Below are 115343 nucleotides of genomic sequence, written 5' to 3'. Positions count from 1 at the left end.
AACTCGCCATCGCGCGACCGCGCGTTGTTGTCTCGGTAATGCAGGATGCAGCCGTTGCGGCCGGCACCGACGATGCTGCAATACGCAGGCACCGCATCGCTGGCGCGGAACACGCGTTCCAGCTCGGCCTGCAGCTCGTACTCGTGGATGCCGGCCCTGGCGGCCTTCATCGCCGCCAGATGCGCACGCACGCTGATCTGTGCGGCGTGGTGCATCAGTGCCACTTCGGCGCCGGATTTGAACAGGCGCTGCTCGTGCAGCAGGTGGCCCAGCTCCAGGAACTCATGTGGCGGCTGCGCACCGTGGCGTACCTGCGAACGCACGCGGTTGACCCAGCCGATCAGCTTCAGATCGAAGTCGGCGTCGCGGCCGAAGTGGTAGTAGACGCGCGAGCGCCCTTCCAACAGGCCCGGCAGGATGTCGTCCAGATCATCGATCGGGTAGGCATCGTCCATGCCGTACTGCGCTACCGCGCCTTCCTGGCCGGCGCGGCTGCCGTCCCATGCCTCGCGCTCGGCATCGCGCTCGCGGCAGAACAGGATGGCCTCACCGTGGCGGCGGCCCGGAATCAGCACCAGCACCGCTTCCGGTTCCGGGAAGCCGGTCAGGTACTGGAAATCCGAATCCTGGCGGAACGGATAATGGGTATCGAGGCTGCGCACCTTCTCGGCTGCGGCCGGCAGTACCAGGATCGCATCCTCGCCAGCCATGTCCATCAGCTGGCGGCGGCGACGCTTGTATTCGCCGGCCGCGATGCCGGTGCGCTGCTTGATATCCATCAGTTCAGGCGCTGCCGATGGCGCGCGGCCAGCACCACGTCGCCGTGCAGCAGCAGCACCGCCACGCGGATGAATTCCTCGATCTCCGACAGGGCTTCGTCGTCGTCATCGCCGCCGGCCTCGAAATCCTCACTGGACGCACGCGCCAGGCTGGCCATGTCGGTCAGCGCTTCCTCGCCCTCTTCGGACAGGGCCGGGCGGCGGCCGCCGCTGCCCAGGCCGAAGCCGCCCAGGAACGAGCGGGTCCAGCTGAACATGGCATCGGCCTGCGCGGACACGTCGTCGCTGTCGGCGAGCAGCAGTTCGAAGGCGAAGTCGCGGTCTTCCAGCTGCTTGATGGTGGCCTGCAGCAGCTGCCCCAGCACGCTGTCGGCAGCCACCGGTGGCAGGGTGTCATCGGCCAGCACGCGCGCCGGCCAATCGTTGCCGGGGGCGCCGCCGGCGGCCAGCCAGCCGCACAGCGCTCCGTGCAGCTCGGCAGCGGTAGCGCCCAGGCCCAGCGCCTGGCTGGCGCGGGTAACGTCGTCGACGGAGGGAAGTTCGGTCATCGTGCGGCTCGTTCGGAATAAGGAAACCCGGGGTGCGCACGCGCGCGCCCGTGAGACCCCGTAGTGTAGCAACCCTGCGGCATCCTCTCGTGGCCGTCCGGCCTTGCTGCGACAGCGCTTGACCGCCCTCACCCGGCTTGCCTATCGTGCCCGCATGGAACCCGCCGATCCCCTTGCCCAGCTGCAGGACTTTGCCGCCCGCGTGGACGCGTTGCTTGAACGTAACCAGCGCCTGGCCGAGGAGAACCGCAGCCTGCGCCACCAGCAGGAACAGCTGGTGGCCGAGCGCTCGACGCTGCTGGCCAAGAACGAACAGGCGCGCTCGCGGGTGGAAGCGATGATCAGCCGGCTCAAATCCCTGGAGCAGCACACATGAGCGCCGAACCGGTCAGTGTCCGCATCCTCGATCGTGAATACACCGTAGGCGTCGGCGGCGACGAACGCGACAGCCTGATGGCTGCTGCGCGCCTGCTCGATGCGCGCATGCGCGAGATCCGCGGCAGCAACCGCATGGCCGCCGTCGACCGCGTCGCCGTGCTGGCCGCGCTGAACCTGGCCCACGAACTGCAGCTGCTGCGCGACGAGAACGCCCGCCAGGCCGTGGCGCTGCAGCAGACGCTGGCCGACCTGAACCGGCGCCTGGACCGCGCGATCGACGGCACCCCATAGAAAAAGGGGACGAAGGGAATTAAGGCGCATTCGCCCCTTCCGTGCTGGAAACGCCTTAATTCCCTCCGTCCCCTTTTTGCTTGTCTGAATTGGCACGGACTGTTGCCGACGAACGGCCTATCCAGATCCTGCGTGCTGGCTATAATGGCCACGCGTTCTCTGCGGTACTCGACGGCATGTGCAAACATTCGCCTTGTCCCTTAAGAACGACACCGGGAGCGCGACAGCGCCGGGAGTGCAGGTCCGCCTTGTAGCGGGAAGCCCGATGGTTCTCCAGCGTTCCCACTTGAGCCCCCGGGTTCAAGGTCGTTTCGCATGCATCGACATTGCGGAGAATGCAATATTCCAGCAAGGGCGGCGTCTTCGGGGGTCGCCCTTGTTCTTTCCGGCACAATGACGGCTGATCCTTGCCGCTCGCTGCCATGACCGACCCGCGCCAGGCCCTGCGCCACGACCTGCGGCAACGCCGCCGTGAACTTAACGCTGGTGAGCGCATCGCCGCCGCCGAATCGCTTGCCGATGCCCTGCTCGCCCTGCCGTTCGCCCCGCGCGAAGGCGCCGTGGCCGGCTACTGGGCGCTGGATGGCGAAATCGCCCTGCACCGCTGGCAGCTGCAGCTGCCCGAAGGACTCACCTACTGCCTGCCGGTGCTGGCCGGCGACGTGCTGCGCTTCGCACCATGGCGGCCCGGGCAGCCGCTGACCAGCAACCGCTATGGCATCCCCGAGCCGGACGTGGCCGTGGAAGACACCCTGGAACCGGAACGGATGGCGCTGGTCGTGACCCCATTGGTGGGTTTCGACGCACAGTGCCGCCGGCTGGGCATGGGGGGCGGCTGGTATGATCGCAGCTTCGCCTTCCGCCACGACCGGCCGGCGCCGCCCTGGCTGGTCGGTGCTGCGTTCGCGGTACAGCAGGTCGAGTCCTTGCCGGTGGCGTCGTGGGACGTGCCGGTGGATGCGATCTGCACCGAAGACGGCACCCTGTTCCCCTCCGCTGCCCCCGTGAACGCATGACCGCCCGCAAGCGCTACTGGCTGATGAAGTCCGAACCGGACGCCTTCTCCATCGATGACCTGGCAAAGGTCAAGGTCGAACCCTGGAACGGGGTGCGCAACTACCAGGCGCGCAATTTCATGCGCGATGGCATGCAGGTGGGCGACGGCATCCTGTTCTACCACTCCAACACCAAGGTGCCCGGCATCGTCGGCCTGGCCACCGTCGCCAGCCCAGCCTACCCGGACGACACCCAGTTCGACCCGAAATCCGACTACCACGACCCCAAGAGCACGCGCGAAAACCCGCGCTGGATGCTGGTGGACGTGGCCTTCGACCGCAAGCTCAAGCAGGTGATCGCGCTGGACGAGATCAAGCTGCACGCTGACGAGCTCGGCGAGGGCTTCCCGCTGGTTGCCAAGGGCAATCGCCTGTCGGTGTTCCCGGTGACCGCCGCGCAGTGGAAGCTGCTGCTGTCGCTGGAAAAGAAATCCTGATTCCCCGCCTGAGAGTTCTTCCCATGTCCGAAGCCAAGCGCCTGGCCGCCGAGAAAGCCATCGAGTACGTCGAAGACGGCATGATCGTCGGTGTCGGCACCGGTTCCACCGTGGCCTATTTCATCGATGCCCTGGCCCGCATCCAGCACCGCATCAAGGGAGCCGTGTCCAGCTCCGAGCAGAGCACCGCACGCCTGAAGCAGCACGGCATCCAGGTGATCGAGCTGAACCACAGTGGCAACCTGTCGCTGTACGTCGATGGCGCCGACGAGTGCGACCCGAACAAGTGCCTGATCAAGGGCGGCGGCGCCGCACTGACCCGCGAGAAGATCATTGCCGAGGCCAGCGAGCGCTTCATCTGCATCGTCGACCCGAGCAAGCAGGTGCCGGTGCTGGGCAAGTTCCCGCTGCCGGTGGAAGTGATCCCGATGGCGCGCAGCCTGGTCGCCCGCCAGATCCGCGACATGACCGGCGGCCAGCCGACCTGGCGCGAGGGCGTGGTCACCGACAACGGCAACCAGATCCTGGACATCCACAACCTGCAGATCACCGATCCGGAAAAGCTGGAGCGCGAGCTCAACCAGTTGCCGGGCGTGGTCTGCGTCGGCCTGTTCGCGCGCCGTCGCGCCGATGTGGTGATCGTCGGTGGCGAGCCGCCGGTCGTGCTCTGACCCTTCCCAAGGATCCTGACAATGTCGCTGTTGCGTTCGCTGCTGATGCTTCCGCTGCTGGCCCTGGCCGGCTGCGCCACCGACGCGGCCCGCCATTGGGTCGAGCTGGACGGCGCCCGCTACCAGGTCGAGCTGGCCACCAACGATGAAACCCGCGCGCGCGGGCTGATGTTCCGCGACCAGATGGCGGCCGACCACGGCATGCTGTTCATCCACGACCGCGAGGAAATGCAGGCGTACTGGATGAAGAACACCAAGATCGCGCTGGACATCCTTTACTTCGACAGCCAGCGCAAGCTGGTCAGCCAGCAGCGCGACGTACCGCCGTGCTCGGCCGGCGACATGTGCCCGCCCTATCCCAGCGGCGGCCCGGCGCGTTATGTGCTGGAACTCAACGCCGGCCAGGCCGAGAAGCTGCAGCTCAAGGACGGCACGGAGCTGAAACTCGGTCCGGGCATCGAAAAATAACGGTAGTGCCGGCCGCTGGCCGGCAATCCAACCCGACCGGGGTCAGATCCCTTTCGCAAGCGAAAGGGATCTGACCCCTGAATTTTTCACGCGACACCGCTTGAAACCGCCTGCGAATGACGCCAGTCTGTGGCCATGCAGGACCGGATCACACTCCCCGACTGGGATGCCTTGGCCGACCTCGAAGACGAGGCGCTGCCACTGTTGCCGACCGCGCTGCTGATCGCGCGCGATGAATACCCCGATCTGCAGCCGTCCACCTACGACGCGCTGATCCAGAGCCATGTCGAGCACCTCCGCTCGGAAGTGGAGAGCATCGACAACAGCCCGCTGAAGATGGCGGCGATCAACCGCCACCTGTTCGACGAGCTGGGCTACAGCGGCGACCACGACGAGTACTACGACCCGCGCAACAGCTACCTCAACCAGGTATTCGAGCGCCGCCTGGGCAACCCGATCTCGCTGGCGCTGGTGCAGATGGAAGTCGCGCGCCGGCTGGGTATTCCGCTCGATGGCGTGTCCTTCCCCGGCCACTTCCTGGTGCGCCTGCCGGTGGACGACGGCGTGCTGGTGATGGACCCGTTCAACGGCGGCCGGCCGCTGGACGTGGACGAACTGCGCGAGCGGGCCAAGTCACACCTGGGCGGGCAGATGCCCGACGACCAGGTGCTGGCGCAGATCCTCGACCCGGCGCCCGCGCGCGCGATCCTGATGCGCATGCTGCGCAACCTGCACGGCGTGTATGCCGAAGCCGGCGAGTGGGACCGCGCCGCGCGCAGTGCCGACCGCCTGCTGAAGCTGGCCCCGGAGCAGGACGATGCGCTGCGCGACCGCGGCCTGGCCTACCTGCAGCTGGAGTACCTGGCCGGTGCCCGCCACGATCTGGGCCAGTACCTGAAGCGCAACCCGGAAGCCAGCGACGCGCAGTGGCTGCGCGAGAAGCTGATCGACCTCGGCGGGCCTATGCCGCGGCTGCATTGAGGGAGGCGGTGTGCGGACCGACAGTCCACACCTACCCTCATCAATCGACCTCGACCATCTCGAAATCAGCCTTGGTCACCCCGCAATCCGGGCAGGTCCAGGTCTCGGGAATGTCCTCCCAGCGCGTCCCTGGCATGATGCCTTCCTCCGGCAAGCCTTCTGCTTCGCTGTACAGGAAGCCGCAGACCACGCACATCCAGGTGCGCAAGGTGGTGGGGGTGGCATCGCTCATCGGATAATCAGGACTGGATTCACGGGCCGCCATTGTCCCATCGCGGTCCACTCACCGGTAGCCATCGATGACTTCTGCTTCCCCGGCGCCCCGCGGCGTCTACCTGATCACCCCGGACGAGCCCGATACCACACGCCTGCTGGCCCGTACCGCGCCGCTGCTGGCCGCGGGCGCCACCTGGCTGCAGTACCGCAACAAGACCGCAAGCGACGCGCTGCGGCGGGAGCAGGCCACCGCGCTGCAGGCACTGTGCGCAGACCACGGCGTACCGCTGATCGTCAACGACGACCCGGCGCTGGCCAAGGCCGTGGGCGCGGCGGGCGTGCACCTGGGCGGCACCGACGGCGACATCCCCAGCGCGCGCGCCCTGCTCGGCCCCGAGGCCATCATCGGCGCCTCCTGCTATGACCAGCTGGCCAATGCCGAGAGGGCCGTGGCCGCCGGCGCCAGCTACGTGGCCTTCGGCGCGTTCTTCCCGACCACCACCAAGATCACCACCAGCCGCGCCCATACCGACCTGCTGCGGCAAAGCGCCGCACTGGGCGTGCCGCGGGTGGCGATCGGTGGCCTGACGCCGGACAATGTCGGTCCCATCATCGACGCCGGCGCCGATCTGGTCGCCGTGGTCAGCAGCGTGTTCGCCGCCGAAGACCCGGTCGCGACCCAGCGCGCCTACCTCGCCCAGTTCGCGTAATGCCCAGGAAAGCCCCATGAACCACGACCAGTCCCACGCCCTGTTCTCCCGCGCCCAGCAGCTGTTGCCGGGCGGCGTCAATTCGCCGGTGCGCGCGTTCAAGTCGGTCGGCGGCGAGCCGTTCTTCGTTGAACGCGCCGACGGTGCCTACCTGTACGACGTCGATGGCAACCGCTACATCGACTACGTCGGCTCCTGGGGCCCGATGATCGTCGGCCACAACCATCCGGCGGTACGCCAGGCGGTGAAGAAGGCGATCGACAACGGCCTGTCGTTCGGCGCGCCATGCGCGGCCGAAGTCACCATGGCCGAGACCATCACCCGCCTGGTGCCGTCGTGCGAGATGGTGCGCATGGTCAACTCCGGCACCGAGGCCACCCTGTCGGCGATCCGGCTGGCGCGTGGCGCCACCGGCCGCAACCGCATCGTCAAGTTCGAAGGCTGCTACCACGGCCACGGCGACTCGTTCCTGGTCAAGGCCGGCAGCGGCATGTTGACCCTGGGCGTGCCGACCTCGCCGGGCGTCCCGGCCGGGCTGAGCGAACTGACCCTGACCCTGCCCTACAACGACTTCGAAGCGGCCACTGCGCTGTTCGAGCAGCAGGGCGATGACATCGCCGGCCTGATCATCGAACCGGTGGTCGGCAACGCCAACTGCATCCCGCCGCGAGAGGGCTACCTGCAGCACCTGCGCGAACTGTGCACGAAACACGGCGCGCTGCTGATCTTCGACGAAGTGATGACCGGCTTCCGCGTTGCCCTCGGCGGTGCGCAGGCGCACTACGGCATCACCCCGGACCTGACCACCTTCGGCAAGATCATCGGCGGCGGCATGCCGGTGGGCGCCTACGGCGGGCGCCGCGAGCTGATGCAGCAGATCGCCCCGGCCGGCCCGATCTACCAGGCCGGCACGCTGAGCGGCAACCCGGTGGCGATGGCCGCTGGCCTGGCGATGCTGGAGCTGATCCAGCAGCCGGGCTTCCACGCCGACCTGGCCGAGCGCACCGCACGCCTGTGCGCCGGCCTGGAAGCGGCTGCCGCCGAAGCCGGCGTGGCGGTGACCACCACCCGCGTGGGTGCGATGTTCGGGCTGTTCTTCACCAGTGAGAAGGTGGAGACCTATGCGCAGGCCACCGCCTGTGACATCCCAGCGTTCAACCGCTTCTTCCACGCGATGCTGGAGCAGGGCGTGTTCCTGGCGCCGTCGGCGTACGAGGCCGGTTTCCTGTCCAGCGCGCACGACGATGCCGTGATCGAGGCCACCCTCGCCGCTGCACGCGTGGCATTCAAGGCCGCCAAGGGCTGAGACACCCTCTGGTAGGTGCCAACCTTGGTTGGCACAAAAAGGGGACGGAGGGGATTAAGTCGTTTATGCACAAACGACTCAATCCCCTCCGTCCCCTTTTTTCAACCGAAGACGAACTTGCCCTTCATCATCGCGAAGTGGCCGGGGAACGAGCAGAAGAAAGTGTAGTCGCCGCCCTTCTGCAGGCCCTGGGTGGAAAAGCGCACGCGCGTGGTCTCGCCACCACCAATTACTTTGGTGTGCGCCAGCACGCGCTTGTCAGCCTTCGGCAGGTAGCTGTCGGCCAGGGTCATGCGCATGCCTGCCAGTGCCACCGGCTGGTAATCGGCAGTGCGGGTCAGCACCCAGTTATGGCCCATCGCGGTAGTGGCCAGCTTGCCGGTGTGGCGCAGGGTCAGGTCCACGGCAGTGCAGTCGGCGGCAAGCTTGATCTCGCGAGTGCTGAAGCTCATCTGGTCGGTGCTGTCGATGCTCACTGCACACACCCGCGCCATCGCCGACGGCGCCAGCATCAGCGCGCCCAGTCCCACTGCCACCCACCAAGCCTTCATCGTTGCCTCTCCTGCGGATTCAAGCGCCATTCTAGGCAGGCCCCTGCGGCCGCGTCTGCGACCGTCTGTCGCATGCCCACTCCAGGGTTTCCCGCGCACTCACTGCAATGGCATGCTCGACCGATGCGGATCGACCTGTTGCTGCTGGATGTGGACGGCGTGCTGGTGCAGTACCAGCGCGCGCAGCGCGTGCTGCACCTGGCGCAGGTACTGGATGTTACCCCTGCCGCAGTGCAGGCGGCGCTGTTCGACAGCGGACTGGAAGCGGCGCATGACAACGGCACGCTGCAGGGTCCGGCCTATCTGGCGCGGCTGGGGGAGTGCCTGGGCAGGACCGTCGATGTACCCAGCTGGATCGCCGCACGCCAGGCGGCCAGCCATCCGCAGCACGCGGTGCTGCAGCGGCTGCAGGTCCTGCAGCTGCCACTGGCGGTACTGACCAACAATGGCGCGCTGATGGTGCAGGCGCTGCCCATCCTGCTGCCGGAACTGTTCCCTGCGCTGCAGGGACGCGTGTTCTGCAGCGCCGATTTCGGCCTGCGCAAACCCGCACCGGAGGTCTTCCTGCGCACGCTTGAGGCCCTCGGCGTGGCGCCTTCGCGCACGCTGTTCGTCGATGACCTGTTCGCCAATGTGCGCGGCGCACGCGCCGCCGGCCTGCACGCGGAAACCGTGCGCGATGGCCGAGGGCTGGGCAAGGTGTTGAAGCGTTACGCGGTGGGCTGATCGGGGTCAGAGCCCTCTCCGCAGGAGAGGGATCCGACCCCAGCGCCGGGGCGTCAGCGCGCGGCGATGAACGCAGCAATCGCTGCGCGCAGGCGCTTGAGGCCTTCGGCCACTTCTTCGTCGGTGATGTTCAGCGACGGCACGAAGCGCAACACGTCCGGGCCGGCCTGCAGGGTCAGCAGGCCGTGCTCGGCGGCATGGTCGAGGATCGCCCCGGCCTGGCCGGCAAAGTCCTTGCCCAGCACCGCACCCAGCATCAGGCCGCGGCCACGCACCTCGCTGAACACACCGAACTCGTCGTTGATGCGGGCAAAGCCATCGCGCAGCGCCTTCGACTGGCGGCTGACATTGGCGGCGATCTCCGCCGAGGCCAGCTTGCGCAGTGCCACGCTGGCCACCGCAGCGGCCAGCGGGTTGCCGCCGAAGGTGGTGCCGTGCGCGCCGAACTGCATGGTCTCGGCCACCTTCGGACCGGCCAGCATCGCGCCGATCGGGAAGCCGCCACCGAGTGCCTTGGCCAGGGTGACCATGTCCGGCACCACATCATCCTGCCAGTGCGCGAACAGCGTGCCGGTACGGCCCATGCCGGCCTGGATCTCGTCCAGCACCAGCAGTGCGTTGTGCTGGTCGCACAGTTCACGCACGCGCTTGAGGAAACCGGACTTGGCCGGCATCACGCCGCCCTCGCCCTGGATCGGCTCCAGCATCACCGCCGCCACGTCGCCGGCGGCCATCGCGGTTTCCAGCTGCACCTCATCGTTGAAATCGATGTAGCGGAAGCCGCCAGGCAGCGGCTCGTAGCCTTCCTGGTACTTCGGCTGGGCGGTAGCGGTCACCGCGCCCATCGTGCGGCCGTGGAAGCTGCCACGGAAAGTGATGATCACCCGCTTGTCGGCGGGACGGCCCTGGCTGGAGGCCCACTTGCGGACCATCTTGATCGCCACTTCGTTGGCTTCGGCGCCGGAGTTGCACAGGAACACGCGCTCGGCAAAGCGGCTGGCCTTCACCAGTTCCTCGGCCAGGTGCAGCGGCGGCGCGCTGTAGAACACGTTGCTGGTGTGCCAGAGCTTGCCGGCCTGCTCGACCAGCGCGGCCACCAGGTCCGGATCGTTGTGGCCCAGGCCGCACACGGCGATGCCGGCGGCCAGGTCGATGAACTCACGCCCCTGGCTGTCCCACACGCGGGCGCCCTGCCCTCGCTCCAACACCACCTGGCGGGGCTTGTAGACCGGCAGGTAGTAGTGCGAAAGGGAGATCAGCGGATCGGTCGCGGCAGTCATGGCAGTCGGCAGGGTTCAGGAATGCCCATTCTCGCGCCGGAACCCCTGCGGCACAATGCGCCCATGCGACCGTTTTCCGCCCCCCAGCTCAACCCCGCCACCGAGACCGGCTGGCGCCGTCGGTGGTTCGACATCATCTACCGCCATGACTCGCGGCCCTCGCGCAACTTCGACCTGATCCTGGTGGTGGCGATCGTCGCCAGCATCCTGGTGGTGATGATCGACAGCGTGCAGCACCTGCATGCCGAGTGGTCCACCGGCCTGTACATCCTGGAATGGGGCTTCACCATCATCTTCACCGCCGAGTACCTGCTGCGGCTGGCGGTGGTCAAGCGACCGCTGCGCTACGCGGTGAGCATCTGGGGCATCATCGACCTGCTGTCGATCCTGCCCGCCTACCTGTCGATGTTCATCCCCGGCGCGCAGAGCCTGCTGGTGGTGCGTGCGCTGCGCATCCTGCGCGTGTTCCGCATCCTCAAGCTGACCCGCTACATCGAGGAAAGCGGCGTCCTGATGACGTCGCTGTGGCGCAGCCGGCGCAAGGTGCTGGTGTTCCTGTTCACGGTGATCACCATCACCATCATCGCCGGGGCGCTGATGTACGTGATCGAGGGCCCCGAACACGGCTTCACCAATATCCCGGCCAGCATGTACTGGGCGGTGGTGACCATGGCCACGGTCGGCTTCGGCGACATCGTGCCGCAGACCGTGCTTGGCCGCTTCGTCACCTCGGTGCTGATCCTGATCGGCTACAGCATCATCGCCGTGCCGACCGGCATCTACACCGCCGAACTGGCCAGCACCATGCGCGAAGCCGAACTGGCCGCGCGCCGCGATGCCCGCGGCTGCCCGCATTGCGGGCTGGAGGGGCATGAACCCGATGCGCGGCACTGCCGCAAGTGTGGTGGCCAGCTGCCGGATGCGTTCAGCCATTGAGGCACATGCCGGCCAACGCCCGGCACTACCGGACCAACAGGGTGCGCGCCGGGCATGGCCCGGCGCTACCGTGGGCAGATCCACGCCCTGCGTGGATCGCCCTCAACGCATCCGGTTGCTGGTGGTCACCAGGTCGTTGTAGGCATCCAGAATCGTCGACTGTGCGCCTTCAGGGTCGGTGGTGAGCCAGCTGCCCGACGCCTTGCGCTCGGCGGCCAGCGCATCGGCGGTGATCGGCTTGCCCTGTTCCAGGCGCTCGACTCCGCGCCCGGCGGTACGCACCAGCTTGTCGGCCGAGCGCTGCACATGGCCCCACATCGGGTCGTCCTTGCCGACACCACCGTTCTGGATTTCCGTCACCAGCGCCTGATAGTCGGCCAGCTGGCCGCGCAACACCGCAACGTCCGGTGCCTCGCCCTGGAACGCCATTGCCAGCTGCTTGCCATCGCCGACAAGGCGCAGATGGTAGTACGCCAGCGAGCGGCCTTCGCTTTCCTCGATCTGCTTCAGCTGGGCGGCGCGGCGATCGTTCTCGTTCTTTTCCAGCGCCGCATCCATCGCCTCGCTGGCCTTGAAGAAATCAGCATAGGCCTGCATCAGCGGGGCATGCTGGCTGCGCATCCCTTCACCACCATCGCGACGATAGTCCTCGCGGGTGAAATAGCCATCGGCGCGCTCGATCAGGGTGTTCAGCGCCAGGAACGCCTGCTGGTACTGCCGCGCGGCCGCATCCAGCGACGTCGCCGGGACCTTTGCCAGCGCCTCGCTCAACGGCTGGCCGCAGTACTCGACCCGGTGCGACAACACCTTGCCAGGTGAGCGCGGCTGCGCTTCCTTGCCAGTTGGACCGGCTTCGGGATCCTTCATCCAACCGGTGTAGGTCTGGAAACCCTCGTGGATGGGCTGTTCGACGCCGTTGTAGCACTCGATATAGGCGTTCACCCTTTCCAACCCGGGATCGGCGACAGCCAGCCCGGCCGGGTTGTTGCAGCCGGCCAGCGCGCAGAGCAGGAGAACAGGAATCAGGCGTGTGGATGCATTCAAATCAGTTCCTTGCACAAGTGAAAACTGCAGGCATCGTCATGCATGGCGCGAGCGCGCGCTCCAGCACCTCGGCAAGGTGCTGGCATTCGGGGCTGCAGGGCGTGTCATGCCGCAATCAACCTGCTCAATCGCGACAAAAATGAAGCGTTGAGCTTCCCGCTTACTGGCGGTTGCTCTGGAAAACCAGCGAGTTGTATTCCTGCATCAGCTTGCTGGCCGAGCCGCGTGGCGCCATCGAGGGCGAATCCAGCATGCGCCGTTCGAAATCGCTGTAGGGCGTCTTGCTGCTGACCCGCTGCAGCCGCTCCTTGCCTTCCCGACGGAAGTTCTCGGCTTCGCGCTCGAAGCTGTTCCAGTCCAGCTTGCCCGGCTCCTGATCGGCCACCTTGGCATGCGCCTCGTCGGAAATACGGTTGAAGGCGTCGAGTCGTTCACGGGCTTGGGCCGGATCAAAGTCGTCCTCGCTCATCAGCTCCACGATCGCTTTGGCTTCCAGCATCATCGCCAGACGGTAGTACTCGCGCGTTCGCCCCTCGGCCTGTTCCAATACCTTGAGCTGCTCGCGCTGGGCAGCGTCATTCTGGCGCTCCAGCTCGGCGTTGAACGTTTCGCTGGCAGCCACGAAGTCCTTGAATGCGGCCATCAAGGGCGCGTGCAGTTGCTTGCCCCTGGCAAACTGGTCGTCTTCGTAGTCCTGGCGATCGTAGTAGTCGTGCGCCTCCTTGCTGATCGGCACCAGCGCCTTCAGCGCCTGCTGATAATGGCTGGCAGCAGCATCGAGTTCGGCCAGCGCCGGCTTGGCAGCCATCGCCTCGGTCACCGGGCCATCGCACTGCTTCATGTCGTAATCGCTGATCTCGAACGGGCCGTACACCTGTGTCTCGCGCCCGGTCGGGCCGGCCTCGACGTCCTTGATCCAGCGCGTATAGGACTGGAGGCTGTCGTGCGTCTTCGAATCAAGCGCGTTGAAGCAGCCGATGTAGGCGTTGAGCTTCGCAGTCAACTGCTGCTGTGCGTCGGACGGCACCGTGTTGGCCTCCGGCTTGCCCGAGGCGCCGGCGTCGCCAGCGGTTGCAGGAGCCTTGCCACCGCAGGCGGCCAGGACAAGCGACAGCGAAGCGGCCAGCGCCGCGACGGAAAGCGTACGTGACATGTGTTCACATCCCTGTTGAAAACGGTTACAGCCCTGTATTCTAGCGCAGCAGGCCGAGGGCCGCAGCCCTCGGCCCTTGCGCAACGTAGCACTCAGTCCAGGAACAGATCCGGCAACAACGACCGCGACGGGTCCACGGCATAGCCGGACAGATCGCTGACGCCGGCCTGTGCCAGCACTTCATCGTCGATCAGGAACTGGCCGTGGAAGCCTGCCGCTTCACGCACCAGCACCGCATGCGCGGCGTCGGCCATGATCTGCGGCGTACGGCAGCCCGCTGCATCCACGCCCGGAATCATGTTGATTGCATCGGTGGCGATCACCGTGCGCGGCCATAGCGCGTTCACCGCCACCCCCTGCGGGCCGAATTCCGCGGCCAGGCCGAGCGTGACGAAGCTCATGCCCATCTTCGCCAGCGTGTAGCCGGTATGCGCGCCCCACCACTTTGGTTCCAGGCTCGGCGGCGGCGCCAGGGTCAGGATGTGCGGGTTCGGCGCCTGCAGCAGGTACGGCAGGCAGGCCTGCGCACACAGGAAGCTGCCACGCGAATTGACCTGCTGCATCAGGTCGAAGCGTTTCATCGGCGTATCCAGCGTGCCACGCAGCCAGATCGCGCTGGCGTTGTTGATCAGGATGTCGATGCCCCCAAAGGTGTCGACCGTGGCCGCAACCGCGGCGTGCACCTGCTCTTCCTCGCGGATATCGCACTTCAGCGCCAGCCCCTGGCCACCGGCGGCGGTAACGGCCTCGGCCGCGCTGTGGATGGTACCTGGCAGCTTCGGGTTCGGCACCGCCGACTTGGCCGCAATGGCCACGTTCGCCCCGTCACGCGCAGCGCGCAGTGCGATGGCCAGGCCGATGCCACGCGAGGCACCCGTGATGAAAAGCGTTTTGCCCTGCAGACTGCCCACGTTCCACACTCCAGCGTATGCAATGAGCCGCCAGTATGCCGCGCCGACGCGGAGTTCACCCGGCCTTGACGATACTCGGGCCTCCAGTCAACGCACGAGGTCCACGCCATGCGCCGTTCCCGCCTGTTGCTGCCTGCCCTGGGGCTTGCCCTGCTGACTGCCTGCCAAGGCCGTTCGCCGGAACCCGGCAAGGAGCCGCCTGCCGGTGACACGCCCAGCGCAGAGAAGGCCGCCGCCGACGGCAAGCTGCGCTGGAGCGAGGCAGTGGTGTGGGATGGCGACCTCAACGCCTGCCGCCAGGGCGGGAATGCAGCCACGCGTGAGTGCCTGCGCGATGCGATGCGCGCTGGTGGCGCAAGCGCCGATGCCATTGCTGCGGCCGAACAGTTGTCCACCGGCGGCGAGCTGGCCTACGTGACGGCCTGGCACGAGAACGAAGGCCTGGGCATTGCCACGGTCGAGTATCCGTTCCGCGCCAACACCAACGAGGGCACCCGCCTGGTCGACGCCACCGGCAAGCGCATCGATGTGGATGCCGTGCAGCTGGACGACACCCTGCGTGCCGCCCCCGCCGTGCAGGCCCTGCTGAAGGACCACCCGCAGGCCACGCCGTTCGCCCCGGCGCAGTCGGCCGGGGCCACGCCGCTGGAGAACGGCGGCATCCGCCTGCTGTACCGCACGCCGCTGCGTGACTGCCACGCCTGCCCGGATGTAGGCCAGCTGCAGATCGCCTACGACTTCGACGCCAAGCGCAACTTCATCGGCCAGCAGGTAGTGCCGGCAACGCCGTAAGGTCGCCGGCACTACATCAAGGCCGTCAGCGGGCGCATCCACGCATCGCGTGGATCTACCGGTACGCCTGCGCCTGCTTCCTCAGCAGATGCGGCACGATCAGCTGATGCACCGGCGCAACCGGCAGCATGTATACGCGCCCGAACGCGTTGTGCGTATGCACCACGGTCGCCGCTTCCAGCACGTCGCCCTGCCACTGCAGGGCCAGCTGCACACGCAGGTGGCGGTCGTCGTCTTCCAGCACGATGGCATCGTCACTGAGCGACTGCAGGGTGAAGATGCCCAGTCGCTGCCCGGGTTGAGGATCCGCAACATCCTGCACCGCGCGCAACGAGCCCAGGTGCTTCATGCCGAGCAGGCGCATGCCGCGATTGCGCAGCGCCATCAGCCCATCGAACCAGCCGGGAATGGTCGCGGCCATATCGCGATAAGCCTGCAAGGCCGAGCGCTCATCACGATGGGTTGTTGCCTGGCAGGCGTGCACGAAGTCGGCACCGGCCAGCTGTGGGCGCAGGACGCTGCCCGCACTCGGTGGGCCGGTCACTACCTGCAGTGGACTCACGGCTTGGGCCCCTGCCCCTCGTTGTCTTCCCAATGCAGGATGCGACGGGTAACGAAGCGGTAGACCGGCTTGCCCGTGGCGAACCACAGTTCGCGCACCCACGAGGTGCGCTTGAGCACGCGCTTTTCCACTGGGGTGAGCGACTCACGGCAGTACATGCGCTTGTGCTTGAGCAGGTGGCGCAGGTCCTCGCGGGCCAGCAGGCGCATCCAGCGCGAGCGCGGGTTGCCGATCACTGCCAGCTGGAAGTCGATCAATGCCGGGCGGCCGTCTTCGGTCACCAGCCAGTTGGCTTCCTTGGCCAGGTCGTTGTGGGCCACGCCGCGCCGATGCAGCTGCTGCAGCAGCCGACGCGCGGCGCGGAACCAGGCCAGGTCGCCACGCGGTGGGCGCTGGTACATGGCGTCGCCGGCCATGAAACTGCGGTCGAGATGATGCCCATTCCACGCCAGCAGCTGCGGCACGTCGGCCATGCCATGGATATGGCGCAGCGCGCGCGCTTCGCGGCGGGCCAGCCACCAGGCCGGCAGGCGCAACCACAGCGGCGTGGCGCCCAGGTCACGGCGTACGAAGGGGCCGGCAGGCCCTTCCACACGGAGGATGCGACCGAAGCTGTCGGCCTTCAAAGCATGTGGTGGCGTGTCTGGCGTATGCGGCATGGGCCCATTCTAGGCGATGGCGCCGGTTGCAAACGGTCACCAAGCGGCTGGGAACCAGTCACCTTCACGCCCCTATAATCGGGCAATGGACTCTTCATGGATCGACGCCACGCTTGCGTGGATTGCCGCTCACCCCGTGCTGGCGGGTGCCGTTATCTTCCTCATCGCCTTCTGCGATGCGGTGATCATTCTCGGCGCCATCGTGCCGGCGCTGCCGCTGCTGTTTGCGGTGGGCGTGTTCATCGGCCTGGGCCAGATCTCCGGACCTTACGCGGTGGCGGCGGCCGCACTGGGCGCATTCGCCGGCGATGGCATCAGTTACTGGATCGGGCGCCGCTGGGGCGACCGCCTGCGTGGCGTGTGGCCGTTCAGCCGTTACCCGCAGCTGCTCGACCGCGGCGAAAACCTGTTCCGCCGCAACGCGTTCAAGAGCATTCTGGTGGCACGCTACGTCGGCGCGATCCGGCCGTTCGTGCCGGCCATCGCGGGCATGATGAAGATGCCAGCCAGCCGCTATGTACAGGCCAGTGGTATCGCCAGCATTTCATGGGCGGTGCTGTTCCTGGCCCCCGGCTGGATTCTTGGCGAGGCCTATGACGCGGTGGCCGCAGTAGCCGGTCGGCTGGTGGTGGTGGTCGGCCTGCTGGCGGTGATCCTTGGCCTGGTCTGGGCCCTCGTGCTGTACGGCTACCGCTGGTCGGCCGCGCGCATGGACAACTGGCTGGCACGCCTGCTCGACTGGTCCAACCGCCATCCGACGCTGGGCCGCTACACCGTCGGCGTGCTGGATCCGAAGCGGCGCGAGTCGGTGCCGCTGGCGATGCTGGCGCTGATGCTGCTGGTGCTGGGCTGGGGCTGGTTCGCGCTGCTGACCGTGGTGGTCGCGCATGGCGAGCCACTGGCGATCGACCTGCTGGTACACCAGGCAATGCTGGCCCTGCGCAACCCGCTGGCCGATTACCCGATGGCCGCGCTGGCGTCGCTGGGCGCCTGGCAGGTGCTGCTGCCGGCCACTGCGGCGGCGATGGGCTACCTGGTCTGGCGCCGGCGCTGGATGGCGGCCGCGCACTGGCTGGCCGCGCTGGCCTTCGGCCTGGCGCTGACCATGCTGCTCGGCGCTACCGTCGATGTTGTGCGCCCGGTCGACGCCAGCAGCGGCTTCGGCTTCCCGTCGGTGTCGGTGACGATGGCCACCATCACCTTCGGCTTCTTCGCGGTGCTGATCGCCCGCGAGATGCCCGGCCGTACCCGCGTCTGGCCGTACCTGGTGTCGGGCATCGTGGTCAGCCTGATCGGTTTCTCGCGCCTGTACCTGGGCGCGCATTGGCTGAGCGATGTGATCGGCGGCATGCTGTTCGGCACCTTCTGGCTGCTGGTGCTGGGCATCGCCTACCGCCGCCGCTTCAACCGCTCGTTCTGGGTGAAGCCGGTGGCATGGCTGTTCTACGGCGTCTTCGCCGTCGCCGCGATGTGGTACGCACCGCGCAACATCCCGGTGAAGCTGGAACGCTTCGAGCCGACCTTGCCGGCCCCGCAGGCAATGGACACGCAGGCCTGGTGGCAGCACGACTGGGCGACACTGCCGGCGCGCCGCAACGAGTTCGATGACGACCAGCGCTGGCCGCTGGACGTACAGGTGGCCGGTCCGCTGGCACCGCTGCAGGCGCAACTGGAAGCGCGCGGCTGGAAGCGGCAGGAGCAGGCTGGCTGGCAGCAGGCGCTGCTGATGCTGGACAAGAACACCGGCGCCGATGAACTGCCGGTGCTGCCGGCGACGCTGGAAACCCGCGTGGAAGCGCTGTTGATGGTACGCCCGGGTACACACCGTGATGAGCGCTACGTACTGCGCCTGTGGCCGGCCCCAGCGCAGTTGCAGCCGGGCAACACGCCGCTGTGGCTGGGCAGTGCACAGACCCTGCGCTACGAACGCCATTTCGAGTGGATCGGCATGTGGCACCCGCTGCGTGGCGTCGACCCGGCATTGAATGCCGTAAAGGACGCCGTGCAGGACCTGCCGCAGCGCGAGGACGTGCACAGCGAAACCGGGTTGCCGGTGCTGCGGTTGAAGACCACCACGCCCTGACCAGTACCGGTCGCGATCACCCAGTGTAGAGCCGAGCCCATGCTCGGCTGCTCTTCGCGGGATCCATCAAGCCGAGCATGGGCTCGGCTCTACAGCAGATCCACGCCCTACATGGATGGCTTCTACGGCATCCAGCCCAGCAGCTGCTGCAATCGCTGGTGCGGATCGTCCATCTGCAGCAGCTGAAGGCGCTGCTGCTCGCTCAGCGGCAGCAGCTCGGCCAGCCGCCAGCCGACCCAGCTGGCCTGGTCCAGCAGCGCCGGATTGGCCGGCGCATAGGCCTCGCCGGCCTGCTCGATGATGTGCCCCAGCACCGTGGCCAGCAGTGCATGCTGCGGCCGCAGTTCGTCATCGGGGTCTTCCTCGCACCAGCGCACGTCAGCCACCACCAGGCCGTTGTCGCGCACGCGGGTGCGCTCGACATGGAAGCGACGGGTACCGCGCAGGCGCAGCTGCAGCACGCCGTCGGCGCCGACATCGAAGTCTTCGATGCGTACCTGCACGCCAAAGGCGGCCGGTGTCGCCGGTGCGCCGACCTCCTCGCCCTCGAGGATCAGGCAGACGCCAAATCCCTCACCACTGCGGCCGCTGTCGCGGACCAGGTCCAGATAGCGCCGCTCGAACACGCGCAGGCCTACCGCTGCACCCGGTACCAGCGCGGTGTGCAGCGGGAACAGCGGCAGCGAGCCGTCGCCGCTCATCGGGCCTGCAGCGCGGCGAGGAAGCGGCGCGGGGCACCGTCGAAGCCACCGTTGGACATGAATACCACGTGGTCGCCGCTGCGCGCGCTGGCCTGCAGCTGCGCCAGCAATGCGTCGGTATCGGGCACCGCGTGGGCTTCGCCACGCACCGCGGCGATCACCGCCGCAGCATCCCAGGCCAGTTCCGGGCGATGCAGGAATACCACTTCATCGGCCAGCGCCAGCGAGGGAGCCAGCGCCTGCGCATGTGCGCCCAGCCGCATCGAGTTGCTGCGCGGCTCCATCGCGACCACGATGCGCGCGTCACCCACCTTGGAACGCAGGCCCTCCAGCGTGGTGGCGATCGCAGTCGGATGGTGGGCGAAATCGTCGTAGACGGTGATGCCGTCATGGCTGCCGATCACTTCCATGCGGCGCTTGACGCTGCGGAAGCGTGCCAGCGCCGGAATAACCTGGGCAGGTGCCACGCCCACTGCATGCGCGGCGGCCAGCGCGGCCAATCCATTGAGCACGTTGTGGCGGCCCAGCAGCGACCACTGCACATCACCCAGCGCCTGCCCACGATGGTGCACGCGGAAGGCGCTGCCATCAGCGGCCAGCAGCTCGGCATGCCATTCCAGCGACGGATCGAATCCGAAGCGCTCGACCGGGGTCCAGCAGCCCATCGCCAGCACTTCGGCAAGGTACTGATCCTCGCCGTTGACGATCAGACGCCCACGTGCGGGTACGGTACGCACCAGATGGTGGAACTGGCGCTGGATCGCGGCCACGTCCGGGAAGATGTCGGCGTGGTCGTACTCAAGGTTGTTGAGGATGGCCACCAGCGGCCGGTAGTGCACGAACTTGCTGCGCTTGTCGAAGAAGGCCGTGTCGTACTCATCGGCTTCGACCACGAACTCGCGCCCCTGGCCCAGGCGGGCGGAGACACCGAAATCCTCGGCGACACCGCCGATCAGGAAGCCCGGCGAGCGCCCTGCACTTTCCAGCAGCCAGGTGAGGATGGTGGTGGTGGTGGTCTTGCCGTGGGTACCGGCCACGGCCAGCGTGTCGCGGCCCGGCAGCACCTGCTCGGACAGCCACTGCGCGCCGGAGATATAGCGCTGGCCGGCATCGAGCACGGCTTCCACGGCGGCATTGCCGCGCGACAGCGCGTTGCCGATCACCACCTCGTCGGTACCGGCCGGCACGCTGTCGGCACGGTAGCCCTGGTCCAGTGTGATGCCCAGCTGTTCGAGCTGGGTCGACATCGGCGGGTAGATGGCCTGGTCGCTGCCGCTGACGGAATGCCCAAGTTCCCGCGCCAGGGCGGCCACGCCGCCCATGAAGGTGCCGGCAATTGCAAGGATATGTACGCTGCTCATGACCGAGGATTGTGACCGATGACGGCTGTATAGGGCCAATGTCCGCTATCGGGTAAGACAACCCCTACACGGGATGTGAGAAAACTCCAATCAGCTGTCAGGGAATTCCCGATAGCGATGTTCTGTGAACCCGGACACAATTCGAACTGCCAGCCGCAGTACCCGAACCGGTCCTACTCCCCAAGAGGCCATCCCCAAGGGAGCTCATGCTGCGGGGCCCTGAGCAAGCCCTTCGCTGGCGCCTATCAAACGACACAGGCCTGATCCTTGCGGACCAGGCCTGTGTTTTTTGCGCCTGAAGGACCGGACGCATGCCGGCCCCGCCGGATCAGGCCTTGATCGCTGCCAGGATGCGGGCTTCGATCTCGTCCAGCTCACCGACGCCATCGACGCGGGCCAGGGTGCCACGGCCGGCGTAGAAATCGACCACCGGGGCGGTCTGGTCGTTGTAGACCTGCAGGCGCTGGCGCACCGCTTCCGGGTTGTCATCGGCGCGGCCCTGCTCCTTGGCGCGGCCGGCGATGCGGTCCACCAACAGCTCGGTGGGCACATCCAGCTGCACCACCGCGTCCAGCGGCTGGCCGATCTTGGCCAGCAGGCCATCCATCGCATTGGCCTGGGCCACATTGCGCGGGTAGCCATCGAGGATGAAGCCCTTGGCGACATCAGCCTGGGTCAGGCGCGACTCCAGCATGCCCAGCAGGATGTCGTCCGACACCAGGTTGCCGGCATCCATCACCGTCTTGGCCTGCTTGCCCAGCTCCGTGCCGGCGGCGATTTCCGCGCGCAGCATGTCACCGGTCGAAATGTGGGCGATCCCCAGCTTTTCCTTCAGGCGCGTCGCCTGTGTCCCCTTGCCCGAACCGGGCGGTCCCAACAGAACCAATCGCATTGACCTGACTCCAACGTGTTGAAAACAAAGAAGGTTCGCGTCCCGGACGGTCCGGTATCGCTGCACCGCAATAGCGCCACTTTACCGCATCCGGGTAATGTCCCTGCAATGTCCCCTCCCCCGAGCAGGTAGAAGCATGCGCAACGGTACTCTCCTTTATGCCCAGTCCGGCGGTGTCACCGCCGTCATCAATGCCACGGCGGCAGCGGTGATCGAGCAGGCCCGGGCCAAGGGCATCAAGGTCCTGGCGGCCCGCAACGGCATCCTCGGCGCGCTGCGCGAGGAGCTGATCGACACCAGCAGGGAGAGTGCCGCCGCGATCCGCGCCCTCGCCCATACCCCGGGCGGCGCCTTCGGATCGTGCCGGGTCAAGCTGAAATCGCTGGATGCCGACCGCGCCCGCTATGACCGCCTGCTGGAGGTGCTGCAGGCCCACGACGTGCGCTGGTTCCTCTACAACGGCGGCAACGACTCGGCCGACACCGCACTGAAGGTCTCGCAGCTGGCCAAGGCCTCCGGCTACGACCTGACCTGTATCGGCGTGCCCAAGACCATCGACAACGACCTTGCCGTTACCGATACCTGCCCCGGCTTCGGGTCAGCGGCCAAGTACACCGCGGTCTCGGTGCGCGAAGCAGCACTGGACGTGGCGGCGATGGCCGAAACGTCCACCCGTGTCTTCATCTACGAAGCGATGGGCCGCCACGCCGGCTGGCTGGCCGCCGCCGCCGGCCTGGCCGGCAACGGTGATGACGAAGCGCCGCACATCATCCTGCTGCCCGAGCGCGCCTACGACGAGGCCACGTTCCTGGCCAAGGTGAAAGCCGTGGTCGAGCGCGTCGGCTACTGCGTGGTGGTGGCGTCGGAAGGCATTGCAACCGCCGATGGCCGCTTCGTTGCCGATGCAGGCGGTGGCAAGGACTCGTTCGGTCATTCGCAGCTCGGCGGCGTGGCGGCGCACCTGGCCGGCCGGGTCAAGGATCAGCTGGGCCTGAAGGTGCACTGGGCACTGCCCGATTACCTGCAGCGCTCGGCCCGCCACCTGGCCAGCAGGACCGACTGGGAGCAGGCGCAGGCGGTGGGCAAGGCCGCGGTGCAGCTGGCACTGAAGGGCCAGAATGGCGTGATGCCGGTGATCGTGCGCAGCAGCGATGCGCCCTATCGCTGGAAGATCGAAGCGGCGCCGCTGTCGAAGATCGCCAACCACGAGAAGAAGATGCCGGCTGGTTTCATCCGCCGCGATGGCTTCGGCATCACGGCCAGGGCGCGCGCCTACCTGTCACCATTGATCAAGGGCGAAGCACCGCTTCCCTATGGCACCGATGGCCTGCCGAAGTACGTCACCCTGAAGAACGTAGCGGTGAAGCAGAAACTGCCGGCCTTCGAAGGCTGACCTGAAAAAGGGGACGGAGGGGATTAAGTCGCATACGCCCTTCTGTCATCTCCAACAGCATCAGCAGTGGGTCGGATACGACTTAATCCCCTCCGTCCCCTTTTCATGGAGATCATCATGGCACTGCGTGTTGTCCGACTCGGTACGCCGCGCCAACCCGGCGAGGGACTGCGCATCGGCACGGTGCGGCGGCCGCCGCGCGGCGTGCCGCGCAGCGAGTTCGCCCGACAGGACTGGTACGACGTCTGGTTTCCTACGCTGTCACCCAGCGCGGAGCTGGTGAAGCGGGCACATGAGGCAACGACGGCGGCCGATTGGACCGCCTTCTTCCGCCATTACAAGGCCGAGATGAAGGCGCCCGATGCCGCCCACGCGCTGGACCTTCTGGCCGCGATGTCGCAACACAGCGACATCAGCGTGGGCTGCTACTGCGAGGATGAAGCGCACTGCCACCGCAGGGCATTGCGCGAGCTGCTGGTGGCGCGCGGGGCAATGCTGGCGGATTGATCAGCCGGATGTCGGCCGTGGATGACGGCACGGGTGCACCACCCACGCGACTTCAATTGCAGGCCTTGCCTTCCATCTGCAGCTGCGCGGCGAACATCGTCACCTGCGGAATCTGGCCGGCGGCGGCCTGCTTCTTCGCCTCTTCCAGATAAATGCGCGATTGGCCCTGCCCGTCCAGCTCGACCTTGTGGCTCGACGGCAGGCGCCACACCCGGACCACCGCCTGCTGCGCCGGGCACGCGGCATTGGGCACGCGGATCACATCATTGAGCTTCCAGCCCTTGTCGGCACTCGGCTGCGCCTTGGTGTAATCGACGAAGCGCGCGCGTGGCTGGCATTGCTCGCTGGTCCGGACGGCGGAGAAGCGATATGGCGCGGCGGCATCACCGGTGAACGCACCTTCCAGCCGCGCGCAGGCCTCGGGGATCTGCCGCAGCGTATGCACCGCGCCCACCGCCTGCGGCGCACCGACCGCACGCTGCAGTTCCGGCGTTTCCGCAGTGAAGGCCGGTGCGGCCGGGACCAGGGCGGCAAGCATCAACAGGGACAGGCGCATGGGGAATCTCCTACGGGGCTGTGCGCAGGCTTGCAGAGGCTGCCTTAACGGGGTGCAAAGGCCGTTGGCTCGCGAATCATGCCCAGGGCCCGACGGCATGCGCCGCGGCTCCCAGGAGCCGGTCGAGCATGGCTCGACTCTACAAGTGGCGGCACGCATACTGCGGGCACCAGGGAATGCTGAACACCGCCATACGTCGGACGACCGCCAAGGTCGGTACGGGTTGGTTCCAGGCTGCAGCCCGTCGTCCCCCTCGTGGTGCCGTTCATCGCCACTGGATGCCTACATCCATTCTGCGGAGGGGTCTAATGCTGGAACGTCACGGGCTGTCACTGGCGCTGGGCTGCGCCATTCTCGCGATCCTGTTCGGAATCGTCTCGGCGCGCTGGATCCTGCGCCAACCCACCGGCAATGCGCGCATGATCGCGATCGCCACCGCGATCCAGGAAGGTGCGCGTGCCTATCTCAACCGCCAGTACCTGACCATCGGCATCGCCGGCGTGGTGCTGTTCGTGCTGGTCGGCATCTTCCTCAGCTGGTACACCGCGATTGGTTTTGCAGTCGGCGCGGTGCTGTCCGGCGCCGCCGGCTACATCGGCATGAACGTGTCGGTACGCGCCAACGTGCGTACCGCAGAGGCGGCGCGCAACGGCGTCAGCGCGGCGATGGACGTCGCCTTCCGCGGCGGCGCGATCACCGGCATGCTGGTGGTCGGGCTGGGCCTGCTGGGCGTGGCCGGCTACTACGCACTGCTGTTGCAGATGGGCCTGCCGATGGAACAGGCGCTGCACGCGCTGGTCGGCCTGGCCTTCGGCTCCTCGCTGATCTCGATCTTCGCGCGCCTGGGCGGCGGCATCTTCACCAAGGGCGCCGACGTGGGTGCCGACCTGGTCGGCAAGGTCGAAGCCGGCATTCCCGAGGACGATCCGCGCAACCCGGCGGTGATCGCCGACAACGTCGGTGACAACGTCGGCGACTGCGCCGGCATGGCGGCCGACCTGTTCGAGACCTACGCGGTGACCGTGATCGCCACCATGCTGCTGGGCAGCCTGATGCTGGCCGAAGCCGGTGCCAATGCCGTGCTGTATCCGCTGGTACTGGGCGGCGTGTCGATCATCGCGTCGATCATCGGCGCGCTGTTCGTCAAGGTGAAGCCCGGCGGCTCGATCATGGGCGCGCTGTACAAGGGCGTGATCGTTTCCGGCGTGCTGGCCGCCATCGCCTTCTACCCGATCACCACCGGACTGATGTCCGACAACGTGCATGGACCGATGGCGCTGTATGGCTGCGCGCTGATCGGCCTGGTCCTGACCGGCCTGATCGTGTGGATCACCGAGTACTACACCGGCACCCAGTACAAGCCGGTGCAGCACGTGGCGCAGGCCTCGACCACCGGCCACGGCACCAACATCATCGCCGGACTCGGCATCTCGATGAAATCCACCGCGCTGCCGGTGGTGGCGGTGTGTGCGGCGATCTGGGGTGCGTTCGCACTGGGCGGCCTGTACGGCATCGCCATTGCCGCCACCGCGATGCTGTCGATGGCAGGGATGATCGTCGCCCTCGATGCCTACGGTCCGATCACCGACAACGCCGGTGGCATCGCCGAAATGGCCGAGCTGCCTTCGGAGATCCGCGATATCACCGACCCGCTGGATGCGGTGGGCAACACCACCAAGGCCGTGACCAAGGGCTACGCGATCGGCTCGGCGGCGCTGGCGGCACTGGTGCTGTTCGCCGACTACACCCACAACCTGCAGGCAGCCAATCCCGGCCAGGAGTTCCGCTTCGATCTCAGCGACCACACGGTGATCATCGGCCTGTTGATCGGCGGCCTGATTCCCTACCTGTTCGGTGCGATGGCGATGGAAGCGGTCGGCCGCGCGGCGGGCGCAGTGGTGGAAGAAGTGCGCCGCCAGTTCCGCGAGATTCCCGGCATCATGCAGGGCACCGGCAAGCCGCAGTACGACAAGGCGGTGGACATGCTGACCCGCTCGGCGATCCGCGAAATGATCGTACCCTCGCTGTTGCCGGTCGCCGTGCCGGTGGTGGTCGGCCTGCTGCTGGGGCCGCGCGCACTGGGCGGCCTGCTGATCGGCACGATCGTCACCGGCCTGTTCGTGGCCATCTCGATGACCACCGGCGGCGGCGCCTGGGACAACGCCAAGAAATACATCGAGGATGGCCACTTCGGTGGCAAGGGCAGCGAAGCGCACAAGGCTGCGGTGACCGGCGATACCGTCGGTGACCCGTACAAGGACACCGCCGGCCCGGCAATCAATCCGCTGATCAAGATCATCAACATCGTGGCGCTGCTGCTGGTGCCGCTGCTGTAGATCCACGCGACGCGTGGATGGCAGGCTCGACGGGGTCAGAACCCTTTCCTGCGGAAAGGGATCCGACCCCGATGGCGGTCACCGCCCGCGCAGGAAGAACCACACGGGCACCATCACGTTCACCGGGTCGCCGGCCACCTCGGGCGGCGGCGGGCCGCGCGAGGATCGTTGGCGTCGTCCACTTCCACGGCCGGATGGGGCTCCGGTCGCGGTGCCGGCCGGCTGAGCACGTAACCGGCGCTGGCGGCAAAGAACAGGCCCACGCCGAGCAACAGGCGCCACGACGGATGCGCGCCCCAGCAGAACAGGGCAAAGCCCGCCGCCATGCCTGCGCTGGCAAACGCCTTGCCCTTGCCCGACACGGCACCCTGCTCGCGCCACAGCCGCAGCGACGGGCCGTAGCGTGGATGCGCCAGCAGGCGCTGCTCGAACTTCGACGAGCTGCGCGCGAAGCAGCCCACCGCGAGGATCAGGAAGATGGTGGTCGGCATGACTGGCAGCAATGCGCCGATCACCCCGAGGCCGACCATCAGCCAGCCCAGCGCGAACCAGAGCCAGCGCATCAGCGCTGCACCTGCGGGCGCGCGCCGCGCATCAGGCGAATTCCACTTCGACGTGGCGGTACACGCTGCGGAACGCAGCGTCGGCTGCATCGATCACCTGCTGGTCCTGCTCGGCACTCAGCGGCACCGCGTCCAGCACAGCGGTGAACTCGCGCCAGTGGCGCGCTGTGCCATCGGGATGGGCGGCCAGGTGGCGGGCGCCGAAATCACGGTGCAGGCCGAGCCTGGCCGCCATCTTGTACAGAAGGGTGCCACCGAGATTGGAGCCTTCGGCCACGTACAGCCAACCCAACGCAGTCGGCAGCGCGAGGTCCGAGGGCAGCGCGTCGATGTCCGCGCCAGGCAGGGCCTGCTCCAGGTCCTGCAGGTCGCGTGCGACCTGTGTCAGGCGCCGGCGCTCTCCAAGATCGGGCAGCAATGCGCCCAGGGCAGGGTTGGCATACAGCGCATCGATGCTGCGGTGGAAGCGATACTGCACGCGCAGGAAACGGGCGAAGTTGCTGCGGTCGGCGAAGATGTCACCGGCCATGATGCGCTTGTCCAGCGCACCGTGGCTGTCGCGGGTGGCGGCCTTGAGCCGCAGGCTGCGGCTGTTTTCGGGAGCGATGTGTGCGTTCATGGGGGAATGCCAGGGGGGTCGTCCTGCTGTAGACGTCCGCCGCGGGGGTTTCCCCAAGCCCATGTGTGCCGATAATGGGGCCATCCCCTTCTTCCACCCGGAACCGATGATGATCACCACCGAACCGCGCATGACCAACCTGTTCCTGCAGCTGGGCCTGGACGCCAGCGCCGAAGGCATCGCCCGCTTCATCCGCGAGCACCAGCTGGCCACCGACGTCGAAGTCGTCGAGGCGCCCTACTGGAACGATGCCCAGCGCCAGTTCCTGGCCGAGTCGCTGCAGGCCGATGCGGCATGGACGACCGTGGTGGACGAGTTGAACGAGTCGCTGCACGAAGATGCGGTGAAGGCCGCGACCGGGCTGTAAGCGGGTTACGCACGCTCGCTGGGGTCGGATCCCTTTCCGCTGGAAAGGGATCCGACCCCACCGCTCATCCGCGACCGATCAGTACTTCCAGGTCAACGCCAACCGCGCGGTGCGGCCCGGTGCCGGCATCACGCCCAGGGCCAGCGGGTCCAGGTAGTAACGGTCGGTCAGGTTGTCGACGCCGGCTTCCACCGACAGCTGGTCGTTGAAGCTCCAGCTGGCGAACAGGTCGACCAAGGTGTTCGGCCGGTACAGCTGCTGGATCGCCGACAGGCCCACGTTCCAGTCCTTGTCCAACTTGCTGATCGGGCCAGCGTTGTGGACCATGCGGGCGCCGAAGGTCAGGCGCTCGTCGAACAGGCGCGAGCCCAGGATCAGGTTGACTGTGTAGCGCGGCGGGTTCTGGGTGTTGGTGTACGAGCCCTCGAAGCCACCGTCCACGCAGTTGGGTGTATTGGCCAGCTCGTCGTTCCTGCGCTGCGCACCATAGGCACGACGCTCGGCGGCGATGTCCGGCGCGCAGGTCTTGGCCTTGACATAGTAATGCGCGGACAGGTCGGCGAAGACCTTGCCGCTGTCATAGCTGGACTGGAATTCCATGCCTGAGACCTTGAACTGATCGACGTTGCGGATCAGGCCGGCCGAAAGCGTGCGGTAGTCACGGGTGATCAGGTCGTCGATGCGGGTATCGAAGTACGCCAGCTTCAGCGCCAGGCGGTCGCCAGCGGTAAACAGGTCGTAGCGGAGGGAGCTGGCACCGATTTCCCAGCTGCGCGCGCGCTCCGGCTTCAGCTCACCGACCGGCTTGGCAGCGGTGAACAGGCCCAGCGTGGTCTCGAACAGGCTCGGCAGCTTGGTGCCTTCGGCGTACTTCACGTAGACCAGGGTGTCTTCGCTGAAACGGTAGGCCACGCTGGCGGTAGGCGAGAACGCGGTGTCGCGACGGCGGATCGGCTGCGACCAGCTCCAGCTGACCGGCACTTCCAGATCCTGCGGCTTGCCGGCGTCGTAGAAGTTCCAGCCGGCGATGTCGCCCACCGTACCCTTCTTGTACGGCGAGGCCAGCAGCGAGGCCTGGGTGAAGTTGCCGTTGGCATCCGGATACCAGTTCAGCAACGCGATGCGCTTGGCGCGCCACGAGGGCAGTGCCGGGTTGCCGTTGAGCAGCTCGGTGTAGCGGTACTGGCCCTGCACCTCGTAGGCATCGGGCGTGGCCAGCCGGTTGCGGTCGTGCACGTCCACCCGGTTCCAGCGGCCACCGGCCAGCAGCTCCCAGTGTTCGTCGGGCTGCCACTTCAGCGCGGCCACGGCGCTGTATTCCTTGCGCTCGGCATTACGCAGGAAGCGGTTGTTGACCAGGTCATCGTGCATGATCGGGCCCGAGCTGCCCGGGGTGATGTCTTCGTCGCTGTAGGACAGGCCGTAGTCGAGCGTGAACGCACCGGCGCGGGTGTCGAACCTGGAGGTATTGCTGGCATCCAGGCCGAAGCGCTTCTGCCGCAACGGATTGCGGTAGGCATCCTTGTAGCCGGGATCGCCACTGAAACTGGGCGCGTCGTACCACTCGGTGCGGCGATCGAAGTACCACGGGGTGATGCCGGTCAGGCTGTTGTACATCACGCTGTCGGTGTCGGTGTACGCTGCATTGACGCGCAGGTCGATCAGCTCGCTGTCCGGATCGAAGCGATAGCGCAGGGTGTAGCTGTCCATGTCGACGTGGCCCGGGTCCCACTGCGGGATGCGGTCACGGTCGACGCGGATGATCTGCGAGGCCATGATCTCGCCGGCCGTGCCTTCATAGCGGCGGTAGCCGGCTTCCAGGCTCTGCGTGTCATCGATGCGCCAGGTGCCCTTGAGCAGCGCCGACTTCGAACGCGAGGAGGTATTGAACACTTCGGTACGCGGCGGATTCAGCGGCGCCAGCGTACGACGGGTCTGCGGGAAATCATCGTAGCCGTGCTTGCCGGAGAAGTAGTTGCCGTTGTCCCGGTACGCGTAGGCCGCAACCAGGTCGAAGCGGTCCCAGTGACCGGCACCGGCCACGTTGAAGAACTGGCTGCCGGTAGCGCTGCGATCGCTGCGCGGCGCCGCACTGTATGACGGCAGGTTGTTGGCACTGCCATTGGCCAGGCCACCGCGCACGCGCACGCCGAAGTCGCGGCCCTCGCGCAGCACGTCACCGATCTTCAACGTCTCCATCTCGACCACGCCGCCGATGCCACCGGACGCGTTGGCCTGCAGGCTCGGGCCCTTGGTGATGGTCAGGCTGGAGATCAGGTCGGGGTCGAGGTAGGTGCGCTGTGACTGGCCCGCATAGCCGCGGTAGGTGTCCATGCTGGACTGGCCACCGTCGATGATCACCGGTACGCGGCCCTGGCCCTGGATGCCACGGATGTTGACGTCGAAGCCGTTGCCCACGCGCGGATCACCGGCGGTGACACCGGCCACCCCCTTGACGATGTCACCGTTGGAGGTGCCGCGGAAACGCTCCAGATGCGTGCGGTCGAGCGTGGTGGTCGAACCCACGCTGCGATAGCTGTCGAGCAGGCGCGCTTCATCGTTGTTCGCACCGCTGTCGACGCGGTCGCCGGCCACACTCAGCGTGTCGGTGACGATCACACCGCTGTCGGCCGGCACCGGCGTTGCTGCCCCCAGAGTGGCCGCATCGGCGCTGACCCGGCGCACCGCCACGCCACTGCCCTGCAGCAGGCGCTGCAACGCCTGGTCGGCCGACAGGCTGCCGCTGACCGCGTGGGAGGTTACGCCGTGTGCCAGCGATGCGGGGTACACCACCTGCACGCCGGATTGGCGCATGTAGCTGCGCAGGGCCTCATCCAGCGGTTGTGCAGGAATATCAAAGCGCAGTACGGCCGCGTGCTCGCTGCGGGCGCTCTGCGCCAGTGCGGGTGGCGTCGTACTGACCAGCCCGGCGGCAAGCAACGCAATGCACAGACGGGACGGGCGCAGTACGCGGCCCGAGCGGTGGGAGTCGAACATGGAAGAACCTGTCAGGTAATCGGTGCCGCGAACGCGGCGTCATCCGCAACACGGGCGGACACGGCGACGTACGTGGCGACGGCGGGTACGTTCGCCGGGTAAGACGGCTGGGCGCGCGACAACCCCAAGAGCGATTTGCGGTCACGGGGGATGCCGACGTGGCGCGGGTGGGTGCCGACCGTTGGTCGGCCGGTGGTAGCGGTGGGTGCCGGCCGATGGTCGGCACAGAGACGCTCATCCACGCGTGGCGTGGATCTACTGCACGATGGCGACGCCGAATGGAAGACGAGTAACCTGAAGACCTGCCGTTACCGCCAGCGCGTCCAGCGCCTGTTCCGGGCGGTCGATGCGCAACGCAGCACTCACTGCAGGCAGACGTGACAGATCGCCGCGCACGAAGGTCGGCCCCGCGCGATAGCGCCCCGCCCACTGCAACGCATCGGCAACGGGGACCTGCTCCAGCAGCAGCTCGCCCTGGCGCCAGGCGCCGACGCTGTCGGCGGTCACGTCAGCCCGTCGCATGACCCCGCCACGTTCAGTGTAGACGGCACGCTGCCCCTGCTGCAGGTAGGTCCAGCCACCGTCGGCCGGGCTGGCCACGCGCACCCTGCCCTGCCCAACCTGGGTTTCCACCCCCTCGTCTCCACGCGCCACGGTGAACGCGGTCGAGATGTCCTCGACCAGGCCATTGCCGGCGCGCACGCTGAAACGCCGCTGTGCATCCGGGCTGACCTCGAACCAGGCGCGCCCGCGCAGCAGCTCGACCTCGCGGGCGTTCGCATCGAAGCGCACGGCAATCGCACTGTCCACATCCAGCACCGCCCGACTGCCATCGGGGAGCCGCACGTGCTGCACCTGATGCGTGCTGCGATGATCGGACTGCAGGCGCAGCCACGCCTCCGGCCATGCCACCAGCATCGCCAGCATTGCCGCCACAGCCATGGCCCAGCGCAGTCGATGCGGCCCACGCCATCGGCTGGCCCCGGCGGCCTGTGGGCGCGGCCCGACACTGCGCCACAACGCGCGCTCGTGTTCGAAGGCCCTGCGGTGCCCCGGCTGTTGCAGCCAGTGCTCGAACGCCTGCATGCGTGCATCGCTGATGTCACCCGAGGCCAGCCACGCGATCCAGTCCCGGGCCTGTTCGGCCAGGTTATCGTCATTGGCGGCGGGCAGCATGTTCGGCGGGCGCATCGGCTGGCGGACAGGCGCATTCAAGCGCGGGGGAACTGGACCGCATCCACGGTCAATGATCAAGACGTCTGTGCGCGCGCCAACCCCAAGCCGGCGTGATCATCGGCCACTCCGCGCCCAGGCCAGGCGCTGCAGCGCGGAGCGCACATGATTCTCGACGGTGGTCACCGACACCCCCAAGCGGCGTGCGATCTCGGCCTGGGTGAGGCCCTGCAGGCGGTTGAGCCGGAAGATGGTGCGGGTCGGCTCCGGCAGGTGACCCGCCGCATCGAGCACCCGCTGCAGCTCATCCTGTGCCATGGCCTGCTCCTCGGTGGAGATCACCTCGTCGGCCCCCCACAGGTAGTGGTCGGCCAGCAGCCGGTTGCGGCGGCTCGATTCGCGGCCGTGGTCAGTGGCAAGGTTGGCGGCCAGCCGATACAGATAGGCCCGCGGATTGTCGATCGCCTGGCTGTCATCGATCCCTCGCGCCTTGAACCAGACCGCCTGGATCACGTCCTCGGCGCCGTTGTCGCCCCCGAGGATGCGCTGCACCCGGCGCAGCAGCGCGGGCCGCTCGCGGATCAGCAGCTCAGTGAGGGAGGCAGCATTGGAGGGCATGCGCGGAGCCGGGACGACAGACGGGAGGCACCGCGCATGCTACTCCGGCAATGCGAATAAGTCACATTCTTGTCTATGCCGGGACTACAGGCAATCAACCAGTGCGTCGTAGGTATTGGCTTTCGTGCCGGGCAGCGGCGCGTGCAACGCATCGAACCCGTCCCCCGTTTCCCACACCTGCAACAGGGTTTCCAGGCGTGTTCCTGTTGCCAGCGGCAGCACGCAGGCATAGCGTCCGCGGTTGACCGTGATCAGGCCGCTGGGCTTTACCCTGGTGTTGCTACCAGCGAAGGTCCATACACACTGGACAACCACCCCCGTGGCCTGTTCCACGGAACAGCGCAGGCGCATGGCCCACAGATTGATGTACTCGCCCTCGCAGAAGGTATCGCCACATACCTCATCGAAGCCACGCACCAGTTGCCGCTCGGCAGCAAGGAAACGCTCGTGGCCGCCCCCCGGGCCGGCGTAATCCCGCGCATCGACGAACGCAGGCGCAGCCTGCGCGACACCGGCGCACGGCAGGCTGACAGACAGCACGCCACACAACAGCCAGCATCTACGGAAGCTCCCCATCAGCCCACCCTCCCCTGCGTGCGCAGGCATTCAGGCAACCCATCGAAGATGCCGTGGTCAAGCCCAGGCAAAGGCGCGGTCAGGCCGCCCGGCGCTTCCAGGGAGGCGTAGAACGCGTCGACGGGCACCCCGGGCTGCATTTCGACCGGACAGACCCAGCTCCCGTTGTCGATCCGCACGTGTCCCGTGTCGGGCTCAACCTCCAGCTCGCTGGCGGCCACCACCCAGACACAGCGCTGCACGGTGCCGCGGTGGGCGAGCACGGCGCAGCGGAACTCCATCACCCGGTAGTTGCTGTAATCACCTTCACACAAGGTGTCGGCACACCATGCGGCGAATTCGCCGGCGACCGCGTCCTCCAGCGCAAAGGCACGGTACCATCCGGCCTCGTCGGAGGGATAGTCAATCAGGTTGACATGCAACCCGCGCGCGAGCGCGGGCAGCGGCGCCAGCAGCAGCAAGGCACAACAGCCCAAGCGGTTCCAGTTCATGGCAAGTCTCCTTGGCAAGGACGTCCAGCCTGCCGCGGGGACCGGGTCGAACCCATCGGGAAACCCCGCCCCACCCGCTCCGCCAGGGGCGGGCGCGCAGGTCGGCCCAGCCCTACCCTGCACAGCGCCCGGCAAAGGCATAAAATGGTGAGCTATCCGTCTATATCCCCACCTGGAGCACACCATGGGCCTGGAACTCGTCTCGCCCGGCAAGAACCCGCCGGAAGAAATCAACGTCATCATCGAGATCCCGAAGGACTCGGAGCCGGTGAAGTACGAAGTGGACAAGGAAACCGGCGCGATCTTCGTCGACCGCATCCTGTCCACCCCGATGCGCTATCCGTGCAACTACGGCTACGTGCCGAGCACCCTGTGTGGCGACGGCGATCCGGCCGACGTGCTGGTGGTGCTGCCGCTGCCGCTGGTGCCGGGCTCGGTCGTGCGCTGCCGTCCGGTCGGTGTGCTGAAGATGAGCGATGAGGCAGGCAGCGACGAGAAGATCCTCGCCGTGCCGGTCTCGAAGATCTTCAGCGGCTACGCCCACGTCGAAGACATCGCCCAGGTCTCGAGCCACTGGCTGGAGCGCATTGGCCACTTCTTCGAGCATTACAAGGATCTGGAGAAGGGCAAGTGGGTCAAGCTGGACGGTTGGGGTGGCGCCGCTGAGGCCAAGCAGATCCTGATCGAGGCGCACCAGCGCCATCTCGACAGCAAGGCCTGAGCCTGAACCGCATCGCTCCGGCGATACCCTGCCGGAGCGATGCGGGTCACGTTTCATGACGACGGCACATCACTCTTGCTGCCGTATTAGGTAAATTGCGTCACTTCACACGTCATCGACATCCATCGTCGAGACAGCCAGGGGAACGTGTCGTGCGTATTCTGCTTGTTGGGGATGCAGCCAGCCTGCCGGCTGAGCTGACCGAATTCATTGCCGATCTTGGGGAAGACTGGCAGCCGCTGACCGCCGCCGATGGCCAGACCGCGATGACCGCGGTGGCCACGCAGGGCGTGGACGCGGTGATCGTCTGCCCGCAGTTGCCCGATCTCAATGCCACCACGCTGCTGGGCCAGATCCGGACACTGCGCCCGGAAACCATCCGCATCGCGCTGGTCGATGCGCACCATGGCAACCGCCCGCCGCCGGCGCGCCTGATCGGTGTCGCCCACCGCTTCCTGCCGCTGCCGCTGGCGCCGGAAGTGCTGCTGGAGGCATTGACCAGCCTGGAAGAACTGCGCGAAGTGCTGGACAGCCCGCGCCTGCGCGATGCCATCGGCCGTATCGAGAAACTGCCATCGCCACCGCATCTGTACCTGAGCCTGACCCAGGCCCTGGAACATGACGACGATACCGACAGTGCCGATGTGGCCAAGCTGGTCGCCGCCGATCCGGCCATCGCGGCCAAGGTGCTGCAACTGTCGAACTCGGCTTTCTTCAGCCAGGGCCGCACCATTGCCGACCTGCGCACCGCGGTCACCCGGCTGGGCCTGGCCACGCTGCGTGACCTGGTGCTGGCCAGCGAAGTGTTCTCCGCGCCGACGCTGTCGGCTGCCGAGCGCAACTCACTGCAGCAGCGCGCCCTGCTCGCCTCCCGGCTGGCCGCACGCCTGCTGCCCGAGTCCAGCGCCGAACTGGGGGCGACCGCCGCACTGCTGGCCGACATCGGCCTGCTGCTGCCCGGCGTGCGCAACGAGCGCAGCGAGCCCGCGCTGGCCGGCGACACCCGCCCAGGCCATGCCGAGGCCGGCGCCTACCTGCTGGGCCTGTGGGGCCTGCCGATGCCGATCATCGAAGCGGTGGCCTTCCACCTGCAGCCGCAGCGCGCCAACACCCGCAGCTTCTGGGTGACCGGCGCGGTGCACGTAGCCCTGGCGCTGGTCAATGGCGATCCGGTGGACGAGGACTACCTGCAGCGTGCAGGCGTGCTGAACAAACTGCCGCAATGGCGCGAGCACGCCAATGCACTGATGGGGCTGACACCCACTGACGCCTGAGCGGCACGCGGGCGCCTGCCTCCGCCTCGCATGAGGGCGCGTCCAACGGACGCGCCCTTTTTCCTGTCTCAGCGCTGCGGACAGGCGTCCAGCACGCACAGACGCCATTGGCGCTCGCACAGGGCCGGGGCGTTGCCCTTGGCCAGGCACTCCAGCCGGAATTGCTCGCAGTACACACCGCCGCCGCAGACGATGATGTTCTGTGCGGACAGCGAGCCCACCAGCGTTGCATAGATCAGGACTGCGGCCGATACCTGGCGGAAAAGCGTGCGCTTCATATCCATCTCCCAGTGTCCGGTATTGGACGCGCCTACTGTGCTGAATGTGACAAGAGCAGACAGTGACTGCACTCACCTTCTCGACATGATCAGAATTTCCTTACAGAAATGAAAAGGGCGGACCTTGCGGTCCGCCCTCCTCGTTCTGCTATCGCACTTCGATGGATCAGAAGCGCTGGGTGTACTTCATGTACAGGAAGCGACCCACGTCGAAGCCGCCGTAGTAGGCGAAGCTCGAGTTCGGCTGGGTGAACATGATCGGACCCTTATGGTCGAACACGTTGTTGGCGCCCAGCGCGATGGTGGCATCCCACGGTGCCTTCCAGCTGACCTGCAGGTCGTGGAAGGTGTTGGAGCCGGTCTTGCGCAGCGGCGACTTCTCACCGTTCTGGTAGCGGTCGGCGTCGTCGCACGGACGGTTGGCCACGCAGGCTTCGTTCATGCCCGAGTAGTAACGCGCGGTGTACGCCACGCCGAAGTCACCCTTCGACCAGGTCAGGCCCAGGTTCGAACGCACGCGGAACAGGCCCGGCTCACCCACACGGCCGATGGTGATGTTGTCACCGTCAGCGTTCTGGCCCTGCTCGTCGTACTTGGCCAGGTAGCTCGTCTGCCAGTCGATCGCGAACTGGCCGATGGCCAGCTCCGGCAGGCGGTACTTGATGCCCAGGTCGTAGCCCTGGGTTTCCATCTGGCCGAGGTTGGCCAGGCCGTAGGTCATGCCGTTGATGTGGCCATCGCCTGCACGGGTGTGTGCGGCGCAACGCGAAGCATCGCCCAACACGTAGCAGTCACGCAGGATGCGGTCGACGCTGTCAGCGATGATCATGTCGCTGATTTCGTACTTGTACCAGTCCAGCGAGATGTCCAGGCCCTGCACCCAGCGCGGGCTCCAGACCAGGCCGATGGTGGTGCTCTTGGAGGTTTCCGGGGTCAGGTTCGGGTTGGCACCCGAGATGAACTGGTCCGGCGTCGCACACGGGGTCGAGGTGCACGGAATCAGGCCCTGGCCCAGCTGGGTGTAACCGACCGGGACGCCCGCCGCCGAGCAGGCCGCGTTGCCGTTGACCGAACCCGGCGCGGTGATGCCGCACGGATCGGTGTACGACTCGAAGCTGCTGCTCAGGCCACCGTACAGGTTGTCGATCGTCGGAGCACGGAAGCCCTCAGCCCAGGTACCGCGAACCAGCAGCTCGTCCAGCGGACGCCAGGTGAAGCCGAACTTGGAATTCAGGGTGTCGCCGAAGTTGCTGTAATCCGAGTAACGGGTCGCAGCATTCAGGGTCAGTTCCTTGGCAAACGGCATGTCCGCCAGGACCGGCACGTTCAGTTCCAGGTAGACCTCGTCCAGCGAGTACTCACCCTGGGTGGTCTGCGCACCCAGGCCGGTGGACTGGCCCGACTGTGCGAAGGCGTCCGGCGAGAAGCGGCCTTCTTCCTTGCGGTGCTCGACGCCCACGGCGAAGCCCAGGTCACCGGCCGGCAGGGTCACGATCGAACCCGACAGGTTGGCGGTGAAGCTGGTGGTCTTGGTCAGACCGGTATCGGTGAAGTACGGGAACAGGAAGTCCTGGGTGGCCTGGTCGGCCAGCGAACCGGCACCGGCAACGCCGAACGGCAGCAGCGGGTTCCACGGACGGCAGCCGCTGGTGGCGAGCGGATCGGACATGCTGGTGCCGCAGCGGGCGACGCCATCAGCACCGATGAACGAAGCGCCCAGCGCCTGTTCCGATGCGATCAGGCTCATGTCGCCGTGACCACGCTTGGTGGTTTCGTTGCGGTTCCACAGCGCGCCGACGTCCCAGTCGAAGGTCTTGCCGGCGAAGTCGAAGAAGCCGCTGATGCTCGGGGCGAAGCGCAGGGTCTTGACCTGGCTTTCGGTGGTGCGCGGCACTTCCCACAGACGGCGTCGGAAGGTCAGGTCTTCACCGGTCGGGTTGAACGCGCTGTCGGCCGACAGCGGGGTGCCGAAGGACGCCGACTGGTACGGATAGCCCGCGATCTGCTGGGTGGTGTTGCGCTCGTTGTAGAGCACGTCAGCGTTGAACGAGATCGCGTCGGTGAAGTCGTAGTTGCCGTTGACGTACAGCGACTTACGCTCGATACCGGTCTGCACCATCATCTGCTCGTTGGCATTGACGGCGTCAGCAGAGGTTTCCAGACGGTAGTCGGCGCGGTTGGCCGGGTTGCCGCCGTCACGCAGGGTGTACCAGCGCTGGTCGCTCGGGCCGACATAGCCCGGCTCGCCCTGCTTCAAGTTCGGGGTGACGCACGGGTCGCAGAAGCCACCCTTCTGGTTGATCGGGCTGGCGCCCGAACGCGGGTAGTTCGGGCCGGCGTTGCCGTCACGGCTGAACCAACGATCCTTCGCCCACACCGGATCCTGCTTGGAATACTCGGCGGACATGGTGACACCGCCGCGCTCGCCCATGCTGCCGAGGGTGAAAGAATAGGTTTCGGTGTCGCCGTCGCCCTTGCCGTACTGACCGACATAGACGCTGGCTTCAGCGCCGTCGAAGCGCTTGCGGGTGATCACGTTGACCACGGCCGCGATGGCGTCCGAACCGTAGATGGCCGAGGCGCCATCCTTCAGGATCTCAATGCGCTCGATGGCCGCCATCGGGATCTGGCTCAGATCCTGGTAACCGGCGGTGGTTGCGCCCAGGCGCTTGCCGTTCATCAGCACCAGGGTGCGCTGGGCGCCCAGGTTGCGGATGTCGACGTAGTAGCCGCCCACGTTCTCGCCCGAAGCCAGCGACTCCGAACGCGAAATGGCCGGGGAACCGGCCGAGGTCAGGTTCTGCAGGACGTCAGCAACCGAGGTGTAGCCCTGCTTTTCCAGGTTCTCACGGCTGAGGGTGACGATCGGCTGCTGGGTTTCAACGGCAGCGCCGCGGATGCGCGAGCCGGTGACCGAAATGCGGTCCAGGTCGGTGGTGCCCTTTGCTTCCTGCGCCGAAGCAAAGGCCGGCGCCAGCGCCAGCGCAATGCCGGCCGGCAGCAAGCCGAACCGCACTGCGGGATTACGAACGTTCATCTATCTCTCCAAGGTACGTGTTAGCAGCGTGTTAAAACACCCCAGCACGTTACGATTGCGTTGCAGCGCTGTATTTGCGCGAACCAACCGGAGACTTTGCGGATTGTGGCGGGAGCAAGCCGCCGTTCTCCCTGAAGCGCGATGCGGACTGGCCGTAGCGGGCGCGGAACGCACGCGCGAAGCTGCAGCAGTTGTCGAAACCGCTGGCGGCAGCGACCTCGCCCACCATCATGTCGGTGTCGCGCAGCAGATCAGCGGCGCGTTCGAGGCGCAGTCGTGCCGAAAGCGACTGCGGGCTTTCCTCGTACAGGCTCTGGAAGGTCTTGGACAGGTACCAGCTGGAGAAGTTGGTCAGCTCGGCCAGTTCGCCGATTCGCACCACCCGGTGGCTGTTGCCTTCCAGATAGAGGCGCGCGCGCTGCATGCGGCCGAACACCTGGCGCTTGCGGCTGCGCGAGCGGCCCGGGCAGCGCTGCACGTTGTCGGCCAGGCCGCGCTGCAGGCCCGCGAGGTGCAGCAGCAGCGGGCGCAGGGCCTGTGCCGGCTGGCCGCTGGCCAGCGCGTCGCGCCACAGGCGCAGCGCCACGCGCGCATCAGTGCGGTTCATCCGGCCACGACCTGCATACAGGCCGCAGTCGGCCATCTCGGTCAGCACGCGAAGCGCTTCGATGTTCAGGTTCAGGCCAACGCACAACCCGTTGCGACCGGCCTGCACCAGCGGCCGCGATTCCTTCTCGAACGCGATCCACTCGCCCTGGCGCAGGCGGAAGCGCCCTTCCTTGGCCTCGACCCACGAGCTGCCACGCACCTGCATCCAGACAGTGAAGCTGGAGCCGGCGGTCTGCAGGCTGCCCAGCCGGGCCACGCCCAGGCAGGTCGGTGCGACGTCGTCGAGCGACCGGTCCAGGGAAACAGTTTGGCCGCGATCGGCCAGCGAGAGTTGACGCATGGGGGCACCACGGATTTGCCTAGTACAGGACTCCGTTTTGCCAAATCAGGCGGCACTGCGTCAGGAAGGTCCGACGAGATCGCCACGAATTCGCGACGAGATCCCGACGAAGAAATTACGAAGGCCCATTTCCCTTGAACAACAACAACTTGGAGAATGCGGGGAACAGTGCAGGCGGGCGTTCGGGCAACCGCATCACGCCGATGTCAGCGCCATCGCTGACCGCCATCGCCACGAACAGGTCCTTTCCGTCGGCGCTGGCACTGAGCCCGTTGCCGGCGCTGAGCCGTTCTGCGTCCAGGCAACGTTCCGGCTCCTCGCGGCCGGGCTGGATGCGCACGAAGGTGGTGCCACACGTGGTCGAGGTACCGAGGTAGCCGATGCCGCTGTTGCCGGTCACGGTCCAGGCCCGGTATCGCCAGCGGCTGGGCCGGTCATCGCTGATCTGCTGCACGCTGGCCGGGGACAACGCGGCATCCGCCGACCACAGGCCACCGGCGGCCAAGCGGGTGAACAACACGCGGCCACTGCTCCGGTCAAAGCGCGCCTGCGACACCCCATCGATGCTGGCCAATCGGCGCCAGGGCTGGACGCTGCGATCGAACAGGCTCAACCGCGTGCGCTGGTCGGCATCGCGCTCGACCACAAACAGCTGCTGCGGCGAGGCGCCATACAGTGCCTGCAACGGCTGTTCGGCAGGAACCGGCAAGGGTTGCAGGCGTTCATCGCGTGGCGCGATTTCATAGAGCACCGTGCGCCCATGCGCATCGCGGCCAACCACGAGCAACTGCCGGCTGTCGGCCGACCAGTCAGGCGCCTGCCGCGCTTCCGGCCGCAGCCCTTCGATGGGACGCAGCGAATCCGGTCGCTGCATGTCCGCCCACCACAGGGCGAAGCTGCCGGAACGATCGGAGGTGAAGACCAGCTGGCGGCCATCAGGCGCTGCCATCGGCTGCCCATCGCGGCCACTGGAGGCGAACAGTCGCTCGGGCGTGCCGCTGCCCTGCATCGGCACCTTGAACACGCCGAACTGCGCGCGCCGGTGGACGAACGCCAGCATGCCACCGCGTCGCGACACCGCTGGCCACTGCGCATCATCCAGGCCGGCATCGCGCAACGTGTGCCGCTCGACGTCCAGGTAATAGAGCCGCGCCTCGCTGTCGACGCGGCGACCGAAGACGATGGTGCGGCCATCGTCCAGCCAGGCCCAGCCGCGCAGCTCTGCCGCTTCGTTGGTCAACTGCTCGGGCGTACCGCCTGCGGCTGGCACCCGCCACAGATCACCCAGCTGCGGGTTGCGCACGAACACCAGCCATTGCCCATCAGGCGAATAACGCGGTGCGTAGTCGAAGTCATCCTGGTCGACGCTGTAGGCCAGCGCGCGCCACTGGCCACTGGCCAGGTCCAGCACGCGGATGCCACGGTGCGCGTAGCGACCGACCATGCTGCCGAACACCAGGCCACGCCCATCTGGCGTCCAGTCGAAACTGAGCAGCTCCGTGCCATCGCAGCGTGTGGCCTGGCGCAGTGCGCCACCGGTGGCGCTGGCGATCAGTACCTGGCAGCCGCCGTCGGCGGAGAACCGCGCGAAGGCGATTTCGCGACCATCCGGCGACCAGTTCGGGAAGCGATCGACGGCACCGGCCGGTGGCGCCAGCAACTGGCGCGCCGGTGCGTTGCCGGAGGTCTGCAGCTTGATCGCGCCACCGCCGTTGCCATCCTCGTTGGCGCCCTCATAGGCCACCAGCGAACCGTCCGGTGACAGCGTGGGATAGGTTTCGAAGCCGCTGGTTGCGGTGATCAACCGATACGGTCGCTGCGGGCTGCCGATCACCCGCGTACCGTTCTCCACGGCAGCCTCCACCGGCGAGCTGCCGGCCGGTGCACGACGCAGCAGCAGCGTGGTCAACACCAGCAGCGTGGCCAGCATCAACACGCCCAGCACCAGCAGCACGCGCCGACGGATATGGCGCCAGCGGCGGCGCGCTGCCTGTTGATGCGCAGGCAACGCAGCAGTGGTCACCGGCTGCGCGGCCATGCCTTCGTCGTCGGGGACGCCTGCGGCCACGGGCTCGGCATCGTCCAGCACCTGCACCGGGACCAGAAGCCGATAGCCTGTCTTGGCGATGGTTTCGATGTAGGCCTGGCCGTTGTCGTCGTCGTTGCTGAACGCCTTGCGCAGCTGGGTGACGGCCTGGGTCAGCACATCGTTGGTCGGCAGCGTGTCCGGCCATACCTCGGCGAACAACTCGTCGCGGGTGACAACGCGACCCGGCTGCCGCAGCAGCACGCGCAGCACGCCCAGCGCCTTCGGCGTCAGCCGGCGCGGGCGACGCGCGCCGACGACCTCGACTTCGCGCGAGGACAGAGTGACGGTGCACTCTCCTATCCGGATCCGATCGGATACCGGGAACTGGATTTCGCTGCTGTTCATTTTCTGCTACACAGTAGAGACAGGTCCCGGGCAGTGTTTGCCTTCGATACCGCCCCGTCCTGGGAACAGCGAAAAGCCAGACTCCGCACAAAGCATCGGCGCATACCGCAAAAACAATCGAGCGCGCGAATACTAGCCTATGCAAGTTACCTCGCCTATCGCGTGGTCGACATCAGGCTCTCTCTCGCCGACGAATTCACATAATTTGCGACATCATTCGCGCCCTTTCGGGCGCGAAATTTTTATCTGGCGTTCATTTTCACATGCGCCGCAACATGGTCAATCCGACCAGCCGCGAAACCACCAAAGCCACGTACATCACGCCGGAAAACTGCTCCAGCATGACCAGTGCGCGTGCCTGTGGATGCAACGGCACGACGTCACTCAAGCCGACGCCAGACAGCAAGCTGAAGCTGAGATAAAGCAGCTCCATCCAACTGCGCTGCGAGCCTCCGCCGGTGCCCTGGAAGCTGCCCGGGTACCACTGCTGGCATACCGCGAATGCGAACGCAAATGCCCATGCAAGCAAGGTGAATGTCGCGCCTGCGGCGAACAGTTCGTCGCGGGTGACCTTGTGGTCCTGGAGCATGTAGGCAATCAGGGCGCCGGCCGTATAGAAGTACAGCAGGCTCTCCAGCAACTGTGCGGTGGTCAGCAGTGCGCTGCGGTCGAGCAATGCGCCAGCCAGCGAGAACACCACCGACGGGATGGCCAGCAGCAGTGCCAGCCAGGTGCCCAGTGGGCTGCGCTGGACCACCCACAGCGCCAGGCCCAGTACCGCCATGCCGAACATGCCCAGCGCCGCGCGGCCGGCAGCGGTGTCATCCAGCGCGGGGTACAGCAGCACCGCGATCAACTGGGCACCCAGCAGCCAGGCCGAAGGATGACGGCGGGCAATGGCCAGCCAACGGGTGGTCATGGCAACGGGCATGGTGTCCTTCCCCCAGGGTGATGCGCGGAGCATAGCGGGGAGCGGCGTGATGAGCGGTGGTGCCGGCCGCTGGCCAGCACTCCTCCCGGCCCCTGCACAACCGGCCGCCGGCCAGCGGCCGGCACCCGGCTGCTCGTCATCCCTGGTGGTAGACCTCTGCGCCAGCCGCGCGGAACTCCTCCGACTTCTCCTTCATGCCGGCTTCGGCGTAGTCACGCACATCCTGGGTGATCTTCATCGAACAGAAGTGCGGGCCGCACATCGAGCAGAAGTGGGCCAGCTTGTGCGCATCTTTCGGCAGCGTCTCGTCATGGAACTCCTTGGCCTTCTCCGGATCCAGGCCAAGGTGGAACTGGTCTTCCCAGCGGAACTCGAAGCGCGCCTTGCTCAATGCGTTGTCGCGAACCTGCGCCCCCGGATGGCCCTTGGCCAGGTCGGCTGCATGCGCGGCAATGCGATAGGCCATGATGCCGTCGCGCACGTCCTGGCGATTGGGCAGGCCGAGATGCTCCTTCGGCGTCACGTAACAGAGCATGGCCGTGCCGAACCATCCGATCATCGCCGCGCCGATCGCGCTGGTGATGTGGTCGTAGCCCGGTGCGATATCGGTGGTCAACGGCCCCAGCGTATAGAACGGCGCCTCGCCGCACTCACGCAGTTGCTTGTCCATGTTCTCCTTGATCAGCTGCATCGGCACGTGGCCGGGGCCCTCGATCATGGTCTGCACATCATGCTTCCAGGCAGTCTTCGTCAGCTCACCCAGCGTTTCCAGCTCACCGAACTGCGCGGCGTCGTTGGCATCGGCGATGCAGCCCGGGCGCAGGCCGTCACCCAGCGAGAAGGTCACGTCGTAGGCCTTCATGATTTCGCAGATCTCTTCGAAATGCGTGTAGAGGAAATTCTCCTTGTGATGCGCCAGGCACCACTTGGCCATGATCGAGCCCCCGCGGCTGACGATGCCGGTCACCCGCTTGGCGGTGAGCGGCACGTAGCGCAGCAGTACGCCGGCGTGGATGGTGAAGTAGTCCACGCCCTGCTCGGCCTGCTCGATCAGCGTGTCGCGGAAGATCTCCCAGGTCAGTGCTTCGGCGCGGCCATCGACCTTCTCCAGCGCCTGGTAGATCGGCACCGTACCGATCGCCACCGGCGAGTTGCGGATGATCCACTCGCGGGTTTCATGGATGTGCTTGCCGGTGGACAGGTCCATCACGGTGTCACCGCCCCAGCGGATCGCCCACACCAGTTTCTCTACCTCCTCGGCGATTCCCGAGGAAACGGCGCTGTTGCCGATGTTGGCATTGATCTTGGTCAGGAAGTTGCGGCCGATGATCATCGGCTCGCTTTCCGGATGGTTGATGTTGTTGGGCAGCACGGCGCGGCCGCGCGCGATTTCATCCCGCACGAACTCCGGAGTGATGATCTTCTGGATCGAGGCGCCGAACGCCTCGCCCGGGTGCTGCTGCAGCAGGCCCGCATCGCGGATCGTCTCCAGCCGCTGGTTCTCGCGGATGGCAACGAATTCCATTTCCGGCGTGATGATGCCGCGCCGCGCATAGTGCATCTGGGTGACGTTCGCGCCTGCCCGTGCACGGCGCGGCAGGCTGCGGGCGGGGAAGCGCACGGCAGCGAGCTTCGGGTCGTGCTCGCGATCACGCCCGAACGACGAACTCAGGCCTTCGAGCTGCTCGGTATCGCCACGTTCCTCCACCCAGCCGCGACGCAGTGCCGGCAGCCCGGCGGACAGATCGATACGCGCGTCCGGATCGGTGTAGGGGCCGGACGTGTCGTAGACCGTGACCGGTGCATTCTCTTCGCCGCCGAACAGCGTCGGGGTGCGGGTCAACGCGATCTCCCGCATCGGCACCTGCAGATCCGGGCGCGAACCGGGCACGTGGATCTTGCGCGAGCCGGGAATGGGCCGGGTCACGGATTCGGAGAGTTGCTGGGCCTGTTGCTGCAGGGCGGAGAGCTGTGCGTTCATCGGGCATCGTCCAGGAAGGTCAGGGACGAAGCGGCGGCGCACGGCACCCGCGCACGGACGGTCCTTGGGCGGAGTCCGGGCACGGCTGCATTGCAAAGCTTCCCTACGCCGGTATGAGCCGGATCAGGTTCCAAGGGACTGTCTCAACCGTGGCCACGTGGCCTCGGTACCCCCGCTTCTTGGCGTGCATTAGAGCATAGACCGCCCGCTTCCGGATCTGACCCCAATCGCTATTCGTTAACAGAACCATGACGTCGCGTTCAGTAACGTGCACGTCCGTCGCGCTCCCGCGACCGATGCTTCCTTCGCCGCCGACGCGGCCCCTGCCCGGTTCGCGCCGCATGCCGCCGGCCCTTCGCTGCAAGCTCTGCTCGCTCCCCTCAATCCCTTGATCGGAGAAGCTCCTTCATGGTGTTTCGTGTTTCCATCGCACTGGTTCTGATGCTGGTGCTGCTTGCCGGTATTGCACCCGGCCCCTTCAATACCGTGGTGCAGAGCATCCTCGGCGAACTCATCCGCGGTATCGGCTGGCTGTACCTGCTGGTGGTGTTCCTGGCCCTGGTGTTCCTGATGTACCTGGCCTTCGGTCGCTTCGGCAACCTGCGCATCGGCGGCGAAGACGCCGAGCCGGAGTTCTCGCGGGCCAGCTGGATGTCGATGCTGTTCGCCGCCGGCATGGGCATCGGCCTGGTTTTCTGGGGCGCTGCCGAGCCCATTTCGCACTTCAGCAAGCCGCCGGAAGGGCTTGCTCCGCAGAGCCTGGATGCGGCACGCGCCTCGATGCGCTATGCATTCTTCCACTGGGGCCTGCACCCGTGGGCCATCTACGCGCTGATCGGGCTGGCAATGGCCTGGTTCCAGTTCAACCGCAACGGCCGTGGCCTGGTCAGCGACATGCTGCAGCCGATCATCGGCCGCCATCATCGCGGCTGGATCGGTCGGGTGGTCAACATCGCTGCAGTGGTCGCCACCGCGATCGGTGTCGCGACGACGCTGGGCTTCGGCACCATCCAGATCGCCGCCGGCATCGAGCGCGTGTTCGGCGTGCAGGCTACCGTCCCAGTGCAGATGACCATCATTGCCGTCGCCTTCGTGCTGTATATGGCGTCCACCGCCAGTGGCGTGGAGCGGGGTGTGAAGTGGCTGTCCAATTTCAACCTGGCGTTGGCTGCCCTGCTGGCAGCCATTCTGCTCGTGCTGGGGCCGACCGGCTTCATCTTCGATACGTTCACCACCACGCTGGGCTCCTACCTCAACCAGCTGGTGACAATGAGCCTGCGCATGTCACCGTTCTCCGGCAGCACCTGGGTGGCGGACTGGACAATCTTCTACTGGGCCTGGTGGATCTCGTGGGCACCGTTCGTGGGCTCATTCATCGCACGCATCTCGCGCGGCCGCAGCGTGCGCGAGTTCGTGATCGGCGTAGTGCTCGCGCCGACGCTGCTGGGCTTCTTCTGGTTCGCGGTGTTCGGCGGCACCGCGCTGTGGGCGCAGATCTTCGGCCATGCCGACCTGGTGCAGGCGCTGGGCAATGGCTACGAGACGGTGCTGTTCACGCTGTTCGACAGCATGCCGCTGCCGTTGCTGCTGTCGTGCATCGCACTGGTACTGCTGATGATCTTCTTCGTAACTTCGGCCGACTCGGCGGTACTGGTTCTGGCCAGCATGTCCACTGACGAAGCAGGCGATCCTCCGTTGAAGCGCAAGCTGGCCTGGGGCATCGCGGTGGCGTTGATCGCAGCGGCGTTGCTGCTGGCCGGTGGCCTGGATGCACTGCAGGGCATGATCACGATTGCGGCGTTGCCATTCGCGCTGCTGATGGTGCTGGTGATGGTGTCGCTGTACCGCGTGCTCGACCAGGAGTACACGCGTGAGCGACGGCAGGCGCAGCGCCAGCGGCACATGATCGATGCGTGGATCGCACGCGAGATGGCGGCGCAGGAAGAGACGCAGGCCGAGGCCGCACGCGCGCACGATCAGGATTGAGGGTGTTTTGCAGCCTGCGGCTGCACCGCTTTTTCAAGCAAGTGCAAGTGCAAGTGCAGAAGCCAAGGCGGCTCTGGGCTTCTGCTTGCTTGGCGGGGAGGGGGCAGATGGCGGGACACGCCGCAAGTACGTCCCTGTAGGCTCGGCCACGGCATCCATGCCGTGGACGGTCCCGCCATCTGCCCCCTCCCCGCCTCCGACGATCTCCCAGTGACGGCAGTAGATCCACGCCATGCGTGGATCAGGTGTATCGGAAAACAAGAAGGGGTCGGATCCGTTTTCCTTCGGAAAACGGATCCGACCCCAACCCACAGCGCGCGGCTGTTGCTGTTGCCTTTGCTCTTGATCTTCTTCCTTCTCTTCCGTGGCTGACGCGCACGGAAATTTTCGGGGGGCGTGCGGGTGGGAGTGGCGGGGGTATCCGCGCCATGGATGGCGCGGCTAAGCCTACAAGGACGTATTTACGGCGTCCCCCGACACTCCCACCCGCACGCCCCAGCGCATCAACCTGCTCCAGCGCTCAGCCGCGAGGGGGCTCAGCCCGGTGGCCGGGAAACCTCAGTACCCCGCCGCCTGCCCGTCCTTGCGGCTCTCCGAAGCCCCGTAGTACACCCCGGTCTCGGGATCGCGCATGATCGCCTGGTACCCGCCGTACGGGCCGTCGGCGAACACGATGCGATGCCCCTTGCGCATCAGCGCGCGCACGGTCTCGTACGGGAAGCCGGTTTCCAGATTCACTTCGCCACCGTCGGTCATCGCCGTGGCCTGGCCGGTCGGCTCGGTGGAACCCTCATGCTGGATGCGCGGTGCGTCACCGGCTTCCTGCAGGTTCATGCCGAAGTCCACCAGGTTCATCACGATCTGCGCATGGCCCTGCGGTTGCATCGCGCCGCCCATCACGCCGAAGCTGGCATACGGCTTGCCCCCCTTGGTGATGAACGCCGGAATGATCGTCTGGAAGGGGCGCTTGCCCGGTGCGTATCCGTTGGGATGGTTCTTCTGCAGCACGAACATCTCGCCGCGGTCCTGCAGGATGAAGCCCAACCCCGGCGGCGCCATGCCGCTGCCCATGCCGCGGTAATTGGACTGGATCAACGAGACCATCATGCCGTCGGCGTCGGCCACCGTCATGTAGATCGTGTCGCCTTCCTCCAGCTGCTTCGGTGTGCCCGGCTGCACTTCCTTCAAGGCCTTGTCCATCGAGATCAGCGCGCGGCGCTGCGCGGCGTACTCCTTGGAGATCAGCTTCTGCACCGGCGCCGGCTGGAATGCCATGTCGGCGTAGAAGCGCGCACGGTCGGCGAAGGCCAGCTTCTTCGCCTCAACGAACAGGTGCACATGCTCGGGTGAGCCGAACGGGATCTTCGAGAAATCGTAGCCTTCCAGCACGTTGAGGATCTGAAGCGCAGCGATGCCCTGGCTGTTGGGTGGCAGCTCCCAGACATCGTAGCCACGGTAGTTGCTGCTGACCGGCTCGACCCATTCACCGTGGTGGTCGGCCATGTCCTGGTAGCTCAGGTAGCCACCGTTGGCCTTGAAGTAGTCACCGATGGTGCGCGCGATCTCGCCTTTGTAGAAGGCGTCGCGCCCGCCGTCGGCGATCTTCTGCAGGGTGCTGGCCAGGTTCGGGTTCTTCCACATCTCGCCCTTGCGCGGGGCGTGGCCGTTGATCGTGAACTGCTCCTTGAAGCCCGGGTACTGCGACAGCTTGGGCACCGAACGGTCCCAGTAGTAGGCGATCACCTCGGCCACCGGGTGGCCCTCGCGGGCGTAGCGGATGGCCGGCGCCAGGTTATCGGCCATCGGCTTGCGACCGAAACGGTCGTGCAGGGCGAACCAGCCGTCGACCGCACCGGGCACCGACACCGGCAACGGGCCGGTGGCCGGGATGTCCTTCAGGCCACGACGCTGGAACTCGGCCAGGGTGAGCGACTTCGGCGAGCGGCCCGAGCCGTTGTAGCCGTAGAGCTTCTGCGTCTTTGGGTCCCAGACGATGGCGAACAGGTCGCCACCGATGCCGTTGCCGGTCGGCTCCATCAAGCCGAGCGCGGCATTGGCCGCGATCGCCGCGTCGACCGCCGAGCCACCGCCCTTCATCACGTCCAGCGCGATCTGGGTGGCCAGCGGCTGCGAGGTAGCCGCCATCGCATGCGGGGCGATCACCTCCGAACGGTTGGCGAAGGTGTGGCCGGTGATGCGGTCGGCGGCGATGGACAGTGCAGGCACGGCAGCCAGCACGGCGGCGGCGAGCAGGGAGCGGGCAAGGCGTCGGGACACGGTCGGGTTCCGGTGGAAGGTGGTTCCGCGATCTTCGCCGCTGCGGCCTTCATGCGGTATCGGGCAGAGGTCATGGGCGATGGCCTTTCGGTGGGTGCCGACCAAGGTCCGCCCCAGCATGGCGAACAGCGACCCGGAATCCGCGCAAAAAGCGTGTTGAAAGGAGTGAATTCGGGTTCACTGAAACACTTTCAGTGGCAACCATCCTTGCGGCGCAAGCGATTTCGCTGGACTCACTGGAAACCGATAAAAAAACTGTCGTGAGGGTTGACACCGCCAAAACGCCTGTGTTTCTCTCGATCGCATGTTGCATCACAACACGCCACCGCGAACCCACATCGAAGCCGCCGCCATCGGCGCCGCCTCGCTGCGTTCGATTCTTGTGCTCGTACTTATTACCCAACCCACAGGTGCGGGACGAGCCAGCGTGTAAGCAACAGACACACCGGAACTCTTCAAAAACCCGCACCCGCCCCGGTGCGGGTTTTTTCATTTCAGAACCTGGTTTCAGACGCAACCACCATGACCAACGCTCATCGCACAACCCGGACCTGCAGCACCACGCCTCGTGGTGGCTGTGCCTGTGCGATGCGCGGCGCCCCCTCCACCGCTTTCCCCTGACCGGCCGGCACGTCACCTCGACGACCGGCCGTTCTTTTTTCTTCCCACCGCAAGGAACCTCCCCCATGAGCACCAACGACCTGCCCCAGACCAAGATCGCCGTCATCGGCTACGGCAGCCAGGGCCGCGCCCACGCACTGAACCTGCGCGAATCCGGCTTCGACGTGGTGGTAGGCCTGCGTCCGGGCGGTCCGACCGAAGCCAAGGCCCAGACCGATGGATTCACCGTGGTCGCGCCCGCCGATGCGGTGAAGGACGCCGATCTGGTCGCCGTGCTGACCCCCGACATGGTGCAGAAGAAGCTCTACAACGATGTGCTGGCGCCGAACATGAAGCAGGGGGCGTGCCTGCTGTTCGCCCACGGACTGAACGTGCACTACGGCATGATCGAGCCGCGCGCCGATCTGGACGTGGTGCTGGTCGCGCCGAAGGGCCCGGGTGCGCTGGTGCGCCGTGAGTACGAGATCGGCCGTGGCGTGCCGTGCATCTGGGCGGTCTACCAGGACGTCAGCGGCAAGGCCGCGCAGCATGCCCAGGCCTATGCGGCCGGCCTCGGCGGTGCCCGCGCCAACCTGATCCAGACGACCTTCAAGGAAGAGACCGAGACCGATCTGTTCGGCGAGCAGGCGGTGCTGTGTGGTGGTGCGTCGGCGCTGGTGCAGGCCGGTTTCGAGACCCTGGTGGAAGCCGGCTACCAGCCGGAGATCGCCTACTACGAAGTACTGCACGAGCTGAAGCTGATCGTCGACCTGTTCTACGAAGGCGGCATCTCGCGCATGCTGGAATTCATCTCCGAGACCGCGCAGTACGGCGACTACGTCAGCGGCCCGCGCGTGATCGACGCCGGCACCAAGGCACGCATGAAGGAAGTACTGAAGGACATCCAGGACGGCACCTTCACCAAGAACTGGGTGGCCGAGTACGAAGCGGGCCTGCCGAACTACAACAGGTTCAAGCAGGCCGACCTGGAGCACCCGATCGAAAAGGTGGGCAAGGAACTGCGCGCCAAGATGGTCTGGTTGCAAGGACAGGCCGCGTAACCGCGCGGCCCTCCCCCACCCGCTTTGCAAGGTTCCCCCATGAACTCTTCCACACACCGCAGCGCGCCGCCCAACGGCGCGCGCTGGCTGACCCAGGCGCTGGAGGCCGAAGGCGTCCGCACGCTGTTCGGCTATCCCGGTGGCACCATCATGCCGTTCTACGACGCGCTGGTGGACTCGTCGCTGAAGCACATCCTGGTGCGCCACGAGCAGGGTGCCGCCCTGGCCGCCAATGGTTTCGCCCGCGCCAGCAACCAGGTGGGCGTCTGCGTGGCCACCTCCGGGCCGGGCGCGTCGAACCTGGTCACCGGCATCGCCGATGCGATGCTGGACTCGGTACCGATGGTCTGCATCACCGGCCAGGTCGGCACGCCGCTGCTGGGCACCGACGCCTTCCAGGAACTGGATGTGTTCGGCCTGACGATGCCGATCGTCAAGCACAGCTGGCTGGTGCGCAGCGTCGATGACCTGCCGCGCGTGGTGGCCGATGCGTTCCGGATCGCCCGCGAAGGTCGCCCCGGCCCGGTGCTGATCGACCTGCCCAAGGACGTGCAGCTGGCCGACGCCAGCCATCTGCCGGCCCATGCGCCCAGCAGCGTCGAACCACCGCCGGCGCCGGCCGAGGCCGCCATTGCCGAAGCCATTGCCGCGCTGGCCGCGGCCGAGAAGCCGGTGGTCTACGCCGGCGGTGGCATCGCGCTGGGTGATGCGGTGCAGGACCTGCGCGATTTCGTCGAGGCCAGTGCCATCCCCACCGTGATGACGCTGCGCGGCCTGGGCGCACTGCCGGCCAGCCATCCGCAGTCGCTGGGCATGCTGGGCATGCACGGGACCCGCGCGGCCAACATGGCGGTGCAGGAAAGCGACCTGCTGCTGGTGCTGGGCGCACGCTTCGACGACCGTGCCACCGGCAAGCTGGCCGAGTTCGCACCGTTCGCCCGCGTCGTTCACATCGATGCGGACGCATATGAGATCTCCAAGCTGCGCAGCGCCGATGTCGCCGTGCCCGGCAACGTCGGCCATGCCATCCGCGCCCTGCGTGCGGCCTTCCCCTCCCCCAAGGCCCACCAGGACGCATGGCGCAAGCGCTGTGCACAGCATCGCGATCGTTTCGCAGCGCGCTACGACGCACCGGGCCAGCACATCTACGCCCCGGCGCTGCTGAAGCGCCTGAGCGAGCTGGCCCCGGCCGATGCGGTGATCGCCTGCGACGTTGGCCAGCACCAGATGTGGGTGGCGCAGCACTGCCGCTTCAACCACCCGCGCAACCACCTGACCAGTGGCGCGCTGGGGACCATGGGCTTCGGCCTGCCGGCCGCGATGGGTGCGCAGTTCGCCTGCCCCGATCGCACCGTGGTGCTGGTGTCCGGCGACGGCAGCTTCATGATGAACGTGCAGGAGCTGGCGACCATCGCGCGTTGCCGCCTGCCGGTGAAGATCGTGCTGCTGGACAACAGTTCGCTGGGCATGGTGCGGCAATGGCAGGAGCTGTTCTTCGCCGAGCGCTACAGCGAGATCGACCTGTCCGACAACCCGGACTTCGTGGCGCTGGCGCAGGTGTTCGGCATTTCCGCCACCCGCATCGACGCGCGGGATGACGTCGAGGGTGGCCTGGCCGCGCTGCTGGCCGAACCCGGCCCGGCACTGCTGCACGTGGCCATCGATGCACGCGCCAACGTATGGCCGCTGGTGCCACCGAACACCGCCAACAGCACGATGCTGGAAAGCAACCCCGCCCATGCCCGCCAGGAGATCCCCAATGCACTACCGGCTTGACCTGGTGCTGCACCCGGCCGAAGGCGCGCTGTTGCGCGTGATCGGCATGGCCGAGCGCCGTGGCTTCGCGCCGCGTGCGATCAGCGGTGCGCCGGTGGCCGCCGACGATGGCCGCTGGCACCTGCAACTGGTGGTGGATGGCCAGCGCCCGGCGGAAACGCTGTGCCGGCAGATCGAGAAGATCTACGACTGCGTGTCCGTGCAGGTCACCGCCGTGGAAGGAGCATCCGTATGAACACCCGTACCGTAGTGACCACGGTGCCGGTACGGAGGCGTCTTCTTCGCCGCCCGTGCCCGCATGCGGCGGTCGCCTGCACCCCGCTGGTGGCCCATGCCGGCCGCTGATGCCAGCCAGGAAAGCGATGTCGGCGACGTAAGCGTCGCCGACGTACTGGCGGCGCAGGCCCGGCTGCGCCGCTTCCTGCCGCCTACCCCGCTGCACCATGCCGAGCGCTTCGGCACCTGGCTGAAGCTGGAGAACCTGCAGCGCACCGGGTCCTACAAAGTGCGCGGCGCGTTGAACGCGCTGCTGGCCGGCCGCGAGCGCGGCGATACCCGGCCGGTGATCTGCGCCTCGGCCGGCAACCATGCCCAGGGCGTGGCGTGGGCGGCCTACCGCCTGGACGTTCCGGCCATCACCGTGATGCCACATGGCGCGCCGGCCACCAAGATCGCCGGCGTCGCTCACTGGGGCGCCACCGTGCGCCAGCATGGCACCAGCTATGACGAGGCCTACGCCTTCGCGGTTGAACTGGCACAACGCCACGGCTACCGCTTCCTTTCCGCGTTCGACGACGCCGATGTGATTGCCGGCCAGGGTACGGTCGGCATCGAGCTGGCCGCGCACGCACCGGACGTGGTGATCGTGCCGATCGGCGGCGGTGGCCTGGCCTCCGGCGTTGCACTGGCGCTGAAATCACAGGGCGTGCGCGTGATCGGTGCCCAGGTGGAAGGCGTTGACTCAATGGCGCGCGCCATCCGCGGCGACGTACGCGAGATCGCCCCCGTCGCCTCGCTGGCCGACGGCGTGCGGGTGAAGATCCCTGGATTCCTGACCCGACGCCTGTGCACCTCGCTGCTGGACGACGTAGTGATCGTGCGCGAAGCCGAACTGCGTGAAACCCTGGTCCGGCTGGCACTGGAAGAACACATCATCGCCGAGGGCGCCGGTGCGCTGGCGCTGGCAGCAGGCCGCCGTGTCGCTGGCCGCCGCAAGTGCGCGGTGGTGTCCGGCGGGAATATCGATGCGGGTGTCCTGGCCGGCCTGCTCACCGACATCCGGCCCCGCCCGCCGCGCAAACCACGGCGACGGCGTAGTGAAACCCCGCGCTCGCCCGGCAAGGCCAGCGCCCTCGCGTCCCCCACCTCTTCCCCTTCCCCCCTGCAAGCCGCCGCACCCGCTGTCGAGGAGATTTCCCTGTGACCACCATCGAACGAATTACCACCCCGCGCATCCGCATCTTCGACACCACCCTGCGTGACGGCGAGCAGTCCCCCGGCTGCAGCATGAGCCCGCCGCAGAAGCTGGTGATGGCGCGTGCGCTGGACGAACTGGGCGTGGACATCATCGAGACCGGCTTCCCGGCCAGCTCGCAGTCCGACCGCGAGGCGATGGCGCTGATCGGCCGCGAACTGCGCCGCCCGAGCCTGAGCCTGGCTGTGCTGTCGCGCTGCCTGCAGGCCGACATCGAGACCTCGGCACGTGCCCTGGAGGCCGCAGCCAACCCGCGCCTGCACGTGTTCCTGTCCACCAGCCCGCTGCACCGCGAGCACAAGCTGCGGATGACCCGCGAGCAGGTACTGGAATCGGTACGCAAGCACGTCTCGCTGGCTCGCTCCTACATCGACGATGTCGAGTTCTCGGCCGAGGATGCCACCCGTACCGAGCTGGACTACCTGATCGAAGTCTCGCGCGTGGCCATTGCCGCCGGCGCCACCACCATCAACCTGCCCGACACCGTCGGCTTCACCACGCCGGAAGAGATCCGCGCGATGTTCCAGCAGGTCATCGCCGGCGTCGCCGACGTGCCGAATGCCGCCAATGTGATCTTCAGCGCGCACTGCCACAACGACCTGGGCCTGGCGGTGGCCAACTCGCTGGCCGCCATCGAAGGCGGTGCACGCCAGGTCGAGTGCACCGTCAACGGCATCGGCGAGCGCGCCGGCAACTGTTCGCTGGAAGAGATCGCGATGGTGCTGAAGGTGCGCCAGGCCTTCTACGAACAGGACAGTTCGATCAACACCCCGCGCATCGTCGGCACCTCGCAGCTGCTGCAGCGCCTGGTCGGCATGCCGGTACAGCGCAACAAGGCCATCGTCGGTGCCAATGCCTTCGCCCACGAATCGGGCATCCACCAGCACGGCATGCTGCGCCATCGCGGCACCTACGAAATCATGCGCCCGGAAGACGTGGGCTGGGAAGATTCGCAGATGGTGCTGGGTCGCCACAGTGGCCGCGCCGCCGTCGAAGCACGCCTGCGTGCACTGGGCTTCTGGCTGGACGAAGACGAACTGAAGCTGGTGTTCGAGCAGTTCAAGGGCCTGTGCGAACAGCAGCGCGTGGTCACCGATGCCGACCTGCAAACCTTGATGCAGGGCGGCTCCAACGCGCAGGGCTATCGCCTGGCGTCGATGACCATCAGCGACGTCGGCAGCCGCGCCAATGCACTGGTCGAACTGTCCGACCCGGACGGCAACCGCGTGGCCGAGACCGCGCAGGGCGACGGCCCGGTCGATGCGCTGTTCGGCGCGCTGTCGGCTGCCACCGGCGTGCAGCTGATGCTGGACAGCTACCAGGTGCACAGCGTCGGCATCGGCGCCGATGCGCGCGGTGAAGCCAATCTGAGCGTGCGCCACGACGGCGTGGAGTACGACGGCACCGGCACCAGCAAGGACATCATCGAAGCCTCCGCGCTGGCCTGGCTGGATGTGGCCAACCGCCTGCTGCGCCAGCGCCAGGCCACCGCCCACAGCAGCACCGACGTTCCCACCCCTGCCACCGCCTGAGGAACCCGAGATGAGCGCCTTCGACACTCCTAGCGCAGCCGCTGGTCAGCAGTGGAACGCCCAGGACTATGCGATCGATGCCGGCTTCGTACCGTTGCTCGGTGGCGCGGTCGCGCGCCTGCTCGATCCGCGCGCCGGTGAGCGCATCCTCGACCTGGGCTGTGGCGATGGCGTGCTCAGCACCGAGCTGGCCCTGAGCGGCGCGTGCATCCACGGCGTGGACGCGTCGCCGGAACTGGTGATCGCCGCCCGTGCACGTGGCGTCGACGCGCAGGTGATGGACGGCCACGCGCTGTCGTTCGACAGCGAGTTCGATGCGGTCTTCAGCAATGCCGCATTGCATTGGATGGGCAACCCGGACCGCGTGCTGGAAGGCGTACGTCGCGCGCTGCGCCCCGGTGGCCGCTTCGTCGCCGAGTTCGGCGGCCATGGCAACGTGGCCACGATCGTCGCGGCGGTACAGGCCGCACGCGTGGCCCACGGCCATGGCGCCAGCACCTTCCAGTGGTACTTCCCGACCGCCGATGCCTATGCCGACCGCCTGCGCCAGCATGGCTTCCAGGTGCAACTGATCGAATGCACGCCGCGCCCGACCCCGCTGCCGACCGGCGTGGCCGGCTGGCTGCGGGTATTCGCCGCGCCACTGCTGGATGACCTGCCCGCCGAGGCCCGCGCCACCGTGCGCGAGGCGGCTACTAGCCTGCTTGCCGAGTTGCCTCGTGACGCATTCGGCCAGCCGCTGGCCGACTACGTGCGGCTGCGGGTCCTCGCCCGCCGTCGCTGACTTGACCCTTTCATATTCATTCCTGATGTTCGCAACTTCGTACTTCTGCCAGGCATACGCATGACTTCCGCACCCCGCACCCTGTACGACAAACTGTGGGACGCCCACGTGGTGGTTCCCGAATCCGACAGCGCACCCGCCGTGCTGTACATCGACCTGCACCTGATCCATGAGGTCACCTCGCCGCAGGCGTTCACTGAACTGCGCGAGCGCGGCCTGTCGCCGCGCCGGCCGGACCGCACCAAGGCGACGATGGACCATTCCACGCCGACCCTGCCGGCTGCGGCGGACGGCACGTTGCCCTACGCCAGCGCCGCTTCCGAGGCACAGGTCGCCACCCTGGCGCGAAACTGCGCCGAGCACGGCATCGAACTGTTCGACATGGCCTCGGACAACCGCGGCATCGTCCATGTCATTGCACCGGAACAGGGCTTCACCCAGCCGGGCATGACCATCGTCTGCGGTGACAGCCACACCTCCACCCACGGTGCATTCGGCTCGCTGGCCTTCGGCATCGGCACCAGCGAGGTCGGCCACGTGCTGGCCACGCAGTGCCTGCTGCAGCGCAAGGCCAAGACCTTCGCGATCACCGTTGACGGTGCGCTGGCACCCGGCGTCGGCGCCAAGGATGTGGTCCTGCACATCATCGGCGTGATCGGCGTCAACGGCGGCACCGGCCACGTGATCGAGTTCCGTGGCAGCACCATCGAAGCGATGGACATGGAACAGCGCATGACCCTGTGCAACATGTCGATCGAGGCCGGTGCACGCGCCGGCATGGTCGCGCCCGACCAGGTCACCTTCGACTTCGTCGCCGCTACGCCGCGAGGCCCCAAGGGCGCCGACTTCGACGCTGCCGTGGCGCGCTGGCAACAGCTGCGCAGCGATGACGGCGCGCGCTTCGACAGCGAAGTGCACATCGACGCCGCCGACATCCGCCCGACCCTGACCTGGGGTACGCATCCGGGTACCGCGATCGCCGTGGATGCGCCGATTCCCGCCGCCAACGATGCCGCCGCACAGAAGGGCCTGGACTACATGCACTTCCAGGCCGGCAAGGCGCTGGCGGGCACACCGGTGGACGTAGTGTTCGTTGGTTCGTGCACCAACGGCCGCCTGAGCGACATGCGCGAAGTCGCACAGGTGCTGCGCGGCCGTCGTGTTGCCGAGCGCGTACGCATGCTGGTGGTACCGGGCTCGGAGATCGTCAAGCGCGAGGCCGAGGCCGAGGGCATCCATGAGATCGTGCGCGCGGCCGGTGCCGAATGGCGCGAGCCGGGCTGCTCGATGTGCATCGCGATGAACGGCGATCTGGTCGCCCCCGGCCAGCTGGCCGTGAGTACCAGCAACCGCAATTTTGAAGGCCGGCAGGGGCCCGGTTCGCGCACGCTGCTGGCCTCGCCGATGAGCGCGGCGTGGGCCGCGGTGAACGGGCACGTTGCCGACACCCGCGAACTGTTCGCACAGGAGGTGGCGTGATGGCCGGTTTCCGTACCCTGACCTCGGCCAGCGTGGTGCTGCGCCAGACCAACATCGACACCGACCAGATCATCCCGGCGCGGTTCCTGTCCACCACCGAGCGTGCCGGGCTGGGTCGCAACGCGTTCAACGACTGGCGCTGGCAAGCTGATGGTTCGCCGGTGGCCGACTTCGCCTTCAACCAGCCGCACAACGCCGGCCGCAGCATCCTGCTGGCGGGCCGCAACTTCGGCTGCGGCTCGTCGCGCGAACACGCGCCATGGGCGCTGACCGACCTGGGCCTGCGTGCCATCGTCAGCAGCGAGATCGCTGATATCTTCCGCGGCAACGCGCTGAAGAACGGCCTGCTGCCGATCGTGCTGGACGAGGCCGACGTACAGGCGCTGATGCAGCGCCCGGACGATGCGCTGACCATCGACGTGGCTGCGCGCGAACTGCGCACCCCCGATGGCCAGGTCTATTCCTTCCCGCTGGATGGCTTCTCGCAGACCTGCCTGCTGGAAGGCGTCGACCAGTTGGGGTATCTGTTGGGCCGTGTCCCTGAAATCGAACGTTACGAGAGTGAGCATGCACGCTGAAATTGTTGTCCTGCCCGGTGATGGCATCGGCCCGGAAGTGTCCGCCGCGGCAGTTGCCGTCCTGAAGGCGGTCGCCGGACGCTTCAACCACACCTTCACCTTCAGCGAGCACGACATCGGTGGCATCGCCATCGACCGCCACGGTGAACCGCTACCGGCGTCGACGCTGGCCGCCTGCCAGGCCGCCAATGCGGTGCTGCTGGGCGCGGTCGGCGGCCCGAAGTGGTCCGACCCGAACGCCAAGGTGCGCCCGGAACAGGGCCTGCTGGCGATCCGCAAGGCGCTGGGCCTGTATGCCAACCTGCGCCCGGTGCGTACCCACGAGGCCGCGCTGCACGCCTCGCCGATCAAGGCCGAGCTGCTGCAGGGCGTGGACTTCGTGGTGGTGCGCGAACTGACCGGCGGCATCTACTTCGGCGACAAGACCCGCGATGCCGACAGTGCCAGCGACCTGTGCCGCTACACCGTGGCCGAGATCGAGCGCGTGCTGCGCAGCGCCTTCCGCCTGGCCCAGCAGCGTCGCGGCAAGGTCACCTCGGTGGACAAGGCCAATGTACTGGAAACCTCGCGCCTGTGGCGCGACGTGGCCGCACGCATCGGCCGCGAAGAATTCCCGGACGTGGCGCTGGAGCACCAGCTGGTCGATTCGATGGCCATGCACCTGCTGGCCAAGCCACGCGAGTACGACGTGATCGTCACCGAGAACATGTTCGGCGACATCCTCACCGATGAGGCCTCGATGCTGGCCGGTTCGCTGGGCCTGCTGCCGTCGGCCTCGCTGGGCGAGCCCGGTGCGGTGGGCATTTACGAGCCCATCCACGGTTCGGCCCCGGACATCGCCGGCAAGGGCATCGCCAATCCGTACGCGACAATCTTCAGCGCCGCGATGCTGCTGCGCCATTCGCTGGGGCTGGAAGCCGAAGCGGCCGCGGTGGAAGACGCCGTGCATGCGGTGCTGGATGATGGGGTGTTCACTGCCGACCTGGCCGCCAAGGGCCAGGCCGTCAGCACCGCCGCGGCAACCGACGCGGTGCTGGCGAAGCTGGGCTGATCCATCGGGCAACACCTGTAGAGTCGAGCATGGCACGGCTCTACAGGGGGCCCGTGGCCACTGCCCGACTCCGTGCCAACCAAGGTTGGCACCTACCACAGCGGTAGATCCACGCCATGCGTGGATGATTCGGTTCCCGCGCAGTAGGGCCACGCCATGCATGGCTTTGCTTACTTGGTGGTGTACCCACCATTGACCAGAATCGTCTGCCCGGTCATCCACCAGCCATCGGTCACCAGGAAGCGGATCCACGGCACGATGTCGGCGATGTCGGTCAGCCCGGTGCGGGTGAACGCCGATAGCGCCGCCGCGGTCTTGTGGTAGGCCTGCGCATCGGCGCTCTCGGCCGGATAGAAGAACGGCGTGTCCATCGGACCGGGACCGATCGCGGTCACCGAAATGCCGCGCTCGCCGAACTCCTTCGACGCCGCGCGGGTGAAGTGCTCGACCGGCGCCTTGGTGCCGGCGTAGCTGGAATAGAACGGCGTGTAGGCACCCAGCAGCGAGGTGACCAGGGTGCAGATGCGGCCACCGTCATTGACGTGGCGGCCTGCTTCCTTGAGGAAGAAGAACGCCGCCTTGGCGTTGACCGCGCTCATCTCGTCGTACTCCGCTTCGCTGATGTCCAGCAGCGGCTTCTTGAGTACCTTTCCCACCGTATTGATGGCGATGTCAGGACGGCCGACTGCGGCCACGGCATCGACGAACAAGCGCTCCATCGCTGCCGCCGACGTCAGGTCGCCCTGCAGGGCAACCGCCTTGCTGCCGGCGGCCTGCACCGCGGCTACAGTCGCTTCTGCATCGGCCTGGGTAGCGGCACTGTTGTAGTGGATGACGATGGCTTTGGCGCCCTGTGCGGCGAAGTCGCGGGCGATCAGGCCGCCCAGGTTCTTGGCGCCACCGGCGATCAGCACGGTCTTGCCCTTGAGGGAATGCTCGGTCATGGCTTCGGTCTCGGGAGGGGGCTGCCCGGGGTGGCAACCCTGCCCTGACGACGATATCGTGCAGAAAAAGCGGATAAAGCCCGCCACATTGACTTAACTTTCCAGAGTCAGCGAACAATGGACCGGATCGATCGCTTCCGCATCTTCACCCGGGTCGTGGAGTGCGCGAGCTTCACCCGCGCCGCCGACCAGCTCGGCCTGCCCCGCTCCACTGTCTCGGCAGCCATTGCGGAGCTGGAGCAGCGGCTCGGCACCCGCCTGCTGCAGCGCTCGACCCGGCGGGTGTCCACCACCCACGACGGCGACGTGCTCCATGCCCGCTGCCTGCGCCTGATCGCCGAGGTCGAGGACGCCGAATCGCTGTTCCTCCAGGTCGACGCCCAGCCGTCGGGGCTGCTGAAGATCGACGTACCCAGCCGCATCGGCCGCCGCATCATCGCACCGGCGCTGCCCGACTTCTTCGCCCGCTACCCGCAGGTGGAAGTGGACCTGGGCATGAGCGACCGCGCGGTGAACCTGATCGAGGACGGTTGCGATGCAGTGTTGCGGGTCGGCCAGCTGGGCGACTCCAGCCTGGTGGCGCGCACGCTGGGCCAACTGGACTTTGCCAACGTTGCGGCGCCGGCTTACCTGCGCGAACACGGCGTGCCGCAGCATCCTGCCGACCTGCCGCAGCATCGCGCGGTGAACTACGCGTCGCCGACCACGGCACGGGTGGAACCTTGGGAGTGGCAGGACGGCGGCCAACTGCGCACGCTGCCGATGCCTGGCTGGGTGCGTGTGAACAGCGCCGAGGCATCGATTGCGTGCTGTGTGGCGGGGTTGGGTCTTTTGCAGATTCCGCGCTACGACGTACAGGCCGAGCTGCAATCCGGCGCGCTGGTGGAAGTGATGCCACAGCACGTCGCACAGCCATTGCCGGTCACCCTGCTGCAGCCGCATCGGCAGCACCGTGCGCTGCGCGTGCAGGTGTTCATCGAATGGCTGCTGCCGGTGCTGCGGAGCGGCCTGCAGCTGCAGTAGATCCACGCCATGGGTGAATGCATGCATCCGTGCCAACCAAGGTTGGCACCTACCAGGGCAAAGACCAACCGGCGTGGGTGGGGTCAGAGCCCTTTCCCGGAGGAGAAGGGATCCGACCCCGGTCGGCATCACGCCCCGGATTCATCGGGCTTCACCCGGAACCAGGCCGCGTACAACGCCGGCAGGAACACCAGGGTCAGCACCGTACCGACGATCAGGCCGCCCATGATCGAGATCGCCATCGAGCCGTAGAACGCGCTGCGCGACAGCGGAATCATCGCCAGCACGGCTGCCAGTGCGGTCAGCACGATCGGGCGGAAACGGCGCACCGTGGCATCGATGATCGAATGCCAGCGGTCATGCCCGGCATCGATGTCCTGCTGGATCTGGTCGATCAGGATCACCGAGTTGCGCATGATCATGCCGGCCAGTGCGATCGTGCCCAGCAGCGCGACGAAGCCGAACGGCGCGCGGAACAGCAGCAGGAACAGCGTCGCGCCGATGATGCCCAGCGGCGCGGTCACCAGCACCATCGCTGCACGCGAGAAGCTGCGCAGCTGCAGCATCAGCAGCGTGGCCACCACCACCAGGAACAGCGGCATGCCGGCCTTGATCGAGTTCTGGCCACGCGCCGAATCCTCCACGGTACCGCCGGTTTCCAGCAGGTAACCACTGGGCAGCTCGGCACGGATGCCGTCCAGTGTGGGCAGGATCTGATGCACCACGTCCAGCGCCTGCATGCCATCACTGATGTCGGCGCGCACGGTCACCGTCGGCAACCGGTTGCGGTGCCAGATGATGCCGTCCTCGAAGCCGTACTCCATCGTCGCCACCTGCGACAGCGTGATGCTGCCACCGTTGGCGGTGGGCATCGACAGGCTGGACAGCAGCTCCAGTTGATTGCGCTCATCGGCCGGCCCGCGCAGCAGCATCTCGATCTGGCGATTGCCCTCGCGATACACGCTTACCGATTGCCCGGCCAACGAACTGGACAGGAACTGGCTGACCTGGGCGCTGCTCACGCCCAGCGCGCGGGCGCGCTCCTGGTCGACCACCAGGCGCACCACCTTGCTCGGCTCGCTCCAGTCCAGGTTGACGTTCATCACGTGCGGGTTCTCCCGCACCTTGGCCTCGACCTGGCGCGCGATCGCCTGCACCTTCTCGATGTGCTCGCCGGAGATGCGCATCTGCACCGGATAGCCGACCGGCGGGCCGTTCTCCAGGCGGGTCACGCGCATCTGCACGTCCGGGAACTTCGGGATCACCTCGTGCAGCAGCCAGTCGCGGGTGCTTTCGCGTGAAGTGATGTCCTTGGCCAGCACCACGAACTGGGCGAAGTTGGTCGCCGGCAGCTGCTGGTCCAGCGGCAGGTAGAAGCGCGGCGAACCGGTGCCCACATAGGACACGTAGTTGGCAATGCCCTCGCGGCTGGACAGCAGCTTCTCAAGCTTCTCGGCCTGGGCCTGGGTCGAGCGCAGCGAGGCGCCCTCGGCCAGCTCGATGTCCACCATCAGTTCCGGCCGGGTCGAGTCCGGGAAGAACTGCTGCGGCACGAAGCGGAACATCATCAGCGAGAACACGAACAGGCCGATGGTCGCCGCGATCACCCACCAGCGATGCCGCAGGCAGGTATCGAGGAAGCGACGGAAACTACGATAGAACGGGCGCTGGTACGGATCGTGGTCGTGCCCGTGCTGCGGCGGCGCGATCAGATTGGCCAGCGCCGGATAGCGGTCGGCCCACTGCTGGCGCTTGGCGTGCCAGCGCGCTGACAGGCTGCCCGGCTTCGGCGGCTGCGGATTGAACAGGTCCGGCAGCATCTTGTCGCCCAGGTAAGGGATGAACAGCACCGCTGCGATCCACGACACCACCAGCGCGATGGTCACCACCTGGAACAGCGAGCGGGTGTATTCACCGGTACTCGATGCCGCAGTGGCAATGGGCAGGAAGCCGGCCGCGGTGATCAGGGTGCCGGTCAGCATCGGGAACGCGGTCGACTCCCAGGCGAAACTGGCGGCGCGCAGGCGGTCGTAGCCCTGCTCCATCTTGGTGGCCATCATCTCCACCGCGATGATCGCATCGTCCACCAGCAGTCCCAGCGCCAGCACCAATGCACCCAGCGAGATCTTGTGCAGGCCGATGTCGAAGTAGTGCATGACAAAGAAGGTCATCGCCAGCACCAGCGGGATGGTCACGCCCACCACCAGGCCGGTGCGCAGGCCCAGCGAGAAGAAGCTGACCAGCAGCACGATCACCACCGCCTCGGTCAGCACCTGCACGAACTCGCCGACCGACTCTTCCACCGATTGCGGCTGGTCGGACACCTTGCGCAGCTGCATGCCGGCCGGCAGGGTCTTCTGCAGGCGTTCGAACTCGGCATCGAGGTTGGCGCCGAGCTTGAGGATGTCACCGCCATCCTTCATCGCCACCGCCAGGCCGATCGCCTCTTCGCCCATGAAGCGCATCTTCGGCGACGCCGGATCGGCGAAGCCACGCTTGACCTCGGCGATGTCGCCCAGGTGCACGGTGCGGTCGCCGGCGCGGATCGGGAACTGGCGGATCGCTTCGATGTCGTTGAACTGGCCGGTCACCCGCAGCTGCACGCGATCGGTGGCGGTCTCGAAGAAGCTGGTGCCGGTCACTGCGTTCTGGTCGGCCAGCGCCTGCTGCACCTGCTGCATCGAGACGCCCAGCGTGGCCAGCCGGGTGTTGGACAGTTCGATCCACACCTTCTCGTCCTGCAGGCCGACCAGGTCGATCTTGCCGACGTCGGGCACCCGCTGCAGTTCCAGCTGGATGCGGTCGGCGTAGTCGCGCATCACCGCGTAGTCGAAGCCCTTGCCGGTCAACGCATAGATGTTGCCGTAGGTGTCGCCGAACTCATCGTTGAAGAAAGGACCGACGATCTCGCGCGGCAGCGTCGGGCGGATGTCGCCCACGCGCTTGCGCACCTGGTACCACAGGTCCGGGATCTGCCTGGAACGCAGGCTGTCGCGCGCCATGAAGATGATCTGCGATTCGCCCGGGCGCGAGTACGAGCGGATGAACTCGTACTCGCCGGTATTCATCAGCGCCTTCTCAAGCGGCTCGGTCACCTGCCGCGAGACCTGCTCGGCGGTCGCCCCCGGCCACAATGTGCGCACCACCATCGCCTTGAAGGTGAACGGCGGGTCCTCGGACTGGCCCAGATGCTTGTACGACCATGCGCCGATCAGCGCGAAAGCCAGCATCGCAAACAGCACCAGCGGGCGGTTGGACAACGCCCACTCGGAAAGATTGAAGCGGCGCACCGGCTTACTCCCTGGCCTTGGCGGCAGCGGCCGGCGTAGCCGGCTTCAGCACGGGACGGTTCTGCCGGTCCACGGCGATCACCGGCTGGCCGGCCCGGAGCAGGTGGCCACCCGCAGCAACTACCCAGTCGCCCCCGCTCACGCCCGACAGTACCGGTACCGTCTCGCTGCCAAACGCACCGGTGGTAACCGTTGCGGCCTTCAGCGTGCTGTTGCCCGGATCGACCACCCATACGCTGGCGGCACCGTTGGCACCACGCTGCAGCGCGCCCAGCGGCAGCTGCAGGGTGCCGTGGCGACCGGCGCTGCTGTAGACGCGTGCACTCTGGCCCAGTTCGACGTCGGCCAGCGCATCGGCGGGCAGGCTGACCCGGGTCGCATAGGTACGTGCCTGCGGATCGGCAGCGGCGGCGATCTCCCGGATCGTGCCCGGCAGGCGCTGGCCGGGGCGGTTCCACAACTCCACCTCGACCGGTTGGCCCACAGCATAGTCGCGGATGGTGGCCTCGGGCAGGTCGATCAGCACTTCGCGGCCACCGTCGGCGGCCAGGTTGAAGATGGTCTGCCCGGCGGACACTACCTGCCCGGCCTCGGCCTCGCGGCTGGCGATCACACCGTCGGCCGGCGCACGCAGCTGTGCGTAGCCGGCCTGGTTGCGGAGCACATCGAGGTTGGCGCGGGCGGCGTTGGCCTGGCCCTGCGCGGCCTTGAACGCGGCGGACTGCTGGTCCAGCTGCGAGCGGCTGACCAGCTGCTGGTCGGCCAGCACCTGGTAACGCTTGAGGTCATCGCGGGCGCGCACCAGATCGGCTTCGGCTGCCGCCAGCTGCGCCTGCGAGGCACGGGCCTGCAGCGCGAAGTCGGCCACGTCCAGCTCGGCCAGCACGTCGCCCTTCTTCACCCGTTGCCCGGCATCGACGTGGCGCTTGACCAGGTTGCCGCCAACGCGGAACGACAGCGGGCTTTCCTGTCGCGCACGCACCGTGCCCGGGAACGCCGCCGGCGCCTGCCCGGCCTGCTCGCCGGGGTGAACCACCAGCACCGGTACGGCCGCCGGTGGCGCCTGTTCCTGCCCCGAACAGGCTGCCAGCGCAGCCATCCACACCATACCGCCCATCCAGCGCACGATCTTCATCGGTCAACGTCCTGAAAACGCAGGGTTGCAACTAAGGGAGGAGCCGCGACTGCCGGCCCAATTTAATAAACCGGCCGGTATAGTATAAATATCGAACCGCTTGGTCTAGTATTGTCGCGATGAGTTCCCACATTTCCCGCAAGCCGTCGGCCAAGCCCGCTGCCAAGGCCGCCGGACCCGGGCGCCCCAAGGACCTCGGCAAGCGCGCGGCGATCCTTGAAGCAGCCAAGGCACTGTTCATCGAACAGGGCTATACCGGCGTGAGCATGGACACCATCGCCGCTCAGGCCGGCGTCTCGAAGCTGACTGTGTACAGCCACTTCGGCGACAAGGAGACGCTGTTCTCCGAGGCGGTGCAGTCAAAGTGCATTGAAATGCTGCCCGACGCGCTGTTCGTAGCCGACGCGGACGGCCCGCTGCGCGACCAGCTGATCGGTATCGGCCTGGCCTTCTTCGAGCTGATCACCTCCGACGCGGCGATCTCGATCCAGCGCATGATGATGGCGCCGGAGACCGACGAACGCCTGCGCGCGCTGTTCTGGAAAGCCGGCCCCGAGCGTACCTGCGAGGCCCTGGCCGATTTCCTGCGTGCCCGCGCCGAACGTGGCGAACTGGATATCCCCGACTGTGCTCTGGCCGGCGAGCAGTTCCTGACCCTGGTCAAGGGCGAAGTGCACATGCATATGATGTGCGGCATGCCACTGTCACCCGTGGAATGCGACCCTCTTGCCCACGTGACCGCCAGCATCGACTTCTTCCTGCGCGCCTACGCGCCGCGAGGGGCCGGAACGGCTGAATAACCAAAACTGAACGAACCGGAGGTCGCGATGACTTCCGGCACTGCGACCCCGGCCCCCGGCAGCTGATGCTCTGGGCGCGCCGCCGGCCTCCGGCACCGGTAAAATGGCCGGCCCACTGCGCTGGATTTGAACCTCATGACGATTGATTACGCCCACGCCCGCGAACTGATGGTGGAACAGCAGATCCGTCCCTGGGACGTGCTGGACATCAAGGTGCTCGACGTCCTGGCCCGCCTGCCGCGCGAGGCCTTTGTCGCCGACGCGCACCGGGCACTGGCCTACGCCGATGTCGAACTGCCGATCGGCCACGGCCAGAAGATGATGAAGCCGGTCATCGAGGGCCGTACCCTGCAGGCACTGGACCTGCAGCCGGGTGACGAAGTGCTGGAAATCGGCACGGGCAGCGGCTTCCTGTCGGCCTGCATCGGCGCGCTGGCGCGCGATGTGCTGAGCCTGGAAATCGACCCGGAGCTGGCCGCCGCTGCGCGTGCCCGCCTGGATGCCTCCGGCCTGGGCACCAACGTCCGCGTGGAAGTGGCCGATGCCCTGTCCTGGCAGACCGAACGCCGCTTTGACGTGATCTGTGTCACTGGTGCGGTCGACGTGGTGCCGTCACAGTTCGCCTCGTGGCTGCGTCCGGGTGGCCGCCTGTTCGTGATCCACGGCCGCTCGCCGGCGATGGAGGCCCTGCTGGTCAAGGCCGACGGCAGCTCCGAGTCCCTGTTCGAGACCGATATCGATTACCTGCGTGGTGCCGCCCCGGCCCCCCAGTTCCACCTCTGAGTCCAAGGAAGCCGCAATGATCCGCCGATCCCTCGCTGTTGCGCTGGCCACTGCCCTGCTGCCGTTGTCCGCCCATGCCGCCGACCTGCTGCAGGTCTACGAAATGGCCCGCAACGGCGATCCGCAGCTGTCGGCCGCCGAATCGACCCGGCTGTACGACAAGGAAGGCGCCGTGCAGGCGCGTGCCGCCCTGCTGCCGCAGATCAACGGCCAGGCCGCGCTGAACCGCACGCGCAGCGAGCCGAACGCCGACGCCAACTCCGGCTCGTTCACCAACAAGCGCCGCACCTACACGATCGACGGCAGCCAGACGCTGTTCAACTGGACCCAGATCAACAACCTGCGCTCGCAGCGTGAGCTGAGCAAGGCGGCGGACTTCACCCTCGAATCGGCCAACGACAACCTGATCGTGCGCACCTCGGCGGCCTACTTCAATGTGCTGGTGGCGATCGAATCGCTGAACGCCGCACAGACCAATGAAGCGGCCGCGAAGAAGCAGTTCGACTTCGCCGACAAGCGCCTGGAAGTGGGCCTGGCGCCGATCACCGACGTGCACGAAGCACGCGCCCAGTACGACCAGGCGCGCGCCAACACCATCATCGCGCAGAACACCCTGGCCGATAACTACCAGGCCCTGACCGAACTGACCGGCCAGCCGGTGACCAACCTGCGTGGCCTGCCGGCGGACTTCCGCCCGGAAGTGCCGGCCAACCGCGGCAACATCGACGAACTGGTGCAGCAGGCTACGACCCAGAATCCGGCGCTGAAGGCGCAGGAGCTGAAGGTCAGTGCCGCTGAAGCCGGCGTGCAGGCTGCCCGTGGTGGTCATTACCCGACCCTGTCGCTGGGCGGCAGCTGGGGCAAGAGCGCCACCTGGGGCGACAGCACCGGTGCCGGCTCGCTGTCGCCGGATGCGCGCACCAACAGCATCGGCCTGACCCTGAGCGTGCCGATCTTCTCCGGTGGTGCCACCCAGTCCGGCGTGCGCCAGGCGCTGGCGCAGCGTGACATCGCCCAGGACGGCTACGAGCAGCAGAAGCGTGCCCTGGATCGCAATACCCGCAATGCCTACCAGACCCTGGTGCAGGGCATCAGCGAAGTGGAAGCCCGCCGCCTGGCGGTGGTCTCGGCGCAGAGCGCGTACGACGCTTCGCAGGTCGGCCTGGAAGTCGGTACCCGTACCGTGCTGGATGTGATCCAGAACCAGCGCATCCTGTTCTCGGCGCAGCTGGACTATGCCCAGGCCCGTTACACCTTCCTGCAGAACCGCCTGCTGCTGAGCCAGTCGCTGGGTGCGCTGGACGTGGCCGAACTGCAGGACGTCAATCGGCTGCTGACCCAGGACGCGGGCAACCCGGCCACGACCACGCACTGAGTCGCCCCCCCTGCAACGAAAAAGCCACCCGCGAGGGTGGCTTTTTTGCAGGTGCTGCATCCACACGCGCGCCCCCCCGGCGTGGCCCCTCGAACCGTCAGCCCGGCCACGCGCGCAGGCGTTCCAACGCCGCAAGCACGCACAGCGCGGCTGCCAAAGGGGCCAGCATCGACATCATCAGCCCGCAGCCGGCTGCGCCTTGCCGGGTGTCATCCCGACGCCGCCGCAGCACCGCCAGGCACAGCGCCGCCATCACCACCAGCGTTGCCGGACCCGGCAGCGCCGGCAAGGTGCCCTGCGGCAGCCCCAGCACCAGCATCACCGCCGGCAGCGCAACCACCATTGCGCTCAGGCCCGTGCGGGATCGTCCCGCCGCGTCAGCTGCGCGGGGCCACAACGATGTGGCCAACCGGACGGCCAGCATCAGCAGCACCAACTGCAGGGCGGCCAGGCCCGCTGCCCCGGCCAGGGGCAACAATGGCAGCATCCACTGCAGCTGGGGGTGCACCTGCAGCGCAACCGCCAGTGGCCGGGTACTGGCAAGCGCGGAAAACTCGACCAGCCCGGCCTGCAATGCTGCCAGCACGATCAGCAGCAGCATCGCCAGCAACGAGACCAGCGCCAGCACCGCCGGCTGCCACATCGCGCCCTGGCGGCGCAGCGCAGGAAAGCCCAGTGCCAGGCCCACGCTGGCAAATATGCCCAGCAGCGGCACCGCAGCCGCCAGCACGCCCCCCAGCCCGAAGCGATATGGTGCGGTCGCCGGAGGCAGCCAGGGAATCCAATGCCCGTAGTGCACGTGACGCGCCGCCAGCGCCAGCAGCAACACCCCCACACCGATCTTCACCGTCAGCAGCGCACAGGCCGCCAGAGCCACACCCCGCGGCGGCAGCAACGCGAGCGCGCTCAACATCAGCAGACCCATGGCCGCCGCTACCTGCACGGGCAGCCAGTCGTTGGCATGGACGCCTCCGGTAGCCAGCACGGCATGTACATGGCGGGCCATGGACTGTGCCGCGCCCGCCGTGGTCGCCGTCAGCTCAAGCAACAGGATCGCGCCCAGAACGATGGCCACCCGTGGCCCCCAGCTGGCGGCCAACAGTCCGTACAGGCCATCGGCCGCCGGCAGTCGCAGCACCAGATCCTGCAGGCAGCACAGCACCAGGCCAGCCCCCAGTGCGGCCAGCAACAGGCTCAGTACGATGGCCGGGCCAGCCTGTGCCGCCGTGTGCTGGCCCACCAGCGCGATCACGCTGCCGCCCACCAGCAGCGTCAGTGCCACCACAGCCAGGTGGTCCATCCCCAAGCGCGCCCCACCGGTGCCGTCCCTGCCCCTGTCGCCGTCCATCGCAAGTTCCCTTGATATCCGCCCAAGCGCGGTCGACAGCAGGCTGGCAGCCTGCGTCGTCCTGCGGAATCGGAATCGGTGCTGCGTGCGCCACGATGTGATGGCAGGCACGCTGCCATCGGCAGGGTCGGTCCAGCAACGACAGAAAAATCGTCGCTAAGCAGAATTGATGAAGTTGATCACGACAACGCAGCGCAGCGCCGCCGACGCCGCGCTGCCGGGATCACTCGCGCGGTGGTGGCAGGTGCGGTGCGACCAGCGCAAGCGTGCGCTGCAGCGCGCCACGGCCATTGCTGACCAACGTGCAGCCCGCACGCGCCATGTCTTCGCGGGCCTGCGCATCTTCAAGCAGATGCTGCAGCAGGTCGCCCACCGCCTGCGCATCTTCGCCGATCAGCAGCGCACCGGCCTCGCGCATGCGCCGGGAGATTTCCGCGAAGTTGTGCAGGTGCGGGCCGGTCACCGCCGCGGTTCCCATCGCAGCGGGCTCCAGCAGGTTGTGGCCACCGATGGCCTGCAGGCTGCCGCCGACGAAGGCGACCTGGGCGCAGGCGTAGAACGGCATCAGCTCGCCGAGGGTGTCGATGACGAACACGTCTGTGGCGGCGTGCGGCCACTGGTCCACGCGGCGGGTCGCCACGCTCCAGCCCTGTTCGCGCGCCAGCGCTTCCACCTTCGGGAAACGTTCGGGATGGCGCGGTGCCCACAGCAGCAGCAGATCCGGATGCTGCTGGCGCAGGCGGCGGTGCAGGTCGATCACCGCCTGCTCTTCGCCATCATGGGTACTGGCGGCGATCCATACCGGGCGCGCGCCCGGCACCCGTGCATGGAACTGTTCGACGAAGCCCTGCACGTCCGGCGTGGTGATGTCGAACTTCAGGTTGCCCAGTGCCTGCACCTGGCCGGGCTCCGCCCCCAGCTGCACGAAGCGCTCGGCATCGTCCTGCGACTGCGCGGCCACGCAGGTGACGGTGCGCAGGGCGCGGCGGATCAATGCGGCCAGCAGCCGGTAGCCGCGCAGCGAACGCGCCGACAACCGGGCATTGAGGATGTAGACCGGAACGCCACGGTCACGGCAGCCGAACAGCATGTTCGGCCACAACTCGGTTTCCAGGATCAGCGCCAGGCTGGGCTGGAAATGGCCGAGGAAGCGGTTGACGCTGCCCGGCACGTCGTACGGCAGGTAGACATGGTCCAGCGCGTCGCCCCAGAGCGCACGCACGCGCTCGGAGCCGGTCGGAGTGATGGTGGTGATGACCCAGCGGATGTCCGGGCGCTGCTGGCGCAGGGCGTTGACCAGCGGCGCGGCGGCATTGACCTCGCCCACCGAGACCGCGTGCAGCCACACCCGTGGCTGGCCGGTCGGCTGCGGATAGGAGGCGTAGCGTTCGTCCCAGCGCCGGAAGTACTCACGGACCCGGAAGCCGCGCCAGACCAGGTGGTACACGGTGATCGGCAGCAGGATGTAGAGCACGACCGAGTACAGGCCGCGCAGGATCCATTCGACAGGGTCTTTACGCATGCGGCAAGGATACGGGAGCCCCCCGGGAAAGACACGCGGCCGCCTTGGTAGAATGGCCCCATGTCAGATGCCTCCACCGCCGTCCGCCCGTCGCTGCGCGATCCGCGCAACTGGCCGATGTTCGCCGCCATGTTCGGCGCCTTCGCCATCGCCCGCCTGCCGTGGATGCTGCAGCGCGCGCTGGGCCGGGGCGTCGGCTGGATCACCTGGCGCCTGCTCGGCAGCCGCCGCCGCGCCGCCGAGGTCAACCTGCAGCTGTGCTTCCCCGAGAAGGACGAAGCGTGGCGGCAGCGCCTGGTGCGCGACAGTTTCGATGCGCTGGGCGTCGGCGTGTTCGAGTGCATCCGCGCCTGGTGGGGCAGCATCGACAGCATCCGCCCGCAGGTACGGATCGAAGGCCTGGAACACCTGCGGCAGATGCAGGCCGAAGGCCGCGGCGTCCTGCTGGTCTCCGGCCACTTCATGACCCTGGAAATGTGCGGCCGCCTGCTGTGCGACTACGTCGATCTTTCCGGCATGTACCGCAAGCACAAGAACCCGGTGTACGAGTGGGCGGTGAAGTTCGGTCGCCTGCGCTATGCCAAGGCGATGTTCGCCAACGAGGACATCCGCGCGACCGTGCGCCACCTGAAGAAGGGCGGCTTCCTCTGGTACGCGCCAGACCAGGACATGCGGGGCAAGGACACCGTGTTCGTGCCGTTCTTCGGCCACACCGCTTCGACCATCACCGCCACCCATCAGCTGGCGCGCATGACCGGCTGTGCGGTGATTCCGTACTTCCACCGGCGCGAAGGCGGAAAGTACCTCCTGAAGATCGGCGCGCCGCTGGAGAACTTCCCCAGCGAGGATGTGGAAGCCGATACCACGCGGGTCAACCAGGCCATCGAAGCGATGGTGCGCGAGGCTCCCGACCAGTACCTGTGGATCCACCGCCGCTTCAAGCGCCAGCCCGGCGGCCGGAGTGATTTCTACAAATAAAGGTGGGGCGGGAGGGTTTCGTCCACGCATGGCGTGAATTTGATGACGCGGAGCATTCTGAAGTAGATCCACGCCATGCGTGGATGCTCTACATCCGGGTGCCGGCACCTACAACGGCCAACGGTACCATGCGTGCGGGTACTCACCCAACGTGCCGGCCAGGCCCGCACGGACCGGATTGGCCAGGATGTACATCGCCTTCTCATGAAGGGATTCATCGCTGCGTACGGCATGATCGTGGTAACCGTGCTGCCACAGCGCCCCTCGTCGCTCCAATCGCCGGTTCAGCAGTCGGCTGCTGCGTGATTTGAGCAGGGCCATACACTCGGCCAGGGTTCCTCCGCGCAGCTCCATCAGCCAGTGCAGATGGTCGGGCATGACCACCCAGGCGAGGCTGTGGCTGAAGCCCTTGCGCTCTACGAAGCGCAGGGTGTCGATAAGGATCGCCACGTTTGCCGCATCGGCGAACAACGGTTCGCGGCCGAGGGTTGCTGTGGTCAATGAATAAACGTTGCCGGATCGGGAATACCGACCGTAGCGAAGTCTGGGGCTGGCCATGCCTCCAGCGTGCGATACGCATGGAAACACCGGTAGAGGTGGTTGACCGGTATTTGCGTCGGGAAAGCTCCATCCACGCATGGCGTGGATCTACCAAAGCACGCTCCGTCTGGTACATGCAGTAGAGCCACGCCATGCGTGGATGGACGATCACACCACCGTCGGCGTGTCGTCCGCGTCCCGCGCCAGCAGGCTGCCGGCGAACAGGGCTGCCAGCAGCACCGTCAGGCCACCCCAGAACGCGGAATAGAACGCCAGGTGCGTATTGAGCGGGAACACCGTAACCGCCAGCGCCAGCATCGCCGGTCGGGCGCGATCACGCGCAGCCGCCGGGGCATAGCGCCAGGCCCGCCAGGCCTGCGCCACCGCCGCCAACCACAGCAGCAGGCCCAGAACGCCGGTCTCGGCAAGGATTTCCAGCACGATCTGGTGGGCGTGCAACGCCGGTTGGCTGCCCCACACGGCGGGACCCTCATCTGACACGCAGGCCGGATACGCATCGCGGAAGCCGCGCGCACCGACACCGTTGACCGGATGCTCCTCGATCATGCACACCGCTGCGGTCCAGATGCGCGCGCGCCCCGAAAGCGCCTCGTCAACGCCCTGCCCGTCTTCGTTCCATGCCTGCGCCGTGCGCGCGACACGCTCGCGCAGCTGCGGCACGCCCGCTGTCAGTGCGGCCGTACCCAGCGCTGCCACCAGGGCCAGCAGCAGCAGCCGCTTCCAGCCGAACTGGCGCACGCCGCTGTAGGCCAGCACCAGCACAAAGGTGATCCACGAGGCGCGCGAACCTGCCAGCAGCAGCACGCACCCCAGTGTTGCAGCGGCCAGCAGCCACCCTGCATTGCCGAAACGCTGCGCCATCGGCAGCAGCAGGAACGGTGACAGGCTGGCCAGCACCTGGCCGAATTTCAGATTGCAGGGCCCAAGCGCGCCACTGAGGCGGTCGGCCAGTGCGGCTTCGTCGGCCGGGCACAACGCGTGGCCACTCACGGCCAGCTTCAGGTGTTCCAGCGACCAGAACCACGGGCTGGTGCCAGCCAGCGCCTGCACCAGCGCGTCCAGCGTCCACACGCCGGTGATCAGCGCCAGGCCACCGAAGGTCAAGCGCCGCCGTTCCGGCGTGGCCACCGCGATCGCCACCAGCCACATGAAGGGCAGGTAGCGCAGTCCGGCGGCCGCCTTGGTCCACGAGGCCGAAGGGTCGATCGCATCGATGGCCGAAAACGCCTGCGGCAGCCAGTAGCCGAGGAACAGGATCGAGGTCAGCGCCCACGCCGCCGTGCTCAACAGGTGCGGGCGGCGCTGCAGCCGGCGCATCACCATGCGCGCGGCAGCATAGACCGCGCCAAGGCCCAGCACGGTTTCGGCAATGCCCGGCAGCGGCCACATCGCCACGTACGCCAGCACCCACCAGGGCGCCCAGCGCCCGGCACGGTCGTCGCGCACGATGGCAGCGGGGTCAGCCGGCGAGATCGGCATAGAGGCGGAGGGTATCGCGCTGCATGGCCTGCAGGGTAAACGGGATGCGGGTCGGCAGGGACGGCGGCTGCGCCAGCAGGGCCAGCGCACGTTCACCCAGCGCGCGCGCGTCGCCGAGCGGCACCGCACCGCTGGGCTGCAGCTGCAGCAGCAGTTCGCCGACGCCACCATGGTCCCAGCCCAGCACCGGGCGACCGACCGACAGCGCCTCGACCACGGTGCGGCCAAAGGCTTCCGGCTTGTCCGACAGCTGCAGCACCAGATCGCTGGCGGCGTAGGCCTGGGCGATGCGGACGGTAGGCGTGCTGATCTGTACGGCCTCGGCCACGCCCAGTGCCGCGGCCTGGCGGCGCAGGTCAGCCACGTAGGCCTCGCGCCCGGGTTCGTCGGTGCCCAGCATCCACAGCTGGGCAGGCACGCCGGCGGCACGCACGTCGGCCAGCAGCTGCAGCGCGTGGGTGTGGCCCTTCAGCCGGGTGCCGCGCCCCGGCAGCAGCAGCAGCGGGCCTTCGACCTGGGCCAGCCACGGGTAGTCGGCCGCCAGCGCCAGCCGCGGGCGGCGGTCGGCGCGCGCCACGCGCGGGAACTGGTTGACGTCGACACCTCTCGGTATGACCCGCAGTTTTTCTTCCGGCACCGTCGGGTAATGGCGTTGCACGTAGGCGCGCACGGTGTTGGACACGCAGATCACGCGTTCGCCACTGGTCATCACCGCGCTGTAGCGGCTGGGCGAGTTCAACCCGTGCACGGTGGTCACCCAATGCGGGCGCTGTGCGGCGGGCATGGCGCGGATCGCGTACAGGCCCAACCAGGCCGGCAGCCGCGAACGGGCATGCACGATGTCCGCACCAACTTCGGCAAACAGCCGGCGCAGGGTCGGCAGATGGCGCAGGGTCAGCAGCGACTTGCGGCCGATATCCAGGGTGAGGTGCTCGGCACCACTGTCCAGCAGCGGCTGCACCAAGCGGCCACCGGCAGACACCACCAGCGCGCGATGGCCGGCGGCAACCAGGGCCGCAGCGATTTCCAGGGTCGAGCGCTCGACACCACCGGAGTGCAGCGCCGGCAGCAACTGCACCACGGTCAATCGGCGCATCGAAGGGGCCGCCGTTTAGTCGGCCAGCACGAACACGGAACCGCAGTACGGGCACTGCGCTTCGCCGTTGGGCTCGTCTTCGATCGGCAGGTACACGCGCGGATGCGAGTTCCACAGCGCCATTTCCGGGGTCGGGCAGCTCAACGGCAGATCGCTGCGGTGCACGGTGTAGCGCTTCTCGGCGTTGGCGGGCGCGGTGGCGGTATGGCTCATGGCGGATTCGGTGAACGGGTTGCGAGGCCCGTGATTCTAGCATCTGGGCCGCAACGACATTGCCCCGCAACGGGCCTTTGCACGCCGCCGCCGATGCCTCGCATCTCCCCACCGCGCGCCGGGCGGCGGCGATTCCGGGGATTTCGCGGTCGTTCCGGCAGGTTCGCTCGCCAGAATCGACTCCAGCGATATTTCCCGCATTTGGATCGAACTAAATGGCACTTGCCAGCGCGCGGCGGCTGTTGCAGGATCGGGCCAGGTCGCACCCCGACCCACCCAATCCAACCCGATCGCATGGCCCGCCCCCACCGGACCGGCATCGCCTCTTCCACTGCCAGCCTGGCGGGCGGAGCGATGCTGTCCGTGGTGTCCGCCGATGCGGGTTCGCCCGCCGCCAGCCCTTCCGGGAGACCCTTGCATGACCCTGTCCGATCCGCGCCGCGCCCTGCTTCCGCTCGCCCTGGCCCTGGCCTGTGCGACCACTGCGATGCCGGCGCGGGCGCAGGGGCTGCAGACCTCGTTCGAACCGGGCGAACCTGTACCGGCGCAGGCCACCGGTGCGCTTCAGGTCACGATCGGCAATGGACCGGCCGCGCCCTACGCCGCCAAGCGCAACGCCGGCTACAGCGGCCTGCATGCGCTGCGCTACAGCAGCGAAGGCGGCAGCGCGCGGCGCGAACTGTTCAAGGCCGACCTGCCCATCGAGGCCGATACCACGCTGTCGTGGCTGGTGCTGCCGGAAATCGTCGGCAAGGACACCGTCGCCTCGACCTATGTATCGCTGGACCTGCTGCTGGACGATGGCAGCCGCGTTTCGGCCGGTGCGGCACGCGACCAGCATGGCGTGGCGATCGGCGCACGCGCGCAGGGCGAATCGAAGACGCTGTACCCGCAACAATGGGCCCGCAAGGCAGTGCGGCTGGGCGACGTGCCCACGCTGAAGGGCCGCCGCGTGGTGGCGATCGAGCTGGAGGTAGCCAGTGCCGAGGGCGCGCCGGTCTCTGGCTGGATTGATGACGTGCGCCTGGATGCCCAACCGCGGCAGCGGCCGCAGCGCGTCTCCGACTGGGTGCTGACCACCCGCGGCACCCAGGCCAACGGCACCTTCTCGCGCGGCAACAATTTCCCGGCCACGGCGGTGCCGCACGGGTTCAACTTCTGGACCCCGGTGACCGACGCCGGCGCACTGAACTGGCTGTACCGCTGGAACGAACAGAACGATGCGCAGAACCGCCCGCAGCTGCAGGCACTGGCACTGAGCCACCAGCCCAGCCCGTGGATGGGCGACCGCCAGACCTTCCAGGTGATGCCCTCGGCCAGCCGTGGCGTGCCGGACGCCGACCGCCGCAAGCGCGCGCTGTCGTTCGACCGCCGTCATGAAAGCGCGCGCCCCTACCGCTACGACGTGCGCTTCGACAATGGCATCGCTGCTGCCATCGCACCGACCGACCATGCCGCGCTGTTCCGCTTCGAGTTCCCCGAGGGCGGCGACGCCAACCTGCTGTTCGACAATGTCGATGCGCGTGGTGGCCTGACCCTGGACACGGCCACGCAGACCCTCAGCGGCTACACCGATACGCGCAGTGGCCTGTCCAACGGCGCCAGCCGCATGTACGTGGTGGCCAGCTTCGACAAGCCGTGGCGCAGCAGCGGCCGCCTCGACACCGGCCGCCCGACCGGTTACATCAAGTTCGATGCTGGCAGCGACCGGCAGGTGACGATGCGCATCGCGACCTCGCTGATCTCGGTGGAACAGGCGCGTCACAACCTGGCGCTGGAAATCTCCGCCGCCGACACGCTGGAAAGCGTGGCGGGCCGTGCGCAGGATGCATGGGACGCGCGCCTGGCCCGCTTCGACATCGGCGATGCCACTGACGACCAGAAGACCACCTTGTATTCCAGCCTGTACCGGCTGTACCTGTATCCCAACTCCGGCCACGAGAATGCCGGCAGCGCGGCCGCGCCTGACTGGCGCTACGCCAACCAGGCCAGCGCCAGCGACGACAACACCGAGGGCAGCGCGAACCGCAGCTTCACCGGCGTGCGCGACGGCAAGGTGTTCGTCAACAACGGCTTCTGGGACACCTTCCGCACCACCTGGCCAGCCTATGCGCTGTTCACGCCCGACGATGCCGGGCAGATGGTGCAGGGTTTCATCGAGCAGTACCGTGCCGGTGGCTGGATCGCACGCTGGTCGTCGCCGGGCTACGCCGACCTGATGGTCGGCACCAGTTCGGACGTGGCCTTCGCCGATGCGTGGCTGAAGGGCATCGGCGGCTTCGATCCGGCCGAGGCCTACGCCGCCGCGCTGAAGAACGCGACCGTGGTCCCCCCCGACCGCCATGTCGGCCGCAAGGGCATGGACCGTTCGACCTTCCGTGGCTACGCCAGCGCGGACGTGCACGAAGGCATGTCGTGGACGATGGAAGGCGCACTGAATGACTTCGGCATCGCCAACATGGCCGACGCTCTGGCCAAGCGCGCGACCACGCCGGCCGCACGCGAGCGCTACAGCACCGAGGCCGACTACTTCCGCCATCGCGCCGCCAGCTACGCGACGATGTTCGATCCGGCCGCCGGCTTCTTCCAGGGCCGCAACGCCGATGGCCAGTGGCGCGTGGACGCCAAGGCCTACGACCCGCGCGTGTGGGGCCACGACTACACCGAATCCAATGGCTGGACCTTCGCCTTCACCGCCGCCCACGATGGCGAAGGACTCGCCGCGCTCTATGGTGGCCGTGACAAGCTGGCAGCGAAGCTGGATGCCTTCTTCTCCACGCCGGAAACCGCCGACCCCGCGTTTGCCGGATCCTACGGCGGCACCATCCACGAGATGACCGAAGCGCGCGATGTGCGCATGGGCATGTACGCACACAGCAACCAGCCGGCGCACCACATCCCATGGATGTACCTGTACGCCGGGCAGCCGTGGAAGACCCAGCAGCACGTGCGCGAGATCCTGTCGCGGCTGTATGTGGGCAGCGAGATCGGCCAGGGCTATCCGGGCGACGAGGACAACGGCGAGACCTCCGCGTGGTACGTGCTGGCTTCGCTGGGCCTGTATCCGCTGCGCATGGGCGCCCCGGAGTACGTGATCGGTTCACCGGCGTTCGAACATGCGAGGGTGGAACTGCAGGGCGGCGCGGTGCTGACCGTGAACGCGGCCAACAACTCACGCGAGAACGTCTACGTGCAGTCGCTGAAGATCAATGGCAAGCCGTGGACGAAGACCTGGGTGCCGCACGAGCTGATCGCCAAGGGCGCGACGCTGGACTTCGTGATGGGGCCGCAGCCGTCGCGCTGGGGCAGCGGCGTGGATGACGTGCCGCGCTCGCTGACCGCGCGGGGCCAGCGCCCGCAGCTGCTGCACGACCTGCTCGGCAGTGGCGCCAAGGCGACGCTGGCCGATGGCCGCGCCCTGCCGGCGCTGGTCGATGACGATGCAGCCACCACCGTCGGCCTGGGCGGCGGCGCAACCATCGCACTGACCGGCCTGGGCGACGGCGCGCCGACCATGTACACGCTCACCAGCGGTGACGGCCGCATCCAGGGCGGCGAATGGACGCTGGAAGCGCGCAGTGGCAACGGCCGCTGGATCGTGCTCGACCAGCGCAGCGGCGAAGCCTTCGAGTCTGCCCGCCAGACCCGACCGTTCCGCATCGCCAAACCCGGTCGTTACAGCGAGTATCGGCTGCGCCTGGCCGCACCGGGCCGGCTGCCGCTGGCGGAGATCGAACTGTTGGCGCCCAGCGCCGTACAATGAGCCCCATGCGCTACCGTCTGCTGCCTCTGGCCCTTGTTGCCCTTTCCTTCTCCAGCTTCGGCCAGACCCAGGCCTTTGATGCGCAGCTGACCCGCGATGGCGTGACGCTGAACTACCAGGACGCCCGTGGCGCCCTGGCCGCGCCGCAGCGAAAGCGGGTTATCGATACGTTCTACTTCGCCTACCTGCGCGAACGTGCGGACTTCCACCCGGCCGCGCCGTCGATGGTGCGCATTGTGATCGACCCGGCCTACACCGGGATCGCCTTTGTCGGTGACAAGGACCAGGCCGCGACGATCACCATCAACCCGGGTTGGCTGGCGCAGCACCCCAACGACATCGACCTGGTCACCCATGAGGCCATGCACATCGTGCAGGGCTATCCGGGCTATGGCGACGCACGGGTGCCGGGTTGGCTGGTGGAAGGCATCGCCGACTACGCACGCGACCGCTACGGCATGGACAATGCCGCTGCGGGCTGGGCACTGCCGAGCAAGGTCGAGAAGGGGCAGAACTTCGACAGCGGCTACCGTGTCACCGGTGCGTTCCTGAAATGGGCCGACGCCGAACATCCGGGCCTGGTGCTGGCACTGGACAAGGCCCTGCGCGACGGCCGCTATGCACCGGCGCTGTGGCAGAAGCACACCGGCAAGGCACTGCCGGCGCTGTGGGCGCAGTACGCCAAGCCGCGTTCCGACGCTCCGCCGCCGGCCCCTGCACGCCGCGGCAAGCGGCGCTGACTGTGCGATCAACTGCGTATAGCCGCGACTGGGTAGAGTCGACTGTTGGTCGACTGACTTTCGTACAGCCCACGAAAACCCCGCGCTTCGCGCGATAGTCGACCAACGGTCGACTCTACCTCGCTGGCGTCTACGCCTCAGCGCGACTGCACGAAACCGGCGTACAGCGCGAACAGCTGCTGGAAGTACCGCCGCGTCACTCGATTGCGCATCACACCCTCGCCGATGGGAAGTTGGTCGGGCCCAGGGTGGGAAGGCCGGTCCGGTCCCTTCCCACGGCCGGGCCGCGTGGGCGTATTGGGCCGCAGCGGCGTTGCAGGGAAATGACCGGGCAGCGTAGCGCGTGTGGCACAGACCGGAGTAGGACCGGCCGCTGGCCGGCTGCCGTCGTGTATCTGAGCACGATTGGGGTTGCCGGCCAGCGGCCGGCACTACCCGTTTCCGCTGCGCGGAAACAAAAACGCGCCCCGTGGGGCGCGTTTCCGCAGCTGTCGCTGGAAAGAAGGCTTATGCCTTCTTTTCCGCTTCCAGCTGCTTCCTGATCTGCGCATCGACCGCCGCAATGGCGGTCATGTTCAGGATCCGGCGCGAGGTCGCGCTGGTGGTCAGGATGTGCACCGGCTTGTTCACGCCCATCAGGATCGGGCCGATCGCCACGCCGTCGGTGAACACCCGCACCAGGTTGTAGGCGATGTTGGCCGCTTCCAGGTTCGGCAGCACGAACAGGTTGGCGCGGCCCTGCAGGGTCGAGCCCGGCAGCAGCTTCTGGCGCAGCGCTTCATCCCATGCGGTGTCGCCCTGCATTTCGCCATCCACGTTCAGGCGCGGGTTGCGCTTGAGCAGCAGCTCGCGCACCTGGCGCATCTTCAGCGCATCCTTCGAATCATGGCTGCCAAAGTTGGAGTGCGACAGCAGCGCCACCTTCGGCTCGATGCCGAACAGCTTCATGCGATAGGCCGCCTGCAGGGTCGCCTCGCACAGCTGCTCGGCGGTCGGGTCTTCCTGCACGTGGGTATCGACGAAGAAGAACACGCCCTGCTGGTTGATCACGCCGGTCATCGCCGAGGTCGAGGTGACCTTCGGCTCCAGCGGCAGCACGCTGCGCACGTAGCCCAGCTTCTTGTGGAAGCGGCCGACGATGCCGGTCAGCATCGCATCGGCCTCGCCACGGGCGACCATCACCGCTGCGATCAGGGTCGGGCGCGAACGCATCAGGTTCTTCGCCGCGGCCACGGTCACGCCACGACGACCGGTCAGGCCGTGGTAGTACTGCCAGTATTCGTTGAAGCGCGGGTCGTCGTTGATGTTGGTGACTTCAACGTTCTCGCCGATCTTCAGGCGCAGGCCCAGGCGCTCGATGCGCGACTCGATCACTTCCGGGCGGCCGATCAGGATCGGATGCGCCAGGCCGTCATCGACCACGTTCTGCACCGCCTGCAGCACCACTTCCTCTTCGCCCTCGGCGTACACCACGCGCTGCTTGTCGCTGCGCGCGCGGTCGTACACCGGCTTCATCATCAGGCTGGTGCGGTAGACGAACTGGGCCAGCTTGTCACGGTAGGCGCCCATGTCCTCGATCGGGCGCGAGGCCACGCCCGAATCCATCGCGGCCTGGGCCACGGCGGCCGACAGTTCCACCAGCAGGCGGCGGTCGAACGGGCGCGGGATCAGGTATTCACGGCCGAAGCTCGGGGTCTCGCCGCCGTAGGCCGAACCCATGTCGGTGGCTGCACGGCGTGCCAGTGCAGCGATGGCACGCACGCAGGCGATCTTCATTTCCTCGTTGATCGCGGTGGCGCCCACGTCCAGCGCACCACGGAACAGGTACGGGAAGCACAGCACGTTGTTGACCTGGTTCGGGTAGTCCGAACGGCCGGTGCCGATGATCGCGTCCGGACGCGCAGCGCGCGCCACCTCCGGCATGATTTCCGGGGTCGGGTTGGCCAGCGCGAAGATCACCGGATCCGGCGCCATGGTCTTGACCATGTCGCCGGTCAGGATGCCCGGTGCCGACAGGCCCAGGAAAATGTCCGCGCCGTCGACGATCTCGGCCAGGGTGCGCTTGTCGGTGTCACGCGCATAGCGCTGCTTTTCCGGGTCCAGGTCGGTACGACCGGTGTGGATCACGCCCTCGCGATCGAAGGCCAGGATGTTCTCCGGCTTCAGGCCCAGCTGCACCAGCATGTTCACGCAGGAAATGCCGGCCGCGCCCATGCCCGTGGTCGCCAGCTTCACTTCCTCGATCTTCTTGCCGGTGATCGCCATCGCGTTGAGCACGGCCGCGCCGACGATGATCGCCGTGCCGTGCTGGTCGTCATGGAACACCGGGATCTTCATGCGCTCGCGCAGCTTGCGCTCGACCACGAAGCATTCCGGCGCCTTGATGTCCTCCAGGTTGATGCCGCCGAAGGTCGGTTCCAGCGAGGCGATGATGTCGACCAGCTTGTCCGGGTCGGTCTCATCCACTTCGATGTCGAACACATCGATGCCGGCGAACTTCTGGAACAGCACGCCCTTGCCTTCCATCACCGGCTTGCCGGCCAGCGCGCCGATGTTGCCCAGGCCCAGCACCGCGGTGCCGTTGGAGATCACCGCCACCAGGTTGCCGCGGGCGGTCAGCTCGCTGGCCTGCTGCGGGTCGGCCTTGATCGCTTCACAGGCGTACGCCACGCCCGGCGAATACGCCAGCGACAGGTCGCGCTGGGTCAGCATGGGCTTGGTAGCGGAAACCTTGATCTTTCCCGGCGGGGACATCCGGTGGTAATCGAGGGCGGCCTGTTTGAAATCTTCGTTGGACATCGATGTGGGTTACATGAATGGGCAGAAGGGACAGGGGATGATACCCCCGTTGGAGCGTCCGGACCTGTCGCTATCCTGTCGCAAGCATGCTGCGACCGCACAATTCCGTGCCGTATGCGACGGTACCGCGATACCAGCTTCGGCGCTGCCCATGACAGCCATGGGACGCCCTGAAACGCCGCGGGGCCGTACCACTGACGTGATCGGCCCCGCGGTACCACACACCTGGATCAGCCCTTGGCCGGCAGCGCCTCGGGCAGCGCATCGACCGGCGGCGGCAGTTCGCTCTCGCGGCCATCCAGCGCCAGCTGCAGGCGGTTGCGGTCCAGCGCGCCTTCCCAGCGCGAGACCACCACGGTGGCCACCGCATTGCCGATGAAATTGGTCAGCGAGCGGCATTCGCTCATGAACCGGTCCACGCCCAGGATCAGCGCCATGCCAGCCACCGGCACCTCCGGCACCACGGCCAGGGTGGCGGCCAGGGTGATGAAACCGGCGCCGGTGACACCCGCCGCGCCCTTGGAGCTGAGCATGGCGACCAGCAGCAGGGCGATCTGGTGGCCCAGGGTCAGTTCGGTGTTGGTGGCCTGGGCGATGAACAGTGCCGCCAGGGTCATGTAGATGTTGGTGCCGTCCAGGTTGAACGAGTAGCCGGTCGGGACCACCAGGCCCACCACCGACTTGCTGCAGCCGGCGCGTTCCATCTTCTCCATCAGCGACGGCAGCGCCGACTCCGACGAGGAGGTGCCGAGCACCAGCAGCAGTTCGGCCTTCAGGTAGCGCGCCAGCTTGAACACCGAGAAGCCGCACAGGCGGCAGACCAGGCCCAGGATCACCGCGACGAACAGGAACGCGGTGAGGTAGAACGAGCCCACCAGCCAGGCCAGGTTGATCAGCGAGCCGACGCCGTACTTGCCGATGGTGAAGGCGATCGCACCGAAGGCACCGATCGGGGCGGCCTTCATCAGGATGTGCACCAGCTTGAACACCGGGGCGACCAGCGCCTCCAGGAAGTTCAGCACCGGCTTGCCCTTGTCGCCCACCATCGCGAGCGCGATGCCGAACAGCACGGCCACGAACAGCACCTGCAGGATGTTGCCATCGACAAAAGCGCTGAGCAGCGTCTTCGGGATGATGTCCATCAGGAAGCCGACCAGGGTCAGGTCATGCGACTTCTCGACGTAGCTGTGCACTGCGGTCTGGTCCAGCTCGGCCGGATTGATGTTCATGCCCGCGCCGGGCTGCACCACGTGCGCCACGATCATGCCGACAATCAGCGCCAGCGTGGAGAAGAACAGGAAGTACGCCATTGCCTTGGCGAACACCCGGCCCACCGTGCGCAGGTGGGTCATGCTGGCGATGCCGGTGACGATGGTGAGGAAGATCACCGGCGCGATGATCATCTTCACCAGGTTGATGAAGGCATCGCCGAGCGGCTTCATCTTCTCGCCGACCAGCGGTTCGTAGTGGCCGAGGATGGCACCCAGGACGATCGCCACGATCACCTGGAAGTACAGCTGGCGATAGATCGGCAACGGCTTTGCAGGCACCGGTGCTGCGGTCGGGATGTGCATGGCGGACTCCGGAAGGGGCGTTTTCAGGCACGTACGGCCCCGGGACTGCACGGGAGCCGTTACCGTGGAAACTGACCGCAGGCCCTGTACTGCACGCACAGGGGGTGCGACCAATGGACGCCTTTGTACGCGCCAGGCACGCCGGCGCAGATAACCTATTGGTACTAGCCCCCCGGTTCAGGTGGCACAGGTGCCTACACTGGCGCCGCACCGCCCAGAAACGGGAAGGCCGGTGGCCCGGGCTGAACGGCTGGGCATGTCCCTGCGAAAGTTTCGGCCCCTGCGGCCGCTGATGTCCTGTCCACACGCAATCTGAGAGAGCCGCACCCAACATGCGCCCGAATCCCACCTTGCTGGCCCTGTCGCTGGCCGCCCTACCCGCCCTCGCTTCGGCTGCGGATTTCGACAACTGGCCGACCAAGTACACCTTCGGCGACGGCACCGAGTTGGCCGCTACCGCCAACATCGCCTACGACTACAACGACTTTTCCTCGGCCAGTGGCCTCGAGGACGACGACGCCGTGCGCCGCAAGGAATTCGGTGCGACGCTGAAGAAGAAGGGCGTGTACGACGCGATGGTCTACTACGACTTCCAGGCCGATACCTGGCTGGACGTGTTCGTGCGCTTCGAGAGCAAGGCCTTCTTCGGCCGTGACGTCGGCCGCTTCCGCTTCGGCTACATGAAGACGCCGGTCGGCCTGGATGCGAACACCTCTTCGCGTGCCGGCAGCTTCCTGGAAACCTCGCTGCCGGTGCAGGCCTTCTACGAAGGCCGCCGTACCGGTGTGGAATGGGTGCTGGAGCGCCCGCAGTACCTGCTGCAGGCAGGCGCCTATGGCGGCAAGGACCTGCAGGGCGACAACCCCGGCACCACCCAGGCGGTGCGTGCGGTGTGGACGCCGGTGAAGGCACCGGGTGACGTTATCCACCTGGGCCTGGCCTACTCGCAGGAGAACCCACGCGGCTACAGCGATGGCCGCGACGTGCACCACGAGGCCAGCGCCCGCCTGCGCGCGCGCCCGGAAGCCGGCCTGACCGACATCCGCTACGTCGATTCCGGCGCGCTGGTCACCGCCGACCAGATCCGCCGCACCGGCCTGGAAGGCATCTGGATCCGCGGCCCGTTCTCGCTGCAGGCCGAAGCGCTGCGCGCCACGGTCACCCGCCATGACGGCAAGCCCGACTTCACCGGCAGCGGCCAGTACGCGATGGCCAGCTGGGTGCTGACCGGCGAATCGCGGCCGTACAACGCCGGTGCGGTGGCCAACATCAAGCCGGCGCACAACTACGGTGCGGTCGAACTGGTGGCGCGTTACAGCCGCCTGGACCTCGACGATGGCGACATCCTCGGTGGCCGCCAGCACGACCTGACGTTGGGTGCGAACTGGTACCTGACCAGCCACTTCAAGTTCCAGGCCAACTACGTGAAGGTCGACGCCAGCCGTCGTGGCGTGCACAGCACGCCGGAGATCTTCGAACTGCGCGCGCAGATGCACTTCTGACCCCTTCCACGTCAGACCCCGGCGGGCGTGCACGCCACGCCCGCCGGCCCTGCGTAGACTGCCGCCATGTACTGGCTCAGCCGCCACCGGATGCTGTTGCTGACGATCCTGGTGATGGTCGGTGGCACCGTGCTGTGCGCGGTCGCCGCTGGCCATTACGCCTGGCGGCGCGCGCTCGGCGACGAAAGCAGCCAGGTGCAACGCCAGCTGCAGCTGTATGGCCAGGGCCTGCAACAGCGCATCGACCGCTTCGGCACCTTGCCGCAGGTCATGGCGCTGGATCCGGATCTGCTGCACGCACTGCGTGTGCCGCCCTCGCCCGGCGAACGGCAGCGACTGAACCTGAAGCTGCAACGTGCCAATGAAGTCACCCGGGCCTCGACCCTGACCCTGGTCGGCCACGATGGTGTGGCGGTGGCGGCCAGCAACTGGGACCAACCGACCAGCAACGTCGGCGAGAACTACAGCTACCGCCCCTACTACCGCCAGGCGCTGGCGCAGGGCCGTGGCCGCTTCTACGGCATCGGCATGACTACCGGCGTGCCCGGCTATTACCTTTCGCAGGCCATCGAGGATGACGGCAAGCGGCTCGGCGTGGTGGTGATCAAGGTCGAGCTGTCCGCGCTGGAACAGGAATGGTTGAGCAGCCCGGACGTGGTGCTGGCCAGCGACGACCATGACGTCGTGTTCCTGTCCAACCGGGACAGCTGGCGCTACCGGCTGCTGCGTCCGCTGCGTGCCGGTGAGCGCCGCGAAATGCTCGATGCACGTCAGTACGCCGACCGTGCCCTGCAGCCCTTGCGTGCACGTACCGAAGACGTGCTGTCCGATGGCGGCCGCATGGTGCGGCTGCTGGAGCCTGCGCTGCCGCAGCCGATGCTGTGGCAAAGCCTGGCGCTGCCCGCCGAGGGCTGGAACCTGCACCTGCTGCACGACGCCGGCGCCGCTACTGCTGCCGGTCGCGCGGCCGCCCTGACCGGCGGTGCCGCGTGGCTGGCCTTGGGCTTCCTGGTGCTGTTCGTGCAGCAGCGCAGGCGCTTGGCCAAGCATCGCCTGCGCAGCCGCCGCGAACTGGAAACCCTGCTCAAGCAGCACGCACAGGAGCTGCGCACCGCACAGGATGGCCTGCTGCAGGCCGCCACCGACGCCGACAGTGGTCTCAGCCGCAGCCTCGAACACCTGCCGCAGGGTGTGGTGGTGATCGACCGCGACCTGCGCCTGGTCGCGTGGAATTCGCGCTATCTGGAACTGTTCCGGTTCCCGGCAGACCTGGTGCGCGTGGGCCGGCCGATCGAGGAACTGTTCCGTTTCAATGCCCGTCGTGGCCTGCTCGGTCCCGGCCCGGTGGACGAGGCCATCGAGCGCCGCCTGAACCACCTGCGCAGTGGCCGCCCGCACATGCGCGAGAGCGAAAAGGACGACGGCACGGTGCTGGAGATCCGCGGCAATCCCCTGCCTGATGGCGGCTTCGTCACCAGCTACGCCGACATCACCAGCTACAAGAATGCTGCGCGCGAACTGCGCTCGCTGGCCGATGCGCTGGAACACCGCATCGCCGAACGCACCCGTGACCTGGACGAGGCGCGGCGCGAGGCCGAGCAGGCCAACCGCTACAAGACCCGCTTCGTCGCCTCGGCGGTGCACGACCTGCTGCAGCCTCTCAACGCTGCGCGCATGTTCGTCTCGGTGCTGCGCGGCAAGCTGGGCGACCCGGTGCAGCAGCAGACTGCCGATCATATCGATGCCGCACTGGCGGCGCAGGACGCGATCCTCAACAGCCTGCTGGATATCTCGCGCCTGGAATCAGGATCGCTGCAGGTCCGCGTGCGCACGTTTGCACTTTCTCCGCTGCTGGAGACCCTGGCGCGCGAGTTCGGCATCGCCGCCCAGACCCGTGGCCTGCAGCTTGACTGGGTGGATACCCGCGCAGTGGTGGTCAGCGACGAAGCCCTGCTGCGGCGGATCCTGCAGAATTTTCTGTCCAACGCGTTGCGCTACACCCCACGTGGGCGCCTGCTGATCGGCTGCCGGCGTGCAGGCGATCAACTGCGCATCGAAGTGCATGACCAGGGCCCGGGCATTCCGGAAAGCCTGCAGGGTGAGATTTTCGAGGAGTTCCGCCGGCTGAATGACGGCGTGGAACAGGAACGTGGCGCCGGCCTGGGCCTGGCCATCGTCGAACGCATCGGCCGCCTGCTCGGCCACCGCATCAGCCTGCGCTCTACACTGGGCAAGGGCAGCGTCTTCGCCGTGAGCGTAGCACTCGGGCGCGCCGACGATGTGATCGCACCTGCCGCAGCGCCGGTCATCGCGAGCGAACCCTCCGACGACAGCCCACTGCGAAAGTGCCGGGTGTGGAGCATCGACGATGATCCCCACGTCTGTGCGGCGACCCGTGCGCTGCTGGAGCGCTGGGGTTGCCAGGTGGAACTTGCCGACGGTCCGCAGGGTGCACTGGAAATCGCCAGTGCATTGAACGTGCCGCAGTTGCTGCTGCTGGACGTGCGCATGGGGCAATGGCACGGACCGAACCTGTATGAAGCGCTGTGCACGCTGTGGAAGGCGCGGCCGCCGGTGATCCTGGTGACCGCCGAGCGTGATGAGGCACTGAAGGCGCATGCCGCCGAGAACGGCTGGGGCTTCCTGCTCAAGCCGGTGCGACCGCCCGCGTTGCGGGCATTGATGACGCAGATGTTGTTGCGGCATCGGGGCTAGGACGGCTCGGCCACGCGGGCGTCGCGTTGCCGGCGCACGCTGGCTTTGCTCCTCGTTGATTCCGTACCGAATTCCCAAACCTCTTCGCGCGACAGCCATGGGCAAGGAGGAAATGGATGCGCCGCGTCATTGCGTAGGGCATGGAGAAAATCCGAGTGGGGAGAGAGCAGTCTCCTGACTGACCGGCGCTGCTGAGGATCAGTAGATTTCAACGTTCGGCTGATCGGCAGATCGTACTGAAGACAGCCACAGCCTACGGCCAAGGATCCAGCATGCCCTGCCATCACCTATCCATCGCCCCCCTCCGATACCTCCATCGAATCACAGCAATGCTCTTCTGCCTGTGCTGCGCGGGATGCATGGCTGACAGCACACCAGATACGGACGTCAGCCTCAGGAGGGCCGCGACAGAAGCAAAGGCTCCTCCAGCCATATCGAATGCGGACGCCTCGCCGAACCCCGGCATTCCGACAGCGGCCACGCATCGCGCAGCATCTTCGCTCGCGCTTCTTCGGTCAGAATCCGCACTCGTGTTCAAGGACGGCATCTCGATCCTGGCCGCCGAGGGCCTCCTGCAGTCAAGCAGAAACATGTCGGATGCGATCAACCGCATGACGCAGGATGCAGCTTCCAGCCCCGAGGCGCAGGACCTGACCCGGCACTATCGATCATCACTTGAACGTGCAATCGGTCAAGAAGGTGTACTTGAACGCTTTTCGTGTGGCCTGAGCATCTGCATCGGTATCGCCCGGACCCGAAGCAGCGCGGATCATGAGGCGTGGGGTCACAGGTTTGCGTCAGATGCATCCTCTCCCACTTACAGCTATGCCGAAGCGTCTGAGCATTCCTGGATGGGATACGAGAACAGGTTCATCTTTTCGATCGACCCGCAGATGAGTTCGATCAGCGGCAACTGACGGGCCAGACTCCATTTTCGCGTTGGCGCAGTTGATTCGAGCAGCTCAGAATGCTCTCACCGAGAGCCAAGTGCCCTGCCCAGGTCAGCCGTCCATCCCTGCCCGCGCGTCGCCTTCCGGTTCCAGCGCCTTCACCAGCACCGCCGCCTGCGTGCGGCTATGGCATTCGAGCTTCTTCAGGATGGCAGTGACGTGCACCTTCACCGTGTTCTCGGCCAGGCCCAGCTCGTAGGCGATCTGCTTGTTGAGCAGGCCATCGGCCAGGCACAGCAGCACGCGGAACTGCTGCGGGGTCAGCTGGGCCAGGCGGCTGGCCAGCAGCGCATCGGCCTCCGAGCGCTCGGCGGCCATTGCCGGGAACCACAGGCCGCCGTCGAGCACCGCCTGCACGGCCTCGCCGATGGTCTCGGCCGGGGCCGACTTCGGGATGAAGCCGGCCGCGCCGAACTGCTGGGCACGGCGGATCACCCGCGGATGGTCGTTGGAGGAGAGGATCACCACCGGAATGTCGGGATGCGAGCCACGCACGTGCAGCAGCGCGGAAAAGCCGTGCGCGCCAGGCATGGTCAGGTCGAGCAGCACCAGGTCCACGTCCGGCTGCGCGTCGAGCGTCTCGGCCAATGCCTCGGCGCTCGCAACCTCGCGCACCTGTGCCAACGGCAGGCTCTGCCGCAAGGACTGCACCACCGCCGAACGCAGCAGCGGGTGGTCATCGGCGATCAGGATGGTGTATTCGCTCATACCGCCATTGTACGGGCAGGTCGCCGCCTCAGCGCCCGGCCGGCTCGACGCTGCTGCGCCAGGCATCGAGAAACTGGCGACGCTTGAGCGCGTCCAGATACACCAGCAGGCCCGGGCCGAGCTGGATCGGACGGCGGCTGCGGCCGGGCGCATCGTCACCGCGTGCGTTGCCGGTCACGATCGGCATCAGCCGCGCTTCGCGCGACAGCACCTGCTGGCCACGCGGCGACAGCAGGTAATCGAGGAAGCGCCGCGCTTCTTCCGGGTGTGGGCCGGTACGCGGGATCACTGCGGTACGCAGCACCACCAGCGTGTAGTCCTCGGGCTCCACAATGCCCAGCGGCGCGCCGGCATCAACGCGCGCCTGCGCGTAGGAGCCAAGCACGTTGTAGACCAGCGACAGCTGGCCACTGGCCACCTGGTCCAGCAGCACGCCAGTACGCTCCTCGCGCACCACGTCGTTGTCGCCGAGCGCGCCCAGCAGCGCGCCGGCAATGCTGCCGCGCTGCGCGTCCTGGGTCGCCAAAAGGTAGCCGACGCTGCTGCGCTCGATGTCATAGGTGCCGACCCTGCCGCGCAGGGGTGCACCTTCAGCACGCAGCCGGTCCAGCAGCTGGCGGCGCGTGTGCGGCACCTTGGCCGAAGGAATCGCGCGGGTGTTGTAGACCATCACCACCGGCTCGTAGCTGATGCCGAACGCCTCGTTGCGCCACTGTGCCCAGGCCGGCAGCGCGGCGGTCTGCGCCGAACGGTGTGGCAGCGCGTGACCGTCATTGACCAGCTTGGTCTGCAGGTCCATGCCGCTGGAGATCAGCAGGTCCGGTGATGCCGGGCCGCCGCGGTCGTGCAGGTACCGCGCGTACAGGTCCTGGGTGATGATGTCCTCGTACACCACCTCGGTGCCGGGGTGCAGGCGCTGGTAGTCGGCGATGACCACCGCGAACACTTCGATGTCGGTGGTGCCGTGGATGCGCAGCTGAGCGGTGGCCGCTCCCTGTGCGGGAAAACGGCGCACATCGCCGGGCGCAGCCAACACCGGCAGGGCCAGCAGCAGCGCAACAGTCGTGGCGAACAAGCGGATCATGGACTGCTCCGGGGCAGGCGGATGGTGGCGACCAGCCCGCCCTGCGGGCGGTTGCTCAGGTCAATGCGGCCGCCATGGCTGTCGACCACGCGCTTGACGATGGCCAGGCCCAGCCCGGCACCACCTGAGGGCGCGCCTTCGCCACGGGCGAAACGCTCGAATACGCGCTCGGCATCGGCCGGGGCGATGCCCGCGCCGTGGTCGGCGATGGTCAGCACGGCCTGCTCGCCTTGCACGGTAAGGGCAATCTGCAAGTCGCCGTCACCGCCGTACTTCAGTGCGTTGTCGACCAGGTTCTTGATCGCCTCGCGCAGCAGCAGCGCATCGCCGTGCACCAATGCCGGTTCGGCGGTCATCGCCAACTGCACGCGCGGCGCCGGACCGGCCTGCGGCAGCGCTTCATGCAGGGCCTGGTGCACGGTCTCGGCCAGGTCCACCGCCGCAAAGCGCTGCAGGTGCGAACGATGGATCACGCTGGCGTCGCTGAGCAGCTGGTTGAGCAGCCGGCTCATATGCGTGGCGTTGCGCTCGATCGCCTGCAGGCTGCGTCGCATGTCCTCCGGATCGTCATCATCCAGCGCCAGCTGTGCCTGTGCGCGCAATGCCGCCAGCGGCGTGCGCATCTGGTGCGCAGCCTCGGCCATGAACGCGCGCAGTGTCTCGTTGCTGCTGGACAGGCGTTCCATGAAGCGGTTCAGCGCCGCCACCATCTGGTCCATCTCGCGCGGAACGCGGGCATCCAGCGGCTTCAGGTCGGACGGCTCCCGTCGCGACAGCTCGCGCTCCACCCGCACCAGCGGCCGGAATGCGCGATGCACGCCGAACGCCACCAGTGCCAGCAGCAGCCCGGACAGCACGCCGATCGCCAGCAACGCGCGATTGACCATGTCCTGCGCGACCGCTTCACGCGCACGCCGGGTCTGGCCGACCTGGACCTGCACCTCGCCCTGCGCCGAGGCAGCGGCGAAGCTGCGGCCGACCACCACGAAGCGCACGGTCTCGCCGCTGTAGGTGGCATCGAACAGCTGCGGCTGGGTACCGGGCCGGCGCGGCGCTGCCGGCAGGTCATCGTAGCCGGTGATCAGCGTGCCGCGGCTGTCGGCCACGCGATAGAACACGCGGTCCTCCGGCGCCATCGCCAGCAGGTCCAGCGCCGCATACGGCAGATCGACCTGCCACTGCCCATCGACCAGCGCCACCGAATCGGCGATGGACAGCGCCGAGGACACCAGCAGGTGATCGTAGGAACGGTTGGCGGCACGCTGGCCGTAATCGCGTGCGGCGAACAGCAGGGCCACCGCGAACACCGCCAGCAGCACGCCGAGATAGAGCAGCAGCGTGCGCCGCAGCGAACCCGGCGCCGCAGTCGCAGCGCGCGCGTCAGCCATCGGCGTCGGCATGGGTATCGCTGGCCTCCAGCAGATAGCCGACACCGCGCACCGTGGTGATGCGCAGCGGTGCGCCCGCCAGCTTCTTTCTCAGGCGGCCAACATACAACTCGATGGCATTCGGGCCCGCTTCGTCATCGAAACCGAACAGGCCGTTGCCGATCTCATCCTTGCCGACCACTTGGCCGAGGCGCCCGACCAGGATCTCCAGCAGGCGGTACTCGCGGTTGGGCAGTTCGATCGGTTCGCCGTCGAGGCTGACCCGGTGCGCAGCGTTGTCGAACTGGAAGCCGCCGATCTGCACCACTTCGCTGGCCTGGCCACGCGCACGCCGCAGCAGCACACGGCAGCGCGCTTCGAACTCGCGGAAATCGAATGGCTTGCCCAGGTAATCGTCGGCACCGACATCCAGCGCCTGCACGCGATCCTCGATGCCATCGCGCGCGGTCAGCATCAGCACCGGCGTGCTGTCACCGCGCTCGCGCATGCCGGCCAGCACGCGCAGGCCATCGAGCTTGGGCAGGCCGATGTCCAGCACCACCAGGTCGAAGCTCTGGTAGCGCAGCACGCTGGCGGCGGCCAGGCCATCGGCCTGCCAATCCACGGCGTGCCCGCTGCGGCGCATCCGGCGGATGATCGCATCGGCCAGATCCGGGTTGTCTTCGACCAGCAGCAGGCGCATGGGCACACGGGTGGGAGGGGAACCGAATGCTACCGCATGCCGCCGCCGCGCTTGCTGGGCACGGCACGGCGAGATCGGCGACACGCTTTTCGCTGCACCGCACAAACCGCTGACAGGACGATGACAGCTTGCCCGACCCAGACTGCGGCCGCGCACCGTCCGGTGCCCACGATTGCCGCGCGCCTGGCGCGCACCTGGGAGGGTTTGTGGAATTCACGTTTGCCTGGCGGCGTCCTGCCGCCATGATGGCGCTGGCTGCCCTGTCGGCGCCGGCCTTCGCTGCCGAAGACGACCGCCCGGTCACCGCCACCCTCGGTGGCCGCCTGCACCTGGACTTCGCCACCTTCGACAACGACAACCGCGGCACCCCGAACAAGGACGACACCGAGATCCGTCGCGCCTGGCTGGACGTGTCCGGCAAATTCTTCGTGGTCGACTACAAGCTGGAAGCCGACTTCTCCGGCGACCGCGTCGAGGCCAAGGATGTCTACCTGGCACGCAGCTTCGGCGAGGCCGGCAAGCTGACCGTCGGCCAGTTCAAGCAGTACTTCTCGCTGGATGACCGTACCAGCTCCAACTACGGCAGCTTCCTGGAGCGCGGCAACGCCGGCACCACGCTGGCGCCGCTGTACCGCCTGGGTGCGTCCTGGCAGGCCAATCCGGGGGATTTCACCTGGGCGGCCAGCCTCTACAGCCTGGAGAGCATCGACGCCTGGCAGGTGAAGGGCCGCGCGGCGGGTGGTCGCGTCACCTGGGCGCCCACGCCCAGCGACGGTGACGTGCTGCACCTGGGCCTCTCGCTGGCCCGCGAGGCCTACGACAACCCGGGGGCCAACGGCGTGCCCGGCCTGCGTATCCGCCCGCGCCCGGCCGGCCACCTGTCCGACAACAGCCGCCTGACCCTGGTCGACTTCTCCGCCGGCCGCGATACCGACGTCAACAAGTGGTCGCTGGAATACGCGCAGGTGCGCGGCCCGTTGTCGTGGCAGGGCGAGTTCAGTGGCGCCACCTTCGATGATGGCGCCCAGCGCGGCGACGTGATGGCGGCCTACGGCATGCTCAGCTGGTTCGTCACCGGCGAAAGCCGTGCCTACGACCGCAAGACCGGCCGCTTCGCACGGGTCAAGGACATCCGCCACAAGGCTGGGGCCTTCGAAGTAGCGCTGCGTTACGACCAGATGTGGGGCGCGCAGCACCTCGATGGCGCGCCGGACCTGCGCCGTGGCAGCACCGAAGCCTGGACGCTGGGTGGCAACTGGTACCTGCGCGACAACCTGCGCTTCATGCTCAACGTGATCGAAAGCCGCAACCGCGACCGCCTGGCCGGGGTCACGGTGGACCGCACGCGCGCGGTCACCGGCCGCCTGCAGTACGACTTCTAAGCCAGCTGTGCCGGGCAAACCACCCGGCCCCCTTCCACTCCCCCACATCCTGTTTCGCAAGGAGTCCGCAGATGATGCTGAGCATCCTCGGCTTTGGCATGGTCATTACATTCATGTACTTGATCATGAGCAAGCGGTTGTCGCCGCTGGTGGCCCTGATCACCATTCCCATCCTGTTCGCGCTGATCGGCGGCTTCGGTGCCGGCATCGACGAGATGATGCTGGAGGGCATCAAGAAGATCGCGCCGACCGGCGTGATGCTGATGTTCGCCATCCTCTACTTCGGGGTGATGATCGACGCCGGCCTGTTCGATCCGCTGGTAAGGGTGATCCTGCGCTTCGTCAAGGGCGACCCGATGAAGATCGTGCTTGGCACTGCCGTGCTGGCGATGCTGATCTCGCTCGATGGCGACGGTTCGACCACCTACATGATCACCGTCTCGGCGATGCTGCCGCTGTACCAGCGGCTTGGCATGAACGCGCTGAACATGACCTGCGTGACCATCCTCGCCGGTGGCGTGATGAACCTGACCCCGTGGGGCGGCCCGACCGCACGCGCCGCCACCGCGCTGCATGTGGACCCGGCCGATGTGTTCGTGCCGCTGATTCCGTCGATGGTGATCGCCTGCGCCGGCGTGTTGCTGCTGGCCTGGTACCTGGGGCTGAAGGAACGCCGCCGCCTCGGCGTGGTGACGCTGCCCAAGGGTGGCAGCTGGATGGACAACAGCGTGTCCGATGACACCAACCCGCTGCCAACCGTCGAGGACGCCGAAGACATCAAGCGGCCGAAGCTGCTGTGGGTGAACCTGGCGCTGACCCTCGCACTGATGACCGCGCTGATCATCGGCGTGCTGCCGATGCCGGTGCTGTTCATGGTCGGCTTCGCCGTGGCCCTGGTGATCAACTACCCGAACCTGGCCGAGCAGCGCCGCCGCGTGGTCAACCATGCCGGCAACGTGCTGTCGGTGGTGTCGCTGATCTTCGCTGCGGGCATCTTCACCGGCATCCTCAACAACACCGGCATGGTCGAGGCGATGTCACACAGCTTCCTGGCGGTGATTCCGGAGTCGTGGGGCCCGTACCTGGCGGTGATCACCGCCGTGGCGTCGATGCCGTTCACCTTCTTCATGTCCAACGACGCGTTCTACTTCGGCGTGCTGCCGATCCTGTCCGAAGCCGCCGGCAACTACGGCATCACCCCGGTGGAAATGGCGCGCGCCTCGCTGGCCGGCCAGCCGGTGCACCTGCTCAGCCCGCTGGTGCCCTCCACCTACCTGCTGGTGGGCCTGGCCAAGGTCGAATTCGCCGACCACCAGAAGTTCACCCTGAAGTGGGCCATCGCCATCTCGATGCTGCTGATGATCGGCAGCCTGCTGTTCGGCCTTTACCCCCTCGCCGCCTGACCCTTTGCCAAGGAGCCTTCTGCAATGACGCTTCGAATCGCTTACGTCACCAGTGGAATGGGCAGTGTCGGCACTGCCATCTGCCAGAGCCTGGCCCGCAGCGGCCACACCGTGGTTGCCGGCTGCGCGCCGAACTCGCCGCGCAAGGCCAACTGGCTGCGCGAGCAGCGCGAACAGGGCTTCGACTTCATCGCCTCCGAAGGCAACGCCACCGACTGGGCCTCGACCAGCGCCGCGTTCGCCAAGGTCCGCGCAGAAGTCGGTGAAGTGGACGTGCTGGTCAACAACTCCGGCGGCAGCCGCGACCTTCTTTTCCGGCAGATGACGGTGGAAGACTGGAACGCGGTGATCGCCTCCAACCTCAATGCGCTGTTCAACCTGACCAAGCAGGTGGTCGATGGCATGGCCACGCGCGGCTGGGGCCGCATCATCAACATCGGTTCGGTCAGCGCCCACAAGGGCCAGATCGGCCAGGTGAACTACGCCACCGCCAAGGCCGCGATGCACGGTTTCAGCCGTGCACTGGCCGCCGAAGTGGCCTCGCGCGGGGTCACCGTCAACACGCTGTCGCCGGGTTACATCGCCAGCCAGGCGATCAGCAGCTTCCCGCCGGATGTACTGGATCGGCTGGCCGCCTCGGTGCCGGTGCGCCGGCTGGGTCGGCCCGAGGAAGTGGCCGGCCTGTGCGCGTGGCTGGCCTCGGATGAAGCCTCGTACGTGACCGGTGCCGACTATCCGGTCAACGGTGGCCTGTACATGGGTTGAGCCCTCCCCCACGGAGTGCGCGGGGCCGGTGAATCTTCGTTCGCGAGGGGGATCCGGCCCCTTTTTCTATCGGGTTGCAGGACACGCACGGGGGCCTGCGTCGTTCGTTGGTTTCTCGTAAAGAAGGTTTCATGTTCCGTTCGCATAGTGGCCATGCACCGCGCACGTGTGCCGGTGACCACCCCCCATGCAACGGACCACCATGCAGACCCGACACCTGACGATCGCCGTGGCGATCGCGCTCTCCGCCGCCACCAGCGCCCATGCCGCCACCGCCGCCGATACCGGCGCCAGCACCGATGCCGCGCTGAGCGCGCAGACGCTGGACACCGTCTCCGTGATCGGCCAGGGCGAGACCCGCCAGGTGCAGCGCATCACCACCGTCGACAAGCAGGTGCTGCCGCCGGGTACCAGTGGCCAGAAGATCCTCGACCGCCTGCCGGGCGTGTCGGTGCAGTCCAACGATGCCTTCGGTGCCAATGAGGAATCGCAGACCATCAGCCTGCGTGGCTTCGACAAGAGCCGCCTCGGCTACACGCTGGACGGCATCCCGCTGGGTGACAACAGCTACGGCAACTACAACGGCCTGAGCATTGCCCGCGCGATCATTGCCGAGAACCTGGCCGGTGCCGAGCTGTCGCAGGGCATCGGTTCGCTGGGCGTGGCTTCGACCAGCAACCTGGGCGGCACCATCCAGTATTTCTCGATGGACCCGTCCGCTGAATTCGGTGGCCGCGCCAGCGTCACCGTCGGCGACAACAACCAGCGCCGTGGCTACCTGCGCGTGGACACCGGCGACCTCAACGGCTTCTCGGCCTATGTGTCCGGCGTGCACCAGGACCAGGACATGTGGGCCGCGCCGTACCAGAACCAGACCACCCGCCAGTTCAACGCCAAGGCCGTGTGGAATATCGGCGACCACCGTTTCGGCGCGTTCGTGGCGACCTCGCGCGCCAGCCAGGCCAACTACGCCTACCTGTCCAAGGACATGCTGGCCCGCGGCCTGGGCTATGACTGGAACATCTACGCACCGGACTGGGACCGCGCCGTCGCTGCTGCGTACTGCGCGCCGGGCACCTACAACAAGGCGCGCTGCAGGTTCAGCGGCGGCGTCAACAGCATCGACGATGCGTACTACCAGAGCCGTGCACTTCGCGACGACAACCTCTATTCGGTCGATGCCGACCTGCGCCTGGGCGAGCAGGGTCGCCTGAAGTTGCTGGCCTACCACCACGACAACCGTGGCCAGGGCCACTGGTGGGCACCGGGCCAGCCGTCCTACCCGGGCACCGACAGGATGCTGCCGATTTCGATCCGCAGCACCAACTACACGATCAACCGCGATGGTGTGACCGCCGCGCTGTCGTGGACGGTGGGCATCCACGAACTGGAGGCCGGCCTGTGGTACGAGCAGAACGACCATAACGTGTCGCGCAACTTCTACTACATCAGCGGCCCGTTCCTGGACGACCTGTACCTGAAGAACCCGGACCGCCTGCTGTTCAACCAGGATTTCGACATCCGCACGCGCCAGTTCTACGTGCAGGACCGCATGCGCTTCCTCGACCAGCGCCTGACCGTGGACGTGGGCATCAAGAGCCCGAACACCCGCATGCGCGCCACCGCCCAGCCGGGCGTGGAAACCAGCATCGCTTCGGGCACGCTGACCGCCAAGAAGTCGGTGCTGCCGCAGGTGGGCCTGGGCTTCAAGCTCAACGCCAACAATGAACTGTTCGCCTCGTACGCCGAGAACATCGCCGCCTTCGTCGGTGGCGGCAGCGGTGGCCCGTTGCAGGTGTCGCCGGAATCGTTCGCAGCCAGCGCCGGGCTGGAACCGGAGAAGTCCAAGAGCCTGGAAGCCGGCTTCCGTACCTTCGGCGAGAAGTACCAGGCCTCGATCGCGGCCTACAACGTGAAGTTCGACAACCGCCTGCTGTCGCTGAACCCGTGTTCCAGCATCGAAGTCGGCACGCGTCCGGAGTGCGTAACGCGCTTCATCAATGTCGGTTCGGTGAAGAGCCACGGCGCGGAACTGACCTTCATCCTCAAGCCGATCGACGGCCTGCAGTGGTACAACGCGCTGTCCTGGAACAAGACCACCTACGAGGATGACTACACCTCGGGCGGCGCGATCGTGCCGGTGGCCGGCAAGATCACGGTGGATACGCCGCAGCGCATGGCCTCCAGCGAGATCAGCTGGAACCGCGATGGCTTCTTCGCCAGCCTGCGTGCCAAGTACACCGGCAAGCGCTACTACACCTACACCAACGACCAGTCGGTGCCGGGGGTGACCACCTTCGACGCCGGTGCAGGCTACGACTTCGGCCCGGGCCTGGGCCTGCGCAACGTTCGGGTGTCGTTGAATGCGACCAACCTGACCAACAAGCGCTACGCCGGCCAGCTGAGCTCGTTCGCACCGACCGATCCGAAGGGCACGCGCTATGCGATCCATGCGAGCGCACCGCGGCAGCTGTTCATGACGGTGGCGGCGGAGTTCTAAATCGAAAGCGTTGCCCCGCGGCGTCTTGATTACCGCTGCGGGGCAGGGCCGGATGGGCCGGCGCAGGACACGCCGTAAACCCATCCATGGGGGCTCGATGGCGCCATCCATGGCGCCAACGGTCCTGCGCCGGCCCATCCGACCCTGCTCGACGGTTTCCCGCGCCACGGTGCGGAGGACAAAGAAGAGCAAGAGCAAAGAGCCGGGCATTGCCCGGCTCTTTGCTTTTCCAGATTTTCAAGCGCAATCCCTTCGGCGCGGTGATGTGCTGCCGCCCGCGCGGGAAACTGTCTGGCGGCGGTGGCGCACCCTGGCCAGGACCGTGAGGCGCATGGATGCGCCGATCGAGCCCCCATGGGTGAGGGCGCTTTGCTTGCGAAGCACTGCTTCGCAAGCGCCCGAACGCCCAGCCGCCAGCGGCTGGGCCGGACCGCGAAGCGGGGTTTACGGCGTGTCCTGGCCAGGGTGCGCCACCGCCGCCCAGCGATATCAATCGAGGCGCCAGCGCATCATCCCGCCAACGCATTTCATTCCGGCGCCAGCTGGTCCATCCGTATCCGGTTGGCAAACAGCGAAAACGCCAGCATGCCGGCCAGCCCATTCGCCCGGCTCACCCAATGCGGCAGCCAGCGCGGTGGCTTCAGCACCCCCGCCTCGAACAACGGTGCGAACGCGATCGCATCGGCCAGGCTCATCTTGCCGGCGAACAACCAGCGGCAGACCTGCAGGCGGTCCTCGGCCAGCATGTGGCGGAAGAAGGTATGCACCGACACCAGGCCGCGCAGGTACACCGTGTCCTTGGTGAAGGCCAGGCCGCCACTCGGCGGCACCCCACGGAACACGCGCTGTGCCGACGCAAAGCTCTCTTCGGCGTTCTGCCCGGCATCGCAGAAGTAGCGGAACACCTCGATGAAGTCGGCGCCTTCGCGGGCCATCGCGATCGCTTCAGTGCGCAGACTGATTCGCTTCAGGCGTTCGATGTCGATGCTGCCGGTGATCTGTTCGGCGAAGGTAGCCAGCCCTTCCTGGGTGGCCGTCACCCGCGGCGAGGACAACGCCAGGCTGGGCAGCACCGGTTGTTCGCGGCCATTCAAGGCGGTCAGCGAATGCACCAGCGCTTCGTGGTGGAACAGCTGCGCGCGGTCGTAGGCACTGAAGCGCGCACTGGTGCGCAGGCGGATGCGGGTCGGTCCGGCAGCGGCCTTGGACACCAGCTCTGGATCGAGCTGCACCTGGATGATGCGCGATTCGAAGAACGCATCCAGGTCATTCTGCAGCTGCAGCTGCAGGGCAATGGCCGAGACCGGCACCTGCTCTTCCGGCGCCAGCAGTTCGTGATCGAGTTCGGCAGCAATCTGGATGAAGTGACGCGCCGCTTCGCGCGTGCTCGGGCCATTGCCTGGCAACGGCTGCTCGGGCGCGCCGAACAACTGAACCGAACAGGTATCGACGGCGGCAGTGCCCAGCCCCTCAAGCAGCTGCGCGGCCAGGTCCCAGCTCTGTGCCGACTGCCGCACGTAGTGGCCCAGCGGATGGCTGTCATCGCAGTCAGCGGCGATCACAGCCAGCGCGCGACGTTCTTCGCTGAAGTCCAGCCGTGGGTAATCCACCTTCGGCAGCACCGGCTGGCCACGTGCCACGCTGTCCAGGAACGGTGCCTGCAGCGTGGCCGGCCAGCTGGTCAGCCCCAGCAGGCGGATGCCTCCCACGGCCTCGACCAGGCGCGCATCGAGCGCTGCATGGTGGGCCACCTCACGGTCCAGCGTCGCGGTCGGTTCCATGGGCGGACTATAGCGCCCTGCCCTTGCTTTGGTAGGTGCCAACCTTGGTTGGCATGCGCCGACGGCGGGCTGCGGACAGATTCGTGCCAACCAAGGTTGGCACCCACCCGAAGCAGGCAGACGCGGGTTCAATACAGGGGTCGGAGCCCATTGCGAGGCAATGGGATCCGACCCCGACACCCATCAGCGCCGGCGCGGCTTTCCGGCCGGGCGGAACTGCTGGCCCTTGCCCTTCCTGCCGCCACGTTCCTGCGCGGTCTCGGCCTGGCGCACCGCCAGCTTGGCGGCAGCGGCAGCCACTTCTTCCTTCAGCTTGAAGTAGTTCAGCAGCCGGCTCTCTTCGATCTCGCCAGCGTCGATCGCTGCGCGGACAGCACAGCCCGGTTCCTGCTGGTGCTTGCAGTCGTTGAAACGGCACTGCGTGGCCAGCGCTTCGATGTCGGCGAAGCCACCTTCGGACAGCGTTTCTTCGCCGGTCGGCTTCAACTCGCGCATGCCGGGGGTGTCGATCAGGCAGGCGCCGGTCGGAAGCGGCATCAACGCGCGATGGGTGGTGGTGTGGCGGCCGCGCGAATCGTTGGCACGCACCGCGTTGGTCTTCATCCGCTGCTCGCCGAGCAGGGTGTTGGTCAGCGTGGATTTGCCGGCACCGGAGGAGCCCACCAGCACCACCGTGCGGCCCGGGCCCAGCCACGGTTGCAGCACCGCCACACTGTCGGCATCCAGGCCGTTGATCGCATGCAACGCGATGCCCTGTATCTCCAGTTCTTCCAGCACCGCCAGCGCATCCTCGCTGTACTCGGTCTGGTCGGCCTTGGTCAGCACCACCACCGGTTCGGCGCCGCCACCGCCGACCAGCAGCAGGTAGCGCTCGATGCGACGCGGATTGAAGTCGGCATCCAGGCCACAAACGATGAACACCGTATCGATGTTCGCTGCGATCACCTGCTGGTGGTAGTGCTCGCCCGCCGCGCCACGCTTGATCGCGGTGCGACGCGGCAGCAGCGCAACGATGCGGATGCCGTCCAGCAGCACCCAGTCGCCCACTGCAGGCCGCTCGTGGCTGGGGAAGCGCGGGCGCTGCCATTCCGGCAGTGACTCCGCTTTGATCGCCGCATCCGGGCCATCGGCCACCACGTAATGGGTCCGGTGCTGCTCGATCACCCGCGCCGGGCGGGCCTGCGGGTGCGCGGCCATCATGGCCTGCCAGTCGGCCTGCTGCGCCGGGCCCGGCCAGGGCCAGCCGATGGTCTGCAGGGCGATGAAATCGGGGGTCTGGGTCATCGCCGCCATTCTACCTGTGACGGCCCCCGGCCAGCCCAGCAATGGCAGGCGCGGAGCCGTTGCCATGCACTGCAGCAATTCCGGTAGGATGGAATCCCCATGCCTTTTGACGGCCCAGCCCCCATGTCCACCCTTTCGCCCAAGCCCCTGGCCATCCGCGAGCGCCTTTCCGAAGTGCGCTACGAGATCCGCGGAGAACTGGCCCGGCGAGCGCGGGAGCTGGAGGCGCAGGGCCGCAAGCTGATCAAGCTCAACATCGGCAACCCGGGCAACTTCGGTTTCCGCGCACCCGAGCACCTGCAGCGCGCGATCGCCGACGACATGGGCCGCACCGACCCGTACACCCACCAGCAGGGCCTGCCGGTGGCGCGTGAAGCCATCGCCGATTACTACGCCCGCCGCGGCGCACCGGATGCACACCCGGACCGCGTGTTCGTCGGCAACGGTGTCAGCGAGCTGATCGACCTGTCGCTGCGCGCACTGCTCAATCCGGGCGATGAGGTGCTGGTGCCGTCGCCGGACTACCCGCTGTGGTCGGCCTCCACCATCCTCAACGATGGCCGACCGGTGTACTACCGCTGCGCCGCCGAAAACGGCTTCCAGCCGGACCCGAGCGAGATCGAGACACTGGTGTCGTCACGCACCCGCGCCATCGTGCTGATCAACCCGAACAACCCCAGCGGCGCCAGCTACCCGCGTGAACTGCTGGAGCGCGTGGTCGAGATCGCACGACGCCACAACCTGCTGTTGCTGGTCGATGAGATCTACGACCAGATCCTGTACGACGATGCGGTGTTCCAGCCGGTCGCGCCGCTGGCCGGCGACCATCCGTGCCTGACCTTCAGCGGCCTGAGCAAGGTGCACCGTGCCTGCGGCTGGCGCGTGGGCTGGGCCCACCTCAGCGGCGACGACGCGCGCCTGGGCGACTTCCGCGCCGCGCTGGACCTGCTGGGCGCGCTGCGCCTGTGCGCCAACGTACCGGGCCAGTACGCCATCGAGGCCGCAGTGAACGGCCCGGACACCATCTCCGAACTGTGCACCCCGGGTGGCCGCCTGTATGAAACCCGCCGTGCGGTGATCGACGCCTGCGAAGCCAGCGAGCACCTGTCGCTGGTCGCGCCGGCCGGTGCGCTGTATGCGTTCCCGGCCGTGGTCGGTGCCGCTGCCAAGGGCTTTGACGACCACAACTTCGCGCTGGACCTGATGAACAACGAAGGCGTGCTGGTGGTACCGGGTTCCAGCTTCAACGTGCCCTACCGCCATCATTTCCGCGTGACCCTGTTGCCGGAAGCCTCGGTGATGCGCGATGTGTTCGCCCGCATCGACCGCGTGCTGGCCCGGCGTGCCGAGGACGCGACCAAGGTCGTGCCGCTGAAGCCGCGCCGTTCGGTGGCCTGAGCGGTGGCGCTGTCCTACCTGGCGCTGGGCGACTCGTACACCGTCGGAGAAGCCGTTGCCGTCGAAGGCCGCTGGCCGCACCAGCTGGCCGCCGCCCTGCGTGCGCAGGATGTGGCGCTGGCCGACCCTCAGACCATCGCCACCACCGGCTGGACCACCGACGAGCTGGACGCCGGCATCGATGCGGCCGCACCCCAGGGTCCGTTCGATTTCGTCAGCCTGCTGATCGGCGTCAACAACCAGTACCGCGGCCGGCCGCTGGACGAGTACCGCGTACAGTTCCAGGCCCTGCTTCAGCGGGCGATCGGCTTTGCCGGGGGCCGCCCCGGGCGTGTGCTGGTGCTGTCCTTCCCCGACTGGGGCGCGACGCCGTTCGGTGCCGGCAGCGGCCGCGACCTGGCCACCATCGAGATCGAGACCGACGAGTTCAACGCAGCGGCCGAGGTGATCAGCACCCAGCAGGACGTGGCCTTCGTCGACATCACCGACATCAGCCGTGACCAGGGTGACAACCCGGCAATGATCGCCGAAGACGGCCTGCACCCGTCGGCGCGGATGTACGCACTGTGGAGCGCGCGCGCGCTGCCGGTCGCCGCACACCTGCTCGGTGGCACGGACTGACACGATGGATGGTACGCCACGGAACGGCCCGCCCCTGCCCTGCACACCGCTGACCGCCCCGCAGGCCCGCGCGATCGCCGAAGCGTTCCGCCCGGCACGGGCCTGGGGCAGCCGCCGCGACTACTACTACACCCGCGGCAAGCTCGGCAGCGACCCGCTGTATGACGGCGTGCTGCAGCATCTGCCCGACGACGGGCAACCCTTACTGGACCTGGGGTGCGGGCTGGGCCTGTTCGCCCACGTGCTGCGCCAGCGCAGCGGCACCCACCCCTACCTCGGCGTGGACGTGGATGCCGGCAAGATCACCCGTGCCCAGCGTGCCGCCGCCGGCCTGCACGCTGTGCGCTTCGACTGCCTGGACGTGCAGGCGCCACTGCCGGCGCAGCCTGGACACGTCCTGTTGCTGGATGTGCTGCAGTACCTGGACGCGGGCCCACAACTGGCATTGCTGCGTGCGGCCAGCGCGCGGGTGGCCGCCGGCGGCCGCCTGCTGCTGCGCACGCCGCTGGCCACCGGCGATGGTCGCGACCGCACCACGCGGGTGGCGGACCGGTTGGCCTGGCTGGTCGGCTGGATGGGCACGCGGCCGCGCCACTACCCCGACCCGCACGTGCTGCAAGCGACACTGGCCGAGGCCGGATTGCAGGTGACGGCGCCGCGTCCCCTGCATGGGCGCACGCCATTCAACAGCTGGTTGCTGGTGGCCGAACGCCCCGCGCTGTAGAGCCGCGCTGCGACGTTTTTCCGGTGCTTCACACCGCCGCCCGAGCATCGGCTCGGGCGCTACAGCAGCGCCCCCTTGTAGAGCCGAGCCCATGCCCGGCTGCTCTACATCACCAGGGCCGGCGTTACGGGACCGGCAGCCGCGCTTTCAGCCCGCGCTCGTCCAGTGCCTTCAGCACGCCCTCAATGATCGCCAGGTTGTGGCCGTGGGCGGCCCCCTCATGCAGCAGCACGATGGCCCCCGGTCGCAGATCCGGCAGCAGGCGGTCGAGCACCCCCTGCGCCGTGCAACCGATGCCGTCGAAGCCGCGCGCGCTCCAGCCGACCCGGACCAGGCCCAGCCGCTGCAGCACCGGCGCCACGAACGGATTGGTCATGCCCACCACCGAGCGGTACCAGCGCACCGGGCGACCGCTTACCGCCTGCAGCGCGTGCTGGCAGCCCTCGATCTCGGCGCGCATCGCCGCCGGGCCCAGCCGCCAGAAGCGCGCCTGCGGATGGCTGTGGCTGTGGTTGCCCAGGTCGTGGCCGCGGCGCAGGATCTCCTGCACCAGTTCCGGCTGCGCCAGCGCGCGCTCGCCCACCAGGAAAAAGGTGGCATGGGCCTGGTGGCGGTCCAGCAGGTCGAGGACGGCACGGGTTTCCGGGCCAGGACCGTCATCAATGGTCAGCCAGACGCTGTTGCCGGCATCCGGCAACCGGCTCAGCACCGGCGCATAGAAGCGACTGTTGGGCAGGAACACCGGCACCAAGAACAGTGCGTGGCTGGCCACCATCAGCGGCACCCCCCAGTGCCAGCCCGCCAGGGCCCAGACCAGGATCACCAGCAGCTGCGACGCCACCAGCCAGGGCAGCCAGCGCCAGGGCCGGGTCGGAATGCGATGCAATGTTCCTGCGTTGCTCATCCCCCATGATGCCATGAGGGGTAGAATCGATGGTTCGAATTCCCGGAACCCCGACGTCCATGTCCCTCGATCCCGCCCTGCGTTCGCGCATCGAATCCATCCTCAACGCCAACCGCGTCGTGCTGTTCATGAAGGGCCAGCCGTCGATGCCGCAGTGCGGTTTCTCGGCCAAGGCCGTGGGCGCCCTGCAGGACCTGGGTGTCGAGTTCGCCCACGTCAACGTGCTGGCCGACCAGGAAATCCGTGAAGGCATCAAGGCCTATGGCGACTGGCCGACCATCCCGCAGCTGTACATCGACGGCGAACTGGTCGGCGGCAGCGACATCGTGCTGCAGATGGCCGCCAGCGGCGAGCTGAGCAGCGTGCTGGGGCTGCCGGCACCGGACCGTACCCCGCCGAGCATCACCGTCACCCCGGCGGCCGTGGAAATGCTCAAGGGCGCGCTGGCCGACGCCCCGGGCGCGGCCCTGCAGCTGACCATCGACGCCGGCTTCCAGCCGAACTTCCAGCTGGCCCCGCACGACGAAGGCGCCATCGCTGCCGAGTCCAATGGCCTGCGCGTGCAGTTCGACCTGGCCAGCGCCCGTCGCGCCAACGGCATCACCATCGACTGGGTGGACGACATCCGCGGCAAGGGCCTGGCCATCGACAATCCGAATGCGCCCAAGCCGGTGCAGGAAATCAGCGTGCGCGATGCCGACGACCTGGTGCGTGCCGGCAACATCACCCTGGTGGACGTGCGCCCGGCCGACGAACGTGAAATCGCCGCCGTGGGCGTACCGTTCAAGACCTTCGACGGCAACGGCCGCGCCGCGCTGGAAGCCCTGCCGAAGGACACCGCACTGGCCTTCATGTGCCACCACGGTGGCCGCAGCGCGCAGGCCGCCGAGCAGTTCCGCGCCCTGGGCTTCACCAAGGTGTTCAACGTGACCGGCGGCATCAACGCCTGGTCGGAAGACGTCGACAACGGCGTGCCGAAGTACTGATTGACGGCGCGGGGTCAGCGCCCTTTCCTGCGGGAAGCGGATCTGGCCCCCGAAAAAAAAGGGGACGGAGGGGATTAAGTCGTTTATGCCACAAACGACTTAATCCCCTCCGCCCCCTTTTTTCAGCCGGCGAATCCGCCTTCGGCCAGGTAGTCCAGTTCCTCCGGCGAGGGAATGCGCCCCAGCACGGCGTTGCGGTGCGGGAAACGGCCGAAGCGGCGGATGATGTCGCGGTGCAGCTCGGCGTACTGCAGGTATTCCTTGTCGCCCAGCACATCGAACATCGCCACCGAACGGTCCTGGTCCAACGGGTCCTCGGAGTGCTCGAACGGCAGGTAGATGAAGGCGCGCAGCTTCGGCACCAGCTGCAGGTCCAGGCCTTCCTCGATGGCGCGCATGGCGTAGTGCCGGGCCAGGCCATCGGTAGCATAGGAATGGGCAGTACCGCGGAAGCAGTTGCGCGGGAACTGGTCCAGCAGCAGCATCAGCGCCAGTGCGCCCTCGGCACTGCCCAGCCAGTGTTCACGCCCACGCGAGGCGGCTGCGAAATGCTCATCCAGGAACAACTGGCGGAACTGCGCGTCGAACGCATCATCGCGGGCGAACCACTTCGCAGGGCCCGCCTCTTTCCAGAATTCCACCACGTGCGCGGCAACGTCCATCACCTACTCCCCAGGGCCGGCGCGCCGCGCCAGGCCATCATCATCATTCGTCGAAGCGCAGGTGGCGGACCGACTTGCCGTTGCGCCGGATAAGCTTAAGCGCCTCGATACCGATCTGGATATGGTTTTCCACGAACTGGGAGCTGACCTTGGCATCGGAGGCCTCGGTCTTGACCCCATCGGGGATCATCGGCTGGTCCGACACCAACAGCAGTGCGCCGCTGGGAATGTGGTTGGCGAAGCCAGCGGCGAACACGGTGGCGGTTTCCATGTCGATGGCCATGCAGCGCATCGCCCGCAGCCGCTCCTTGAACGCCTCGTCGTGCTCCCAGACCCGGCGGTTGGTGGTGTAGACGGTACCGGTCCAGTAGTCGTGGCCGAGATCACGGATCATGGTCGAGACCGCACGCTGCAGCGCGAACGCCGGCAAGGCCGGCACTTCCGGCGGCAGGTAGTCGCCCGAAGTGCCCTCACCGCGGATCGCTGCGATCGGCAGCACCAGGTCACCCAGCTGGTTCTTGCGCTTCAGGCCACCGCACTTGCCCAGGAACAGCACCGCCTTGGGCATCACCGCCGACAGCAGGTCCATGATGATCGCGGCATTGGGGCTGCCCATGCCGAAGTTGATCATGGTGATGCCATCGATGGTGGCGCTGGCCATCGGCCGGTCCAGGCCGATGACCGGGGCGCCGGTCAGCGCGGAGAAGGTGTGCAGGTAGCCGCCGAAATTGGTCAGCAGGATATGCTGGCCGAACTGGTCCAGCGGAACGCCGGTGTAACGCGGCAGCCAGTTGTCGACGATTTCCTGTTTGCTCTTCATGCCCGGTCCGGTTCTGCAGGGGCGCCATTGTAGGCAACGCTGCGCCTGCCCTGCCACACAAAGAGAAGGGGCGGCCCAACGGCCGCCCCTCCTGGTTTCCCTGCGGGAGCCGGTGGCTTAGAAACGCACCGACCAGCGCAGGTTGGCACCGTGGTCGCGGCTTTCGTCGCCGAACTGGCCGCTGTAGCCCAGTTCCAGCTGCTGCTTGGCGGTCAGCCAGGCCGAGAGGCCCAGTTCGGCCACCACCGCGCTGTCGGCGATGGGTGCACCGTTGACCACGAAGCTGTCACCGCCGGTGGCAAAGCCCAGGCGGGCCGACGGGTTGCGGTCGCCGCTGGCGTGGCGGTACGCCACCGCGCCGCGCACGTGCAACCAGCTGTCCTGCTGGAACGAGGCCTTCAGGCCCTTGTCGAAGCGCACGCCGGCCGTGGCCAGGGTGGTGCGCACGTCGTCCACCGAACCCTGCAGGGCCGCAGCACCGCCACGCTCGTTCACGTGCTTGGTGTCCACTTCCACGCGGGCCACCTGCACGTACGGCTCCAGGCCAGCCTCGCGGCCACCGAAGCGGTAGGCCGCTTCGATGAAGGCCTGGCGGGTACGCGCGTCGTAGCGGGCGCTCAGGGTGTCGCTGTAACCGGCGAACGCCAGCTCACGGGTACTGTCCACATCGTGTTCGCTCCATGCCAGGCCGCCACGCAGGCCGAAACCGCCCCAGTTGTGGCTGGCGTAGGCGCCGAAGTGGGTGTTGTCCACCTTCGACCTCGCACGGCGCCCTTCGCCCTGCTTCACGTCGGTGCGGCCGGTACCGGCCAGCACGCCCACCTGCCAGCCGCCGAACTCGCGGTCGGCACCGACCAGCAGGCCGTTGCTGTTGGCTTCGGTGCGGGCGGTGTTGGTGTTGCCGTCCAGCGTGGTGCTGCCGGCCAGGGCCTGCACCCACACACCGCTGGCGTCGCCGCCTTCGGCACCCGGTGCAGCGGCACCGGCACGGCGGGCCAGCGCGGCATCACGCACGTAGCGGCTGCCTTCCAGCAGGGCCGCGCTGGTGGCGGCATGCAGTTCGCCGCTGAGGCTGTCCAGTGCGCTGCCCACCTGTTCCGGGAACAGCATGGTCAGCGGACGCGGCAGGCCCTGGTTGACCGCCAGACCGTCGACGACGGTGGCCACGGCCAACTGGTTGGCGGTGGTGGCCGCGGTAGCCAGCGCGTTGCCGCGGGTCACTTCAATGCGCGCGCCGGCGGCGGAGTAGGCCAGGCCGAACTGCAGGAAGGGCGAGAAGGCGCTGAAATCGGTGCTGGCGAACCGACCGTTCACCCCGCCGTCGGCCTGGATGAAGTTGAACTGCTCGCCCAGGTAGTAGGTGCCCGGTTCCGGCAGCGCCACCAGGGTGCCGCCCAGGGTGGCGGTGCCGGTCACGTGCAGCTGGTCGCTGCGGCTGCCCGGGGCCACCTCGGCCTGGTACACGCCAGTGGCGGTCTGCACATAGTCACCGTTGATGGTGAGCGTGCCGATGGAGTTGCCCGGAGCGATGATGCCGGCCACGGTGGTGTTTCCCAGCTGGCCCACGCCCTTCAGCGTTCCCTTTTCACCCACGAAGGTGCTGCCGCCGGTCTGCACGCCGTTGAAGGACACCACGCCGCCGGTGACGGTCAGGTCCGAGCCGTCCAGCACACCGGTGGCGGTGATGCGGCTGCTGCCGCCCAGGCTGTTCAGCGCTGTGTTCTGCAGGGTGCCGTTCAGCAGGAAGGTTCCGCCGGTCACGTCCACGGCGCTGGTCAGCGTGTTCACGCCGTCCAGTTCCAGCACGCCTTCGCGCACCACCGCGCCGTTGAAGCTGTTGTCGCCGCTCAGGCGCAGCCAGCCGATGCCGCTCTTGGTCAGTTTGCCCGGGCCGCCGATGTCATTGGTCCAGTCGTCCCATGCATCACCTTCCCACACCTTCAGGCCGCCGGCCTTCTGGTTCATCACCACATCGGTGTCCACGCGCAGCGAGCCGTAGCCTTCGACGGCCGCAGCCAGGTTCATCAGGCCCCAGCCGTAGACATCGTCCACGCCTGCAGCACCCAGGTCGGTGGCGGTGGTCAGCAGCACGTCGCGCACCTGCGCGCTGTCCAGGTACGGGAAGCGCTCGAACAGCAGGCCCAGAGCGCCGGTGACGTGCGGGGCGGCCATGGACGTGCCGCTCAGTTCCTCGTAATCGGACGACGGGGTCTGGCTGATGATGTCCACCACCAGGTTGCCATTGTCATCGTAGAAATCACCTTCGATCACCGAATCGGGACCGTACACGGTCGAGTTGATGTTCGAGCCGGGCGCGGCGAGGCACCAGTTCGCCGCCAGGCCACAGCGCATCGAGCGGTTGCTCAGCTCCAGGTCCTGATTGACGTTGACCACGGCCAGCCAGTACGGCTCGACGTCGGCGACGGCGCGCGGCAGCGAGGCATACATGCCGGCAATCGGCGCTTCTTCCGGCGAAGTGTTGGGCGAATCGGTGTTGCCAGCGGCCCATACCTGGATCAGGCCGCTGCTGCGCGAACCTTCGGCCATCGCAGCCAGACTGGCGGCGAACACCGGGTGCGACTGGTACATGTCCAGGTCTTCCGCTGTGGTCGGCTCGTTGGCCAGGCCCCAGCTGTGGTTGATGGCGCGCACACCCTGCTCGTTCATCTGCGCATACAGCTGCGGGTAGATCGAATCGTCGGCCTGGATGGCGGCGATGGTCTGTTCGTCCAGATACAGGGAACCGCCGATATTCACCACCGACAGGTAGGTGGCGCTGTTGGAGAACAGGCGGGCTACGCTCAGGTCGGCGCCGAAGGCAACACCGTGGGTGCCGTGGCCATCACGGTTGGCGGCGATGGTGCCCGACACGTGGGTACCGTGCACGTTGTAGCTCAGGCCTTCGTAGAAGCCATTGCGCTCCAGCAGATCGGCATAGTCCGGGTCGAGCAGCTGGTAGGACACGGCCACCTGGTCACCGTCGCTGGCGAAGCAGGCGTCCGGGCCACTCAGCACTTCGCGCGCGCACAGGCTGCCATCGGCCAGCACGTCGGCCAGATGGATGCTGCGGTGGTCCTTGCCGGCGAACTCGTCGTGGTCCAGGCCGGTGCCGCTGTCGAACACGCCCAGGCGGATGCCGGTGCCGGTCAGTCCGCGTGCGTAGGCCACATCGGCGTTGATCGCCTGCAGGCCCCAGTCGCTGTTGAATTCGGTGGTGCGCCAGCTGGCGGCATCACCCGGCTTGCCCATGATGGGTTCCGGATCGACTTCCACATCGGCGGCGGCGACGGCCAGCGACGGCGAAGCGGTGAGGACCGGTGCGGCAAACGCGGCCTGCAGGCTGCGCTGGAACTGGTAACGCGACAAGGCGTCTGCGTTGCTGTCCTGGGCCAGCGCCGGCAGAGCGGCGGCCATCAGCAGCGAGCCAACAATGGCCGAGGCCAGGGGTGAGGGGAGGATCGAGCGGCGGGAAGCGGTGGAGCGATACGACGGGAAGACAATCATCTGCAGTTACGTCCTTGATTCCTTGAAATATTTCAGGTGCAGCTCCGTCATGGAGCAATGGAAAGCACACCTCACGGCGGGTCAGCGCTCGCTGTCCCACCGGTTGGTAGCGGCAGGTGTCACAAAAAATTAATGCTTCGTTCAGAATTTTTGTATAGGAAAATCCCCACCCCTGCCCCTGCCCAAGGTCACTTGGCAAGTGGTATCGACGACGGATAGCGTCGGCGGATTCACGCGTGGGTTGGGGATCTCTGCATGGCATCGATGGTGTTGCGCGCCGCTCTTGGGCTGGCGCTGGTTTCGTTGAGCACGGCACCGGCGGTGGGCGCCTCGCGCTTCGTCGCCGATCCCTACCCCAGCACCTACCAGGCACACCCCGATGCACCGGTGCTGATCCAGAACGCGACCGTGCTGACCGGCACCGGCCAGCGCCTGGACAACGCCGACGTGCTGCTGCGCGAGGGCCGCATCGTTGCCGTCGGCCGCCAGTTGCAGGCCGATGCTGGTGTCACCCGCATCGATGCGCAGGGCAAGTGGGTCACACCGGGCCTGATCGACGTGCACTCGCACCTGGGCGTGTACCCCAGCCCGGGCGTCGGCGCGCACAGCGACGGCAACGAGATGACCGCGCCGGTCACCGCCAACGTCTGGGCCGAGCACTCGGTGTGGCCGCAGGACCCGGGTTTCGCCACCGCACTGGCCGGCGGCGTGACCAGCATGCAGGTGCTGCCGGGCTCGGCCAACCTGGTCGGTGGTCGTGGTGTGACCCTGAAGAACGTCCCCGCCATCACCTACCAGGCGATGAAGTTCCCCGGCGCGCCGTGGGGGCTGAAAATGGCCTGCGGCGAGAACCCGAAGCGGGTCTACGGCGGAGGCAAGGGCGTCGCTCCGGCCACGCGGATGGGCAACGTTGCCGGTTACCGCGCCGCCTTCATCGATGCCGCCGACTACATCGCCAAGAACAAACCGAAGCCGGCCAAGCGCAAGGGCTGGTTCGGCAGCGACAAGGGCGACAGCGCCGGTGATGCCGGCGGCAAGCGCGATCTCAAGCTGGACACGCTGGCCGGTGCGATCGAGGGCGACATCCGCGTGCATATCCATTGCTACCGCGCCGACGAGATGGCCACCATGCTCGACCTGGCCAAGGAATTCGGCTTCAAGGTGGCCGCCTTCCACCACGGCGTGGAGGCCTACAAGCTGGCCGACCGGCTGGCCGCCGACGGCGTCTGCGGCGCGCTGTGGGCCGACTGGTGGGGCTTCAAGATGGAAGCCTTCGACGGCATTCCGGAGAACATCGCACTGGTCGATCGGCCGAAGAACAGCTGCGCCATCGTCCATTCCGACTCCCCCGAAGGCATCCAGCGCCTGAACCAGGAAGCGGCCAAGGTGATCGCCGCCGCGCGCCGCGCACGCATGCCGGAGATCCCCCCCGAACACGCCATCACCTGGATGACCGCCAACGCCGCCAGGGCGCTGGGGATTGAAGGCCAGACCGGCACCCTGGAGGCCGGCAAGATGGCCGACGTGGTGGTGTGGAACGGCAACCCCTTCAGCTCGTACGCGCTGGCCGAGCAGGTCTTCATCGACGGCCGCCGCCTGTACGACCGCAGCGCACCTGCGGCCACGCCACGTTCCGACTTCCAGCTTGGCCAGGAGGTGCACTGATGGGCGCGTTGAACAAGCGTCGCCGGGCATGGCTCGGCGCTACGGTCATGGTGCTGGCCTGCCTCTCCGCATCCGTGCAGGCGCAGGACCTGCTGGTGCGCAACGCGACCGTACACACGGCCAGCGCGCGCGGCAGCCTGCAGCACGCCGATGTGCTGGTGCAGGGCGGGATCATCCGCGCCGTCGGCAGCGGGCTGTCCGCCCCGGCCGGGGCCAGCGTGGTCGAGGCCGATGGCCGCCCGCTGACACCGGCGCTGTTCGGGGGCATCACCGAGATCGGCATCGAAGAGGTCTCCGGTGAAGCGAGCACGGTCGACAGCACGTTGAAGATCGGCGAACAACCGTTGCGCCCCGAGTTCGATGTCACCCTGGCGTACAACCCGGCCTCGGTGCTGATCCCGGTGGCGCGCCTGGACGGCATCGGCTTCACCGCTCTGGGGGCGGCCACCGGTGGCGGCTTCGTTGCAGGCCAGGGTGGCGTGATGCGGCTGGACGGCAGCGCCGATCCCCTCGGGCCGCGCGCGCTGTTCCTGCGCCTGGGGTCGGCCGCAGTGGAGCTGAGCGGGCATTCGCGTGCGGCGCAATGGATGCTGCTGCAGCAG

General features: G+C 67.1%; 98 protein-coding genes, 1 other RNA gene and 1 riboswitch (2 of these 100 cut by a window edge). Of the genes, 50 read left to right on the top strand and 49 right to left on the bottom strand.

Features of this window, described 5'->3' with window-relative positions:
- A protein-coding gene (locus tag AC5P7S_RS03355) for an aminopeptidase P N-terminal domain-containing protein (RefSeq protein ID WP_088123875.1) crosses the window boundary here: on the bottom strand, positions 1–773 show its 5' portion. Its footprint begins 550 nt before the window's first position; 773 of the gene's 1323 nt are visible here — the first part of the coding sequence; the start codon lies at positions 771–773; its stop codon lies beyond the left edge, outside the window.
- Positions 774–778: 5 nt separating this feature from the next.
- Complete coding sequence (locus AC5P7S_RS03350) at positions 779–1327, bottom strand: UPF0149 family protein (protein ID WP_005418994.1); 549 nt, start codon at positions 1325–1327, stop codon at positions 779–781.
- A 154-nt stretch (positions 1328–1481) separates the two neighbouring features.
- Between AC5P7S_RS03350 and AC5P7S_RS03345 the strand changes: the two genes are divergently transcribed.
- The 8 genes from AC5P7S_RS03345 to AC5P7S_RS03310 all read left to right on the top strand — a co-directional run bounded on the left by AC5P7S_RS03345 (position 1482) and on the right by AC5P7S_RS03310 (position 5608).
- A complete protein-coding gene (locus tag AC5P7S_RS03345; RefSeq protein ID WP_005418996.1) occupies positions 1482–1703 on the top strand; it encodes a TIGR02449 family protein in 222 nt (73 codons plus the stop codon).
- A complete protein-coding gene (locus tag AC5P7S_RS03340) occupies positions 1700–1996 on the top strand; it encodes a cell division protein ZapA (RefSeq protein ID WP_005410899.1) in 297 nt (98 codons plus the stop codon). Before AC5P7S_RS03345 ends, AC5P7S_RS03340 begins: the two co-directional genes overlap by 4 nt.
- 153 nt (positions 1997–2149) lie before the next feature.
- A non-coding RNA gene (gene ssrS / locus AC5P7S_RS03335) (6S RNA) lies at positions 2150–2335 on the top strand.
- 83 nt (positions 2336–2418) lie between these two features.
- Positions 2419–3012 (top strand): 5-formyltetrahydrofolate cyclo-ligase, encoded by a 594-nt coding sequence (locus AC5P7S_RS03330; protein ID WP_095377972.1) that lies wholly within the window; start codon positions 2419–2421, stop codon positions 3010–3012.
- Positions 3009–3488 (top strand): EVE domain-containing protein, encoded by a 480-nt coding sequence (locus tag AC5P7S_RS03325; RefSeq protein ID WP_005419001.1) that lies wholly within the window; start codon positions 3009–3011, stop codon positions 3486–3488. The genes AC5P7S_RS03330 and AC5P7S_RS03325 overlap by 4 nt, the downstream gene beginning before the upstream one ends.
- Positions 3489–3511: 23 nt before the next feature.
- On the top strand, positions 3512–4159 hold the full coding sequence (gene rpiA, locus AC5P7S_RS03320; RefSeq protein ID WP_095377971.1) for a ribose-5-phosphate isomerase RpiA: 648 nt from the start codon (positions 3512–3514) through the stop codon (positions 4157–4159).
- 21 nt (positions 4160–4180) lie between these two features.
- Positions 4181–4627, top strand: coding sequence for a DUF192 domain-containing protein (locus AC5P7S_RS03315; RefSeq protein ID WP_095377970.1), 447 nt, complete (start codon positions 4181–4183; stop codon positions 4625–4627).
- 135 nt (positions 4628–4762) lie between these two features.
- Positions 4763–5608: a SirB1 family protein gene (locus AC5P7S_RS03310; RefSeq protein WP_005419007.1), complete on the top strand. Its 846-nt coding sequence runs from the start codon at positions 4763–4765 to the stop codon at positions 5606–5608.
- A 40-nt stretch (positions 5609–5648) separates the two neighbouring features.
- Here AC5P7S_RS03310 and AC5P7S_RS03305 read toward each other — a convergent pair whose 3' ends face one another.
- Positions 5649–5873 (bottom strand): rubredoxin, encoded by a 225-nt coding sequence (locus AC5P7S_RS03305; RefSeq protein WP_080104347.1) that lies wholly within the window; start codon positions 5871–5873, stop codon positions 5649–5651.
- Between the two features lie 34 nt (positions 5874–5907).
- Here AC5P7S_RS03305 and thiE point away from each other — a divergent pair, with 34 nt between their 5' ends.
- On the top strand, positions 5908–6534 hold the full coding sequence (gene thiE, locus AC5P7S_RS03300) for a thiamine phosphate synthase (RefSeq protein WP_005419011.1): 627 nt from the start codon (positions 5908–5910) through the stop codon (positions 6532–6534).
- Between the two features lie 16 nt (positions 6535–6550).
- Positions 6551–7840, top strand: coding sequence for a glutamate-1-semialdehyde 2,1-aminomutase (gene hemL / locus AC5P7S_RS03295; RefSeq protein ID WP_095377969.1), 1290 nt, complete (start codon positions 6551–6553; stop codon positions 7838–7840).
- Positions 7841–7941: 101 nt separating this feature from the next.
- Here hemL and azu read toward each other — a convergent pair whose 3' ends face one another.
- Positions 7942–8391 (bottom strand): azurin, encoded by a 450-nt coding sequence (gene azu, locus AC5P7S_RS03290; RefSeq protein ID WP_095377968.1) that lies wholly within the window; start codon positions 8389–8391, stop codon positions 7942–7944.
- 123 nt (positions 8392–8514) lie between these two features.
- Between azu and AC5P7S_RS03285 the strand changes: the two genes are divergently transcribed.
- Positions 8515–9117, top strand: coding sequence for an HAD-IA family hydrolase (locus tag AC5P7S_RS03285; protein ID WP_005419017.1), 603 nt, complete (start codon positions 8515–8517; stop codon positions 9115–9117).
- 53 nt (positions 9118–9170) lie between these two features.
- Here the strand turns inward: AC5P7S_RS03285 and AC5P7S_RS03280 are convergent, their stop codons facing one another.
- The gene (locus tag AC5P7S_RS03280; RefSeq protein WP_095377967.1) at positions 9171–10397 is read right to left on the bottom strand and encodes an acetylornithine transaminase; all 1227 of its coding nucleotides are present in this window, start codon (positions 10395–10397) and stop codon (positions 9171–9173) included.
- A 63-nt stretch (positions 10398–10460) separates the two neighbouring features.
- On the opposite strand from AC5P7S_RS03280, the gene AC5P7S_RS03275 reads away from it, so the two are divergent.
- On the top strand, positions 10461–11333 hold the full coding sequence (locus AC5P7S_RS03275) for an ion transporter (RefSeq protein ID WP_069139259.1): 873 nt from the start codon (positions 10461–10463) through the stop codon (positions 11331–11333).
- A gap of 102 nt (positions 11334–11435) precedes the next feature.
- Here AC5P7S_RS03275 and AC5P7S_RS03270 read toward each other — a convergent pair whose 3' ends face one another.
- The 3 genes from AC5P7S_RS03270 to AC5P7S_RS03260 form a co-directional block, all read right to left on the bottom strand.
- On the bottom strand, positions 11436–12377 hold the full coding sequence (locus AC5P7S_RS03270) for a YiiG family protein (RefSeq protein ID WP_005419023.1): 942 nt from the start codon (positions 12375–12377) through the stop codon (positions 11436–11438).
- 160 nt (positions 12378–12537) lie between these two features.
- Positions 12538–13530 carry a YiiG family protein gene (locus tag AC5P7S_RS03265; protein WP_005419025.1) on the bottom strand — a complete coding sequence of 331 codons (993 nt, stop codon included), beginning with the start codon at positions 13528–13530 and terminating at the stop codon, positions 12538–12540.
- 92 nt (positions 13531–13622) lie between these two features.
- Positions 13623–14441: an SDR family oxidoreductase gene (locus AC5P7S_RS03260; RefSeq protein ID WP_095377966.1), complete on the bottom strand. Its 819-nt coding sequence runs from the start codon at positions 14439–14441 to the stop codon at positions 13623–13625.
- A gap of 108 nt (positions 14442–14549) precedes the next feature.
- On the opposite strand from AC5P7S_RS03260, the gene AC5P7S_RS03255 reads away from it, so the two are divergent.
- A complete protein-coding gene (locus tag AC5P7S_RS03255; RefSeq protein WP_095377965.1) occupies positions 14550–15233 on the top strand; it encodes a hypothetical protein in 684 nt (227 codons plus the stop codon).
- 55 nt (positions 15234–15288) lie between these two features.
- On the opposite strand, the gene AC5P7S_RS03250 is transcribed toward AC5P7S_RS03255, so the two are convergent.
- Together AC5P7S_RS03250 and AC5P7S_RS03245 are read right to left on the bottom strand one after the other, a co-directional pair.
- Positions 15289–15795 carry a DUF2867 domain-containing protein gene (locus tag AC5P7S_RS03250; protein ID WP_095377964.1) on the bottom strand — a complete coding sequence of 169 codons (507 nt, stop codon included), beginning with the start codon at positions 15793–15795 and terminating at the stop codon, positions 15289–15291.
- Positions 15792–16454, bottom strand: a complete 663-nt coding sequence (locus AC5P7S_RS03245; protein ID WP_049413709.1) for a serine/threonine-protein kinase — start codon at positions 16452–16454, stop codon at positions 15792–15794. The genes AC5P7S_RS03250 and AC5P7S_RS03245 overlap by 4 nt, the downstream gene beginning before the upstream one ends.
- Positions 16455–16539: 85 nt before the next feature.
- On the opposite strand from AC5P7S_RS03245, the gene AC5P7S_RS03240 reads away from it, so the two are divergent.
- Entirely contained in the window at positions 16540–18537 is a 1998-nt protein-coding gene (locus AC5P7S_RS03240; protein WP_065178360.1) for a bifunctional DedA family/phosphatase PAP2 family protein, read from the top strand.
- Between the two features lie 122 nt (positions 18538–18659).
- Here the strand turns inward: AC5P7S_RS03240 and AC5P7S_RS03235 are convergent, their stop codons facing one another.
- The 3 genes from AC5P7S_RS03235 to AC5P7S_RS03225 form a co-directional block, all read right to left on the bottom strand.
- Positions 18660–19238, bottom strand: coding sequence for an LON peptidase substrate-binding domain-containing protein (locus AC5P7S_RS03235; RefSeq protein ID WP_005419042.1), 579 nt, complete (start codon positions 19236–19238; stop codon positions 18660–18662).
- Complete coding sequence (gene mpl, locus AC5P7S_RS03230) at positions 19235–20599, bottom strand: UDP-N-acetylmuramate:L-alanyl-gamma-D-glutamyl-meso-diaminopimelate ligase (RefSeq protein WP_005419043.1); 1365 nt, start codon at positions 20597–20599, stop codon at positions 19235–19237. The genes AC5P7S_RS03235 and mpl overlap by 4 nt, the downstream gene beginning before the upstream one ends.
- A gap of 328 nt (positions 20600–20927) precedes the next feature.
- Positions 20928–21491 (bottom strand): adenylate kinase, encoded by a 564-nt coding sequence (locus AC5P7S_RS03225; RefSeq protein WP_005419045.1) that lies wholly within the window; start codon positions 21489–21491, stop codon positions 20928–20930.
- Positions 21492–21627: 136 nt separating this feature from the next.
- On the opposite strand from AC5P7S_RS03225, the gene AC5P7S_RS03220 reads away from it, so the two are divergent.
- A complete protein-coding gene (locus AC5P7S_RS03220; protein WP_005419049.1) occupies positions 21628–22884 on the top strand; it encodes a 6-phosphofructokinase in 1257 nt (418 codons plus the stop codon).
- Positions 22885–23001: 117 nt separating this feature from the next.
- Positions 23002–23391, top strand: coding sequence for a DUF488 domain-containing protein (locus AC5P7S_RS03215; RefSeq protein WP_005419050.1), 390 nt, complete (start codon positions 23002–23004; stop codon positions 23389–23391).
- 52 nt (positions 23392–23443) lie between these two features.
- Here AC5P7S_RS03215 and AC5P7S_RS03210 read toward each other — a convergent pair whose 3' ends face one another.
- Complete coding sequence (locus AC5P7S_RS03210; RefSeq protein WP_005419059.1) at positions 23444–23947, bottom strand: hypothetical protein; 504 nt, start codon at positions 23945–23947, stop codon at positions 23444–23446.
- A gap of 308 nt (positions 23948–24255) precedes the next feature.
- Here AC5P7S_RS03210 and AC5P7S_RS03205 point away from each other — a divergent pair, with 308 nt between their 5' ends.
- A complete protein-coding gene (locus AC5P7S_RS03205) occupies positions 24256–26283 on the top strand; it encodes a sodium-translocating pyrophosphatase (RefSeq protein ID WP_095377963.1) in 2028 nt (675 codons plus the stop codon).
- A 119-nt stretch (positions 26284–26402) separates the two neighbouring features.
- Here the strand turns inward: AC5P7S_RS03205 and AC5P7S_RS03200 are convergent, their stop codons facing one another.
- A complete protein-coding gene (locus AC5P7S_RS03200) occupies positions 26403–26846 on the bottom strand; it encodes a YbaN family protein (RefSeq protein WP_095377962.1) in 444 nt (147 codons plus the stop codon).
- Between the two features lie 31 nt (positions 26847–26877).
- On the bottom strand, positions 26878–27465 hold the full coding sequence (locus AC5P7S_RS03195; protein ID WP_095377961.1) for a biliverdin-producing heme oxygenase: 588 nt from the start codon (positions 27463–27465) through the stop codon (positions 26878–26880).
- A gap of 109 nt (positions 27466–27574) precedes the next feature.
- Here AC5P7S_RS03195 and AC5P7S_RS03190 point away from each other — a divergent pair, with 109 nt between their 5' ends.
- A complete protein-coding gene (locus AC5P7S_RS03190; RefSeq protein ID WP_032954498.1) occupies positions 27575–27832 on the top strand; it encodes a DUF2789 domain-containing protein in 258 nt (85 codons plus the stop codon).
- 78 nt (positions 27833–27910) lie between these two features.
- Here AC5P7S_RS03190 and AC5P7S_RS03185 read toward each other — a convergent pair whose 3' ends face one another.
- The 5 genes from AC5P7S_RS03185 to AC5P7S_RS03165 form a co-directional block, all read right to left on the bottom strand.
- Positions 27911–30829, bottom strand: coding sequence for a TonB-dependent receptor (locus AC5P7S_RS03185; protein ID WP_095377960.1), 2919 nt, complete (start codon positions 30827–30829; stop codon positions 27911–27913).
- 255 nt (positions 30830–31084) lie between these two features.
- Positions 31085–32020 (bottom strand): FecR family protein, encoded by a 936-nt coding sequence (locus AC5P7S_RS03180; RefSeq protein ID WP_095377959.1) that lies wholly within the window; start codon positions 32018–32020, stop codon positions 31085–31087.
- Positions 32021–32119: 99 nt separating this feature from the next.
- Entirely contained in the window at positions 32120–32620 is a 501-nt protein-coding gene (locus AC5P7S_RS03175; protein WP_095377958.1) for an RNA polymerase sigma factor, read from the bottom strand.
- A gap of 84 nt (positions 32621–32704) precedes the next feature.
- Positions 32705–33160, bottom strand: coding sequence for a hypothetical protein (locus AC5P7S_RS03170; RefSeq protein WP_005419074.1), 456 nt, complete (start codon positions 33158–33160; stop codon positions 32705–32707).
- Between the two features lie 35 nt (positions 33161–33195).
- Positions 33196–33687 (bottom strand): hypothetical protein, encoded by a 492-nt coding sequence (locus AC5P7S_RS03165; RefSeq protein ID WP_095377957.1) that lies wholly within the window; start codon positions 33685–33687, stop codon positions 33196–33198.
- A gap of 184 nt (positions 33688–33871) precedes the next feature.
- Between AC5P7S_RS03165 and ppa the strand changes: the two genes are divergently transcribed.
- Complete coding sequence (ppa, locus tag AC5P7S_RS03160; protein ID WP_005410935.1) at positions 33872–34408, top strand: inorganic diphosphatase; 537 nt, start codon at positions 33872–33874, stop codon at positions 34406–34408.
- Between the two features lie 152 nt (positions 34409–34560).
- Positions 34561–35682: an HDOD domain-containing protein gene (locus AC5P7S_RS03155; RefSeq protein WP_065178351.1), complete on the top strand. Its 1122-nt coding sequence runs from the start codon at positions 34561–34563 to the stop codon at positions 35680–35682.
- Between the two features lie 68 nt (positions 35683–35750).
- Here AC5P7S_RS03155 and AC5P7S_RS03150 read toward each other — a convergent pair whose 3' ends face one another.
- From AC5P7S_RS03150 to thiC, 6 genes are all read right to left on the bottom strand, one after another.
- A complete protein-coding gene (locus AC5P7S_RS03150) occupies positions 35751–35960 on the bottom strand; it encodes a hypothetical protein (protein ID WP_032954496.1) in 210 nt (69 codons plus the stop codon).
- 166 nt (positions 35961–36126) lie between these two features.
- Positions 36127–38997, bottom strand: coding sequence for a TonB-dependent receptor plug domain-containing protein (locus AC5P7S_RS03145; protein WP_032954497.1), 2871 nt, complete (start codon positions 38995–38997; stop codon positions 36127–36129).
- A gap of 49 nt (positions 38998–39046) precedes the next feature.
- Entirely contained in the window at positions 39047–39946 is a 900-nt protein-coding gene (locus AC5P7S_RS03140) for a helix-turn-helix transcriptional regulator (RefSeq protein WP_053497516.1), read from the bottom strand.
- 115 nt (positions 39947–40061) lie between these two features.
- Positions 40062–42380: a winged helix-turn-helix domain-containing protein gene (locus AC5P7S_RS03135; protein WP_095377956.1), complete on the bottom strand. Its 2319-nt coding sequence runs from the start codon at positions 42378–42380 to the stop codon at positions 40062–40064.
- A gap of 259 nt (positions 42381–42639) precedes the next feature.
- On the bottom strand, positions 42640–43311 hold the full coding sequence (locus AC5P7S_RS03130; protein ID WP_050562719.1) for an ion channel: 672 nt from the start codon (positions 43309–43311) through the stop codon (positions 42640–42642).
- Positions 43312–43447: 136 nt separating this feature from the next.
- Positions 43448–45292 carry a phosphomethylpyrimidine synthase ThiC gene (thiC, locus tag AC5P7S_RS03125; protein ID WP_005419099.1) on the bottom strand — a complete coding sequence of 615 codons (1845 nt, stop codon included), beginning with the start codon at positions 45290–45292 and terminating at the stop codon, positions 43448–43450.
- Between the two features lie 82 nt (positions 45293–45374).
- Positions 45375–45476, bottom strand: a riboswitch (TPP riboswitch).
- A gap of 224 nt (positions 45477–45700) precedes the next feature.
- On the opposite strand from thiC, the gene AC5P7S_RS03120 reads away from it, so the two are divergent.
- On the top strand, positions 45701–47278 hold the full coding sequence (locus AC5P7S_RS03120; RefSeq protein ID WP_069139241.1) for a BCCT family transporter: 1578 nt from the start codon (positions 45701–45703) through the stop codon (positions 47276–47278).
- A gap of 558 nt (positions 47279–47836) precedes the next feature.
- On the opposite strand, the gene ggt is transcribed toward AC5P7S_RS03120, so the two are convergent.
- Complete coding sequence (gene ggt / locus AC5P7S_RS03115; protein ID WP_095377974.1) at positions 47837–49555, bottom strand: gamma-glutamyltransferase; 1719 nt, start codon at positions 49553–49555, stop codon at positions 47837–47839.
- A gap of 686 nt (positions 49556–50241) precedes the next feature.
- Here ggt and ilvC point away from each other — a divergent pair.
- From ilvC to leuB, 9 genes are all read left to right on the top strand, one after another.
- The gene (gene ilvC, locus AC5P7S_RS03110) at positions 50242–51216 is read left to right on the top strand and encodes a ketol-acid reductoisomerase (RefSeq protein ID WP_005419105.1); all 975 of its coding nucleotides are present in this window, start codon (positions 50242–50244) and stop codon (positions 51214–51216) included.
- A 39-nt stretch (positions 51217–51255) separates the two neighbouring features.
- On the top strand, positions 51256–52992 hold the full coding sequence (gene ilvG, locus AC5P7S_RS03105) for an acetolactate synthase 2 catalytic subunit (protein ID WP_005419106.1): 1737 nt from the start codon (positions 51256–51258) through the stop codon (positions 52990–52992).
- Complete coding sequence (locus AC5P7S_RS03100) at positions 52976–53227, top strand: ACT domain-containing protein (protein ID WP_005419108.1); 252 nt, start codon at positions 52976–52978, stop codon at positions 53225–53227. The genes ilvG and AC5P7S_RS03100 overlap by 17 nt, the downstream gene beginning before the upstream one ends.
- A 96-nt stretch (positions 53228–53323) precedes the next feature.
- Positions 53324–54415 carry a threonine dehydratase gene (locus AC5P7S_RS03095; protein ID WP_053499063.1) on the top strand — a complete coding sequence of 364 codons (1092 nt, stop codon included), beginning with the start codon at positions 53324–53326 and terminating at the stop codon, positions 54413–54415.
- Positions 54412–55998: a 2-isopropylmalate synthase gene (locus tag AC5P7S_RS03090; RefSeq protein WP_053499065.1), complete on the top strand. Its 1587-nt coding sequence runs from the start codon at positions 54412–54414 to the stop codon at positions 55996–55998. The genes AC5P7S_RS03095 and AC5P7S_RS03090 overlap by 4 nt, the downstream gene beginning before the upstream one ends.
- A 10-nt stretch (positions 55999–56008) precedes the next feature.
- Positions 56009–56782, top strand: coding sequence for a class I SAM-dependent methyltransferase (locus AC5P7S_RS03085; RefSeq protein ID WP_005419113.1), 774 nt, complete (start codon positions 56009–56011; stop codon positions 56780–56782).
- Positions 56783–56842: 60 nt separating this feature from the next.
- A complete protein-coding gene (gene leuC, locus AC5P7S_RS03080; RefSeq protein WP_065178343.1) occupies positions 56843–58261 on the top strand; it encodes a 3-isopropylmalate dehydratase large subunit in 1419 nt (472 codons plus the stop codon).
- Positions 58261–58839, top strand: coding sequence for a 3-isopropylmalate dehydratase small subunit (gene leuD, locus AC5P7S_RS03075; protein WP_005419117.1), 579 nt, complete (start codon positions 58261–58263; stop codon positions 58837–58839). Before leuC ends, leuD begins: the two co-directional genes overlap by 1 nt.
- Positions 58829–59890: a 3-isopropylmalate dehydrogenase gene (leuB, locus tag AC5P7S_RS03070; RefSeq protein ID WP_095377955.1), complete on the top strand. Its 1062-nt coding sequence runs from the start codon at positions 58829–58831 to the stop codon at positions 59888–59890. The genes leuD and leuB overlap by 11 nt, the downstream gene beginning before the upstream one ends.
- Positions 59891–60060: 170 nt before the next feature.
- Here leuB and AC5P7S_RS03065 read toward each other — a convergent pair whose 3' ends face one another.
- Positions 60061–60834 (bottom strand): SDR family oxidoreductase, encoded by a 774-nt coding sequence (locus tag AC5P7S_RS03065; RefSeq protein WP_095377954.1) that lies wholly within the window; start codon positions 60832–60834, stop codon positions 60061–60063.
- A gap of 117 nt (positions 60835–60951) precedes the next feature.
- On the opposite strand from AC5P7S_RS03065, the gene AC5P7S_RS03060 reads away from it, so the two are divergent.
- On the top strand, positions 60952–61857 hold the full coding sequence (locus tag AC5P7S_RS03060; protein ID WP_095377953.1) for a LysR family transcriptional regulator: 906 nt from the start codon (positions 60952–60954) through the stop codon (positions 61855–61857).
- Positions 61858–61985: 128 nt separating this feature from the next.
- On the opposite strand, the gene AC5P7S_RS03055 is transcribed toward AC5P7S_RS03060, so the two are convergent.
- Positions 61986–65147, bottom strand: coding sequence for an efflux RND transporter permease subunit (locus tag AC5P7S_RS03055; RefSeq protein ID WP_049416701.1), 3162 nt, complete (start codon positions 65145–65147; stop codon positions 61986–61988).
- A gap of 4 nt (positions 65148–65151) precedes the next feature.
- Positions 65152–66282 carry an efflux RND transporter periplasmic adaptor subunit gene (locus tag AC5P7S_RS03050; protein ID WP_065185352.1) on the bottom strand — a complete coding sequence of 377 codons (1131 nt, stop codon included), beginning with the start codon at positions 66280–66282 and terminating at the stop codon, positions 65152–65154.
- Between the two features lie 119 nt (positions 66283–66401).
- Here AC5P7S_RS03050 and AC5P7S_RS03045 point away from each other — a divergent pair, with 119 nt between their 5' ends.
- The 3 genes from AC5P7S_RS03045 (at position 66402) to AC5P7S_RS03035 (ending at position 69240) form a co-directional block, all read left to right on the top strand.
- Entirely contained in the window at positions 66402–67082 is a 681-nt protein-coding gene (locus AC5P7S_RS03045; protein ID WP_005419125.1) for a TetR/AcrR family transcriptional regulator, read from the top strand.
- A gap of 135 nt (positions 67083–67217) precedes the next feature.
- The gene (locus tag AC5P7S_RS03040) at positions 67218–67865 is read left to right on the top strand and encodes a protein-L-isoaspartate O-methyltransferase family protein (RefSeq protein WP_014648346.1); all 648 of its coding nucleotides are present in this window, start codon (positions 67218–67220) and stop codon (positions 67863–67865) included.
- Between the two features lie 16 nt (positions 67866–67881).
- Positions 67882–69240, top strand: coding sequence for a TolC family outer membrane protein (locus AC5P7S_RS03035; RefSeq protein WP_005419128.1), 1359 nt, complete (start codon positions 67882–67884; stop codon positions 69238–69240).
- A 97-nt stretch (positions 69241–69337) separates the two neighbouring features.
- On the opposite strand, the gene AC5P7S_RS03030 is transcribed toward AC5P7S_RS03035, so the two are convergent.
- Both AC5P7S_RS03030 and waaA read right to left on the bottom strand, forming a co-directional pair.
- A complete protein-coding gene (locus tag AC5P7S_RS03030) occupies positions 69338–70540 on the bottom strand; it encodes an amino acid transporter (protein WP_428993467.1) in 1203 nt (400 codons plus the stop codon).
- 271 nt (positions 70541–70811) lie between these two features.
- The gene (gene waaA / locus AC5P7S_RS03025; RefSeq protein ID WP_065178339.1) at positions 70812–72110 is read right to left on the bottom strand and encodes a lipid IV(A) 3-deoxy-D-manno-octulosonic acid transferase; all 1299 of its coding nucleotides are present in this window, start codon (positions 72108–72110) and stop codon (positions 70812–70814) included.
- Positions 72111–72170: 60 nt separating this feature from the next.
- Between waaA and AC5P7S_RS03020 the strand changes: the two genes are divergently transcribed.
- Complete coding sequence (locus tag AC5P7S_RS03020) at positions 72171–73088, top strand: LpxL/LpxP family Kdo(2)-lipid IV(A) lauroyl/palmitoleoyl acyltransferase (protein WP_095377951.1); 918 nt, start codon at positions 72171–72173, stop codon at positions 73086–73088.
- Between the two features lie 108 nt (positions 73089–73196).
- On the opposite strand, the gene AC5P7S_RS03015 is transcribed toward AC5P7S_RS03020, so the two are convergent.
- The 4 genes from AC5P7S_RS03015 to AC5P7S_RS03000 all read right to left on the bottom strand — a co-directional run bounded on the left by AC5P7S_RS03015 (position 73197) and on the right by AC5P7S_RS03000 (position 76437).
- Positions 73197–73646: an REP-associated tyrosine transposase gene (locus tag AC5P7S_RS03015; protein WP_095377950.1), complete on the bottom strand. Its 450-nt coding sequence runs from the start codon at positions 73644–73646 to the stop codon at positions 73197–73199.
- A gap of 150 nt (positions 73647–73796) precedes the next feature.
- Positions 73797–75128, bottom strand: a complete 1332-nt coding sequence (locus AC5P7S_RS03010; RefSeq protein WP_095377949.1) for an O-antigen ligase family protein — start codon at positions 75126–75128, stop codon at positions 73797–73799.
- The gene (locus tag AC5P7S_RS03005; protein ID WP_069139227.1) at positions 75109–76224 is read right to left on the bottom strand and encodes a glycosyltransferase; all 1116 of its coding nucleotides are present in this window, start codon (positions 76222–76224) and stop codon (positions 75109–75111) included. The genes AC5P7S_RS03010 and AC5P7S_RS03005 overlap by 20 nt, the downstream gene beginning before the upstream one ends.
- Before the next feature lie 15 nt (positions 76225–76239).
- Positions 76240–76437 (bottom strand): zinc-finger domain-containing protein, encoded by a 198-nt coding sequence (locus AC5P7S_RS03000; protein WP_005410967.1) that lies wholly within the window; start codon positions 76435–76437, stop codon positions 76240–76242.
- 418 nt (positions 76438–76855) lie between these two features.
- On the opposite strand from AC5P7S_RS03000, the gene AC5P7S_RS02995 reads away from it, so the two are divergent.
- Positions 76856–80200, top strand: coding sequence for a GH92 family glycosyl hydrolase (locus AC5P7S_RS02995; RefSeq protein ID WP_095377948.1), 3345 nt, complete (start codon positions 76856–76858; stop codon positions 80198–80200).
- Complete coding sequence (locus AC5P7S_RS02990; RefSeq protein WP_095377947.1) at positions 80197–80940, top strand: basic secretory protein-like protein; 744 nt, start codon at positions 80197–80199, stop codon at positions 80938–80940. Before AC5P7S_RS02995 ends, AC5P7S_RS02990 begins: the two co-directional genes overlap by 4 nt.
- A 507-nt stretch (positions 80941–81447) precedes the next feature.
- Here AC5P7S_RS02990 and AC5P7S_RS02985 read toward each other — a convergent pair.
- Both AC5P7S_RS02985 and AC5P7S_RS02980 read right to left on the bottom strand, forming a co-directional pair.
- The gene (locus AC5P7S_RS02985) at positions 81448–83739 is read right to left on the bottom strand and encodes an NADP-dependent malic enzyme (protein ID WP_095377946.1); all 2292 of its coding nucleotides are present in this window, start codon (positions 83737–83739) and stop codon (positions 81448–81450) included.
- Positions 83740–83969: 230 nt separating this feature from the next.
- Positions 83970–85313 (bottom strand): dicarboxylate/amino acid:cation symporter, encoded by a 1344-nt coding sequence (locus tag AC5P7S_RS02980; RefSeq protein WP_005419151.1) that lies wholly within the window; start codon positions 85311–85313, stop codon positions 83970–83972.
- 332 nt (positions 85314–85645) lie between these two features.
- Here AC5P7S_RS02980 and AC5P7S_RS02975 point away from each other — a divergent pair, with 332 nt between their 5' ends.
- The 3 genes from AC5P7S_RS02975 (at position 85646) to AC5P7S_RS02965 (ending at position 90447) form a co-directional block, all read left to right on the top strand.
- Complete coding sequence (locus AC5P7S_RS02975; RefSeq protein ID WP_005419152.1) at positions 85646–86815, top strand: OprO/OprP family phosphate-selective porin; 1170 nt, start codon at positions 85646–85648, stop codon at positions 86813–86815.
- A 66-nt stretch (positions 86816–86881) separates the two neighbouring features.
- The gene (locus AC5P7S_RS02970) at positions 86882–89530 is read left to right on the top strand and encodes a hybrid sensor histidine kinase/response regulator (RefSeq protein WP_095377945.1); all 2649 of its coding nucleotides are present in this window, start codon (positions 86882–86884) and stop codon (positions 89528–89530) included.
- A 359-nt stretch (positions 89531–89889) separates the two neighbouring features.
- Entirely contained in the window at positions 89890–90447 is a 558-nt protein-coding gene (locus AC5P7S_RS02965; RefSeq protein ID WP_141239374.1) for a hypothetical protein, read from the top strand.
- A gap of 84 nt (positions 90448–90531) precedes the next feature.
- Here AC5P7S_RS02965 and AC5P7S_RS02960 read toward each other — a convergent pair whose 3' ends face one another.
- From AC5P7S_RS02960 to AC5P7S_RS02945, 4 genes are read right to left on the bottom strand one after another with little or no spacing between them, the layout of a single operon-like run.
- Positions 90532–91188 carry a response regulator gene (locus AC5P7S_RS02960; protein WP_005419171.1) on the bottom strand — a complete coding sequence of 219 codons (657 nt, stop codon included), beginning with the start codon at positions 91186–91188 and terminating at the stop codon, positions 90532–90534.
- Between the two features lie 28 nt (positions 91189–91216).
- On the bottom strand, positions 91217–92272 hold the full coding sequence (locus AC5P7S_RS02955) for an ABC transporter substrate-binding protein (RefSeq protein ID WP_095377943.1): 1056 nt from the start codon (positions 92270–92272) through the stop codon (positions 91217–91219).
- Entirely contained in the window at positions 92269–93660 is a 1392-nt protein-coding gene (locus AC5P7S_RS02950; RefSeq protein ID WP_095377973.1) for a sensor histidine kinase, read from the bottom strand. Before AC5P7S_RS02950 ends, AC5P7S_RS02955 begins: the two co-directional genes overlap by 4 nt.
- On the bottom strand, positions 93653–94342 hold the full coding sequence (locus tag AC5P7S_RS02945; protein ID WP_005419188.1) for a response regulator transcription factor: 690 nt from the start codon (positions 94340–94342) through the stop codon (positions 93653–93655). Before AC5P7S_RS02945 ends, AC5P7S_RS02950 begins: the two co-directional genes overlap by 8 nt.
- A gap of 242 nt (positions 94343–94584) precedes the next feature.
- On the opposite strand from AC5P7S_RS02945, the gene AC5P7S_RS02940 reads away from it, so the two are divergent.
- The 4 genes from AC5P7S_RS02940 to AC5P7S_RS02925 all read left to right on the top strand — a co-directional run bounded on the left by AC5P7S_RS02940 (position 94585) and on the right by AC5P7S_RS02925 (position 100392).
- On the top strand, positions 94585–95724 hold the full coding sequence (locus AC5P7S_RS02940; RefSeq protein ID WP_070489913.1) for an OprO/OprP family phosphate-selective porin: 1140 nt from the start codon (positions 94585–94587) through the stop codon (positions 95722–95724).
- Between the two features lie 74 nt (positions 95725–95798).
- On the top strand, positions 95799–97127 hold the full coding sequence (locus AC5P7S_RS02935; RefSeq protein ID WP_065185398.1) for a CitMHS family transporter: 1329 nt from the start codon (positions 95799–95801) through the stop codon (positions 97125–97127).
- A 24-nt stretch (positions 97128–97151) separates the two neighbouring features.
- Complete coding sequence (phbB, locus tag AC5P7S_RS02930; protein ID WP_005419193.1) at positions 97152–97892, top strand: acetoacetyl-CoA reductase; 741 nt, start codon at positions 97152–97154, stop codon at positions 97890–97892.
- Positions 97893–98094: 202 nt separating this feature from the next.
- The gene (locus AC5P7S_RS02925) at positions 98095–100392 is read left to right on the top strand and encodes a TonB-dependent receptor (protein WP_095377942.1); all 2298 of its coding nucleotides are present in this window, start codon (positions 98095–98097) and stop codon (positions 100390–100392) included.
- Between the two features lie 527 nt (positions 100393–100919).
- Here AC5P7S_RS02925 and AC5P7S_RS02920 read toward each other — a convergent pair.
- On the bottom strand, positions 100920–102173 hold the full coding sequence (locus AC5P7S_RS02920; RefSeq protein ID WP_072167608.1) for a flavohemoglobin expression-modulating QEGLA motif protein: 1254 nt from the start codon (positions 102171–102173) through the stop codon (positions 100920–100922).
- Positions 102174–102356: 183 nt separating this feature from the next.
- The gene (gene rsgA / locus AC5P7S_RS02915) at positions 102357–103466 is read right to left on the bottom strand and encodes a ribosome small subunit-dependent GTPase A (protein ID WP_032954513.1); all 1110 of its coding nucleotides are present in this window, start codon (positions 103464–103466) and stop codon (positions 102357–102359) included.
- A 114-nt stretch (positions 103467–103580) separates the two neighbouring features.
- Between rsgA and AC5P7S_RS02910 the strand changes: the two genes are divergently transcribed.
- From AC5P7S_RS02910 to AC5P7S_RS02900, 3 genes are read left to right on the top strand one after another with little or no spacing between them, the layout of a single operon-like run.
- The gene (locus AC5P7S_RS02910) at positions 103581–104855 is read left to right on the top strand and encodes a pyridoxal phosphate-dependent aminotransferase (protein WP_005419200.1); all 1275 of its coding nucleotides are present in this window, start codon (positions 103581–103583) and stop codon (positions 104853–104855) included.
- Positions 104856–104858: 3 nt separating this feature from the next.
- Entirely contained in the window at positions 104859–105476 is a 618-nt protein-coding gene (locus tag AC5P7S_RS02905) for an SGNH/GDSL hydrolase family protein (protein WP_005419202.1), read from the top strand.
- 4 nt (positions 105477–105480) lie between these two features.
- Complete coding sequence (locus AC5P7S_RS02900) at positions 105481–106200, top strand: methyltransferase domain-containing protein (protein ID WP_005419203.1); 720 nt, start codon at positions 105481–105483, stop codon at positions 106198–106200.
- A gap of 124 nt (positions 106201–106324) precedes the next feature.
- On the opposite strand, the gene AC5P7S_RS02895 is transcribed toward AC5P7S_RS02900, so the two are convergent.
- Positions 106325–107104: a polysaccharide deacetylase family protein gene (locus AC5P7S_RS02895; RefSeq protein WP_065196458.1), complete on the bottom strand. Its 780-nt coding sequence runs from the start codon at positions 107102–107104 to the stop codon at positions 106325–106327.
- Between the two features lie 59 nt (positions 107105–107163).
- Between AC5P7S_RS02895 and grxD the strand changes: the two genes are divergently transcribed.
- Positions 107164–108090 (top strand): Grx4 family monothiol glutaredoxin, encoded by a 927-nt coding sequence (gene grxD, locus AC5P7S_RS02890; RefSeq protein ID WP_065185372.1) that lies wholly within the window; start codon positions 107164–107166, stop codon positions 108088–108090.
- 122 nt (positions 108091–108212) lie between these two features.
- On the opposite strand, the gene AC5P7S_RS02885 is transcribed toward grxD, so the two are convergent.
- The 3 genes from AC5P7S_RS02885 to AC5P7S_RS02875 form a co-directional block, all read right to left on the bottom strand.
- Positions 108213–108752: a DUF924 family protein gene (locus tag AC5P7S_RS02885; protein WP_095377941.1), complete on the bottom strand. Its 540-nt coding sequence runs from the start codon at positions 108750–108752 to the stop codon at positions 108213–108215.
- Between the two features lie 43 nt (positions 108753–108795).
- On the bottom strand, positions 108796–109572 hold the full coding sequence (locus tag AC5P7S_RS02880) for an AMP nucleosidase (RefSeq protein ID WP_005419211.1): 777 nt from the start codon (positions 109570–109572) through the stop codon (positions 108796–108798).
- Positions 109573–109689: 117 nt separating this feature from the next.
- Positions 109690–113076 carry an autotransporter domain-containing protein gene (locus tag AC5P7S_RS02875; protein WP_095377940.1) on the bottom strand — a complete coding sequence of 1129 codons (3387 nt, stop codon included), beginning with the start codon at positions 113074–113076 and terminating at the stop codon, positions 109690–109692.
- A gap of 255 nt (positions 113077–113331) precedes the next feature.
- Here AC5P7S_RS02875 and AC5P7S_RS02870 point away from each other — a divergent pair, with 255 nt between their 5' ends.
- Positions 113332–114741: an amidohydrolase gene (locus AC5P7S_RS02870; protein WP_095377939.1), complete on the top strand. Its 1410-nt coding sequence runs from the start codon at positions 113332–113334 to the stop codon at positions 114739–114741.
- Positions 114741–115343, top strand: partial view of an amidohydrolase family protein gene (locus AC5P7S_RS02865; protein WP_095377938.1) — the 5' portion only. The gene runs 660 nt beyond the window's last position; only the first 603 of its 1263 coding nucleotides appear in the window; the start codon lies at positions 114741–114743; its stop codon lies off the right edge, out of view. The genes AC5P7S_RS02870 and AC5P7S_RS02865 overlap by 1 nt, the downstream gene beginning before the upstream one ends.

Source organism: Stenotrophomonas sp. YJH_SMC_32, from assembly GCF_059369975.1.
Note: the sequence above shows the minus strand (reverse complement) of the source record. Positions and strands in the feature narration are given on the sequence as shown.

Bases quoted from the DNA above. Each gene is read 5' to 3' on its own strand.
- AC5P7S_RS03350 (WP_005418994.1), bottom strand. From the start codon at position 1,327: ATGACCGAACTTCCCTCCGTCGACGACGTTACCCGCGCCAGCCAGGCG.
- AC5P7S_RS03345 (WP_005418996.1), top strand. From the start codon at position 1,482: ATGGAACCCGCCGATCCCCTTGCCCAGCTGCAGGACTTTGCCGCCCGC.
- AC5P7S_RS03340 (WP_005410899.1), top strand. From the start codon at position 1,700: ATGAGCGCCGAACCGGTCAGTGTCCGCATCCTCGATCGTGAATACACC.
- AC5P7S_RS03330 (WP_095377972.1), top strand. From the start codon at position 2,419: ATGACCGACCCGCGCCAGGCCCTGCGCCACGACCTGCGGCAACGCCGC.
- AC5P7S_RS03325 (WP_005419001.1), top strand. From the start codon at position 3,009: ATGACCGCCCGCAAGCGCTACTGGCTGATGAAGTCCGAACCGGACGCC.
- rpiA (WP_095377971.1), top strand. From the start codon at position 3,512: ATGTCCGAAGCCAAGCGCCTGGCCGCCGAGAAAGCCATCGAGTACGTC.
- AC5P7S_RS03315 (WP_095377970.1), top strand. From the start codon at position 4,181: ATGTCGCTGTTGCGTTCGCTGCTGATGCTTCCGCTGCTGGCCCTGGCC.
- AC5P7S_RS03310 (WP_005419007.1), top strand. From the start codon at position 4,763: ATGCAGGACCGGATCACACTCCCCGACTGGGATGCCTTGGCCGACCTC.
- AC5P7S_RS03305 (WP_080104347.1), bottom strand. From the start codon at position 5,873: ATGGCGGCCCGTGAATCCAGTCCTGATTATCCGATGAGCGATGCCACC.
- thiE (WP_005419011.1), top strand. From the start codon at position 5,908: ATGACTTCTGCTTCCCCGGCGCCCCGCGGCGTCTACCTGATCACCCCG.
- hemL (WP_095377969.1), top strand. From the start codon at position 6,551: ATGAACCACGACCAGTCCCACGCCCTGTTCTCCCGCGCCCAGCAGCTG.
- azu (WP_095377968.1), bottom strand. From the start codon at position 8,391: ATGAAGGCTTGGTGGGTGGCAGTGGGACTGGGCGCGCTGATGCTGGCG.
- AC5P7S_RS03285 (WP_005419017.1), top strand. From the start codon at position 8,515: ATGCGGATCGACCTGTTGCTGCTGGATGTGGACGGCGTGCTGGTGCAG.
- AC5P7S_RS03280 (WP_095377967.1), bottom strand. From the start codon at position 10,397: ATGACTGCCGCGACCGATCCGCTGATCTCCCTTTCGCACTACTACCTG.
- AC5P7S_RS03275 (WP_069139259.1), top strand. From the start codon at position 10,461: ATGCGACCGTTTTCCGCCCCCCAGCTCAACCCCGCCACCGAGACCGGC.
- AC5P7S_RS03265 (WP_005419025.1), bottom strand. From the start codon at position 13,530: ATGTCACGTACGCTTTCCGTCGCGGCGCTGGCCGCTTCGCTGTCGCTT.
- AC5P7S_RS03255 (WP_095377965.1), top strand. From the start codon at position 14,550: ATGCGCCGTTCCCGCCTGTTGCTGCCTGCCCTGGGGCTTGCCCTGCTG.
- AC5P7S_RS03245 (WP_049413709.1), bottom strand. From the start codon at position 16,454: ATGCCGCATACGCCAGACACGCCACCACATGCTTTGAAGGCCGACAGC.
- AC5P7S_RS03240 (WP_065178360.1), top strand. From the start codon at position 16,540: ATGGACTCTTCATGGATCGACGCCACGCTTGCGTGGATTGCCGCTCAC.
- AC5P7S_RS03235 (WP_005419042.1), bottom strand. From the start codon at position 19,238: ATGAGCGGCGACGGCTCGCTGCCGCTGTTCCCGCTGCACACCGCGCTG.
- mpl (WP_005419043.1), bottom strand. From the start codon at position 20,599: ATGAGCAGCGTACATATCCTTGCAATTGCCGGCACCTTCATGGGCGGC.
- AC5P7S_RS03225 (WP_005419045.1), bottom strand. From the start codon at position 21,491: ATGCGATTGGTTCTGTTGGGACCGCCCGGTTCGGGCAAGGGGACACAG.
- AC5P7S_RS03220 (WP_005419049.1), top strand. From the start codon at position 21,628: ATGCGCAACGGTACTCTCCTTTATGCCCAGTCCGGCGGTGTCACCGCC.
- AC5P7S_RS03215 (WP_005419050.1), top strand. From the start codon at position 23,002: ATGGCACTGCGTGTTGTCCGACTCGGTACGCCGCGCCAACCCGGCGAG.
- AC5P7S_RS03210 (WP_005419059.1), bottom strand. From the start codon at position 23,947: ATGCGCCTGTCCCTGTTGATGCTTGCCGCCCTGGTCCCGGCCGCACCG.
- AC5P7S_RS03205 (WP_095377963.1), top strand. From the start codon at position 24,256: ATGCTGGAACGTCACGGGCTGTCACTGGCGCTGGGCTGCGCCATTCTC.
- AC5P7S_RS03200 (WP_095377962.1), bottom strand. From the start codon at position 26,846: ATGCGCTGGCTCTGGTTCGCGCTGGGCTGGCTGATGGTCGGCCTCGGG.
- AC5P7S_RS03195 (WP_095377961.1), bottom strand. From the start codon at position 27,465: ATGAACGCACACATCGCTCCCGAAAACAGCCGCAGCCTGCGGCTCAAG.
- AC5P7S_RS03190 (WP_032954498.1), top strand. From the start codon at position 27,575: ATGATCACCACCGAACCGCGCATGACCAACCTGTTCCTGCAGCTGGGC.
- AC5P7S_RS03185 (WP_095377960.1), bottom strand. From the start codon at position 30,829: ATGTTCGACTCCCACCGCTCGGGCCGCGTACTGCGCCCGTCCCGTCTG.
- AC5P7S_RS03180 (WP_095377959.1), bottom strand. From the start codon at position 32,020: ATGCGCCCGCCGAACATGCTGCCCGCCGCCAATGACGATAACCTGGCC.
- AC5P7S_RS03175 (WP_095377958.1), bottom strand. From the start codon at position 32,620: ATGCCCTCCAATGCTGCCTCCCTCACTGAGCTGCTGATCCGCGAGCGG.
- AC5P7S_RS03165 (WP_095377957.1), bottom strand. From the start codon at position 33,687: ATGAACTGGAACCGCTTGGGCTGTTGTGCCTTGCTGCTGCTGGCGCCG.
- ppa (WP_005410935.1), top strand. From the start codon at position 33,872: ATGGGCCTGGAACTCGTCTCGCCCGGCAAGAACCCGCCGGAAGAAATC.
- AC5P7S_RS03150 (WP_032954496.1), bottom strand. From the start codon at position 35,960: ATGAAGCGCACGCTTTTCCGCCAGGTATCGGCCGCAGTCCTGATCTAT.
- AC5P7S_RS03145 (WP_032954497.1), bottom strand. From the start codon at position 38,997: ATGAACGTTCGTAATCCCGCAGTGCGGTTCGGCTTGCTGCCGGCCGGC.
- AC5P7S_RS03140 (WP_053497516.1), bottom strand. From the start codon at position 39,946: ATGCGTCAACTCTCGCTGGCCGATCGCGGCCAAACTGTTTCCCTGGAC.
- AC5P7S_RS03135 (WP_095377956.1), bottom strand. From the start codon at position 42,380: ATGAACAGCAGCGAAATCCAGTTCCCGGTATCCGATCGGATCCGGATA.
- AC5P7S_RS03130 (WP_050562719.1), bottom strand. From the start codon at position 43,311: ATGCCCGTTGCCATGACCACCCGTTGGCTGGCCATTGCCCGCCGTCAT.
- thiC (WP_005419099.1), bottom strand. From the start codon at position 45,292: ATGAACGCACAGCTCTCCGCCCTGCAGCAACAGGCCCAGCAACTCTCC.
- AC5P7S_RS03120 (WP_069139241.1), top strand. From the start codon at position 45,701: ATGGTGTTTCGTGTTTCCATCGCACTGGTTCTGATGCTGGTGCTGCTT.
- ilvC (WP_005419105.1), top strand. From the start codon at position 50,242: ATGAGCACCAACGACCTGCCCCAGACCAAGATCGCCGTCATCGGCTAC.
- ilvG (WP_005419106.1), top strand. From the start codon at position 51,256: ATGAACTCTTCCACACACCGCAGCGCGCCGCCCAACGGCGCGCGCTGG.
- AC5P7S_RS03100 (WP_005419108.1), top strand. From the start codon at position 52,976: ATGCACTACCGGCTTGACCTGGTGCTGCACCCGGCCGAAGGCGCGCTG.
- AC5P7S_RS03095 (WP_053499063.1), top strand. From the start codon at position 53,324: ATGCCGGCCGCTGATGCCAGCCAGGAAAGCGATGTCGGCGACGTAAGC.
- AC5P7S_RS03085 (WP_005419113.1), top strand. From the start codon at position 56,009: ATGAGCGCCTTCGACACTCCTAGCGCAGCCGCTGGTCAGCAGTGGAAC.
- leuC (WP_065178343.1), top strand. From the start codon at position 56,843: ATGACTTCCGCACCCCGCACCCTGTACGACAAACTGTGGGACGCCCAC.
- leuD (WP_005419117.1), top strand. From the start codon at position 58,261: ATGGCCGGTTTCCGTACCCTGACCTCGGCCAGCGTGGTGCTGCGCCAG.
- leuB (WP_095377955.1), top strand. From the start codon at position 58,829: ATGCACGCTGAAATTGTTGTCCTGCCCGGTGATGGCATCGGCCCGGAA.
- AC5P7S_RS03065 (WP_095377954.1), bottom strand. From the start codon at position 60,834: ATGACCGAGCATTCCCTCAAGGGCAAGACCGTGCTGATCGCCGGTGGC.
- AC5P7S_RS03060 (WP_095377953.1), top strand. From the start codon at position 60,952: ATGGACCGGATCGATCGCTTCCGCATCTTCACCCGGGTCGTGGAGTGC.
- AC5P7S_RS03050 (WP_065185352.1), bottom strand. From the start codon at position 66,282: ATGAAGATCGTGCGCTGGATGGGCGGTATGGTGTGGATGGCTGCGCTG.
- AC5P7S_RS03045 (WP_005419125.1), top strand. From the start codon at position 66,402: ATGAGTTCCCACATTTCCCGCAAGCCGTCGGCCAAGCCCGCTGCCAAG.
- AC5P7S_RS03040 (WP_014648346.1), top strand. From the start codon at position 67,218: ATGACGATTGATTACGCCCACGCCCGCGAACTGATGGTGGAACAGCAG.
- AC5P7S_RS03035 (WP_005419128.1), top strand. From the start codon at position 67,882: ATGATCCGCCGATCCCTCGCTGTTGCGCTGGCCACTGCCCTGCTGCCG.
- AC5P7S_RS03030 (WP_428993467.1), bottom strand. From the start codon at position 70,540: ATGGACCACCTGGCTGTGGTGGCACTGACGCTGCTGGTGGGCGGCAGC.
- waaA (WP_065178339.1), bottom strand. From the start codon at position 72,110: ATGCGTAAAGACCCTGTCGAATGGATCCTGCGCGGCCTGTACTCGGTC.
- AC5P7S_RS03020 (WP_095377951.1), top strand. From the start codon at position 72,171: ATGTCAGATGCCTCCACCGCCGTCCGCCCGTCGCTGCGCGATCCGCGC.
- AC5P7S_RS03015 (WP_095377950.1), bottom strand. From the start codon at position 73,646: ATGGCCAGCCCCAGACTTCGCTACGGTCGGTATTCCCGATCCGGCAAC.
- AC5P7S_RS03010 (WP_095377949.1), bottom strand. From the start codon at position 75,128: ATGCCGATCTCGCCGGCTGACCCCGCTGCCATCGTGCGCGACGACCGT.
- AC5P7S_RS03005 (WP_069139227.1), bottom strand. From the start codon at position 76,224: ATGCGCCGATTGACCGTGGTGCAGTTGCTGCCGGCGCTGCACTCCGGT.
- AC5P7S_RS03000 (WP_005410967.1), bottom strand. From the start codon at position 76,437: ATGAGCCATACCGCCACCGCGCCCGCCAACGCCGAGAAGCGCTACACC.
- AC5P7S_RS02995 (WP_095377948.1), top strand. From the start codon at position 76,856: ATGACCCTGTCCGATCCGCGCCGCGCCCTGCTTCCGCTCGCCCTGGCC.
- AC5P7S_RS02990 (WP_095377947.1), top strand. From the start codon at position 80,197: ATGAGCCCCATGCGCTACCGTCTGCTGCCTCTGGCCCTTGTTGCCCTT.
- AC5P7S_RS02985 (WP_095377946.1), bottom strand. From the start codon at position 83,739: ATGTCCAACGAAGATTTCAAACAGGCCGCCCTCGATTACCACCGGATG.
- AC5P7S_RS02980 (WP_005419151.1), bottom strand. From the start codon at position 85,313: ATGCACATCCCGACCGCAGCACCGGTGCCTGCAAAGCCGTTGCCGATC.
- AC5P7S_RS02975 (WP_005419152.1), top strand. From the start codon at position 85,646: ATGCGCCCGAATCCCACCTTGCTGGCCCTGTCGCTGGCCGCCCTACCC.
- AC5P7S_RS02970 (WP_095377945.1), top strand. From the start codon at position 86,882: ATGTACTGGCTCAGCCGCCACCGGATGCTGTTGCTGACGATCCTGGTG.
- AC5P7S_RS02965 (WP_141239374.1), top strand. From the start codon at position 89,890: ATGGCTGACAGCACACCAGATACGGACGTCAGCCTCAGGAGGGCCGCG.
- AC5P7S_RS02960 (WP_005419171.1), bottom strand. From the start codon at position 91,188: ATGAGCGAATACACCATCCTGATCGCCGATGACCACCCGCTGCTGCGT.
- AC5P7S_RS02955 (WP_095377943.1), bottom strand. From the start codon at position 92,272: ATGATCCGCTTGTTCGCCACGACTGTTGCGCTGCTGCTGGCCCTGCCG.
- AC5P7S_RS02950 (WP_095377973.1), bottom strand. From the start codon at position 93,660: ATGGCTGACGCGCGCGCTGCGACTGCGGCGCCGGGTTCGCTGCGGCGC.
- AC5P7S_RS02945 (WP_005419188.1), bottom strand. From the start codon at position 94,342: ATGCGCCTGCTGCTGGTCGAAGACAACCCGGATCTGGCCGATGCGATC.
- AC5P7S_RS02940 (WP_070489913.1), top strand. From the start codon at position 94,585: ATGATGGCGCTGGCTGCCCTGTCGGCGCCGGCCTTCGCTGCCGAAGAC.
- AC5P7S_RS02935 (WP_065185398.1), top strand. From the start codon at position 95,799: ATGCTGAGCATCCTCGGCTTTGGCATGGTCATTACATTCATGTACTTG.
- phbB (WP_005419193.1), top strand. From the start codon at position 97,152: ATGACGCTTCGAATCGCTTACGTCACCAGTGGAATGGGCAGTGTCGGC.
- AC5P7S_RS02925 (WP_095377942.1), top strand. From the start codon at position 98,095: ATGCAGACCCGACACCTGACGATCGCCGTGGCGATCGCGCTCTCCGCC.
- AC5P7S_RS02920 (WP_072167608.1), bottom strand. From the start codon at position 102,173: ATGGAACCGACCGCGACGCTGGACCGTGAGGTGGCCCACCATGCAGCG.
- rsgA (WP_032954513.1), bottom strand. From the start codon at position 103,466: ATGGCGGCGATGACCCAGACCCCCGATTTCATCGCCCTGCAGACCATC.
- AC5P7S_RS02910 (WP_005419200.1), top strand. From the start codon at position 103,581: ATGTCCACCCTTTCGCCCAAGCCCCTGGCCATCCGCGAGCGCCTTTCC.
- AC5P7S_RS02900 (WP_005419203.1), top strand. From the start codon at position 105,481: ATGGATGGTACGCCACGGAACGGCCCGCCCCTGCCCTGCACACCGCTG.
- AC5P7S_RS02895 (WP_065196458.1), bottom strand. From the start codon at position 107,104: ATGAGCAACGCAGGAACATTGCATCGCATTCCGACCCGGCCCTGGCGC.
- grxD (WP_065185372.1), top strand. From the start codon at position 107,164: ATGTCCCTCGATCCCGCCCTGCGTTCGCGCATCGAATCCATCCTCAAC.
- AC5P7S_RS02885 (WP_095377941.1), bottom strand. From the start codon at position 108,752: ATGGACGTTGCCGCGCACGTGGTGGAATTCTGGAAAGAGGCGGGCCCT.
- AC5P7S_RS02880 (WP_005419211.1), bottom strand. From the start codon at position 109,572: ATGAAGAGCAAACAGGAAATCGTCGACAACTGGCTGCCGCGTTACACC.
- AC5P7S_RS02875 (WP_095377940.1), bottom strand. From the start codon at position 113,076: ATGATTGTCTTCCCGTCGTATCGCTCCACCGCTTCCCGCCGCTCGATC.
- AC5P7S_RS02870 (WP_095377939.1), top strand. From the start codon at position 113,332: ATGGCATCGATGGTGTTGCGCGCCGCTCTTGGGCTGGCGCTGGTTTCG.